Genomic DNA, 115,343 nt, shown 5'->3' with positions numbered 1-115,343 from the left:
CTTCGGTCGCAAGGCTTTCTGGCCGTTCGTCCCGAAGGTTGGCGAAGGTTCGGCGGCGTCCGCGTCCGCGGAGAAGCGGCGGGTTCCGTTCTGGGCGAAGGCGGGGCGGTTCGTGACGGAGAAGCCGAAGCGGGTCGCGGGCGTATTGATCGCTTTGCTGCTGCTCGCTTCGCTGAATATCGGCACGCTTCAATATTCGTTTAATCTCATGAAGTCTTTTCCGAAGGATACGCCTTCCCGCGTCGGTTTCGAATTGCTGGAATCCCGTTATCCTCCGGGGCAGCTTGCGCCTGTGTCCCTGATCGTGGAAGTCGGTGAAGACGCCTCGACGGATACCGCGTTCGCGGATAAGGTTCTGGCGTTGTCGGACCGGCTGATGGAAGGTGGGGGCGTCTCCTCCGTGTCTCCGGGCGTCCTATCGGACGACAAGCGTTTTGTCCGTCTGCAGGTGGTACTCAGCTCGAACCCTTACGAGCCGGAGGCGCTGGATCTGGTGGATCGTTGGCGAGCGGAAGGGAAGGAGTTGCTCGCGCAAAGCGGCTTCGATGCGGATCGGGCGTCGCTGCATATCGCGGGGCAGACGGCAAAGCAGGCGGATGTTCGCAGCATGAACGAGCGGGATACCTGGGTGCTTTTCACCGGCATCGCATTGCTTATTCTGATCATGTTGACGGTACAGACGCGTTCCGTGAAAATGGCGTTTCTCATGCTGCTTACGATTCTGTTATCGTTCGCGGCGACGCTTGGTCTCACTTGGGCGGTCTTCCACGACTTGCTCGGGTACGGGACATTCAGCTACCGGATGCCGGTCTATACGTTCGTGTTCATGGTGGCGCTCGGCGTGGACTATAATATTATGCTCGTCTCGCGGATTAAGGAAGAAGCGAAGCGCTATCCATGGAAAGAAGCCGTTAGCCGCGGCGTCGCTTCCACCGGAAGGGTCATCTCCTCGGCGGGGCTCATTCTAGCGGCCACGTTCGGCGTGCTGATAACCCAGCCGATGCAGGAGCTATACTTGTTCGGGTTCGCGATGGCCGCGGGAATTCTGATCGACACGTTCCTCGTCCGGGGAATGCTGCTGCCGTCCGTACTCGCCTTGGCGTTCGGGGACAAGAAAGCCCGGATCGGCGAGCCGGCTGCCGAACCCCGCAGTAGTCGGATTCGATTGTAGGTTGGGGGCTCGTAACGGTCTGACAGACCGTAACGGGGGCGGAATAGTGGCAGGCGAGTCGTGTAACGGTCTGCCAGACCGTAACAGGTGCGGAAATGAGGCAGGTGAGTCGTGTAACGGTCTGCCAGACCGTAACGGGAGCGGAAAAGTGGCAGGTGAGTCGTGTAACGGTCTGCCAGACCGTTACAGGTGCAGAATAGTGGCAGGCGAGTCGTGTAACGGTCTGCCAGACCGTAACAGGTGCGGAAATAAGGCAGGTGAGTCGTGTAACGGTCTGCCAGACCGTAACAGATGCGGAAAAGAGGCAGGTGAGTCGTGTAACGGTCTGCCAGACCGTAACAGATGCGGAAAAGTGGCAGGCGAGTCGTGTAACGGTCTGCCAGACCGTAACAGGTGCGGAATAGTGGTAGGCGAGTCGTGCAACGGTCTGCCAGACCGTAACAGGTGCGGAATAGTGGCAGGCGAGTCGTGTAACGGTCTGCCAGACCGTTAGACCTGCCGAAACTCCCCTCCACTCTAATAATCGCTAATCTCACTGATCAAGCCGCATAGGTTATCGTCGGTCCAGAACGGATTGGCGTAACCGGCGGGGGCGTTCAGAAGGGGCAGCCAGGACGAATCGTAACCACCCTTTTTCCTCACCGCGGCGCAGGCGTTAGGCGGGGATTCGCCCTTTGCCGTCTCCTTCAGCAGATCCTGCCTTAGCCGGGCGAACTGCTTGACGACGCGTTCGAACTCCGCTTCCCGATCGACGTTCGATCCGCCCTCGACCCATTCGCTATCGAACGTAAAAGCATAGTCCCGATAGGAGACGGTCGGCATCGAAGCCGCTGCGGCATAGTTCTTCAGCGCCCGCTCCGGGTGGCCCAACGCTTCCGCCCATAGGCCGTCGATCAGGCGGTGATAGGGTGTCAGGGATTCGGCGTATACCCTATCCTCAAGCTTAAGCGCATGATCGGTGACCGAGTAAGTCGCGGTATACTCTCTCTGCCAAGGTCCCGCCCCGACGGAGTCGATCAAACCGCCGGTAACCATCAACCGCCCGTCGCGAACTTCAGCTGCGGACAGATCGGCGATCGGCGCGTTGCCTTCGATCGGTTCAAGCTTGCCTTCCGTCCAAGATGATGCCGTGAAGACGGACATGACGGTATGCGCCCCGACGCTACGCGCGGTCCATACGATCTCCGGTTTTCCATCGTTCGTCAGATCCTCAACGGCAAATACTTCCGCCCTGCCGTAGTATTCCTCCGAGAAGGGGAAGCTTTGCAAGTCGAACTTGCCGTCCTTGTATGCGACGACGACTCCATATGCGCGGTGCGTCTCAAGCCCGTTTTGCGCTTTGACGTTCTCATAGAAAACAGATACCCATTCGTCTGCGACACCGTCGCCGTTCAAATCCGTGCGGATGACGTTCACAGGGAACTCGCCGGGGTTATCTTCCGCCGCAAACGCTTGAAGCCACGCGCTCATGTCGTCCGTGGGATTCCCGAGCTTGTCCAGTTCCAGTTGCAGTCGCTCCGGCAAGGAGGATCGCACCCCATTTTCCTCGGAGAGCGCATTTACCATCCCGCTTTCCTCAGCGGCGAAGCCCGCGGACTCTTGCGCCCGCTCCCCGGCCATGCTGCATGCCCCCATCAACATAACCGATAAGGCCAGCATTCCCGCGCTAATCGGATAACCCCATCTATAAGCCATACGGCGATCACACCTTTTGCATTGTTGTCTATGAGACGTCTGTACGGCGGCATAAGTTCAATCTCCGAGGCGTCCCGGCGACGTGTGATATAATAATAGGAAGATCGCGAATACGCGAATCATGAAACGGAGAGGAAAGAAGCCGTGCTCAAGACGCTCATCATCGCGGAAAAGCCGGACATGGGCCGCAATATCGCCGCCGTCCTAGAACCGAAGGCGCAAAACAAACGCTCATACCTGGAAGGGGAAAATTATATCATCACGTGGGCGATCGGCCATTTGATCGGCTTGGCCGAGCCCGATCTGTACGACGAGAGATACAAGAAGTGGAGGTTCGGCGACTTGCCGATCATCCCGGAACACTTCAAGCTGCTCCCCAACCCGAGGACGAAAGATCAGCTCAAAATTATCGAAGAACTCGCGGCCCGCAGCGGAGAGCTCGTCAACGCATGCGATGCCGGGCGGGAAGGGCAGCATATTTTCTCGCTGATCGTCAGGCATCTGGGGCTTCGCCAGCCTGTGAAGCGCCTATGGATTTCCGACCTGACGGCGGAAACGATTCGCAAAGGGTTCGATCAACTGAAAGACAACGCGGAGTACCGCAACTTGACGGAAGCCGCCAGGGCGCGCAGCGAGGCGGACTGGCTGATCGGAATGAACGGGTCGCGCGCTTTTACGACGAAGCATAACGAACTGTTGTCCGTCGGCCGGGTGCAGACGCCGGTGTTGGCTTTGATCTATGATCGCCAGAAGCAGATCGAGGCGTTCGACTCGCTGAAATTTTACGAGATTACGGGTTTGTTCGAGCAAACCGGGGGAATCGCGTACAAAGGAACTTGGCAAGGAGACCGCCTGACCGATCCGGAGAAAGCGGAAGCGATCGCGGCCAAAGTGAAAGGGAAGACGGGAGCGATCGCCAGCTACGAGGCGAAAGATACGAGAGAGTATCCCTTTAAGCTGTACGACTTGACGCTGCTGCAGCGGGAAGCGAACGGCAAGTTCGGCTTTTCTGCCAAGAAGACGCTCGACGTCGCTCAGGCGCTTTACGAGAAACATAAAGTCATCTCTTACCCGCGGACCAACTCGAACTACGTGAACGAGCAGAACGTTCCGGAGATGCACAAAATAGTGGATTCCATGCGCAACTCGGCCGATTACGGAGAGTGGGCGAACGGGGCGAATAAGCGACTCGTGCACGTCAACAATAAAAACGTCTGCAATCCCGCCAGGGTCGAGGATCACCACGCGATCATGCCGACGATGAAGAAGCCACAGGGACTAAGTCCGGACGAGCGCAAGCTGTATGATCTGATCGTCAAAAGATTCCTGTCTCATTTCTATCCGGCAGCCGAGTACAAAGTACATACCGTTCTAACCGAGGTAGAGAAGGAAACTTTCAAGACGACCGTTAAGCAGCTCGTCTCGCTTGGATGGAAGGTGGTCTACGCGGGAGATGCGGCTCCGAAATCAGGCGGCAAGGAGAAAGGCAAGGAGAAGGAGGACGGCGCGGATTCGGCGGAAGACGAAGCGCAGGAGACGGATGCTCCTTTCGAGGTCGACCCCAGCCAGCCCGTCGTCTGCGCGGACGCCGCCGTGAAGGAGAAGGAGACGCAGCCTCCGAAACCCTACACCGAGGGCACGCTGCTAAAGGCGATGGAGAGCGCGGGCAAGCAGATCGAAGACGAGGAGCTGCGCGACGCGATGAAGGATTCGGGTCTGGGCACTCCTGCGACGCGGGCTGCGACGATCGAACGGCTGAAGCAGGTCGGTTATGTAGACATGCAAGGCAAGCGGATCGTCATTACGCCCAAGGGCCGAACGGCGATCGAGTTGATCCGGGGAGCGGGCGTAGAGCTGTTGACGTCGCCGGAGATGACCGGCCAGTGGGAGCGCCGCCTGACGGAAATCTCGCGCGGACAAGCGTCCGCGGAGACTTTCATGGGCAACGTAAAGAAGTTCACGCGTCTTATCATCGACAAGGTGAACCTCCAGCGGCCGGCAGCGAGGAATGCGTTCGCCCGGCCCGAGCCGCCGGCCAAAGGGGCACGCGGGAAGAAAGCGGCAGAGCCTGCTGGAAAGACGAGAACGGCCGTTAAGCCGAAGCCGTCGGAGACGCCGGCCCAGCCCGGTGTCATCGGCGCTTGTCCGCGGCCGGGCTGTGGCGGGCATATTTTCATGGGGCGCAAAGGATACGGCTGCAGCAACTATAAGTCGGGCTGCGGATTCGTCATTTGGAAGATAAGCTTGGGTCGCACGCTGACGGACGCGATGGTGAAGGCGTTGGTTGGGAAAGGCAAGACGGGCAAGCTCAAATTCGCGGGAAATGGCGGGGAAGAAGCGTTCGAAGCGCGGATCGTACTGCGCAATGAATCGACCGGCGAACTCTCGCTCGAGCGTCAATAAGCATAATTTTGTTCTGAAGGGGGATACTCCCAAACGAGGGATTGCTTTGCATTTTAATTCACATTTTACATTTCTTTTTCGAAAATATTTTTCATGGAAATGGCCGAAACGGTTGGTACGATTGCGTGTAAGCGGTTCTTTTCATACATTAACAGTGTTATTATCCCGAACGGAATCGAAAATTTAATTACAATCATACCGATTTTTATTAACACCCCATTAATAAAAAGTTGGTATGATTGTTTTTGTTTCAGGGACAGGTCATGAACTCGTGCCTGGAAACAAAACAAACTTTTTGAAACCTGGGGGTAAACGAAAGTGAAGAAAAAATTGATGTTGTTGGCAGTGTTCGCATTGGCAGGCGGTCTGGTCGCAGGCTGCGGGTCCAAAAATAATTCGTCGGAAAATTCCCCGTCCCCTTCCGCTTCCGCTCCTTCGGAAAGCGCACAACCCGCCGCGATTGATATCAAAGAACTTAAAGTCAGCTTTGTTCCTTCTAAAGATCCTGAAACGATCATTACGGCTACGGATCCGCTGAAAGACCTGTTGAAAGCTCAACTGGCGACCGAAGGCTACAATGTCGATAAAGTTTCGATCGACGTCGGAACGACGTACGAAGCAGTAGGCGAAGCCCTGACGGCAGGTTCCACGGACATCGGATTTATTCCGGGCGGCACTTACGCATTGTACGACGACGGCGCGGACGTCATCCTGACGGCTACTCGCGCGGGTCTGTCTAACGATTCCGACAACGCTAAAGACTGGAACGACAACAAACCGACGGCAGCGACGGCTGAGCAAGCGAACTACTATCGTTCGCTGTTCATCGCGGGCCCTTCGAAAAAGGGACAAGAGCTGGCGGCTAAAGTAAACGGTGGCGAACAATTGACTTGGGAAGATCTAAACAGCGCTAACTGGGCGATCATGTCGACCTCTTCGTCGGCCGGTTACATCTATCCGACGCTGTGGTTGCAAAAGAACTTTAACAAAAGCCTGACCGACCTCTCCCACGTCGTCACGTCCGATTCTTACGGTACTTCGTTCGCACGTCTGGCTGCTGGCCAAGCGGACGTTATCGTCGCTTACGCGGATGCAAGAAGAGACTTCGAGCCAAAATGGACTGCCGATTTCGGCCGCGGCCAATCGATCTGGGACGAAACGAACGTGATCGGCGTAACGCAAGGGATCTACAACGATACGATCAGCGTAAGCAAGAACGATAAGATCATGACGGACGAGTTCAAAACTGCGCTTCAAAACGCGTTTATCGCGATCGCTCAAACCGAAGAAGGCAAAAAAGTGATCTCGGTATACAGCCACGAAGGCTACAAAGTCGCACAATCGTCCGATTATGACGGCGAAAGACAAGCTCAAGAACTGATCAAAAGCATGAAGAAGTAATTGCAAGAACTCCCATATATGTTTTCTTTGCAAAAGATGAGAGCATCATCCGCGATGATGTTCTCATCTTTTCCTAACTTTATAGAATCGGGGTTTTTCCATGATTGAATTCAAAAATGTGGAAAAGAAATATCCAAACGGCACGGCCGCTTTGCAGAACGTAAATCTAAAAATCGGACAAGGTGAGTTCGTCGCGGTTATCGGGCTTTCCGGCGCGGGCAAATCGACGCTCATCCGCTGCATTAATCGGATGCACGATATTACCAGCGGACAGTTGATGGTGGACAACGTCGACGTGACCGGTTTGAAGGGGAAACAAATCCGCAACTTCCGCAGAAGGATCGGCATGATTTTCCAATCCTTTAACCTCGTCACCCGTACGACCGTCATCAAGAACGTTCTCGTTTCCTTCGTGCCCGATCTTCCGTTCTGGCGCAAGGTGACGGGCATCTTTACGAAGGAACATAAGCTGAAGGCGCTGGAAGCACTTGATAAAGTGGGCATTCTGGACAAAGCTTTCGTTCGCGTGGACCAGCTTTCGGGTGGCCAACAGCAGCGGGTGGCGTTAGCACGCACGCTTGCGCAGAATCCCGACATTATACTGGCGGACGAGCCGATCGCGTCGCTCGATCCGGTCACTTCCAAGCAGGTCATGGACGATTTCAAGAAGATCAACAAAGACATGAACATTTCCGTCATTATGAACATTCACCACGTGGAAGTCGCGTTGGAGTATGCCGATCGCATCATCGGGATTCGCAAGGGCGAAGTCGTGTTCGACGGAGAATCGGACAAGGTGACAAAGCACATTCTGAACGATATTTACGGCGGCCAAGTCGAAGAACTCAAATCCTCGATGGAGGAGAAATCGGCGCATGTATGATAAAATTTTCCCTCCAAAACAAGTGGTTTTGCCGAGTGGCAAAGTCGTGCTTGAAAAAAGAAGCCGGACACCGCTCATTCTGCTTCTAATGGTGATTGCGATCGTTTGGTCCGTGAATATGACGGGCTTTGATATAAAGCTTCTTTTTAGACGGATCGATCAATTTTTCGTCATTATTGGCGATATGATTCCTCCGAAATGGAGTTATTTCTCCAGCCTGTGGCGGGCGCTTGTGGCGACTCTCCAGATGTCTTTGGTCGGCTCGATGATTGGAGCGCTGCTTTCGGTTCCGTTCGCGGTGATGGCTTCCGCGAATATCATTCGCAATCAAGTCGTCGTGACCGTATTTAAGGTCATCCTCAGTTTGCTTAGAACGCTGCCGACGCTGGTGACCGCTCTGATCGCGACTTTTGTTTTCGGATTGGGACCTACGGCGGGTGTCGTTGCCATTTTGCTCTTTACGATTTCCTATGTCGGGAAATTATTGTACGAACAAATCGAGAACGTCGATATGGGGCCGTTCGAGGCGATGGAATCAATCGGCATGACTCGGATTCAAGCATTTCGTTACGCGGTACTGCCTCAGGTTCTTCCGGGCTTTTTGTCCACGTCCCTGTTTTGCTTCGAAGGGAACGTTCGTTATGCGGCGATTTTGGGTTACGTTGGCGCAGGCGGAATCGGACTTCTCATCAACGAAAATCTCGGCTGGCGCGATTATTCGAACTTGGGGATGATCATCTTGGCGCTTGTCGTTACCGTATATTTGATCGAGTGGGTCAGCGAGCATTTCAGAAAAAAGCTAATTTAAGGAGAAGTTTGTCCTATGTCGACTATAGAGAAGCAGCTACTTGCTTCACCGCGCAACCGCAGTTACGTTCTGATCGTTACGGCCATCGTTCTCCTTCTTTTCCTATGGTCGCTGTCCGTCGTCAGCTTCAAAGACGTGAACCAAAGCGGATTAAAGATCGCGCAGAACATTATGAACGGGATCATCCATCCGGATCTGGATCTGCTGCTTAACGTGTCTAAACAAAGCGTTCTGTATTTGCTCGTGCAGACCCTCGCCATCGCTTTCCTCGGGACGGTCGTCGGAGCAATTTTATCCGTTCCGTTCGCTTTTCTCGCGGCTTCCAACATCGTGCCCAAACCGGTTTCCTGGCTGACGAGGCTGCTGCTCATCGTCATCCGGACGATCCCGGCTCTCGTGTACGGTCTAATGTTTATCCGCGTCTCGGGACCGGGACCGTTCGCAGGGGTGCTCACTGTCGGATTGACCTCGATCGGGATGCTCTCTAAGCTGTACGTGGATGCGATCGAAGAGCTGGATACGAAGGTTCTGGAATCGATGACCTCGATCGGCTGTACGACTTTCGAGAAAATCCGATTCGGGATTGTGCCGCAATTGATGTCGATCTTCATGTCGGTGACGATCTACCGGTTCGATATGAATATGCGCGAAGCGTCGATTCTAGGTCTCGTTGGCGCAGGCGGCATAGGCGCGCCGCTCATATTCGCCATGAACGGCTACAAATGGAATCAAGTCGGATCGCTCCTGATCGGATTGGTCGTCCTCATCCTGATCATCGAGCTGATCTCCAACAAAATCCGCGCGAAATTGATCAAAGGATAAAAAGGCGCAAACGTCGCTCGCGACGTTGCGCCTTTCCCTTTTTAATATACGACTTTCCAGTTATGATCGCAGGCGGCATGAATCGTTCCGCGCTTCATGATGTAATCGGCCAGAATCTCGGTCATGTCCGTCGGAATCTCTCTCGCGACCGGCTTGTCCTTGATCATGTCGAAGTTGCCTCCGCCTCCCGCGCGATAGCTGTTCATGACGACCTCGTACGTTGCGTCGGGATCCAAGGGAGAGCCGTTCCGCTCCAGCTTGGTCACCCGTTGCCCCTCCGGTTTTGAAATATCCAATTCGTATTCGATGCCTTCCCACATATCGTAATTAAAATGCTGCGGCTTCGGCTCCAAATAAGCGGGGGACACTTGCAAATCGCCTGTTCGTTCGTCCGGCGCAAAATAGCGGGCGTTCTGTTCGAGCGCTTCCCGGATGTCGCGGCCGGACAGGCGAATGACTTTGAGCGTGTTCGGGTAAATATAGTTGGATACGACGTCGCGCATCGTAATCCGTTCCTTAAACCCTCTGGCTTCGTTCGTGAATATGGCCGCGCACGAGATGTCCGCGCCGGTCACTTCCATCTGCACCCGGTTGACGAACTCCGTGAACGCGTGATCGGCTTGCCGCGCCGCGAACGGATCGGCGATCGTCATGTCGCCCTCGGCTGCGCCGATCGGTTGGTCCAGCCAGATCTGCGTTTTCTTCTCATCTTCGGCGAACATGGCGAGCAGTTCTTCGTCCGCAGCCGTCGAATCGTCAACATGGATCAAATCCGCCGTCTTGCCTTGGAGATACCAGCCTCCATCCGCCGTCCGCTCGAACTCAAGCTGAACTTTGGCGATTGCCTGGCCGGCGAATCCGGGCTGCGCGAACGCGACGCCGTTCAACTGACCGGCCAACAGCCGGTGCTGGTGCCCGGTCAGCAGGACGTCCATGCCTTCGAGCTTCATGCACATCTCGTAGCCCTGGTTTTCACCTGTGAGCGGCTCGGTTGCTTCGCCAGTGGCCGGATCACGCTCGAAGCCCCCGTGGTAGCAGACGACGACCGCATCGGGACGTTCCGTGTCGCGAATGTGCGCGATCCAGCGCCGGGCGGTTTCCAGCGCGTCTTCGAACGACAGTCCTTGAATGTGAGCCGGCTCTTCCCAGTTCGGGATATAGTGCGTCGTCACGCCGAGTACGGCAATTCGGACGCCTTCGGCCATCTCGAAGATTTGGTAAGGCTGCCCGAAAGCCGATTGTCCGTCGGTTTCGTTGACGATATTGGCCGACAGCCAAGGGCATGGGGAAGCTTCGATAGCCCGCTTCAGCAAATCCTGTCCGTAATTGAATTCATGGTTGCCGAAGACGACTGCGTCGTATCGAAGCGCGTTCAGCGCCCGTGCGGCGGGATGAACGCTGCGGCCGTCGAATTTCGCATAGTTGTACATAAAAGGCGTGCCTTGCAGAAGATCTCCGTTGTCCAGCAGAAGGAGAGACGGATTCGTTTCCCTTTCCTTGCGAATGATCGAAGACAGTTTGGCCAATCCAAGCGGCTTGTCTCCGGGACCGCGGTAATCCGTCGGGTAAATATGGCCGTGCGTATCGCTGGTTTCCAATAATGTGACGGTGACTGATTTTGGCGAATTCAAACTGAGAGTTCCTCCTACTGCGGTGCGATTTCGTTATATATCCTATTATAACGAAGTTGGCGGGCGCGGTTCAAAGGGGATAGTCTGTAAGTGCCAGCAGCTTTGCCCATCTCTCTGGATGGCTCTCGTCCCGATAGACCGGTTCGAAACCTAATTTGAGGTAGATGCGAATGGCCGGCAGCCTGAAATCGTCGGTTTCCAGAAACGCTGTGCGTCCCCCGCACTCCTTCATCTTGTGCAAGGCCGCAAGGCTGGCCGCGAAGCCGAGTCCTCTGCCCGAATAGTCGGGATGCACGCCTACCATATGCAAAAACCAGCTGTCGATTTCCCGCTCGGCGGTCTCCCAAGCGGTTGCGGTAGCTACGGGGATATTCCCTTTGCAGATGAACAGCAAGCGATCGGCATAGAACGGCACGCAATCTCCGATCTTATGGGAGAATTTCACTTCCCGGATAAAGGAATGGCGAATGAGCTCTTCCCAATTGCGTTCGTCTCCGGGCAAAAAAGGACGCAGCCGAAAGCCGGTGGGGCAGTGAAAGGCGGGCAGATCGTCCAGCGATTGTTTCCTCATGATCAGCTTGGAGAGAGGCTGGCTCATCTAGCGCTGCCCCGCTTTCGCCTTGAAATCAGGGAAGGAGACGGCTTTGCCGCCTGCCCGCACGGACTCCATGGAAAGGAAGAACACCGAGCTCCAGGTGGCGGCATCGTAGACGTCCACCGAGGGAGCGCGGTCTTCCTGAATGGCCGAAATGAACTCTTCCAATACGAGAAAGTCGCCGCCGCCGTGTTTCGTACCTTCCGCATACTTGCCCCATCGCTGCCAGGTCGGATGGTCGTGCTGGGGCTGGTAATTGCGCAATGGCTCCCACATGTCCGAGCCGTCCTCTTCATTTTTGGGGGAGCGGTTATTGAACCAGATCAGATCATCTTCCAGAGGGTGACGGGCAGAAATAAAAGCGCCCTCGGTTCCCTGCAGCAGATAATGTGTTTTGTTATGCGGTCTGACGGAGGTCCAATCGATGCGCAATTCGATGAGCACGCCTTTACCGGTCTGTATGATCGCAACCGCGCTGTCGCCTTGGCGCCAAAATCCGTTTCTCGCCGCTGGATGGTCCTTGCCATAATGCTCCGTGAAATAGTGCTGAAGGGAGCGCGAGTTCGATACGAAGGAGGAGACACTGTCCAGCCGGTCTCCATCCGGTTTGTTCACCTTGATCCACTGCGCGATCGGGCCGATCGAATGGGTCGGATAATTAACCCCGTTGTATTGCTGATGCAGCTGTCCTCTCCAGGTCAGAGACCCGTCGGGATGGTGGATCAGATGCCGGAGATCGTGAATATATCCGCCTTCCAGATAGGTGATTTCCCCGAACAGTCCGCGATCGGCCATATGCTTGATTGTCAGGTTGGAACGCGAGAAGCAATAATTTTCCGACATCATATATTTCAATCCGGTCTGCTCGACCGTCTCGACCAGCTCCCAGGCTTCCTCCGCCGTCTGGGCGGCGATGACCTCGCTCAGCACATGCTTGCCAGCCTTAAGAGCCTCGATGGCTTGTCGGGCATGAAGATGCATCGGGCTCAACAGGAACACCGCGTCGATGGACGGATCCTGCAGCATCTCCCGGTAATCCCGATACGTCCGAATTTCGGGAAACCGTTCTTTCCATTGATGGAGCACCAGCTCGTTCAAGTCGCAGGTGGCGGTTAGATGAATCCGATCCGCTAAGGAATAAAGAGCGTTCGTAAAGCTAGCTCCCCGATTGCCCCCTACGATCGCTAATCGTACTTGTCGGCGATTCACTCGGCATCCCCGTCCTTTTCTGTTGGCTGCCCCAGTTCGACACGAAGGCTGGCGGAAGTCGAATCGCCGTTCGCTTCGGGGAGGATCTCGTAATCGTACATATCGGCCGTGAAGAGGGAAGCCCATTCCGTCGTTTCCGTATTGGACAAATCTATCGTTTCCATCCGGAGTTCGCCGTCCTCGACGCAGACGACCCGGACCGCCGGCGCATCGGGCACGGCCGCCGTCTGGATAAAGTGCCACTGCTCCCGCCGAACGATCGAATGCACATGATTGTGACCGTTAAAATAAAAGCCGAATCCTTTCCACCGCTTCAGAATCGGCCAGATGTCCAGAGTGGGATCGAGCGACATCATCGTCTCGGTCGAGCGGGCCGTCGTTCCGTGCGGCGGGTGATGGGCGAATACAAGCAGGGGCTTGTTCGCCGGGCGGTCCAATTGCTCGCTAAGCCAAACGAGCTGCTCGTCGTCCATCGTTCCGCTCCAATCTTCCCGGATTTCGCGGGCGGTATCGAGAACGAGGAGAAACGCGTCGGGTTGTTCAATGAGGGTAAATCTCGGTTGCCTCGTCAGAGTCAAAATGTCCGTTTTTGAATAGGTGAAGGTGTCATGGTTGCCTAGCGCGTGCAGGAAACGGTCCTGCAGTTGCCGATCTTGAAGTTGGTTTAAAACGTATTTGAACTCGCTAAACTCTCCCAAGTGCGCCAAATCTCCGATAGAGATATAATAATCGGCTTCGATAGACAGAAAGCGGTCTAAGAAGTACGAGTAGAACGCGTCGCGGGCCTCCTTCGTCGACTGTGCTTGGCTGAGCAGTTCGTCCGGGTAGTGCAAATCTCCGATGATAGCCAGCTTCATCTGTTCGGCTCCTTATCCTTTAATTCCGGAATGCATGAAGCTTCCGATGACTTTGCGTTGGAACAGCAAAAATCCGATCATGAGCGGCGCAGAAACGATGAGCGTGGCCGCGCTTACGTCCGTCCATTGCGCCCCCGATTCGGTAGACTTGGCGAACATCGCCAGTCCTACGGTCAGGAGCCGGTTGTCCACGGAGTTGGTCACAATAAGCGGCCACAAAAAGTCGTTCCAGTGAAAGCTGACGGACACGATCGCGAACGAAACGTAGATCGGGCGGGACAGCGGTACGTAGATTCGGGACAATATGCGCAATCTCGAAGCCCCCTCCACAAGAGCGGCCTCCTCCAATTCGTAGGGCAATTGCTTGAACGCTTGTCTGAGCAGAAATACGCCGAAAGCGGAAGCGAAATACGGCAGCATGATGCCTACCTTCGTGTTCAGCAGTCCGAATTCGCTCAGCACCTGATAATTGGAGAAGATCAGAATGTCGGGCGGAATCATGATCTGGAGCAGAAACAGCAAAAACACGAGATCGCGGCCGGCAAAGCGCACTCGCGCGAAGGCGTAAGCCGCGAGCGTGAGCGTGACGAGCTGAACCGCAAGGACACCGCCGCATACGATCACCGTGTTCCATAGAAACTGTCCGAACGGCGCGGCATGCCATACCCGAACGAGGTTGTCGAACGTCCAGGCCCACGACCAGGTGGAGGAAATCCCGGCTTCCTTCGGCATAAATGCCGTTCTGGCGACCCACAGGATCGGAATGATCCACAGCGCGGCGAAGCCGAAGCCAATACCGTGCCAGAAAGCTTGTTGCGCCCTTCGCTTTGCTCGTGCTTTGCTGGAAACGAGGCGGTCTTCACCGCTTTTGCGAGCGTTTCGATTGAGCAGCAAGGGCATCTTGATCGGTTTATCCATAGAAGGCCCGTCCTATTCGTAATGGATTTTACGATCCCACCGCAAAAACTGCAGGGAGGATACGAGCAGCAGCAATACGATCATGATGACGGTCATCGCGGCGGCCATCCCCTGGTCGTAAAAATTGAATGTCGTATCGTAAATGTAATAAAGCAGCAGATTGCTCGAATTGTTCGGACCGCCCTTCGTCATGATCCACAGGTGGTCCACAAGCTTAAACGCATTCGTAATGGCGACCACCGAGACGAACAGCGTCGTCGGCATCGTGAGCGGAACGGTAATCCGTCTGATGGAGGCGGCCGTTCCGAGGCCGCTTACCGCGGCGGCTTCGTACAGGTCCTTGGGAATCTGCTGCATGCCGGCCAAATAGAAGATCATAAAGTAGCCGGCTTCCTTCCACACCATCATGAAGACTAAAGCCCCCATGACCGTGTCCGGGCTGCCCAGCAGATTCACGGGTTGATCGGCTATCCAGGCGGCGAGCTTCGCGAACAAACCGAAGTGCGGCGTATACAAAAACAACCAGATGTTCGCCACGGCGATCATCGGAATCATATTCGGATAGAAGAATGCCAATCTTGCGAGTCCCCGTCCCTTGATCGCCTTGTCGGCGAACAACGCCATCAGGAAAGCCAGGACGATCGAGAGCGGAACGGTGCCGACGGCAAAAACGATATTGTTGCCGAACACTTGCCGGAAGACAGGATCCTTCAGCAGTTGGACGTAGTTGTCGAAGCCGACGAACAACGGCTCGGAGACGGCCAGATTTTTCTCGTGCAAGCTGAGCCAAACGGATTTCAACATCGGGTAATAAGTAAACAAAGCCAGAAACAGAAGCGAGGGCAGAACGAGGCTCCACCCGAATCCGTTGCGTTTCAGCTTTTCGCTCCATCCGATAGGCATGTATTTCATTCCTTCCTATTGAACGACTCCCGTGGCGGCAAGGAAAATCCGCGTACGGAAGGAGCCTTGGCCACAGGGGAGACCTGTCGTAGCTCTTTCCGTACGCAAGATCGGCAGCTTGAAGGATCCTTATTTGTTGAACGGAGCCAGTGCCCGATCCGCTTCTTCCTGCGCCTTCTTGAGTGCTCCAGCCGCATCGATCTGTCCGGCCAAGGCGGCTTGAATCTGATTCGTGATCGCGGTCGATACTTTGCCGTGGTTATGGGTCGACAGCTCTCTGAACGCGTATTGGAGCTGATCACGGGCGACGAGAGCTTGCGGGAAGCCAGCGGTGTATGCCTTCATTGCTTCCGTATCGTACGCCGATTTGCGAACGCCGACGTATCCGGACGAACTGCTAAATTGCGCCGCCTGCTCGGGGGCGGTCATGTATTTGGCGAATTCCCAGGCTGCGGCCTGCTTCTCCGGAGACGTATCCTTGAAGATGTACAGGTTGCCTCCGCCCGTAGGCGATCCGAATTGCTTGCGAGCGGGCGGGAAGGCGACGCCGAACTCGAATTTGGCGTTGTTCTTCACGTTCGTCAGGTTGCCGCTCGTGTGCATCATCATCGCCGTTTTGCCTTCGATGAAGTCGGTCGGCACGGTCGCCCAATCGATAACGCCTTCCGGCATCGCTTTATGCTTGCGGGACAGATCAAGCCAGAATTGCAGCGCCTCAACGTTCTCCGGCGTGTCGAACATCGCTTTTTTGCCGTCCGAGGACATAATATTTTGCTTAGGGTCAGTCGCGTTTTGCCTTGCAAGCATTTGGAACATCCAGTAGGAATCGTCGTTGCCGGGAATCTCCAGTCCGGCATGGCCATCTTTGTTCAGCTTCTGGGCGTACGAGACGAGCTCATCCCAGGTTGCCGGCGGCTTCTCCGGATCCAGTCCCGCGTCCTTGAACATTTCCTTGTTGTAATACATGACGATCGTGCTTCTCTGGAACGGCAGGCTGTACGTCTTATCTTCGGTTTGCGTGTCCTCCAGGAACGCCTCATAGAAATCGTCCATTTGGATTTCGGAATCTTGTGCGATAAAGTCGTCCAAAGGAATGATGGCGTTCATATCCAGCATGCTGTACAGCTCGGTGGACATCATGACGGCCACGTCGGGCGGCTGCTTGGCTTGAACGCCCGCTTGGATTTTCACCGTATTGTCGCCGTAGTTGCCCGTGTAGACGGGGTTGACTTTGATGTTCGGATGGCTGTCCATGAAGCGGCTCGCCATCTCGTCAATGACCTTCGTAAGCGGACCGCCTACGTTGACCGGGTAGTAGAACGTGATTTCGACCGGCTTTTCTTCGTCGGCTGCCGACGGGCTCGGGCTTGCGCTTGCAACGGCGGATGGCTGACTTTCGCCCGCATCCGATCCTTTTTGGGTCGAGTCGGTATTCGTTTGGCCGCAGCCGGCCAGCGCGATCAGAGAGGCTGCGAGCAACAAGAGAGGTTTGGTTTGCTTAAGCATATCGAATAGCTCCTTTTTGGGTTGAGATGTGAACTTCAAGATCCATGAGCTTCCGCCCGGCGTTACGCCTTCATGTTCCTCTCCTCCTAGAAAGTTGTAGCAGGCGTCCTCGCGCCTCCTTCATTCTCATTCTAGGGTCGCAGGGTTGCGGTTCGATTGAACAAAATCCCTCTTTCGTTGTATAAAACTCTCATTTGGTGCGTTCGTCAAAAAAACGCATGGCTGGGCTTGGAGGAGATTTGATAGGCGTACAGCTTAGGCGTCAGGCCTATCTCGCGCTTGAATACGCGGGTAAAATGGCCTTGGTCGGCAAAGCCGACTTGGGCGGCGATTTCTTTCAAGCCGACTTTGCCCGAACGGATCAGAAATTTGGAGCGTTCGATTCGCAAGCGAATCAGGAAGTGATGGGGCGTGTAGCCGGTCTGCTGTTTGAATACGCGAATAAAATGAGACTGGCTCATGCTGGCTCTGGAAGCGAGATCCGACAGTTGAATATCTTCTTCCAGATGCTCCCGCATATATTGAACCACTTGATAGATTTCCTGGTTGGCCAGCGCCTTGGCGCTCGCATGCTGAGGGATGACGGAGGAATAATGCTGAAGCAGATGGATGATGAACATGTGGGCAAGGGAATCGCTGTAGAGCTTCCCTTTGGTCCCGCCATTTTGCAATTCTTCCAGCATCCAGAGCCCAAGCTGCAGCAACCTGGAATCTTTGACGTGGAATTGGCGTTGCAGTTGGATCTGGCCTTCTGTCAGAAAGCCGGACTCGCGGGCGATTTCTTCAATGATCGACGCCTTCATCTCGATCTTCAGAAAATAGAGCGATGTTCTTCCCCACGGACAGAGAAGGCTCTCGTTGTAAGGAGCGATATGAATCGTATAAAAGTTCTCGTAATAAGCCGTGCAGTGAATGCCGACCACGTATTTGGCTTCCGGCGACGGGGCGAAGGCTTGCTGCGGGCTGTACCATTGCGAAACCTGAAGCTTGTCCCATCCGTAGCTGTCGCTAGTAAGAACAGGCTGCAAAGCCGCCGCGGATCCCATTTCCAATTCATTCATCCCGATCCCTCCTTGTCCCAATCTATCAGTCGAATATGATCACCGCGTCAATGAACGGTTAAGACCGTGTTAATTCCCGGCTTCAAAGAACGTATTGCCAAAAGAGTGCCGATAAGATAAGTTATACTTAATTGAATCGCAAAGAAACGGGTGCTTGATGAAGTCAGGCTGAGATTGCGGCCGTATGCCGCTGACCGTCGATCTGATCTGGGTAATGCCAGCGTAGAGACAACTTTGGTCGTGTATCTTCTGATGCCGTGCGCTAGCCTGCCCTGCCTTATTGGGCGGGCTTTTTATTTTACCCTTTCTTGCATTCAAGGCATTTTCAAACCAATCGTAGAAAGGAAGTTGTTGGGCTATGGCGAGAGCCGGACAAGGGACGAAGTCCCGGGGATTAAAGCTGACCGATATTCTGGTCACGATCGTGATCGCGGTCGTTTTCGGAATCATCTACAAAGTATGGGGGCCGATGTACGATGTCGTGAAGCCGATCGGGGTGCATGCCGAACAGACGGTGTACGGCATGTGGTTTTTGGCTGGCACGTTCGCGTTTCTGCTTATCCGCAAGCCGGGCGTGGCGGTACTGGCGGAAGTCGCGGCGGCCAGCGTAAGCGCGCTGCTCGGCAGCGAGTGGGGGATCTCGACGTTATGGTACGGACTGTTGCAGGGGCTGGGAGCGGAGATTATTTTTGCCCTGTTCCTATATCGCAATGCTTCGGTCTGGGTCGTATCCTTGGCATCGATCGGAGCGGCAGCCGGATCGCTGGTGCTGGATTTCGGATACGGCTACATTAAAGAACTAAGCGCATGGAACTACACGCTGCTCATCGGATTAAGGGTGATCGGAAGCGTCGTGATCGCCGGCATTCTCGCCTACTATCTGTCCAAAGCATTGGAGCTGACAGGCGTGACGAAGGTGCTGCGGCCGGCCTCGAAGCAGGATTTCGACGCGCTGAACCGCGCATGACGCAGAAGATCGCCGCAGGGGTAACGAATCTGAAGCTTAAATTCGCGGGAGAGGACGCCTTGTTGTTCAAAGGCGTTTCTCTTGCTTTTCGCCCCGGAGAACACGCGCTGCTGCTAGGGCCGAGCGGCTGCGGCAAATCGACGTTGCTTCAAGTGCTCAGCGGCTTGATTCCGGGGTCGATTGAAGTCCCCATGATCGCGGACGAGGTTATCGTGCCGGAGCGATGGGGCTACGTTTTCCAGGACCCGGATACGCAGTTCTGCATGCCTTATGTAGACGAAGAGCTGGCGTTCGTGCTGGAGAACCTGCAGGTGCCGAGAGAGGATATGCCCGCCCGGATCGAGAGGCATCTACGCCAGGTTGGGCTGAGCTTACCGGATTCTCACGTGCCGATTCAGACGCTCTCTCAAGGGATGAAGCAGCGTCTGGCGATCGCTTCCGCGCTGGCGACCGAGCCGGAGGTGCTGTTTCTGGACGAACCGACGGCGCTTCTCGACGAGGAAGGGACGGAACAAGTATGGCAGACGATCCGTTCCTTAGCCGATGGGATGACTTTGATCGTCGTCGAGCATAAGATCGAAGGGATCATCGACTTGTTCGACCGGATCGTCGTAATCGGCCCTGCGGGCGAAGTGGTCGCGGACGGTGCAGCAAGAGAGGTCATTTCGTTGCGCAAGAAGGAACTGGATCGTTACGGAGTCTGGTATCCGGGCATTTGGGATGACCGACCAAGCCTCCGGCGATCTCCGCTTCCCGCTCCGGATGTGCCTCCGCTGCTGGCGATGGAACGTTATCGCGGGCTTCGCGGGTCGGTTGTGGTCATCGAGGCGGAGCAGGCGGACGTCTATCCCGGCGATTGGATCGGCATTATGGGCGATAACGGAGCGGGCAAGAGCTCGCTTCTGCTTGCGATCATGCGGCTGATCAAGACCGAGGGGGTTTGCGAAGTCGCCGGGCGGGAGTTGAAGAAGGTCGAGCATCTGGCCGAACATGCGGCGTTCGTTTTTCAGAATCCGGAGCTGCAATTCGTCACGCACTCCGTACGCGATGAAATCGAATATTCGCTTGCGGTCGACGGCGTCCCCCTCGAGGAGCGGCGGGCGAGAAGCGCGGATCTTATGGATGCGCTGCAATTGCTGGAGTCGGCGGACCGCCACCCGTATCAGCTTTCGATGGGGCAGAAGCGCCGGCTTAGCGTAGCCTCCGCGATTATCCGAGGGCAGCGGCTGCTGCTGCTCGATGAGCCGACGTTCGGGCTGGACGCGCGCAATACGTTCGCGATGCTAGACCTGCTGGAACGGCTGCGGGCGGAAGGCATGGCCATTGTGATGGTGACCCACGATCCGCGTATCGTCGAGCGTTATTGCACGAAGCTGTGGCGCGTTCGGGAAGGGAGGCTTACGCATGCAATTGACGTTTCCACACCGGCGAACATGGCTGCATCGCGTTAATCCGGTCGTGAAGCTCGTTCTGTTCTCTCTATGGTTTTTCGCGATTATTCTGATTCACGACTTCAGCGTTATGATCAACGTGGCGATCGGGTCTGTGCTGCTGCTGATCTGGTCGGGCCATCCTTGGAAAAGGCTGCTTCTGTACGCATCGCCCTTCTTGCTCGTATTCGTGTCTTCGACGACGGGCATGATGTTTTTCGGTAGCGGGGAGACGCCTTGGTTCAAGTGGGGCATCGTCAACATTACCGAAGAAAGCTTCTATCGCGGGCTGCACCTCGGCTTCAGGGCACTGAGCATGGCAGCCGTCGGGCTGCTGTTCGGTTTGACGACGCGTCCGGTCGATCTGTTCTACGCGCTTATGCAGAAGGCGAAGCTGCCGCCGAAATACGCGTACAGCTTCCTGGCCGCGATGCGGATGATCCCGATTCTCGTCGAGGAGTTCCAGACGCTGCGCCACGCGCTGAAAATCAGAGGCATGAAGAAGCAGGGCAAGCTGATGACGATCTACCGCACATGGCATAGATACGCGATTCCGCTGCTTGCGCAAAGCATCCGGCGCGCACATCGGATCGCCGTCGCGATGGAGGCGAAGCGATTTGCCGGGGGCGCCAAGAGAACCTATTATTATATTATCGGGTTCACTTACCGGGATATCGCGTTTGCGGCTTTGACGGCGGTTCTCTTCGCCGCTTCGTTCGCGGCGGGGATCCAGTGGCCCTACATTGCGGACATTACCGATGTTCGCTAACATGCGGAGGACATACGAATGATTCTGAACGAGAAAATAAAAGCGGCGGAAGTGCAGCTTACCGGACTGAACGGAGAGGACTTGGGCATCGTTGGGAGAGAAGAGGCGCTGGACATGGCGCGCAATCTGAAGGCGGATCTCGTCTGCACGTCGCTGTTCAGCAGTCCTCCCCCATGCAAGCTGGTTGCTAAGGGCAAAGCCAAGCAGGAAGCGGCGAAGGAAAAGCAAGACGAGCGCCGGGCGGCGCAACCGCCGAAGCTGAAGGAAATCCGGCTCACGCCGCACATCGAGGACCATGATTACGAAACGAAGAGAAGGCAAGCGGAGAAGCTGCTCGCTTCGGGAGATGCGGTGCAGTTCGTCGTGAAGATTCAAGGCAAGGAAGGGCAGAAGGCGAAGGAACTGCTTGAGCAGATGCTGAAGGAGCTTGCGGAAGTCGGCCGCAAGGAGACCGGCATTCAGCTTAGCGGCAAACAAGCGGCCGTCCGGGTCAACCCGCTTTGAAGCGGGAGGCCGGAGGCCGCTTGGATTATTCGCGCGATTAAGCTTTGAGTGCGACGGCGATCTGAGCCGCGACTTGGGCATTGTGGTAGACGAGGGCGATATTCGTCTCCAGGCTCTTGCCGCCCGTCAGCTCTTTAATGCGGGCGAGCAGGAACGGGGTTACTTTTTTACCGGTAATGTTCTGAGCTTTGGCTTCGTCCAGCGCCTGCTGGATGACGCTTTCGATCTCGGCATGCTTGAGCGCGGATTCTTCCGGAACCGGGTTGGCGATAATCGCGCCGCCATTAAGACCTAGCTCCCATTTCTTCCGCAGCGCGTCGGCGACTTGGGCAGGCTCGTCCAGACGGAAGTCAACGCCGAAGCCGCTTTCTCTCGCGTAGAAGGATGGGAATTCGTCCGTCTTGTAGCCAACGACGGGAACGCCGTGCGTTTCCAGGAATTCCAACGTCCGGCCGATGTCGAGAATCGATTTGGCGCCTGCGCAGACGACGGCGACGTTCGTGTGGGCCAGTTCCGTCAAGTCTGCGGAGATGTCCATCGTCGTCTCGCCTTCGCGGTGGACGCCGCCAATGCCGCCGGTCGCGAACACTTCGATGCCAGCGAGCGCAGCGCCGATCATCGTGGCGGCAACCGTCGTCGCGCCGATCTTGCCGGAAGAGAGAATATATGGGAAGTCGCGGCGGCTAACCTTCTCGACTTGCTTGTTCGTCGCGAAGGCTTCCAGCTCTTGCTCGTTCAGACCGATCTTGATGCGTCCGTCCAAGAGGCCGATTGTAGCCGGCACTGCGCCATTGTCGCGGATGATCTGTTCGACCTTGCGCGCCATCTCGATATTTTGCGGGTACGGCATGCCGTGGGAAATAATCGTCGTCTCGAGCGCGACGATCGGTTTGTTGTTCGCAAGGGCATCCTTGACTTCGTCGGTAAAGGTGAGATATTGGCTGGCTTGGTTTGCGTTCATGGTTCAGCTCTCCTTTAGGGTTTGTTCGAGCGTTTGCTCGTTTAATTGCGCCGATACGGATTCGGCGGTTCTTAGCGTCAGATGTGAAGCGGCAAGGCCGAGACGGCAAGCCTCTTCATAGGTTCGGTCATGCAGAAATCCGTAAGCGACTCCCGCGACGAAAGCGTCGCCCGCTCCGGTCACCTCGACGACTTCCGTCGGGATTGGCGGAATAAGCAAAGGGGGACGGTCGCCCGGCGCTTCGGAATAATAGACGCCTTGTTCACCGGCCGTAATAAACACGTGGGGGACTCCCCGTTCGTGAATGGCCCGTGCGAGCTTCGCGTAATCCGGCTCACTCTCGCGGGCGGCGCCGGCCAGTTCGAACGCTTCCTCCAGATTGGGGAAGATCGTGGTGACCCCGCTTAGGTCTGCGGGGAGTTTCTTGGCTTTCTCCGAGGAGACGGGATCGACGAACAGCGGCAGGGAGCTTTCACGGCATCGTTGCACGAGTTCGCTTAACGTCTCCGCGGGCAGGTTCGTATCTGCGATGACGAGCTTTGACGCGGCGACATGTGACCATTTCTCCTGCAAAATGCGTGGAGCAAACTTGTCGTAGATGTCCATATCGGCATAAGCGACGAACATCTCGCCGTCCACGTCCAGAAGCGCGGTGTACGTTCCCGTCTTCTCGCCGGGTAGCACTTGTGCAAGTCCGGTGTTGACGCCGGTTTGGGCTGTTTCCTTCAGTACCCATTGCCCGGCTTGATCATCGCCGACGACAGTCAGCAAGGAAACGGAGCAGCTCAGATGGGCCAAGTTCTCCGCGATGTTGCGGGCGACGCCGCCGCATGATTCTTTGACGTTGGCGGGATTGGAGGAACCGGGCCGAATCCGTTGCTTGGCGGCCGCTTTGCTGTCTAGATTGGCGCCTCCGATGCAGAGCGCCGTGTTCTCTTCGGCGGTGACGTAGGCGCGGCCTCGAATGACGCCCCGTTTCGTCAGCGTGGCGATATATCCGGCGACGGCCGATCGGGAAATGCCGACGCTCGCGGCGATTTCGTTCTGAGAGATAAAGGGGTTATGGCGAATCAACTCCATGATTTGCCGCTCACGGTCCATTGTCCGATTCTCCTTTCGATGATGATGAAGTTCGTTGTTGTTCTTATTTCTATCCTAATGGATATCTGGACATTTGTCCACTGGAAAAACTTTTGTTTATATAAGAAAAGAGGAATTGATCATGAGCATAAGCATTCCTGAAACAATCAAGCAACAAGTCCGCGATAACGCGAGCATTAATGATGGAAGGTTGACGCCGGAGCTGTTGGCGTATATATACGAAACCAAGTTGTTCAAGCTGTTCGTACCCGAAGAGTTGAACGGCTTAGGAATGCCTCTTCCGGAGGCGCTGCGCGTTTTCGAACAAGCATCGGGAATCGACGGAAGCTTCGGATGGCTCGTGACGATTGGATCGGGCGGCGGCTTTTTCTCGGCGACGCTGCCACCGAGCCAAGCCAAGGAACTGTTCGGCGTCGCCAATGCGGTCGTCGCCGGCAGCGGCCAAGTTAGCGGAACCGCGCGGCGAACGGAAGGCGGGTATGTCGTAAACGGGCGGTGGAAATATTGCAGCGGATCGACTTTCGCCAGTTTATTTACAGCCAATTGCCGGATCGAGGGCGGCGAACCGGGAGCGGGCGAAGAAATCCGGTCGTTCGCTTTTCTGCCGGAGCAGGTGAGCGTGATTCATGATTGGAACGCGTTCGGCTTGAAAGGGACGGATAGCCATACGATCGAGGTCAAGGATGCGTTCGTGCCGGCGGATCGCACATTCAGTATTATGAGCGAGCCGAATTATAACGATCCGATATTCCGGTATCCGTTCATGCCGTTTGCGCAAACTTCCTTCGCCGCGGTAAGCCTCGGCATCTGCCGACATTTCATCGAGGAAGCGCAAGCTTTCGCAGAATCGAAGCGACGGGAGTGGGAAACGACCCGTCCGGGGCGTACGGATATTCTGCAGCGGGTGATCGGTGAGCAAGCGCGGTTGCTTGAAGCCGATGCGGAGATTTTCTACGGAACCGTCGAGAGGACATGGGAAACCTTCAAGGGCAAAGGGGAGATGGGGGAAGCCGAGCAGGCCGACGTCCAGAACGTATGCCGGACGCTGGCAAGAAACACATTAGTATATACGAATATGATATTTCTGCTGCTCGGCATGACGGCGCTGATGGAAGACCATCCGCTCAACCGGACTTGGCGGGATCTCCACACGGTAACGCAGCACTCGGCGCTTGTCCCTTGGCCGGAGCAATAATAAGTCGCTAAACGCACAAAACCCCACCCCTTGTCGCAAAAAGCAACAATGGCGTGGGGTTTTCAGTGTATCGGCCCCTCATTGTCGCAAAAAGCAACAATGGCGAGGGTTTTTCAGTGTGTTGGCTTCTCATTGTTGCAAAAAGCGACAATGACGAGGGTTTTTCAGTGTGTGGGCCTCACATTGTTGCAAAAAGCGACAATGACGAGGGTTTTTCAGTGTGTGGGCCTCTCATTGTTGCAAAAAGCGACAATGACGAGAGGGCGCTCAAGCCAGCCCTGCAACTTCTCGGCATCTGCGCAAGGGATACATCAGATGATCGGGATTGCCGTCTATGGATACAATTGTGCCCTGGTTCATTCTCACGTTTAAACTGCAAGTATCGGGACAGTCGAACGGCCGGACGACGGTGCTTTCGGATATAGACATGCTCTCACGCTCCATTTCCTATTGCCAGTATAACGTAAAATGTTTGAAGGATAATCGACGATAGGAGAATAATCGGACAAATGAAGGTAATACTATTTGTTGGCTTCCAAAAGTTTTAAATATGAGAATGGAGAGATAAGGTTTGCTTTTTGCATTGGAAACTGCTATAGTAAGACTCATCGAAATCGTGACCTGAATTCACAAAATGGAAAGGGTTATCATTTTGAAAGTTAACCCTGCCGTTTTGTGGATTTTTTATTCGTATGAATAAAAAAGATCATGAGGCAATTGTATTTGGAGGTGAAAAATATGCAAGAAGGTACAGTAAAATGGTTCAATGCAGACAAAGGCTTCGGTTTCATCGAAGTTGAAGGCGGTAACGACGTATTCGTGCACTTCAGCGCGATCACGGGTGAAGGCTTCAAAACTTTGGACGAAGGCCAACGCGTTCAATTCAACGTGGTACAAGGCAACCGCGGACCACAAGCGGAGAACGTTGTTAAGCTGTAAGTCCTGTAAAAAGATGCTCCCGGCTTCTGCCGAGAGCATCTTTTTTGTTTATGCGGCGTTTTCGCGATTCATGCTCTCTTGGCAATCGAGAAGACGACGGTCTTCGCGGAGGAGTCGATGCGGATGTCGACCGTGTCGCCGCCGATCTCGACTTGTTTCGAAGATACTTTTGTTCCCGATTCCACGCTGACGCAAACCTCGTTGAACCATTTGCGGAACGTCGCGGAATTGTAGCCGAACAAATAATCGGAGAACGTCTCGACGGCCTCTTGATTTCGGGCAAGCGTTCCGTCGCGAAGCCGGATCGTAATTCCGTAAGTATTGTATTGCGGATCCAGCCATATTGAAACCTCTTCCTGTACTTTGGCCGTTCCGGAAGAAGAGGAACTCAGAACGCTTTCCTTTTCCTTCTGATCCTTGAACAGGCGAAGCCTTGTATCCAAAAGGTCCTGGTTCGAGCCGCGCAACGCTCCAGATTGTTTAAGCGCGTCATAGGCATCCCGCATTCTTCGATCCGGGAAGACGACGATTTTTGAGCCTCCGCCGACAGTAGGAACGGCAAGCTGCAGATCGTCCCGGGCGGAAGCTTTCACTTCGATTCGCTTCGTCTTCTCCGTCAGTCTGTTAAGCAGGACAAGTGATTGCGCTCGCGTTACTTTATCCCCGACGCCGAAATAACCGTTCGGATATCCTTGCATGATTCCTTTCGCCAATGCCTCCGCAATGAATTTCCGCTCCCGTTCCGTTGCGCTCATCAGATCGCCGTAGGATTGAGCCAGTCCAAGGCTGAACTGGGAATCCTCCAGGAACTCTGTTTCCTGCAGTGTATAGAAGAGCACCTCGGCCACGTTTTCCCTCGTCATATCGCTTTGGAAGTCGCTGTAACGGCTTTTGTTCAAGAAGTGCAAATCGCTGGCCACGTCGATGTAAGGCTTCGCCCAGTAGCCGGCCGTGGCAGGCTTGAAATTGTAGTAGCGATAATCCTGCTTCAGTATCGTTTGGTTCTCCGTGCTCAAGCTCTGAAAGAACGACGGGTTCCAGCTCCGTTCACCGTTCTGATGGAGGTTCGAGTAGGACAGGACAAGCATTTTGATGAATTGGTCGACCTTTACCGGCTCGTCCGGGCGGAAGGTTCCGTTCGGATACCCGTCGAGGATGCCTTTAGAAACCATTTCCGTGATCGTTTTTTCGGCCCAATGGCCCTTGATGTCCTTGAATGGCGCACTGTTCGATTGTTGCGCATAGGCTGCGTTACCCGTGCCGAGAAACGCGATGATCAAAGTAATGACTGACAAGCGATGCATGAAAATCCTCCTGTATTCTAGTTGCCTTTTGACGACTATATAAGCTAAACATAATTCAATCGGCTCGGAAACGGGCGGCGAGCCTAATATTCATGGGCTTTGGCGCGGTCTTAAGTTGTATTTTGAATAGGACTTCGGTTGTGGACAGACGTCCGCATAAGCCCGGGTAGGGGGTCTAAAGGATTGTGGCGAAACCTAACTAGATTGTGCGAAATGGGGGTACATGCGTCTGTAGTCCGGCGAAACCTAACTAGATCGCGCAAAATGGGGGTGCGAGCATCTGTAGTCCGGCGAAACCTAACTAGATCGTGCAAAATGGGGGTGCGAGCATCTGTAGTCCGGAGAAACCCAAGCGTGTTGATTAGCCAAAAAAAGTAGAAAAAAGGCCGCCCATTCGGTAAAGTGTTTGTACCCCTACAAACACCGAAATGAGGCGGCCTTCTTGAAAAGTCTACTCCATTATGGAGAATCATGCAAACGGTAATCCCTAAAGAAAAGGTAGAATCTGTTCTTAAAGAAGTCGGATACGTGGATGTTGCCAGAAATTTCACGGTTTATCGTTTGTTCCTGTTTCTGAGTGAAGCGACGATTCAGCAATGGGACGGATATCGAGACGGCGAAAAACGAATGACGCTTAGTGGGCAAAAGCCGGCGGACTATTCTACTCTCTCCAAAAAAGCCAAAGACGTTCCCTTCGAAATATTCCAGCGTTTGTTGAACCTTATGATTGAATTGTGTAATCGCAGGACCCGACGGGCTCTAGGGATTCCCAAGGAACTGCTTATCGTGGACTCTACCCAAATCACAGTCGGTAGAGGACGACTTCCTTGGGCGCCCCTCCAAGGTCAAAAAGCAGGCGTGAAACTACACGTCGCGTTTCTTGCAGATCGCGGGGAGGTACACCGCGTTACTGAAACCACAGGAAATGAGCCCGACTTGAAGAGTTGCCCGAAACTGTTGGATCCCAGATTTATTTTGGTCGCAGATCGGGCTTATGGAAAGCACAAGCTCTTCGATGATTATGAAGTGCGGAAAAATAGGCAATATTTTGTGATTCGACTGCGCGATAATACAACATTCTGCGAGGTGCTCCCCAGAGAGCGTAAAACCCCGTTTTTAGGAACGATTGAACAAGATTTTACTTGTCAGTTGGGGAAAAACTATGCGCTCTCCGAGCACCGTTTCAGAGTGGTGACTCTAAAAGATCCCAACGGAAATCCGGTCATTCTGGCGACGAATCTGCACTGGCACTCGGCAGAACGAATCGCTGAGATCTACAAGAGCAGATGGCAGATTGAAGTGTTTTTTCGCTGGATTAAGCAACACTTGAACGTCCCCAAACTGTTCGGTACGACACCAAATGCGGTATATGGTCAGTTGTATACGGCGTTAATCGTTTACGTCCTGTTAAAATACGTGTTCGATCAAGGAAACGCAACCGTCCATTGGAGCGCACGGTTGACGTTTGCCGATTTTGATCGCTTATTTAGTCTACAGACATTACCCCCGGAATGGGTGATTTATGTGGCTAACCACATGGTGTTTCCTCTCCCATCATCTGGTTAATCAACACGCTTGGGAGAAACCTAACTAGACCGTGCAAAATGGGGGTTGCGAGCATCTGTAGTCCGGAGAAACCTAACTAGATCGCGCAAAATGGGGGTACATGCGTCTGTAGTCCGGCGAAACCTAACTAGATCGTGCAAAATGAGGGTACGAGCGTCTGTAGTCCGGCGAAACCTAACTATACTCCCCTCTGTCTCACGATACGGACTCTTTTTCCCGCTCCGCTTCGATGCGTGCCTTCATTTCGGCGCGTTCCCGGTCCTTTAGAATCGGGCAATTGTAACATTTGGTTCCGCTTTCTCGTCTATAATACATGCAACATCCCGACCGGATCATGATTTTGCCCCCGGGCTCGTATGGGCTGTCGAGGTAACAAGGCGAATGGTCGAAAGGGTTTTTCCGCCGGTTAAAGGTCTCGCCAGGCAAACTGGTGAGCAGCCGAAAATCATCTTCGATCGTTTGTTTCATCGCGCCTTCCGGAACGGTTTTCCTAAGCACGCTCAGGACGTATAAGATCCGCGCGCCGTATTGGTTCCAGATGAGCGCAGGCTTCAAACCCGCGGCGGACGCGGCCGATTCGATCAACGGATTAAGCGTATTGCGGAAATACCGGGTCCATTCAGCCTTAACGGCGTTTTCCCGGCCTTCTTCGGGCAGTTCCGTCCAACGTAATTCGTGATATATGAAAACGATGGCGGGGTAAGGGGCGCGGTCTTCGATCTGCATGGTCAGATTGTCTATGGATAAATCGAGAATCCGGTTATACCGGGACATGACGATGAGTTGGCTTGCCGCGAGTCCGAAAAAAGCGAGACCGAAGTGAGAGACGGCAAGCTCCAGACCGACCCCGTTGATGATCGAAGAGTCCTTCTCAAGCGCGTCACGCATCGACGAGGCTTCAAGCAGTTGGGAAGCAGGCACCGAGAGGAGCGAACTTTCCAAGCCTGTCGCGGAGATATGAAAGTGGTCTTCTATAAATGAAAGATCCAATGCGATCCCATCCCAACCCTGATTCTGATAATCATTATCAATTGTTTTCATCATAGCTTTCCAGCGATACGATTGTCAATCCGATCGCACGGCCTGAATTCCTATGTAAAAAGTGACATAGAATGAGGACGAAATCGTCGGGAAGGAGTATAATAGGGGGGCTGACAGGAAAGGGTGGGAAATATTGTTTGATTTAAAGAGAAAAATATCGCCGCTGAACGCGGTCGTATGGACGCAGTTTCTAAGCGCGTTCGCGGACAATCTGAATTTTTTCCTAATCGTGGGGTTGGTCAAGAGACAAGGGGCTTCGGACCCCGATGGGATGGTTACATATATACAGATGGCGTTTTTGATCGCTTACGTGATTCTAGCGCCGATCGTCGGAGCATTCGCGGACAAAAAGGCGAAGTCGCATGTTTTATTGCTTGGCAATACGCTTAAGGCGACAGGTATATTGCTGTTGCTGATCGGGCTTCCTCCGGCTCTTTGTTACTTTTTCGTCGGAGTCGGGGCTGTCGTCTACTCTCCGGGGAAATACGGCATTCTATCGGAGTTGACCAAGACGGAGGGAGAGCTTCTGAGGGCGAATGCGCAAGTGGAGGGTTCGACGATCCTTGCGATTCTGCTTGGAACGGTAGCGGGAGGTTTCCTGGCCGCGCGTTCCGACTTGCCGGCCATTATCGTCTGTTTGTTTATCTATTTGCTATCGCTTGCAATGACGTTTCTCGTGCCGGCCAGACAAGGGAATCCGAGCATACGGTATCGGGAAGCTTCCGGGCAGTTTTTCCAAGATGTCGTCAAGTTGTTCCGCAATCGCAGAAGCCGCTTCTCGCTGATCGGGACGGGGGCCTTCTGGCTGACGGCCTCGGTACTCCGCATCGCGCTTATCGCCTGGCTGCCGCTTAACCTGGGAATCGTGGATACGGATCAGCAATCGATGATCATCGGCGTGACAGCGCTCGGCGTCGTTGCCAGCGCTTGGCTGACGCCTAAGCTCGTGCCGGAAGGCAGGCTGTATCGGGGGTTTTTCTACGGGATTGCGATGGTAGGCGCCGTGATGGCCGCCAACTTCACGCATCAAATCTGGCTGACGGTGACGTTGCTGTTCATCACTGGCGTGATGGGCGGGATTTTCCTCATTCCTCTCAACACGATTCTGCAGGAGGAGGGCAAATCCGTCATCGGCTCGGGCCGAACGATCGCCGTTCAGAACTTCGTGGAGAACACGTTGACGGTCATCGGTTTGTTCCTCTACTTGACGCTCAGACAGATGAATGTGCCCGTTAATCATTCCGTGGTCGGGATCGGTGCGATCCTGACACTGTTCTTCATCTATTTGGCTTTCCAGTTCGGCGCGATCCGGGCGAGTTACTCCCGCAAGGAGATAACGTGAACGAGATGATCGTCAGCCGTGATTTTAATAATGGAATGGCCTGAGTCATATTCAGCGGTGCCCATGCCGACTTCCGCGGAATGCTCGGATCCGAGCACGTAAAACAAGTCGTCGGCCAACGTGCGAATGCACACTTCGCGTTCGTCTGTGGTTAAGCTTTCCCAATCGGTCGCTTCCATCTCGAACGCTTCATAGAATCGCGGCACCGTCGTAATGGCGCGGGACAAATCGTCCAGAATATGATCGTAAGCTCTTGTATATGCGATAGCCATTGGGGGCAGCCCCTTTCAAGTTTTGTTTCATTATACGCGAAGTGAATTTCTTTAGCCAACCTTTAGCCAACCTTTAGGTGATCTTCCTTGATGTAGGGCTTTAACACTGCGTTAACATTCGGTATAATTATTAAGGTTCCAGGGGGTGAATAGCATGAAATCTTCAAGGCTCGGAGTGTGGTTTTCCAAGCCCTTTATCTTTTTCTCCCTGATTATGGTGCTGAAAATATTATTGGCTAGAATCGTTGTCTTCGACAGCGCTTCAATGTGGCTTCAGCTCGCAACGGGGATCCCATCGATCTGGGTGCTATTCTGTCTGATCGAATGGTTTGCGCCGAAAAAGAAACTAGGCGTCTACTTGGCCGTGAATTTGTTCGTGACTTCGATCTTTTTTGCGGTCATCATGTATTACAAATATTTCGGGGTTATCGTTACTTACCATGCGTTGCAACAGGTGAATCAGGTTACAGAAGTAAGAGGAAGCGTATTTTCGTTGCTGCATCCTTATTTCTTGTTTATTTATACCGATATCGTGGTCATGTTGCTGCTGTATTTCAGCCCGCGTTACAGAGCATGGGGGCGCTCTCTGGCAGTCAAAGAGTCCAGAGTACTTATTTCCGCCGTTTTTTCCGTGTCGCTCATCGGCAGCGCGACGACGGTCTGGACGCATAGCGATAGCATCAACGAACTGAAACAAGCCGAGAATATGGGAATTTTGAATTATGAAGCATACGCGGTCATCGCCAGCGCCACGCAGGATGTCGAGGACCCGAGCAACGTCACCGAGGAAGCAATCGCGAAGCTTAGAGGCACGCAATCTTCGGCAAATCCTCTGTATTGGGGAGAAGCCAAGGGAAAAAACGTGATTATCCTGCAACTTGAAGCGGCGCAGAATTTCCTGATCGACCGGAAGATCGACGGGCGAGAAATCGCGCCTAACCTGAGCCGGCTCGCGAGAGAGAATTTTTATTTTCCTCATTTCTACCAGCAAGTCGGCCAAGGAAACACATCTGATGCCGAATTCGTCGTGAACACATCGTTCTACATTCCTCAGTACGGCGCGGCCGCCCAAGATTACGGCGGATTGGCTCTGCCGAGCATGCCGAAGGTGTTCGAAGAAAACGGCTACCAGACGGCGACGTTCCACACGAACGACGTGCAGTTCTGGAATCGGAAGGAATTGTATAAGGCGCTAGGATTCGAACGTTATTACGATGCCCAATTTTTCGGAGATGACGACATCGTGTTCTTCGGTGCTTCCGACGAGGTATTGTACGATAAGACGGCCGACGAATTGCTGAAGATGAGCCAGACGGGCAAACCGTTCTATGCGCAGGTCATTTCCATGTCTTCGCATCATCCGTTTAACATCCCGGATCGAAAAAAACGGTTCGAGCTTCCTGACAGCTACAAGGATACGCTCGTTGGCGATTACATTCAGGCGCAGAACTATTCCGATTATTCGGTCGGGCTGTTCATAGATAAATTAAAGAAGAACGGCTTATGGGACAATACAGTGCTGGTCATCTATGGGGATCATTTGGGGTTACCGATTTATTCGTTAACCGAGCACGAGAAAAAGTTGATGGAAGACGTCTACGCCCGCAAATATCAATTTTCCGAGATGTTGAACATTCCTTTATTAGTGATTGCTCCCGGGATTACCGAGCCGAAGGTGCTGCCGCAGACGGGCGGACAAGTGGATGTATTCCCGACGGTGGCGAATCTGTTAGGCATTTCCTTAAAGGGACATATTCATTTCGGTCAGGATCTGCTGAACAATACGAATAATCTGCTCCCGCAGCGATATTATTTACCTTCCGGATCTTTTGTGAACGACAAAGGCATTTTCGTACCCGGATTGAATTACGACGATGGAGCGTCTTATCCTTTCGACGGCGGAACGCCAGCCGTTACCGATACGACCGAAGACGAATATAATCGAGCGTTGGACTTATTGCGATTATCGGACAGTTATGTCAGCCATCTGCCGAAACATGATTAACCGAATGGCCTTATAGAATTATAAGGGGGGGGATTAGAAAGTGTTCCTAAAAAAGATAGACCTAAAAAAGATAGAATGGAAAAAATACAGACCGCTGTTGTTGATGCTGGTATTTCCGGTATTAGGCTGGATGTACGCGCTCACGAACAACATCGAGAATCAAGAAGTATACAACTTGGCTACGGCGGTAGACCAAGCGATTCCTTTCGTGAAGTATTTTGCATTGCCGTACTCGGTATGGATTTTCTATATTTACGTTTGCTTATTTTATTTCTTTAAGAAAGACGTCAGCGTCTATTATCGCTCGCTTATGACCTATGTCATCTGCGCGATGATCTGTTACCTGATCTATTCCGTGTTTCAAACGACGGTAGCTCGTCCGCCCGTGGTCGGCAACGATCCGTTCGCTTGGCTGATGAAGTACATTTATAACCGGGATGAGCCGTTTAATTGCTTCCCGAGTATTCATTGCTTCTCGAGTTATATGGTAATGAGGTCCGTCTGGACGAGTTCATTCCGCAACAAATGGAACGTAACGTTGATTACGGGCATGTCCAGCCTTATTATTATGTCCACGTTGTTCGTGAAGCAACACGTGATCATGGATGCGCTCGGAGCGTTTTTCTTGGTCGAGGTGGTCACGGCGTTTATCATTATTTTCGAGCGGAAGCTTCGCGTGTCCCGGGAGCGCCAGAAGAGCACTTACGGAGCCTAATGGTAATGGTCCGCGAAGCGCAAAAAGGGCTGACACCAGAGCGTAGAATCAATCTCGCCTGGGTGTCAGCCCTTTGCTTCCGTTATTGGGGGGAAAACTTGCACATTCTGCTATAGTGTTCCTTGATTTGCTCCGTGGTATATCCTTTCTCCTGTTTGATATGGAAATAACCACCGGGAGAGAGGGAGCAGATGATCGCATGCGCCGCAATGTCGGGATCGAAGGACGGTTGCTGGTTGTCGCCGACAATCTCGGCTAACAGCTCCGACATTTTCTCTTTGGAAAACCGATACATAGGCGATTGAAAAAAATTACCCCGATCGTTCTCGCATTTCATTTTCGATTCGGACTCGATCAGCAATTCCGCTTTGTCCTCGATCGCGTCGATCCAGAAGCCCACGATGCCGGACAGACGTTCCGAAGCGGGATTATCCCGGTTACGGACTAAGTAATCGTTAATCTCGTTCATCAGCTTAATTCCGTAATCATGAAGCATATCCAGGCATAGATCGCCTTTATGGGCATATTTACGATATAGAGTCGCTTGACCGATGCCCGCGGTCTTGGCGATCTGATGCATGCTGACCGGTTGTACGCCGTATTCGTTGAAGAGTTCATGGGCTGTCTGCAGTATTAATTGCCGATTTTCTAAGGCATCCCTGCGTTCGCGACGAACGGACACGGCATTTCACCTCGCTTTACTAAAAGTTTACAATTCAATCATTGACAACCGGACATTTGTCCGGTAACATCATAATTAAACGGACAGTTGTCCGTTATAAGAGCGGGTTATCCTTAAAGCGTACATATGACTCCATTGTACCCCTGTTATTGGGAAATGGTCAATGGACGAGAGAGATGCGCGAAGGATATGCCCGTTAATTGGATAGGAGCGTGTATATGTCAACTTCATCAACGCCGGCGGCCAAGGCGGACGAGATTTCCGTACGCGGCATTCTCGCGCCGTTAGTCGCCATCATCATTGGGATTTTTATGGTCATTCTGGACGGTACGGCCGTTAACGTGGCCTTGCCCAAACTGCAGCAAGAGTTTAACCAGCCGAACTTGTCGCTCGTTCAATGGACGGTAATCGGTTATGCCCTCGCGCAAGCGGCAGTTATTCCTTTAGCTGGTTGGTTGTCCGATCGCTTCGGGGCGAAGAAGGTGTTTCTGATCTCGATCGGTTTGTTCACGATCGGCTCCCTGCTATGCGCCCTAGCCAACACCGCAGAGATGCTGATTGCGTTCCGGATCGTTCAAGGGATCGGCGGGGGAGTCGTCGTCCCGATCTCAATGGCTTTCGTTTATCGTCTCGCTCCTCCGAGTAAAGTCGGAGCGGTCATGGGCATGATGGGCATTCCGATTCTGCTCGCTCCTGCGCTCGGTCCCGTGCTTGCAGGCTGGCTCGTTGAATACCACAGCTGGGAGTGGATCTTCCTGCTGAATCTGCCAATCGGAGTCATCGGAGTGGTGCTGGGCATTCGTACGCTGCCTAACATCCAACGCCAAATGGTAGCCGCGCTCGATTCCTTGGGCATGATTCTTGGGCCTCTCGCTTTCGCGGCGCTCGTCTATGGCGTGTCCGAAGGCGGCATCGATCCGGCGACGGGCAAATCCACCTGGACCGAACCAACAACGTTGATCGGCATCGGCGTAGGTTTGGTTGCTTTGATCTTGTTCATTATCGTGGAACTTAATAAGAAAAATCCGCTTCTTGAACTGCGGGTTTTCCGTTCGGGCAATTTCACGAAAGGGATTGTCGTGCAATGGGTATCCCAGATCGCTTTGTTCGGAACGTTGTTCCTCGTTCCTTTGTTCTTGCAGCAGGCTAAAGGCTATTCTCCGATGGAAGCGGGCTTGATGATGCTTCCGCAGGCGATCGCTTCCGGTTTGTTCATGCCGATCGGCGGCAAGCTGTCCGACCGTTTCGGAGCGCGCCCGCTCGTCATGGTCGGGATGACGATTACGACGGTAGCTGCGTTCCTTCTGTCGAATATCTCAGCGGATGACGGAAAGCTTGCGATTATGCTGCCGCTCGGATTGCTCGGAGCGGGGATGGGGATGTTCATGATGCCGCTGAACACGCATTTGATCCAATCCGCCCCGCTAAATCTCGTAGGCCGCGTAACGTCGCTGACGAACGCTGCGCAGCAGGTCATGATGTCGTTCGCGGTAGCCGTATTGACCACGATCTCGACGACAAGAATGCAGGACCTGATGGTCGAGCAGCAGAAGCCGGGTCCGGATCTTCCGATCTTCGCGAGCGCGTTCGGACATACGTTCTTTATTCTGATCTTCGTAGCCGTGGCGGGAGCCGCGCTCGGAATTATGATCAAGAAACCGGTTAAAGCCGAAGGAGATTCCACGGCGAACGCGGAAGTGCCGATTATCGTAGGTCACTAATCGATTTTATAATAAAAAAAGCTCGCTCGGAAAAATCCGAGCGGGCCTTTTCGGTATATATTGGACGACCCCCGCGGACAAAGTCCGACGGGGGTCTTATGATTGAAGCGCAACCGCGCAATTCTTCCTGAATCACTTTCACGAAAACAATGATAGCCCTACCTCTCTACCATTCTTGCGGCTCCGTGGCCGCGCCAGTGAGAATTCGTGTTTCCTTCCAGCAGCCGATCGTAATGATGAAATTAAGGAATGTGTGGGGAAACGGAGGAATATTACCCATTATTAAGTGGAAAAATCCGAGGGTTACAACTTCTACAATTTATTATCTTACACCTTAGTTGGGGATGTGTCAAGAAAATCTGATTATTGTACTCGCCCCTGGAAGGGTTGCCGGATCACTTTAAGATTTCGGGCATTACAATCACCTTGCCTTTGTATATATAGAGTAATAAAGGAGGGATTTCTCATGCGGCAGTTCGCGGTTGTGGTGAAAGAAATCCGAACGTTCCTGACCTCGTTTCCACTCATCCGATTTTTGCTTCCGTATCATCTACATATCCTATTCGGAGGGGCGGGAATATTACTCGTAAGGAAGATTCTCTATCGCAGCGTATCGTACTCCGGTTACGATACGTTAAATACGCTGTTTAACGATATTCCGCTATACTTGATCGCTTATTACGGATTTTTCGTGGGCGGATGGCTGACCTTGATCTCGAAAAACGTGAAATATTTACCTTACGGGTTGTGGATCTATGCGTTCCTCACCTTGTTCCCGTTCGAATATTTGGCCTTAGGGGACTTCGTTCGGGCCGCGATCTATGCCGTTGCAGGGTTCTTCGTCTACCGTTACGCAGCGTCGTCCGCGAGCCAAGCGGATAAGAAATCGTTGCGCGTCTAATCCTACGGGGAGTCTCGCTAGTATGTTTAACAGAATAAGCGTCTTCCGAACCGTCAGGGGTACCTGGCGGTTTTTTGATGAGCCTTGGCTTGGCGAATCCCGTGACAGCGAGCAAACGAAGGCCACAAAAGTGCCTTGGCTAGGCGAATCCCGTGACAAAGTGCAAACGAAGTCGGGACAAACCGTCCCAACCCGAAAAAATGCAACCCCAAACAAAATTTCACGCCTTATTTTTTTAGAGCTTACCCTTTATACTTTGTATGAAAGTGCTTACAAGAATTGCAGGGAGGCATGGCCGTCATGGAAGCGAACGCGGAGGTACAAGTCCCGGTACATAAACCTGCGAGCGGCAGAAAACGGAACAGATTTTTAAGTAGATTTTACAGTCAGCGTTACCTTCAGGCAATGGCGCTGCTCGGCGTCGCTTGGATGATTTTGTTCAATTATCTACCGATGTACGGAATCATCATCGCGTTTAAGCAGTACATCGGAATCGGCAATTACACGAAGGCGCCTTGGGCGGGCTGGGAACATTTCCAAGCCATTTTCGAAGACGATCTGATGATCCAAGTCATCCGGAATACGTTAGGGATCAGTTTGCTGAAGCTAGTCATCGGGTTTCCCATTCCGATCTTGTTCGCACTATTCCTGAACGAGCTGCGGTCGCTAAGATTTAATCGAATCGTTCAGACAATCACTTACTTGCCGCATTTCCTGTCCTGGGTCATTCTCGGCGGCATCCTGACGACGTGGCTTGCCGATATCGGAATCATAAACGACGTATTAATGGGACTAGGGTTTATCAAGGAACCGATCTTCTACTTAAGCGAGCCGAAGTATTTCTGGACGATCGTTATCTCCTCGGACATCTGGAAGGAGTTCGGCTGGTCGGCGATCATCTATATTGCCGCGATCTCCAGTATCTCGCCCGATCTTTACGAAGCGGCGACGATAGACGGAGCCGGAAGATTCCAAAGAATGAGGTACATCACGGTGCCGAGCATTAAAGGAACGATCTCGATCCTGTTCATCTTGGCCGTCGGCAATATCCTCAACTCCAATTTCGATCAAATTCTCGTGCTGAAAAACCAATTGAACGAAAGCACGAGCAGCGTAATCGATATCTACGTATACGAGATCGGTATCAAGCAAGGGCGGTTCTCCTATTCGGCCGCGGTAGGGTTGGTTAAAGGCATTATCGCTCTCTTCCTGCTGCTACTGGCGAATTCTTTCTCGAAGAGAATGAACCAATCTTCCCTATTCTAGCAAAGGCGGTGCAAGACGATGTGGACGCGAGACCGAAGAACCCGCGGAGAATGGATTTTCGACAACCTTAACGTCATCGCGATGCTGATTCTGTGCTTCGCGACTTTGTACCCGATCTGGTACGTCTTGGTCAATTCGTTCAACGATGGGACGGACGCGATGACCGGAGGCCTTATTTATTGGGTACCCCGAAAGTTCAGTCTGGAAAACTACGATACCGTATTCAAGAACGCAGGCATTATGACCGCGATGGGCATCACGGTAGCCAAGACGGTGATCGGAACCGTTCTCCACGTATTTTTCACCGCGATGGTCGCATACGCCCTGTCGCGCAAGGAACTGATCTTCCGCAACGGTTACATGATCATGGGGACGATCACTTTGTTTTTCAGCGCCCCGCTGATTCCCAACTATCTTTGGCTGAGAGATCTTGGCCTGCTCGATACGTTCTGGGTGTACATCTTTCCGTTCATGTTCAGTTTCTTCGATCTGATTATTTTCCTGGCGTTTTTCCGGGAAATCCCGGACGGACTGGAGGAAGCGGCCAAGATCGACGGTGCCAACGATTTCTTGATCTTCGTCCGAATCGTTCTTCCCGTATCGATGCCCGTCGTCGCTACGATCGCGCTGTTCCACGGCGTCTGGCAATGGAACGATTATTTTACGGGACTACTTTATACGAACAAAGCCGATCTGCAGCCGATCCAGACTTTCTTGTACCGAGTCGTCGCCCAATCCAGCTCGAACCAGATCTTGGGTGCGACGGGAGGAGCGATCAACCGGAAAGTCACTTCCCAATCGATCAAGCTAGCGACGATGGTCATTACGACGCTACCGATCGTGGTCGCCTATCCGTTCCTCCAACGATATTTCGTCAAAGGGCTGATGATCGGTTCGTTAAAAGGTTGATCCAAACCAACGGTTTTACCATCCCGAAAGGGAGATCCCATACAAAAACCGATAAAGGGGTATGACAATGAAAAAGTGGCTTCATTTATCGATCATTGCCGCGCTTATGGTTGCCCTCGTCGCCTGCTCTGGCGGCAAGAAGGAAGAGGGGGCGAGCAGCACGCCAAGTGCGTCTTCCTCCAAACCGGCCGAAAGCCCAAGTGCGAATCCAAGCACGGATGAGCAGCAACCGGCAGCTGATGAGGCAGGTTGGAAGTCGGATACGTCTCCGATTACATTCGACTGGTACTTGAACTTTGCATGGTTCCCGAACAAATGGGGCGTCGATCCGACTTCCCAATATATTACGAAGAAAACCGGCGTTAACTTGAACTTGGTTGTTCCTGCCGGTAATGAGAACGAGAAGCTGAACGCGCTGATCGCGGCTAACCAGTTGCCCGACTTCATTACGCTGGGTTGGTGGGAAGAAGGCGTGAAGAAGATGGTGGAAGGCGGTCTCGTAGAGTCGCTCACCGATCTCGCCAATCAATACGATCCGTATTTCTTTAAAGTGGCAGACCCGGCCAAGCTGAGCTGGTATTCCCAACCGGACGGAAAAACTTACGTCTATCCGAACGCCTCGTCTTCTCCGATGGACTTCCAGAAGTTCGGCACGCAGTTTACGTCGAACCAGACGTTCGTCGTGCGCAAGGATATGTATGAAGCGATCGGCAGTCCTGACATGCGGACGCCGGAAGGCTTCCTGAACGCGCTGAAAATGGCGAAGGAGAAGTTCCCGGATGTGAACGGCCAACCGCTCATTCCGATCGGCTTCCACGAATTCGGCGAAGACGGCAACTATTCGTTCTTCGACGTCGGCCAGGATTCCTCGTACTTGGCGCAGTATCTGGCTCTGCCTCGCGAGAAGGACGGCCATCTGTACGATCGTCTGACCGATCCGGATTTCGTCAGATGGTTGAAGACGTTCCGCCAGGCGAATCAAGACGGCTTGATCTCCAGAGACGTGTTCGTCGACAAACGCGCGCAGATGGAGGAGAAAATCGCGCAAGGCCGTTATTTCGCGATGGTGTACCAGCGTACGGATTTCGCGGCGCAGCAGAACGTGTTGTTCGCCAAAGATCCGAATTCGGTGTATATCGCCGTTGACGGTCCGGCTAACGAGAAGCTTGATCCGCCGACGCTGTCTGGCCCTGCGATCTCCGGCTGGACGGTAACGTTGATCTCTAAGAACGTTAAAAACAAAGAACGCGCCATCAAGTTCATGAGCTATCTGCTCAGCGAAGAAGGCCAGAAGGATATGTATCTTGGCGAGAAGGGCGTGTCATACGATACGATCGACGGCAAGGACCAATTCAAGCCCGAAGCGTTTAACCTGATGAATACGGACCGTTCCGCGTTCGACAAGCAATACGGCGCCTCCCACACGTTCTGGATGCTGATGGATACGAACATGCAGCTGCAGTGGCAGCCGCCATCCGTCGAGCCGTTCAAGCAACTGGAAGATTGGACGAAGGGTAAGACTTATGGTTATTCGCAATTCGATCTGATCAATCCGCCGGCGACTTCCAAAGAAGGAATCAACGCGAAGAAAATCTCTCTCGAATGGGGCAAGGTACTGCCGAAGCTGCTCTTGGCCAAATCGGACGCAGACTTCGACCAGATCTTCAAAGATTTCATCGAGAAGCGCGACAAGACGGGATTCGCGGATTTGGTGGCTTACCGCCAAGGGAAATACGAGGAGAACGTCAAGAAGCTAGCGGAATTCATGAAATAAACGGAATCGTACGGTCCAAAAAACCCAGATTATCTGGGTTTTTTGGACGTTTTCACGCCGCATTGCGCAGGGCGCATGGTAGAATAGATGCACGACGGCCCGCGAAAGAGAGGAAGAAGCATGACGAGCTACTGGAAGCAGAAAAAAGAGAAGATCATGTTTCGGCTGGAACAACTGACGCTGCAGAAAAGACTTGTCATCGCCTATGTTCTCATTATGCTGCTTCCGAGTCTCTTGATTTCGTTGTATATTTTTCGAGGGCTCACGGGGAATACGGTGCAGGAGCTTCAGAGAAATAACGAATATGCGCTCGAGATCGAACAGATCAATATTCGTAACAATATCGAGACGATGAAACGTGCTTCGGAAAGGACGTTTATCGAAACCCAGGTCATTACCTACCTTGCGCAACCCGATCTGATGAGCGTATGGGATTTGATCGAACTGGATAGAATCAGCTTACAAAATATTTTGCGGATTCAATATAATAATCCTAGCATCGAACGAATTCGGCTCTACACAAGCAATCCTAAGACGAACGAGATGCTCCCTGTTCTCTATTACGAAAGCCGCGTCAAGCAAGACCCGTGGTATTCGGCTGTTATGGAGGCGGACAAAGACGACGTATGGATTTTCAGTCGCTCCACGCGAGAGTTGATCCAAAGCCGTCCGGGGCTGGAGGAAGACTTCAAACCGAAAATCTCTCTCTACCAGCAAAAATTCGCGGGAGGCATGCACGTCGGCATTTCGCAAGTCGACATGCTGATGACGAACTTTTTTCCGAATACATTCAGCCCCTTACAGGACGATCAATCCCAGATGATCGTGTTCGATCCTGAAGGCGAGATTTATCGCAATCCCGCTAACGGTTTCCTGGATCGCTTCGGTGTAAGCGACGACATTCTGATCAAACAATTCGCGTTAATCAACTCGGATAGGGGCGGCAAGGGCAGTTTCAAATTTAACGTAGGGAATATTCCGTTCCTTGGGGTGTATTCATATATCGAGCCTTTGGACGTCTACATGTTGAAAGTATCGTCCCTGAAAGCCGTCTATGACGGAGTAAACCAGACCCGCAACCTTATTATTCTCGCGAACGCGGTTCTGCTCGTCATTTTGGCGCTGGCGACTTATTTTATGAACTCGGTTATTCTCAAAAAGCTGCACGTGCTGACCGATTCGATGAAAAAGGTGCGGCAGGGCGATTTCGGATTCGATATCAATATCCGCGGCGGAGGGGAAGTCGGCGATCTTGCCCACCATTTTCGCAAAATGCTTCGCAAGATCAACGAGCTCATCGCTGACGCGGTCAATAAGCAGGCGGCTTCCAAGGAAGCCGAGCTGGCAACGCTCAAAAATCAGATCGATTCGCACTTTCTTTACAATACGCTCGAGAACATTAAAATGATGGCCGAAATCAACGACCAGCGAGAAATCTCGAATGCGCTTACGTCATTGGGCGGCATGATGCGGTACAATATGCGTTGGACGAGCGAGTATGTACGCCTGAGAGACGAGTTGAACCATATTTCTAACTATATACATATTGCTAATATTCGATTCGACGACCGCATACGTCTTGTCACGGACATATCGGATTGGGACATGAACCAGGAGCTGTTGAAAATGTCCTTGCAGCCGGTCGTCGAGAACTCCATTAAGCACGGGCTCGGGGATAAAGAGATGACGATCGCCATACGGACGGAGACGATCGGGGAAACGATGTTGATTACGGTGACCGACGACGGAATGGGAATCTCTGCGGACTATGTGCAAGAGCTGAACCGGCGCATTCTGCGGGGAGGGACCCCGAATGGCGAACCGGATAAGCGTGATACTGCCGAAAAGGGCAACGGAATCGGTCTAGCCAATGTTCACAGCCGAATTCAAATGCATTTCGGCAAGGAATACGGGTTGCAAGTCGATAGCGAGCAAGGAGCCTATACGTGCGTTACGATTCGAATTCCATATCTCATCTTGAACGGAGGACTTGCGAATGAGAACATTGCTGATCGCGGATGACGAACGGAATATCCGGCTAGGCCTTAAAGCGATGATCGAACGCGAATATCCGGGCAAATACGAGATTCGTCTCGCGGCGGACGGAAAGCAGGCGTTGACAGAGTACGAGAGCCATCCGGCCGATATTGTTCTGACCGATATTCGGATGCCCGCGATGGATGGAATCAAGCTCATCAAACAGCTGGCGGAGCTTCCGAGCAATCCGATCGTGCTTATTCTGAGCGGCTACGACGATTTTCAATATGCCAAAGAAGCTATTAAACATAAGGTGAAAGAGTATTTGCTGAAGCCGATCGTCAGAGAGGATTTGTTCGCGGCGCTTGGGGCGGCGGAAATCGAGCTTGCCGAACGAGAGTCGATCCGCAATCTGCTCGAAGCGACGGATCAGTATCGCAAAGGCATGCGCGACAATACGCTTCGGCACATCTGGGCAAGGCCGGACATCCGGGCTGACGAAGTCGAAGCGATTGCCTCAGAAGCGGGGCTTCGGGAATTCGAGCCGTCTTATTACATCGGACTATTGGATTGCTCCGGTCATCAACGCCATCTGATCAAAAGTAACGAATATTTGTCGGCAAGCGGACTTGAAGGAGATTATCTGTCGCTGGAAGACAAGGACGGGCGGCTTGCCGTGCTGACTTCCCGAGAGGAGCTATTGCTAGGGATGGCGAGGGCGATCGCTTCATCTTCCGGCGGCCCGGGAACGTTCGCTATTGGCATTAGCGGGGAAGGACGTTCGATCGCAGAGCTTAGAGTCAAATACGAGGAAGCGCACCAAGCCTTGAAATACCGGTTATTGTTCGACGGTTCGGATAAAATCGTGCTTCAGTTCGACCAATTCAAGCAAAGAGATCGTGCTTATTCGGTACCGGAAGAGAAGATCGCCAAACTAGCCAATATGATGGGTACCGACCGAGAGCAAGAGATGAAATCGCTCTTTATGGAGCTATTCTCGGCCAATGCGCTGGCAACGGCGGATATCGGTTACTTCGAGGCGGTAAGCCGATTGCTGAACGAACGGATTTTCGATCAAGTGTTCCGTACTTACGGGGAAGCATCGGTCGAGATTATTAAGGTATACAAGATGGCGGGAAGCCTATATAACTTCGTGCATATTCAGGATTACATCCGCAGCGCGCAAGGCCTTCTCCTCAGCTTAAACGATTATATCCGACACCTGAGATCGGCCCATGTCGACCAGAAAGATATGGCGCGGGCGCTTGAATATATTCAGGCTAACTACGACAAGGAATTGAGCATGACGATGGTCTCTAACCATGTCTCGCTTAACTATTCCTATTTCAGCGAAGCTTTCAAGGATTATGCGGGGCTGAGTTTCGTCCAATACTTGAAAAAACTGAGGATCGAGAAAGCTAAAGAACTGCTCGAGACGACGGATCTAAAGGTGCTCGAGATCGGGGACCGAGTCGGCTTTGAAAATACGAAGCACTTCAATCGGGTATTCAGGGAATCGGTGGGCGTTTCTCCGCTTGAATATCGTCAGAACGTAAGCCGTCGCTTTAAAGAAACGTCTTTTTGAATAGGCAAGGAAGCATCCCTAGAGGGCGCCCGCGACTCTGACAAGTGCGCGGTGCGCCTTTTTTCTGTTTAAAATAGGTAATGTCGATGCCGGCAATTAAAGGACGAGAATGGGAAATGCTAACGTTAGCTTTGCGAACGCAGGACCCCGCATGTGGGTTCTGACCGATCGTCCGGCACAAAAAGTCCATCTGCACTAAGTTTTCACGTTTATGACATTTGACTTTTGACCGATCGTTCGATAATCTGTCAACAGATAGAGAAGAGGAGGAGCTGGAGATATGAGGAGCATTATCGGATTTTCGTTAAAAAATAAATTCGCTTTGTGGATGATCACGATTATCGTGATCGTGGCGGGTTTATATTCCGGCATGAACATGAAACAAGAAAGCTTGCCGAATCTGAGTCTTCCTTTTTTGAGCGTGACGACCGTAGTCCCGGGGGCAGCGCCGGACGCCGTCGTTCAAAGCGTAACGGAACCGCTCGAGAAGAAGCTCAAGAACGTGGAGGGCGTCAAGAGTATCACTTCGACCTCCATGGAAAACGTTTCTTCGATCATGGTCGAGTTCGATTTCGGACAAGACATGGATCGGGCCGTTGCCCAACTCAGGGAGGCGGCATCGGATGTTGCCCTTCCGGAGGGAGCGAAAGCTCCGGATATCTCGAAGTTTTCGTTTAACTCCTTTCCCGTTATTTCATTAAGCGCGTCGGGGCACGGTAATCTGGAAGATTTGACGAAGATCGTGACAGATGAAGTTCAGCCGGTCTTAGAGGGCGTTCCGGGCGTTGCCTCCGTGCAAATCGCAGGCCAGTACGTGAAGGAAGCCACGCTGACGTTCAACCATGTTAAGATGGCCGAGCTCGGATTGTCCGAAGATACCGTCAAAGGTATCGTCAAGGGCTCTGCCTTAAAGGTTCCGCTCGGCTTGTTCCAATTAGATCAAACGCAGAAGACGGTTGTCGTCGACGGCCGTGTGACGACGATCGACGATCTGAAGAACCTGGCGATTCCGCTTGTCCCTTCGAACTCTGGGGCGCCCAACGTCGGAGCTCCGAATATGGGGGCGCCGAATGCGGCCTCGCCTGGCCAGGAGGAAGCGCCAGGCGCAGGAACGCCTGACGTCAACGCTCCGGTTGCACCAAGTAAAATCGGCCTGCCTACCGTTCGTCTCGGAGATATTGCCGACATCGTCGTGACCGGGAAAGCCGAATCCATCTCCCGCACAAACGGCGCAGAATCGATCGGAATCCAGATCGTTAAGGCGAACGACGCTAATACGGTCGATGTCGTTAACGGCGTTAAAGCAGAAGCGGATAAGCTGAAAGAGCAATTCGGCGACTTGAAGGTCGATGTTCTTCTGGATCAGGGTAAACCAATCGAGAAGTCCGTAGAAACGATGTTCAGCAAGGCGCTGTTCGGCGCGCTGTTCGCGGTAATCGTCATTCTGTTGTTCCTCAGAAACATCAGAACGACGCTGATCTCGATTGTATCCATTCCTTTGTCGCTGATTATCGCGGTATTGCTCCTCAAGCAATTCGACATCACCTTGAACATTATGACGCTCGGGGCGATGACTGTGGCCATCGGGCGGGTCGTCGACGATTCGATTGTCGTCATAGAAAATATATACAGGCGCATGTCGCTTAAATCGGAGAAGCTTAAAGGCAGAGAACTCGTTCAGGAAGCAACGAGAGAGATGTTCCTTCCGATCATGTCCTCGACGATCGTCACGATCGCGGTATTCTTGCCGCTTGGACTTGTCAGCGGAATGGTTGGCCAGCTGTTCCTGCCGTTTGCGTTGACCATTGTATTCTCGCTTCTCGCTTCCCTGCTCGTCGCGATTACGGTCGTGCCTATGCTGGCTCACCAAATGTTCAAGAAAGGCGTGAAACAAGGCCACGAACACGATCACGACAAACCGGGGAAATTGGCCGGAGCGTATCGCCGCTTCCTGTCTTCGGCGCTGAACCATAAAGCGATAACGCTGATTGTCGCGTTCGCGCTGCTCATCGGCAGCCTGTTCCTTGTGCCGCTTATCGGAGCTAGCTTCCTGCCCGATCAGGAAGATAAATATGCCATGGTGACGTATACGCCTGATCCGGGAGATCGCGTGGAAGATGTTGAACAGCGGGCATTGACGGCCGAGAAATTGATCATGGATCAACCCGATATCGTCAACCTGCAATATTCCGTCGGCGGTTCCAACCCGCTTCAGCCGGGGCCTTCCAAGTCTGGACTGTTCTATATGCAATTCGATCCGGATACGAAGGATTTCGCGGATAAGAAAAAAGCATTAGTTGAAGAGTTGCATAAAGCCGTTCCGGTTGGAGTATGGTCGGAAATGAACATGGGCGGTGGCGGCATCGGAGGCAGCCAGTTCAGTCTGAGTGTCTTCGGTGAGTCGTTGGAAGACATTGCACCGGTCGTCGACCAAATCGCCAATCTGATGAAGGGCGACGATTCGTTCGAGAAGGTAAGCACGAGTATGTCCAAGACTTATGACCAATACACGTTCGTCGCCGATCAGCAAAAACTGAGCGAGTACGGCTTGACGGCCGGGCAGATCGCGATGGCGCTCAGCCCGCAACGCATTCAGCCTGTGCTTACCCAAGTCAAGGAAGAGGGCAAGACGTATAACGTATATGTAGCCGTCGAAAGCGCCGAATACCGCAACGTGGATGAAATCTTGGATACGAAGCTCCAATCTCCTCTCGGTATTGCCGTGCCTATTCGTGAGGTCGCCAAGGTCGAAGAAGGACATTCTCCGAACTCGATCGCCCGGCAGAACGGCAAGATGGTCGTGAACGTTACGGCGAATATTACGAAATCGGACGTTGCCAAAGTGTCCAAGGACCTTCAGGACAAAGTCGATCAAATGCAGAAGCCGTCTACGATCGAAGTCAAATTCGGCGGCGTCACGGAGCAGATCAACGAAACGTTCACGCAGCTCGGCCTGGCGATGCTGGCGGCGATCGCGATCGTCTACTTGGTACTTGTTCTTACGTTCGGCGGCGGCTTGGCTCCGTTCGCGATCATGTTCTCCTTGCCGTTCGCGATCATCGGCGGTCTCGTCGCCTTGTTCCTCACCGGTGAGACGCTGAGCGTATCCGCGCTGATGGGGGCACTGATGCTGATCGGAATCGTCGTCACCAACGCGATCGTGCTTATCGACCGCGTCATCCATAAGGAAAACGAGGGCATGTCTACACGGGAAGCGCTAATCGAGGCGGGCGGAACGCGCTTGCGTCCGATTCTGATGACCGCGCTTGCGACGATCGGCGCCTTGCTGCCGCTGGCCTTCGGCTTCGAGAGCGCGGGCATTATCGCTAAAGGTCTCGGCGTTACGGTCATCGGCGGTTTGGTCAGCTCCACGCTGCTCACTTTGATTATCGTGCCGATCGTTTACGAGTTGCTGCTGAAGTTGAAACGCAAGCCGAAACAAGAAATTGGTTAATGAGTTGTTGTCGGAATGGAGGGATGGTTAGCCGTGCAGGACAAAAAAAAGCAAGTACTCGACGCGGCGATTCGATGTTTTGCCCGCAAAGGTTTTAACGCGACTTCGATTCAGGAAATCGCCGACGAGCTGGGCATGGCCAAAGGGTCCATCTACTTCTACTTCAAGTCAAAAGACGATCTTCTCATCTCCGTACTCGAGGATTACGGGGAAATGATATTCGACCATATGAGGGAACTCCCTGCGGAGGCGGGGCGTTCCCCGAAAGAGAAGCTGGCGCTGCAATTCGAACGGCAGTTTCGGTTTATCCGCGATCATCTGGACTTCATGAGAATGCTCCTCAGAGAGCCGCTTACCGGCTTGCATCCTCGCATTCGCGAGATGATGATTCGTCTTCGCGCGAGGTCCCAGTTGTGGTGTGCCTCTCATATTCTGGCCATCTACGGAAAGCCGGTGGAAGCTTATCTCTCGGATGCGGTAGCCTTGATCTCGGGTCTGGGAGGTCAATATTTCGAGGCGCTGCTCTTCGAAGGGCGCGACTTCGACGAAGGAAGGTTAAGCCGTTTTCTAACGAGGCGGCTTGACGATCTCGTGACAGGGATGATCGAAAGCGAAGATAAGCCGATTTTGCCGCCGATGGATCTGGCCCGCCTTCGAACGATCGTGGGTGTCACTCGGGAAGTCGATGGCGAAGAGACGATGCTGCTGCAAAAAGTTTTCGATCTGATCACCGCTTCCGGATCCGAACGGGAGGACGCCGTTCAGAGCGATCTTATCGCGGCGCTGTCCGCGATCGAAGAAGAAATCGCCAAACCGGCTGCGGAGCAGAGATTCCTCTTGCGCGCGATGTTGGCTTTGCTGAGGCAACATATGCCGGAGCACGGTTTGGAATCGTTGAACCAATTGGAACTCAAGCTGGTTTTAAATTCATAGTTTCATAGGCTGCCGCGAGATCATCCGGTTTATAGCCATCCTGCGATAATTTGCTTCGTAGGATGGCTTTTTTTACATGGGTGAAAGTAAAATCCCCAACCGCCGCCGTACGGTCTGGTAGACCGTTAATTCATCCAAAGTGGGCGATCCCGCCGCTGTAACGGCCTGGCAGACCGTTAACTCGTCCAAAGCGGGCATTCCCACCGCCGTAACGGTCTGGTAGACCGTTACTTCGCCCAAAGTGGGCAATCCCACCGCTGTAACGGTCTGGTAGACCGTTACCTCGCCCAAAGCGGGCAATCCCACCGCTGTAACGGCCTGACAGACCGTTATCTCGCCCAAAGCGGGCAATCCCGCCACCGTAACGGCCTGGCAGACCGTTATCTCGTCCAAAGTGGGCAATCCCACCGCTGTAACGGTCTGGTAGACCGTTACCTCGCCCAAAGTGGGCAAACCCACCGCTGTAACGGTCTGGTAGACCGTTAATCCATCCAAAGTGGGCGATCCCACCACTAGATTGATGTTGGAATAATGGTATAGTAGAAGCAAACAAGCGGAAATGGGTGAATATGGATATGGCGCTTAGGATCTTGAAACGCTTTTGAAGCGCTCACTTCTCTAGAATGAATCGGAAGGAGGGATTCGCAATGCCCGCAACTGCCAAGCGGAAAGCATGGAGGCTCGTTTTATCCGTCTTCTTATTTATATCGATGTTATTCCCCACGGCCGCAGCGTCTGGAATAAGCCCGGTCACGGCCATCGATTCGATCGATATAAAGCTTAAAGACATCCCAATCCTCAAGATCGGCAACCCGAAAGGGAGCGTACGATGGGAGCGTCCTATGGACCGGCCTACGTCTCCGGTAATAGACTCGGAAGGGATCGTCTACATCGGCGAAAACATGACGCTACACGCGGTGTACCCCGACGGAACGGAGAAGTGGACGATGGAGCTGGACGGCTGGCCCTCGGTACCTGTTCCCGGCGAAGACGGCACGATCTATGTTAGCGTCTCGATATTAGAAGGTGATCATCTTAAGGCGACGATCCTCGCGATCGGCCCGGACGGCAAGAAGAAGTGGCAGTTCGCGTTAGAAGGATCGAGGGGTCTGCTTTCTCCCGAGGCCATACCGGCCATCGGGGCTGACGGTACGATCTACGTGGGAGGAACTTCGAACAAAAAGCTGTATGCGCTTCGTCCGAACGGAACGAAAAAGTGGGAGTTTGTCGCGGGAGGTCCCGTAAGTCCCCCTTCTATTGGAAAGGACGGAACCATCTATGCGGGTGCAACGGACGGCGTTCTTTATGCGCTTGCGCCAAATGGAAAAAAGATAGGGTCCTTTGCAACGCCTAATCCGATCTACCAAGCTCCGGTTATCGGAGCCGACGGCACGCTCTATGTGGGGGCGTCTTCGATCACGGCCGGAGCCGAATTGTATGCCATCGGGCCGGATGGTTCGAAACGATGGAACCGCAATTACGAAACGTATACACCGCCGGCCATCGGGGCCGACGGCACGTTATATATGGGTGCATATAAGGGGCTGCTTGCCGTTCGGCCGGACGGGTCGGTGAAATGGAGCTTCGAGTTAGGGGGCAGGGTGCGCACGGCCCCGGCAATCGCGCCGGACGGCACGATCTATGCGGGAAGCGATAAGGAAGTGTTCTACGCGTTGAATCCGGATTCCAGCGTAAAATGGGAATATGCGGCTTCTGGCGTAAGCTTCCACAGCCCGAAGATCGCCGACGACGGTACGGTGTATATGGCATCGTCTTCAGCATTGCTTGCGCTTGGGACAGTGCCTCCAAGCAGCGTGAATTTGGATAAAAAAACGCTGACCCTACAGGCGGGAACTGGCGAAACGTTAAAGGCAACGGTTGTTCCCGAGAATGCCGCGAACAAACGGGTCAAATGGAGCAGCAGCAACGGCGCGATAGCAGAAGTGGACAATGCGGGAACCGTGACGGGCAAAGCGCAGGGTACGGCGAAAATTATCGCCACGACCGAGGAAGGTGGATTTTTCGACATTTGCACGGTAACGGTAACCCCGGCACCAGCTAAGGATCCTGAGGTTCCAGATAAGGCTCCTGGGGTTCCAGATAAGGCTCCTGAGGTTCCGGATAAGGCTCCCGGGGTTCCAGATAAGGCTCCCGAAGAACCGGATAAGCCGATACTAACGGATATTGGGGGACGTAAGGATAGCACGGAAATCATGAAAGCGGTGGAGCTCGACATCGTTAGAGGATACTCCGATAGAACGTTCCGGCCTGATGGCAACGTCACCCGCGCCGAGTTTGCGAGTATGCTGATGAGAGGGGTGAAGCCGGAAGATGAAGGGGCATCTCTTGCGTTTAAAGATAATAAGGAAATCGGCGCCTGGGCGGTTCAGCCGGTTCGACAAGCCGTAAAGCTCGGGATCATTAACGGATATAAGGACGGCACGTTTCGGCCCAACGATAACATTACCCATGCGGAAATGATATCCATGGTGATTCGTGCTTCGGGCATGACGGAGAGTAGTGCCAGCAAGACCGGCTTAACCGACGACAAGGACATTCCGAAATGGGCGAGACCGGCCGTTTCCAAAGCGGAAGAGACCGGCATCATTATCGTGGGAGGGCTCCCGGACGGTAAGTTCGCTCCACAGGCGTTGTCCACTCGCGCGGAAGCCGCCTCGGCGATTGTTCGGATGCTGGAAATCCAACGCTGATCCTATAGAATAACAATGGAATAAAGCCCGGACCCCCTGAATGGGGCTTCCGGGCTTTTGATTGCATGCGGAGAACCTCGGTTGCTTCGCGTCTTAACCTTCCAGCGCGAAGTTCAGTTCCAAGTTTAACGTTTCCCCTGGAGCGACCATCAGAAGTCCCTTTTTGTCGTTCAGCGCTTCATTCAGTGCCGTCCAAGGCTCTACGCATACGAATGGTTTGTCCTCCACGGTCCACAAGACGACATAACGGAATTGCTCGCTATACGATAAGCGAATATTACGGTCCTGCGAGAGCGGGAATACGATCTCCGGTTTCTTCGCATCGAGCAGCGCAGCTGATTCCGCCATGCCTTCCAATTGCAAATAACCGTCGAACGCTTTCTCCGACTTGTCGTTATAATCTAACAAGCGCGTGGCGTCCGTTCTATAGTTTAGATTTTTGCTTTCCGTTGCGAAGTACGGATGGAAGCCGGCCACCATCGGCATGTCCTCTTGCGACTTGTTAATATACTGCTGCTCGATCGAAAGCGCGCCATCCTTGAGCCGGTAAGTGAAGCGTAACTCGAATTTGAAAGGAAAGGCGGCCAAAGTTTCCTCATTGCTTTGCAACGCCAGCGTAATAGATGCCGAGTCGTCCGTGTCCGTATTCAAGACTTCCCAAGGGGACGTGCGTGCGACCCCGTGATTGTTCATCCGGTAAGTGCGACCGTTCCATTCGTATTGACCGTTCACGAGTTGGCCGCAGATCGGGAACAGCACCGGATTGCCGCCACGGATATTCGCTTGCGGATTCAAGAACGTGTCGCGGTCCAGGTAAAACAATTCTTGACCACGCAAGCGACAACTTATGACGATTCCCCCGCGTTCCGGGCAGATGACGAAAGAAGAGTTTGTCCCGAGATCTTTCAACTCATAGAGAGGGTAACCGTCGGAATATGTACGTACTTCGTAATTTGCGTTAGCGGCCAAAGGGTATTCCTCCTGTATCATGACTTTGTCCCCTACATTATACCAATAAACTTCTGCGCCAACACGCGGAAATCCGGGACTTCGAGATCGGTGAGATTCGTCATTTCCTGGGAAATTTAGTCGGACTTCGCGAGAAATGTCGAGGTGGCATCGACGAGGGTAGACAGGGAATCTTTATGCGGGTTATTCTATTGCAAAGATCGCAACAACTTGGCAGTGAGCCTCGTATATAGGAGGTACTGAAATTTTAAAGAAGAGGAGTGGACGCCATGCCATCTTTACCACCCAGAACGACCAAAGCGGCGTCAGCTACAGCGGGTATAAAATCCACCACGGCAACGCCGCGGAGAACTAAGAAGAAGCCGGCACGGCGAAACCGGTCTTTCTTATGGCAGTTATTTAAAATCTTGTTCGTGACCGGTTTTGCATTCGTCACGGTGTTCGCGGGCTGGTTTTACCTGACTCCATCGGGTAAAGTCTATCGCTACATGCTCGCGGATTCGCTGATCACGACTCAGCACCGCGAATGGGCGAAATACGTTATCGGGGAGAAGGCTTTGCGGGAGCGCGTCGCCCAGTATGTTAAACAGTTCGAAGATATGGGCGAGGAACGGGACACGCATACGATTCCCGCGAATGGCGAGGGCGATACGGGAGACGAAGGGCAAGAGAAACTGACCTCCATCGAGGAAGTGGACGGAGAAGGCTTTCACGGCTTTCTGTTGACCGTTCGCGATCCGAAGAAAATTCGGCTCGTCGTTCCCAATAAGAAAGGGCGCGGGGAAAGAGTAACCAGCATGGTAAAGCGAACCGGCGCGATCGCAGGGGTGAACGCCGGCGGGTTTGCCGATCCGAATTGGAAAGGAAACGGCTTTAAGCCGATCGGAATCGTGATCAGCGGCGGGAAAATCTACTATGACGGGTTGGGGAACAAGAACAGCGTGCAGATCGTTGGCATAGACAAGAATGGAAAGATGCTGGCCGGCAAATACTCGGTTAAGGAACTGATGGAGCTCGGCATCTCCGAAGCGGTCAGCTTCTCGCCGCGAATTATCGTCAACGGCAAGGGACTGATCCCGAACCGTTCGCAGGGCTGGGGCGTCGCTCCGCGTTCCGTCATGGCGCAACGGGAGGACGGGGCAATAATGTTCCTGCTCATTGACGGCCGTCAGCCGGGATACAGCATCGGCGCAACCTTGTACGACGCGCAGGAAATATTGTTGGAGCACGGCGCCGTCATCGCGGCCAATCTGGACGGAGGCTCATCTACGGTGCTCGTTGACGAGAACGGCGAAATCGTCAACAAACCATCTGCTTCATCCGGCGAACGGTATTTGCCTACCGCTTTCCTCGTTTTCGAAGATCCCGACTCCGTGGACATACCGAATATCTGGGAAGGCATGAAACCATCCGAGATCGATGCGGGCAAATGGTAAGTCTTATAAAGCGGGAAGATCAGGTACGGATTTGAGCGAAAAAAGGCTTGACTTCCCGCACTGAAACGGATAATATAATAAGGTGTTTGCTGATGTAGCTCAGCTGGTAGAGCAACGCATTCGTAATGCGTAGGTCGGGGGTTCGAATCCCTTCATCAGCACCATTAACCACACATTCAACGGCGCGACTTCCGTGACATCGGAGTCGCGCCTTTTGCTTGTAACGATTTATTATTGCCGGATTATAGATTCGGATCCGCAATCCGCTTGTTACACTTTAAAGTCCTTTAACTTGTTCAGGTCTGCTTTGGAATTGCCTAGCTTGGGAGCAGGGGCTTTGTCTTTGGTCGCCATGTGCTCCAACTCGCGCACCCGGTATGATATATCCGCAAGATACTCTAGGATTTCTCCAAGGGAATAAAGCACCGCTCCCGTAATGATTCCGCTAAGCCACCAACGGATAGCGACGAGCCACCTGTAATCGTCGACGACAAACAATTGCGTAATTCCGACGAAGAAGCAAACGACGAGTACGAACCCGCCGAGCACCTTCATGATTTTCTCCATAGCGTAACACCATCCTTAATTAATAGTTTACAGTATCACGCAGCAAAAGACGATAAATGGAAATTACGCGAAGGGTTGGCGTTGAGTGATTGTCGGAGGCAAAAATCCTTATTTTAGGGTTGCAATTCGTGTCGAACGTTGGTATAATCATATCTTGTGAGCCATAAAACATGCCGACTTAGCTCAATTGGTAGAGCAACTGACTTGTAATCAGTAGGTTGGGGGTTCAAGTCCTCTAGTCGGCACCATTTTTTGAGCATACAATCCCTTTCGGAGAGCAGCCGAAGGGGATTTTTTGTTGTTATCCATAGGAACTTAAATATAAATTTTACCTAAAATTCGACAAATTCCTTTACGCCAATAGGGAAATATTGTATTGTTGTCGAAGGCGCGCATAAATGGATGACAAATACAAAAGCGCTACATAGGGGGAGAAAGATGAAGAAATCATCGAAAAAAATGTTGAAAATGTCGATTGCGCTAGGCTTGCTGGCTATGGCACTAAGCGCGTGTGGTGGAAATTCCAAAGAAGATAAAAATAGTGCGTCTCCTTCGGTTACGCCTTCAGCCTCGGCTTCGGAAACACCTTCCGCATCTCCGTCCGAATCTCCGAAAGAATCGAAGTCTGCGGGATCCGAAGTTCCGGCAGGATTCAAGCTTTACGAAGATAAGACGTTCGGAAGCACGATCGCGTATCCAGAGGATTGGACGGTACAAGAAAATATTCCTGGAGTAATTGCGGTTTTCCTGTCGCCTCGCGAAAACGATAGCGATATGTTTCAAGAGAATGTAAACTTTGTCATTCAAGATTTGGGTGGCCAAGAAGTAACGCTGGAACAGTATGTGGAATTGAACAAGCAACAACTGGGAGTCGTTCTTGCCGACTTCAAAGTGGAAGGCGAAGAAACAGGAGCGCTGGAAGACGGAACGCCGGCATATAATATCGTTTATACCGGAAAACAAGGCGAGAGTACTCTTAAATGGCAGCAGGCTTATACGATTATGGATGGGAAAGCAATTGTCATTACGTATACGGCCGAGCCTGCAAGCTTCGATAAATATCTTGACCAAGCTTCCGAAATTATCGATTCTTGGACCTTTAACTAGTCTTTCATCAATAGGTATCGCAGCGCGGCCCTCATCGGGCCGCGTTTTTTGCCTTGGCATCGATGGGCCGCGACTCATTGAGCGCTTCTTGCTTCAAGGCCTCCTCCCACAATATCGCGGCTAAAGTTCTTCGCTGGATCTGCTCGAGCCGTTTGCGGGCGAGCTCGAACGTCACGCCGAACTGAAAGGAAATAACTTCAGAGGCTTCGTCAATTCTCTCCGGCAGCTTAAGATGGCGCAGCATGTAGAACGGCATCGAGGCATACAGCACGAAGCGATTTGCCTCTGCTTCTTGTCCTTCACAGAATAATTTGGGCATAACCGTCTGGTTTCCTGCGTGGCGAAGCACATGGCAAAGCTCGTGAAGGAAATCCTCCCATTGTGCTTCGCGTTCCAACCGCTGATCGACAAGGATGGAACGCATGCCCATATATTCGAGCGCGCGACTCGTTTCTTGCATGAAATGTACCCATATACCCAGCCGGGACGCTACTTCTTCAACGTTGAGCTGGGACGGCGCATGAATGCCCGACTTAAGCCATAGATGATCGATCCATTGCTCCAACGGGGTCGTTCGATAATAGCTGTACATAATCTGCCCTCGTAAATGAGAATATATGTTCGTATTCGTGGTGAAAAGAAAAGCCCAAACGGGCCTCGAATCTTGTAACTATTTTTGCTTATCCCCGGGCTTGCGGCCCTTTTCCTTCTCCATGATAAATTCCCAGAAACGCCGCATTTCCTCTTTACGTTCCTCAGGAGCGTTCAAATAATCCTTGAAAAAGACGCCATGCTCCGGGTTATTAATGAATTCCTCGAAAGCCGGATACTCCCGATTGTCGGAAGGAGCGCCCATGTCCGGCGAAGCGTTGTCCGTCCTTCCAAGCAAATAGTCGGTCGTCGTTCGATAATATTCCGCGAAACGGCCGAGCATTTCCGGGTCCGGCTTACGGTCGTCCGATTCGTACCTGGAGAGCTGCACGTTGCTGATGCCCAATCCTCTGGCCGCTTCCAACTGCGTTTTGCCGAACCTCTCGCGTCTCTCCCGAAGGCGATTCCCTAAAGACATCGTGATCTTCCTTCTCTAATATGGATAGCTATAGTATATCATGTTTTCCGTATTGGTAAACCTCCAATTTTACCAAAATGGAAAAACAACCGTTGACTTTACTGAATTGGCAATATATCATTGGGTTTAGTTACCAGAATGGCAAACATGATGATAGATAAAGGTAGATGGTTGGGTTTCATAAGTTTTTGGCACGTTAAGGACTGACGTTATTATTTTTTGGATTTGCCAAATTGGCAAAAATAAAAGGGGCGATTCTATGAAAACGATACGATTGACGGAACTTGGACCAGCAACTCTGGAAAGTTATTTGGAAACAAGGAGGATGCTTCTGCTCAAGGCGGACGAGCTGTCCGTGCGCATCGCCAAGATGGAGCCGGTTCGAACACTGGAGGAGATGGATGCGATTCTTGCTCTCGATAAGGATCGGAGGCTAATCATCGATATGATATCAAGCTGTTCCTATATCATCGAATGGCTTGAGACCGGAAGAAGGCCCGGCAACCGAAGAGGCATTGAACGGCGCGCCGGTTACCAACGCGAGATTCCTACCGACCCGGGCAAGCTGCCTATGGTCTCCGATTGGGAGGAGGCATCGACGCCAACGGGCAAAGAAACCGAAGCCGGCCGATTTCGCCTCGAAGCCGCCTTGCGCGGACTGACGGAACGGGAACGCAATTGTTATGCGCTAGCCCACGGCGAGCTGTTCTCCTACGCCGAGATCGCCGCCATGCTGAACATCAGTAAATCGAGCGTCGGCACTTACATGGTTCGTGCCCAAAGGAAAGTCGAGAACAACATCGCCAACGTTCATATTCTCGTCTGCTGAATAAGCTTGTCGTACGGATGCCACTTAGGGGTGAGAGGACAATTTTGTTAACGGTCTCAGCCTTGGACAAAATGGCTTATTAAACTTAATAAACAATTCTTAGGAGGTGCAACATGTCCAGCGAAGAAGCGCGCGTGCTCTCGGAGATTCGGGAGCGCGTCGTTAGGTTGGAAACGAAGATCGATGCGATGACCGATGTCCGCGAGACGGCGGAGGCGGCGAGAGACGCGGCGCTTGAAGCGCTGCAGTCCACTCGGTCGGCACATCTGCGCATAGACGAGATTGCAGATAACCAGCGCTGGCTGTGGCGGACACTGGTCGGGGCAATCCTCACGGCCGTGATTGCGACCGTGATCAATTTGAAAGGAGGATGAATAAAATATGGACAAACTGATTTCGATGACCGATCAGGTCGCATTGCTCGCGCCAATCGTGGCCGCATATGTGGGTATCGCCAAGGAGTTCCGTGTTCCGAGCCGATACTACCATCTCGTCAGCCTGCTCATTGCGACGGTGTTTGTTCTTGTCCCGCACCAGATCCAACAAACGCTGACGACGATCTCTATCGTCGGGCTGACGGCATCGGGTGTCTATCATTTTACGAAAAAAAGGGAGGATGATCCGAATGGCCCAACTCGGCAGGCAGGAATTTATCGCCACGCTGGCGCCGATGGCGATTCGGGCTAGGAAGGAGGGCTCCCCTCTGTTCCCGTCCGTAAGACTGGGGCAGAACCTCTTGGAAACCGGCGGAGTCATTCATCCGTGGAACAACCTTGGCGGTATTAAGGTCGGGAATGGAAAGCCGAATGCGTACTGGCGCGGACAGTGGGTGCGGAAAGGAACGTGGGAGGTGGAGAACGGCGTCAGAACGGATACAACGGCTCTGTTCCGCGCCTACGACAGCATCTACGAATTTTATAAAGATCAGGATATTCTGCTCCAACTCCCCCGCTACGAGCGCGTTAGGACGGCGGCCACGCCAAACATTCAAGCCGAAGCGCTGCGTCTATGCGGATACGCGACGGACCCGCAATATGGAAGTAAGATCATTGCGCTCATACAGACTTACGGTTTAACCAAGTACGATGTGCAAGCCGCAGCTCCAGATCCAGCCCCGCCGGTCGCGGATAAGCCGCTCCTCATCGCCGTCAATTTGAACGGCGTTCGGCTGGCGGACGGCCGAATTATCGGCAACCTGACGTGGGTCCCGGCGAGGGTCGTCGGCGAGGCGCTGCAGCTTACGATCGGCTGGGAAAATAAAACGGTGATCGTGAACGGCAAACCGCTGCAGACTCAAGTGTTTGGCGACAAAGGGTACGTGTCGATCCGCGATCTCGCGGCGGTCCATCCGGCGGCTAAAGTGTCTTGGAACAAAGAGGGCAACACGGTGGAGATCAAGACAACAAGCGCCGGTTAATCCCTGAGTTCCGGATACAGCATGATTTTGCGAATAAACAACACGGAAGTGCCCTTGGGCGAAGCCAAATAGAACTTATATTTTCCGATGCCCGGCACCGTCATCTCGATGTTCACGTTTGTAATCTGTCGAACGACGATGCCGGATTTCGTTCGGATCATTTTGCCCCGGTAGAGATAATCCGCACCGCCGAAAGGGTCGTTTTCGCCGGTCAAGTTCACGCTGCTTGCAGTTACGACATCGATCCCGTTGGCCATCCAAGGGTGATGACCCTCGTTAAAACTCTGAAATACGGAATCTTCCCTAAATTGAATTTCCCCGTTCCGATAATTGGGAATTTTCGTCCGCGGCCGTTTCAAAATCTCATCGGAAAGAAAGTAGAGGACAATCGGCTTGTCAGAATAGACGGGAGCAAGATGGCCGTTTGATTGCGCCGCCGCAGCTTTAGCATCCGGATCATTCCCCGCGTATCCCCCGAGAAAGAAGACGAACATACCAACGATCAAAATAATAAGCGTAGCAACCCTTTTATACATTACACCCAGTCCCCTTAATCAAAATAATGACAATAGATAGACGTTCCCCCTTACCGAAAAGTTGGAAATCTGTTCCACTTCTCTAGGCGTTTGCATATTCTATAGGCAATCATCCTGCCGGCAACTGCGCTAACGGCAAACGAAGAGGGGGAACTGTCCCTATGTCGCTGATTGCGAATTTCCCAAAAAAATTGCTTGATGAGCATAAGAACTGGCACCATGCTCGTCACAGAGTCGACATCCAAGACCCGATGCCCGGATACGGACTAGATTTTCTGCAATTTCATCGCAACTTTATCGCGAAAGCTTTAGCTTGGTACAACAAGAAAGGCATGGATCCGAGTCTGGTGGAGCCGTGGGCGTCCGTTCCGGAGGATATCCGCAGAGCGCCCTGCTTCGATCAAGCGGCGGAAGCGCGAATTTTGTTCCAGCCTGAGTCGTTCGCGTCCGCGGATGAGTTGGGACGGTTTATCGAATCTTCTAGCATTCACGGTTGCATTCATCAAGAGGCAGCCAGATCGTTCTCCGACCCGGACATTAACGACTTCGACGTCGCTCCTCATGACACCGTCTTCTACAACATTCATGGCATGATTGACCGATGGTACAGAAATTGGGAAGGCTTGGGCAGTTTTCGCGCGGAAGGCGGATATTGGTATGGCTCTTTCGAAGGCGAAGGGGACGAAATTTTGTTATATAACTCACTGCTCGGGGATTGGTGGCTGGGAAAATTGCGTCAAATCCGGGATGCCGCGCTGAAGCAGGTGGAAACGAGGGTGGAATGGACCGCCGTAGGGGACAGCAGGGGGTTTGGCGCGGTGAACGACGGCCGCCGATTCCGCATCTGGGATGCGGACGGCGACGGCAAGCTCGAAGTGCTGTTCCAACAGCCGCAGCAGGGAGGCTGGGTGGAAGGGAAGGTCAAGAATGGACGAATCCGTTGGCAATCCGTTCAATTGCAACCCTGCGGCGCCCCGTCCGGCTCTATGTCAGATCGCGTAAAAACTTAAACACAGCAACGTAATAATCGTAATCCCTGGCAACAAAGGAGCTGCGGGCGATTTCGATTTCCGACGCCTGCAGTTTGCCATTCCGAAGCTCCGCTCCTCTGGCTAAGATTCGCTCTAGACGTCCCTCCATGAGGGAGATCAGTTCATCGGCATTCGCTTCGTACAAACCGGCGACTTCTTCCTCCTGAAGGCGGAATTCCATTGGATCCATCGAAACGGCCAATCCGAAGACATGACTAAACTCAGCGTCGATATAAGAAATGCCTCCGGATTCTCCGGTCAATCTTTCCCGGAAAACCCCGATTTCGCTTAATTGCTCGAAATGTACGCTTACCCCTAGCTCTTCCTCAAGCTCGCGAACGACCGCTTGCGGGGATTCGCCGGCTTGAAGATGGCCGGCGGCCGTAATGTCGAAGAGGCCGGGATTCGTATCTTTGTCCGCTGAACGCTTTTGAAACAATACGGATGAGCTCGAAACATCCTCCAACTCCACGCGGCGAACGAGCCAACAATGAACGGTACGATGCCACAGGCCTTTCGCATGGGCCTCTTTGCGTTCCGCAATCCCGATCCGGTTGCCTGTTTCGTCGTACACGTCGAACATTTCAGCCATGTCGCTTAACCGTTCGCCGGGGAGCCTTGTCCAATTGGAACGACTTCCGAAGTGCAGTGCGAGCAGCGGGAAGCGGCCAGCGGAATTTCGGACAAGCAGTACGGGCACTCGCGCGTGGTCGGAGCAGCGGGAGCGGCCTCTTCCTGCTCTTTTTTGCGGCTAAGTTTGTTGATGAACTTCACGAGAACGAAAACGCACAGGGCGACGAGCAGGAAATCGATAAGAATGTTGATGAATTGCCCGTAGGCGATTACCGGTACTTTACCCTTAGCGGCTTCTTCCAGCGTTGTGGCCGTTGTAGACCCAAGAGGGATAAATAAATCCTTGAAATCCACGTTCCCGAGCAGCTTCCCGATCGGAGGCATCACGATGTCGTTGACGAGAGACGTCACGATCTTCCCGAATGCCGCCCCGATAATGACCCCGACCGCCAGATCCACGACGTTGCCGCGCATGGCGAACGCTTTGAATTCATTGATAAATGACTTGAACATGTAAATCATCCTCCAACTTAAGATTTTAATTCAGAAAAGGAATTTGCTGCCATTCGTCGAATGCTATATTTCAAACGAAATTCATGTCGTATTTTGCGAGGGATAACCGAATGAACGGTACCGTAGCCTCATGGCCTCCATTCTTTTTGCTGCTGGCACTGTTAATTAGCATACTCGCATCTTATACCATGTTCAACTTTATTGGCAATCTCAAGAGATCCAATGGGACTTTTCGCCAATTCTGGCTGGCAGGGGGAGCGTTCGTCTTCGGATTGGGATTGTGGGCGAAGCATTTCGTAGCGCTGCTCGCGGATCATGAAACTCTTATATTCACTTGGACAATGCCGATTGCCTTGCTTTTTATTATCTTTTTCTCGCTGATGGCTTTTATCATGTTGACCTTTCAGGGCATTCTTAAGCACAGACGGCTGTTCGGGAGTTCTATTCTGGCGTTCGGCGTCGCGATCATGAACTATTTTAACGTCTTTGGGCCGAGGATCGAGCGTCTGTCCGTGGAACCGGTCAATCTGACCCTTTCCTTGCTTATGTTATTCGTAGGAACGCACTTTTCTTTTATGCTGTCTGAATCTTCCATCAAGTTCAGGAAAGCGCTAGCCAGCTTGAGTCTCGGATTTCTTGTCGTTGCCGTGCAATTGTTAGGGAACGAAGCGGTTCAAGTCGAATATGCCAACGCGATATACGTAACATCGGACAAGCTATCGCAGGATATTAACCTGCTGGCCCTAAGCCTTGGTTTCGGCGCGCTTCTTATCCTTGTTTCTACGCTGATGACCTGGTATATCGACAAGCGGTTGAATCAAATGGACGAGCGCTACAAACTGCTGGTCGAGAATTCGCTGGATACGATCGCGATCTTAAAGGGCGACCGTTGGGGATTCGTCAACGCTGCCGGTCAGCGTATGTTCGAAGCGCAAGCTGCGGGAGACTTGCTCGGCAAGTCGATCTTTTCTTTCCTGCCGGCCAAAGACCATAACGCGATTCGGGAGAGGCTGCACAATCTGGTATTCGCGGGCAGCGGCAAACCAATCGAACAGGAATGGTTTACGTTAAACGGAAAAGTCATTCATACCGAGATCGTGGAAACGATGACGACGCTTGACAACGAACCGGCGATACAGATGATCATTCGCGATATTTCGGAACGGAAGAAAAACGAGGAACTGCTCATTAACTCGGAAAAGCTATACGTAGCGGGCCAGCTTGCAGCGGGAATCGCCCATGAAATCCGCAATCCGTTGACGTCGCTTAAAGGTTTCCTGCAATTGATCGTTTCCGGCAGAAAAAACAACAATAGCTACTACGACATCATGAACGCGGAGCTTGACCGGATCGAAGATATCGTCAGCGAGCTGCTGATGTTATCGAAGCCGCAAGTATACGAGCTTACTTATCATGATCTGAGGGTAATGATGAGGGATACCGTAACGTTGCTGGAAACGCAAGCGATTCTCCACAATATCGGGATCGAAGCGGAGTACGGCACGGATCCCCTGTGGATATACGGTGTCGAGAATCAAGTGAAGCAAGTATTTATCAACGTGATCAAAAACGCCATCGAGGCGATGAGCGACGGAGGAACGATCGGAATCAAGCTGTCGCGCGAGCATGATGGCGTGTACGTTCGCATTCGCGACGAAGGGCCGGGCATCGACGAAGACCAGCTTGCCAAGATGGGTCAGCCGTTCTATACGACGAAGGAAAAAGGAACGGGACTCGGTCTGATGGTGAGCTACAAAATCGTCGATAACCACCAAGGGAAAATCAACGTGAAGAGCGAACTCGGAAAAGGAACGCTATTCGAGATCATGCTGCCCTTCCGCTATCCGGAAGCCGAGATCAAGAAGTCGAGTTGACCTGCCTGTATGGCGACTCTCACCGGAGTTTCTCCTGAGCGACGTATATAGATGAGGGGCTGTCGAATGGGAAGCCCCCGCGTGCTATAATGGATTAGCTTAGGAGGAATAGAGTATGCCGGAACCGCTCAAGTTGATGTATAACGAGCCATTTATAAGAGGATTTTCCAATAGAGTCAAACAAGCATTCGCGGCGTTCGATGGGGAGGCGTTCATCCGTCTTACGCTCGGCGAGGGCTGGGAAGAGTTGGAATTAAAAGCGCGAATGCGCCGAATAACCGAGAGTCTGGGCGCAACACTTCCGGCCGATTATCCGAGCGCGCTCGACGTGCTGGAGGAGATCGCGGACGAATGCCGGGGTTTTCCTTATTTGTTCTTTCCCGATTTCGTCGAAAGGTACGGATTGGAGTACTGGGAAAGGTCCATTGCGGCATTGGAGAAATTCACGAAGCTGTCGAGTTCGGAGTTTGCCGTACGTCCGTTCATCATCAAGAATTCAACCCGCATGATGGCGCAGATGCTGGAATGGAGCGAAAGTTCCGACGAGCACGTCCGCAGGTTGGCCAGCGAAGGCTGCCGCCCACGCCTTCCGTGGGCCATAGCGCTTCCGGCGTTTAAACGAGATCCGTCTCCCGTCTTGCCGATTCTGGAACGGTTGAAATCCGATTCGTCCGAGTACGTTAGGCGCAGCGTAGCAAACAATCTGAACGACATATCGAAGGACCATCCGGAGACGGTGCTGAAGATCGCACAGGCGTGGAAAGGCATCGGAGACGATACCGATTGGGTGATTCGTCATGCCTGCAGAGGTCTGCTGAAAGCTGCCGACCCGGAGGTTATGGCGCTTTTCGGAATCGTTCCGCAGCCGGGCGTCGTAGTGACGGAATGGACGGTCGAGCCCGCGAAGATCGCGATAGGCGAAGCGGTCGAATTCCGTTACGGGCTTCGGGTTCCGGAAGGAGCGGAAACGAAACTGAGGATCGAGCTTGCCGTGTCATTCCCTCGTTCTACCGGGAAAATGTACCGTAAGCTATTTAAGCTGACCGAGAAAATCGTCCCCGGGAACGGCTCCGTTCAAGGCGGGCGAAGCTTCTCCTTCGCGGATCTGTCCACCCGGAAGCATTACCCGGGAACTCATCGAATGGCTCTTGTTGTAAACGGGCAGGAGATGGTGAGTTCCGATGTCGAGTTGATCGCCATGATCCCGGGGGCTGACAAGGATAAGGCGGAAGGAGGAGCGGGAGCATGACGATCGGAGCCCGAGTGCTGAAGACCGGACTTGCCGTCGCCATCGCGCTATGGGTCGGACAACTCGTCGGTCTGGGTTCTCCGCTGATCGCGGCGATCGCCGCGATCTTCACGATTCAGCCTTCGATCTATCGCTCCTGGATGCAGGTGCTCGAGCAATTGCAGAGCAACGTGCTTGGCGCGAGCATTGCTATTGCGGCCGTAACGTTGATCGGGAACACGCCGATTCTAGTCGGTCTAGTGTGCGTCGGAGTAATATTGCTGTGCATTCGGCTAAAAACCGAAGACACGATTGCGCTGACGCTCGTCACGGTCGTCGTGATCATGGAGGCCCAGGGTCAAGGCTGGATGGTCGCTTGGGACCGACTGGCGGCGATTCTGACGGGGATGGCATCCGCGTTCGCCGTTAACGTGATCGTCGCTCCTCCGCGTCATCGCACCCGGTTTATGCAACGGGTGGAAGAAGCGCAGTCGCTGCTTTCCCGCCTGCTCAGGACTGTCATCTCGAACGAACTGAAAGAGAGCGTCTACCGGAAGGAGCAGGAAGAGCTTCGCGCGAAAATCCGCAAGTTGGAGGACTTCTACAAAATGTTCGCCGAAGAGCGGGTATGGAGGAGAAATGACAAGCTCAAGCGAGGGCGGTTGCTCGTCGTATATAAGGAGATGCTGACCGCGCTCGAACGAGGGTATGCGCTGATCGAAGCCGTGGAAGAGCAGTATTGGGCCGTCTCCACGCCTAAGTCTTGGAATCGGCTGATCGATAGGGAGATCGAAGTGCTATGCGGCTATCACGAGCAGCTTATGTGGAAATGGGATGGCAAAATGAAGGCTGGCGTTTGCACCGCCGCCCCGCCTCCCGAGGCGTCCATGCTGCTATCGGAGATGATCGACAAGCAGTTGGAAGAGGATAAAGTCGCTAGATCCCGTATGCTGGTCATGACTGCAGCGGTTTATAATTACGAAGAACGGCTCCGCCGTTTGGATAAGCTAGTGGATCATTGGATGCAGCGGGAAGATCAAGCGGAAGGCGCCCAAGAGAAAGAGGAAGCCCCCTTTAAGGAATAAGATCGGATACGTCAAAGCCCGACCTCCAGGTCGGGCTTTATTGTCGCGAGCGAGCCTCGCTTGTTATTTTTTCCCCCGGGCCATCTGGCGGCGGGGATGATCGATTTTGCCTTGTTTGTCGATATCATCTTCCTTGGGAACGAGGCGCGGGTCCGTACGCCCGTCGTGATGGTTGTCGAAGCTGAACTCCGTAAGCGCCCATTCCGTCTTACCGAGGATAAGATCCGAGGGGAAATGGTCGCCTCTTTTTAGTTCAGTCTCTTGCCCTGCCTCGTTCTCGTAGATGCCGTCGACTTCGACTTTTTCTCCGGACATCGGATCCATCTTTTTCGATTCGCTCATTGGACGTACTCCCTCACAATCCGTGTTTTGGAACGGCCGCCCGATCGGCTTCCGATTGGAGTTCTCTCGCTTTCCCTTTGCCGGTTCCTGAGCGGTCTGCCTCCGATTGGACTTTCCTGGCCGCCTGTTGCTTGGCGGAAGGGTTCTTGCCCGACATGACCATTCCTCCTTCGCATGCATTTCATTGCCTGCTTAGGTTGCCACGGGACCAGGTTCGTTATGCCGTTAAGGGATCAGGGGAATGTGCAGGCAAGGCTCGGCTATAGCGCGCTTTTGATGGACTAGTCTTTATTTTGTTTCTTCGGTGGCGGCGGACAAGGGCCCTGCTTCGCTGTTAAACAGCCTAATCGGGAAGAAGACGTAAAAGATGCTGATGAGGATAAACAATATTCCGGCTAGTCCGATGACGGATGCTTCGGCATATCGAGTTGCGATGAAGCCGCCGATAATCGGACCGATGATGCCGCCGATGCCTTCCACCGTAGAGAATACGCCCCATCCAAGGCCTTGTTGTCCGGGAGGGACGAAAGTCGCGAGCAAAGCGTTCCACGCGGGAAGCACGGCAGCGTAAGACACGCCAAGCACGAATGCCCAGAATAGAGCCAGGCCCAGCGGAGGGTGTTGAGTCAATGCGAACAAGACGATACCGAACGCAAGGAAGCCGACGATCAGGAACCATTTTTTGCCGAAAGAATCGGACAGCTTACCCATAGGAATCAGTCCGATTACCGTACATCCTCCGCCGATGATGAGCAGGATCGAGTAGTGGGTAGCCGTCAAGCCGAGACCGTTGACCGCGAAGGTTGGCAGTATGGGAAGCAGCATTCCGGCTCCAAGCGTTTGCAGGATCATTCCGGGCAAGAGAGGTCGCATCTCCCGCAGGCGTGAACCGAGAATGGCCAATTGCTTGCCGAAAGGAACCGTGTCGATATGTACGCTGCGGCCTCCCTTGATGAACAGCGAGAGCAGCCAAGCGGCTAACGATATGCCGGTCATGACCCAATAGGTCAGCTCCAGACTGTAATCGAGCAGCAGATTGATTACGACCGGACCGCTTCCCATGCCGACAAGCCAGATGGTGTAGAGAAATCCCATCTGAGTAGCACGTTGATCTTCTTTTACTTTCGTTAAACAAACGATCCAGATCGGAGAAATCCCGACGCCGTAAATAGCTGCAGCCGTAATAAACACCCAAGGAACGTCCGCGAATTGCAGCGCAGCTATTCCTGCCAGCGAGAACGTCGACCCGACGGCAACGATCGTGCGGATTGAAAAGCGGTCAAGCAGGTAGCCGATCGCAAGCTTTAGTCCCGTATCCGTAACGTAATGCGCCGTAATCGCCGCGCCGATGACATCCAGGTCAAGGCCCAGCGCTTTATTCCCGTAAATCGGGAGAAAGCTGATCAAAGCCGCGCCCCGCACGAATTCGATCAAATATAGAATCGTCAAATAAAGCAGCATGTCCGATTGAAGCATAGATTTAATGGATGCCTTGCTCACGAGCAGATCTCCTTTTGCAGTCTTCGATCAAGTCCGAATACGGGACGATTCGTCCCAGTAGCGGATAGTTGGCATTGCTGTAGATGAAGTCGCTTCTTCCATTATATTCAATTGGCGGGAGATATCCAAGGCGATGGCATCGGAAGCGTCTTTTTTGCGCAGCGCCTGAATGGCCCGCAACATTTCTTCCCGCCGGTTCGGGGATTGCAACAATTCCGACACCGCCCCTAGCAGCTGTTGGACGGAACTGCAGACGACCGCCGCTCCTTTGCTTTCCAGATAGATGGCGTTGTTTCGTTCTTGACCAGGCACGGGACGATAGAGGAAGATCGGCAATTCGGAGGCCAGCGCTTCAGATAACGTCAGGCCTCCCGGTTTTGTGACGATGCAAGAGGAGTTCGCCATCAATTCGCCGATCTGTTCCACGTATCCGAGCACAGTAACGCCCGGGACGCCGCGAAGAGTATCCGAGAAATATCTTTGCATCATTTGATTACGCCCGCATACGACGGTGACAAGAGCGTTGCATCGACGAGTAAGATTCCGACAAATCGCTGCGATTTCGGTCGGAGCGGAATTTACGCAAGGCATGACGAGTACGTTCGGTTTTTGAAATTCGCCGAGGCTGCCCGCGGATGAAAGGCTCTGAATCGACTCGCGAAAAAAACCGGGACGGATCGGAATTCCGGACGCGGCGACGCGATGCGGCTCCACGCCAAGTTCGCATAGCTGCTGGCGGATGTCTTCCGTAGCGACATAATATTTACTGACATCGGGATGTACCCATCGGCGGTGGAGATCGAAATCGGTTACGACGTTAAACATCGGTATTTTTTTGCGGAGTTTGCGCGCGACCAGAGGAAGAACAAGCATCGGGAACGTATGAACGATGGCATCCGGACGTTCGCGCTCGATGAGCCTGCGCAGGGTTAACGCTCCGAAAGAATGCAGCCAAGAGGAGAACAGGGAGTCGGGCTTCATGCTTTTCGTCGTTTCATACACCCAGCCGTACACTTGGGGAAGCACGTTGTAGCTTTTGTTATATACGAAACGGCTGACTTCGTTGATTACCGGATGGGATTCGGCCAACAGATCGATCAGCTTGACTTCCGCTTCGCCCTGTTGAACAAAGCTTTGACGTAAGGCGGAAGCCGCTTGCAAGTGGCCTTCTCCGAAACGCGCGTACAGAATAAAGATTTTTCTCGGCTCAGTCATGGCGCACCTCGTTTTCCCATATCGGAACGTTGCTTCTCTCTTCACTGTAAACCCCGAATGTAAAACGAGGATAAAAGCATGGATGGCGACTGATGAAAATTATTGGGTCTTTGATGGAGAAACCACGTAATTATCATTTTGGATGAAATGTCGATTCTCTATGCAACGCGAACGAACCCGGAACCTCTCGGTCCCGGGCAGGTTAAGAAATCGTATGTTAGATCAATAAATTAAATAACAAGGGATCTTTATTCAGTTCGATAAAATGCAGTCCCTTGCTCCGCATTCGCTGGAGCAGTCCGTCGTAATCTTCCGGGCTCTTCAGCTCGATGCCGACCAGAGCCGGTCCGTTCTCTTTGTTGTGTTTCTTTGTATATTCGAATTGCACGATATCGTCGTTAGGTCCAAGCACGTCGTCGAGGAATTCACGGAGTGCGCCTGCCCGTTGCGGGAAATTGATCATGAAATAGTGTTTTAAGCCTTCGAATATTAGCGAACGTTCCTTGATCTCTTGCATACGGTCGATGTCGTTGTTGCCGCCGCTGATGACGCAGACGACGTTCTTGCCCCGCAGTTCTTCCGGGTCCATAGCCGTCAGCGCGGCTACGGTCAGCGCGCCGGCAGGTTCGGCAACGATCGCATGTTCGTTGTACAGCTCCAGAATTGTCGTGCAGACGCGCCCTTCCGGTACAACGACAACTTCGTCAAGCAACTCGCGGCAGATCGCGTAATTCAGCTCCCCCACCTTTTTGACGGCCGCGCCGTCCACGAACTTATCAATTTCCGCGAGCGTCACGACTTGAGAGGCTTGGAACGCTTGCTGCATGGAAGGGGCACCTTCCGGTTCGACCCCGACGATGCGAGTCGAAGGGCTGATCGCCTTCATGTAGGTGGAGACGCCGGAAGCGAGCCCTCCGCCCCCGATCGTAACAAGCAGCAGATCAATGGAAGGCGCGCCGCCTTCGATGATTTCTTTGCCGACGGTACCGTTGCCGGCTACGATCCGGGGGTCGTCGAACGGATGGACGAACGGCAGATTTTCTCTTTCGCTGAAGCGGATCGCTTCGGCATACGAATCGTCGAAGGTGTCCCCGATCAAGCGAATCTCGACTTTATCTCCGCCGAACAGCTTTACTTGATTGATTTTTTGCCTTGGTGTCGTGGCGGGCATAAAGATAATTCCGGGAATATCTAGTTGCTGGCAAGAAAAGGCCACACCTTGCGCATGATTGCCGGCGCTCGCGCAGACGACGCCCTGGCTCCGCTCTTCCGGGGACAAAGAAGCGATCAAATAATAAGCGCCGCGGATTTTGAAGGAACGAACGATCTGCAGGTCTTCTCTCTTCAAATACACGTTGCATCCGAATTTGGCGGATAGGGCGCGATTATGCTGCAATGGCGTCGGTGTAACAACGCCTTGCAACACGCGATGGGCGTTCAGGATATCGGCGAGCGGCACGGCGAATTCGGGTTGGCTGCTGTTGTTATTGGACATGAAAATCATCCTTTCCGTCATCATAAAATCAATGGAATCCCGGTATTCGGGTATAAAAAAACCGCCCCTGAAAAGGGACGGAAGTTATCCGTGGTACCACCCTCGTTCCCGACTTTGCAACCGGAGGCTGCAACGTTAGGCGCTCGCGTGTCGTATAGTGTATACGACGTCCCGTAACGGGGGCAACCGTCGACGCCTACGAGGGAATGATTCGGCGCCGCTTCTCGGGGATGATATTGTTCCGGGTTTCGACCGTCGGCTCTCAGCAAATCGCCGACTCTCTGCAGATCGAAGGGATCGGGCAACGTGTTCCCGTCAATGAATTTATATTTTGTTATACGCTTCTCTGACCGAGAAGTCAATCGTTGTTTTTGATTTTCGGATGTCTAAATCGAAGGGGATAGAAAATGAAAAAGTTATTCATTGGTTTGTTCGTGATCGTTTTTCTGATTGTCATTATGGGAACGGGGGCCTTGTACTATATCAGGCCGGATCAAAGTCTTGATTTGGCGTATCAGAACGTGCCGCTTGAGGACCGAGCCCTCAAAATGGCGCGCAGAATGTCGCTCGAGTTGATCCTCACCGCGGACGACCTGAACAATCTGGCCAAGAAATCGATCGCGGATAACCCGCAAGTCGAGGAAGACGTCGTCGTGACCGGAGCGAACTTCTCGCTGAACGGCAACAGGATGACGGCCGACTTGAATATCATCTGGAAAGACCAGGTACCCGCCGCCCTACGGATCGTCTACCTGCTGAGCTGGCACGATCCGAACGTCGTCGCTTCCGTGGAGTCGGCGAAGTTGAAAGGAATCGATCTACCTGCATCTATGTTCTCGGACCGTATCATTCCGATTGGAGGCGATCTGCCCAAATTGCTGAAAATCAAAGATTTGGAATGGGGAGAACATGAGGTCAAAGTGCGGTTTCGAACACCGAGCATACGGGATTTGCAGCAACTGCAACTGATCGGATGATCGCGAGCTTAAAATCCGATAAAAGTTTGGATTTGCGCGCTAATTTTCCCAGCCTTACTGCTATAATAGAGAAGATTCATAGAGCAAGGCTTGGAATACATAATAGAAAGATGGTGTGCGTTTTGAAACGTTTGGCAATCGTATTGTTTTCCGCGATAGCAGCATTCGGGTTGGCCGGAACCGCTTCGGCAGCGAACGCCCCGGCACAGGCGGTACAAGTTACTGTCGAGGGGAAGGCCGCTAACTTCGGCAAAAATATGGTTATCGTAAAAGGCAAAACGTACGTGGAATATTCCGCGTTGTTTAAGCAGTTAGGGTATGGATGGGATTTGTTCGAACAAATCGTGTACGCCGAAAAGGAAGACGTCGTGATTGAAGCTCCCGTGGACGGAGACATCGCGATCGTGAACGGCCGAACGGTTCCGAGCACTGGAGAATGGATGTCCAAAGATGGCCGTACGTATATTAGTCTTCGGTTAGCGGGTGAGCTGACGAATCACAAGGTCGAGTGGAACGGTAAGACGAAGACGATCTCGCTCGCGTTCCAAGGACCGACGGAAGAAGAAAAAACGGCCATACACGTTCTGTTAAGCAAATTGTTATTGATCGAGGCATCGAACGACCCGACCGGAATTACGAGCCTGCTGTCGGACGACACCGTTATGGACGCAGAGAGCGTTCGCGAGAACTTTAAGAACATCAAAACGAAAACGAGCTATTTGGATGTGAAAATCCAATCTTTCAACGATAAAACCGCTGTTGTCATCGCGATCGAAGATACGAAAAAAGTCAGCGGCGACTTCTACCCTGACAATCTATCGCAGGTGCGTTACACGCTGCATAAGGACGCAGCAGGCGATTGGAAAATTTACGATGTCGAGACATTGGGTATGGAGTATACGGACATTCCTGGCATGTTCAAGCAGGCCGCGAAAATTCCGGAAGCGGACAGGGCGGCCATAGGTAAAGCTTTCGAGGATCAGGCGAAAGCTGTCAACGATAAAAATGCGGACGCCTATGTGGCGACACTGGTTGATTTCCCGCAGAAAGAGCAGTTAAAGGCTTCACTCGCCGAAATGTTCAAAATGTCGACGTTTAACGTGACGAGCGAGCAATGGACGGTCGTCCGCTATGACGGAGCGAATAGCGCCGCATTGCTGATTTCGATGGTTTCGGAAGTGGAGACCAGCGGACAGAAAGACAAGAGCCGTTCCATTGTATTTAACGAAGCGAAGAAAGTGGACGGCAAATGGCTGCTGGACGCTAACGCGATCGTCATCTCCAGCGAGGAACTGTAATGCAAAGAAAAGCCGCGATCCTTATGGGTTGCGGCTTTTCTTTGCGCGAATGCTAGCGTGGGAGATTAGCCATAGTTCGGCGAAACCTTACTAGATTACAGGAATCAGGGTCTACGGTACCTCTAGTACGGAGAAACCCAATTAAATCGCAGGAAACCACGTCTACGGTACCTCTAGTACGGCGAAACCCAATTAAATCGCAGGAAACCACGTCTACGGTACCTCTAGTTCGGCGAAACCCAATTAAATCGCAGGAAACCACGTCTATGGCCCCTCTAGTACGGCGAAACCCAACTAGATCGCAGGAAGCCGCGTCTATGGCCCCTCTAGTACGGCGAAACCCAACTAGATCGCAGGAAGCCGCGTCTATGGCCCCTCTAGTACGGCGAAACCTAACTAGATTGCAGGAAACTGCGTCTATGGTCCCTCTAGTACGGCAAAACCTAACTAGATTGCAGGAAACTGCGTCTATGGTCCCTCTAGTACGGCAAAACCTAACTAAAACGTAGGGAAGTGGGTTTGCAACTCCTCCAGTTCGTTAAAACCGGACTATTCTGCGATTTGTTATGTCATTATCCCAGAGAGTCAGGAGTGGGGTGCGGATCGTTTTCGGAATAATGTTCGTAGCATCGAGTTTGCATTTCCTAAGGGACCCAGATGCCGTTATTTGTGCGAAAATGGGCTTCCAAGAAATCTAATGGACCCGGGTGCCGTTATTCAGACAGAAGTAGGAGAAAAAATTGTTCAGAGGGAGAATAACGGCTGTCAGGTCCGTTGGGCCTCGTTACATAAGCAAAAGGAGAAATAGCGCTCCTCATGTCCGTTAAAGAAATCTCGGAAATTTTACTGAGCAAAAGGGATAGCGGCGAAAGGGGAAAGAGAAACGAGACAGGCTAGAATTCGCCGGACAGCTCTGCGATCAGGGCGGGCACGACTTCGAACAGATCCCCGACGATTCCGTAATCGGCAATGCCGAAGATCGGAGCGTCGGGGTCTTTGTTGATGGCAACGATGACGCGCGAGCGACTCATGCCCGCGAGATGCTGGACGGCGCCGCTGATACCGCAGGCGATATAGAGGTCGGGCGTGACGGTTTTGCCGGTTTGCCCGATCTGGAGGGCATAATCGCAATAACCGGCATCGCAGGCGCCGCGCGAAGCGCCGACCGCACCGCCGAGCAAGGCCGCGAGCTCCGCGAGCGGGCCGAAGCCGGCGGCGCTCTTCACGCCGCGGCCGCCGGCGATGATGACCCGCGCCTCCGCGAGATCGACCGTGCCGGACACCCGCTGCACGACGTCGCGCACGACGACGCGCGAGATCGGCGGGTCGAACGGCACGGAGCGGATAGGCGCGGCTGCCCCGGCGATCGCTTCCGCCGGGGCGAAGTTGTTCGGACGCACGGTCACGACCGCCGGTGCGTCCATGAGGAAGGCGCGCTGCTCGAGCGCCTTCCCCGCGTGCAGCGCGCGCGTGAAGACGATGCGACCGTCGCCGCCGCGGGCGGCGCCGATCGCATCGGAAACCTGCCCCGCGCCGAGGCGTGCCGCGAGCCGCGGGGCAAGATCGCGCCCGATCGCGGTGTGGCCGAGCCACCACCGCGTTTCGGGCGCCAGCGCAGTCGCCGCCGCCAAGAGGGCGGCGACGTGCGTTTCCGGCGCATAGCGGCCCAAGACGGGGTGATCGACGACGATCACCTCGTCTACGCCGCGCTGCGCCAAAGCTTCGGCGGCGCCGGCATCCGCGCCGCCGTCAAGCGGCAGGACGGCGGCGAGCCGGTCGCCGTCCGCCATGCAAGCTCTGGCCGCGGCGATCGCTTCCAGCGTCACTCGCCGCAGCTCCCCGTCGCGGCATTCCGCCACTACGATATGTTGTCGGCTCATCTCTAGAGCTCACCTCTCTTTCAACGCTTTGGCTTCGTTCCGAAGCAGGGCGATCAGCTCCGCCGCCTGCTCCCGGACCGCGCCCTGCAGCTTGCGTCCCGCGGCTCTCTCCGGCGGCGATGCCAAACCGAGCCTTGTCGTGCGAGCCGATGCTTCTCCGCTTGCCGTATCTATGCCGAGCTCATCTGCCGTCATCTCCCTCAGCGGTTTCCGCTTCGCCTTCATGATGCCCGCAAGAGCCGGATACCTTGGCTCGTTCAGCCCTTGCTGCGCGGTCAGCAGGGCTGGCAGCGGCACTTCCCAGCTCTCGCTGTCGCCTTCCGCGTCCCTCGTGACGCGAACGGTTCCGTCTTCGCCAACCTCGCACGCGACGACGGCCCCCGCATGCGGCCAGCCGAGCAGCTCCGCCACGCGGATCGCCACCTGTCCGGCCCCGTTGTCGACGGAGAGATGCCCGGCGAACACAAGCTCGAACCCGCCACGCCGTACGGCTTCCGCGAGAAGCAAAGAAACGACGTGTTCGTCCCCGGAACTGTCCTCCGTCCGAATCCATATCGCCTCGTCCGCGCCCATCGCGAGCGCCGTCCGCAAAGCTTCGATCGTTTTGTCGTTTCCTGCCGACAGAACGGTTACCGTTCCTCCGCGCGTTTCTTTTAGCCGTAAAGCCTCTTCCAAACCGTACTCGTCATAGGGATTGATCACCCATTTCGCTTCGCTGTTCTCGATCTTTCCGTTTCGCACGACGACGGGTTCGTCCGTAGCGATGACCGATTTGAGCAGAACCGCGATATTCATCTTTCCTCCTCCTTGTAAGCGGATTCCCGAATGACCCGCGGACGTGTCCTTTTTTGCCGATATGAGCATATGCGGAGCGGGCATTGGAATAAATTTACGAATAACGAGCCGGTTGCAGCTCTTACTGTCATCGTATGAACGCGTAAGCCCGTTCAGAAGGCCGAGGAGCCAGGGAGGCGTCGAAGGAGGGGGGCGGAATGGACGGTTCGATCAACGGATGGATTGCCGCAGTCGTTGCTCTGTGCGGAGTCGTCGTCTTCGCGCGGATCGTCCTCGTCAAAATCAAATTGATCCTGGACGGTGTGCCGGACGGAAAGATGAAGTTCGAATGGAGGCGTGCGCGCCGGGCGGGAGAGCAAATCTTCGGCCATCGGCGGCTTCTGCAGGATATTCGCAGCGGGCTCATGCACTTGGTTCTTTTTTACGGATTTCTTATGCTTCAGCTCGGGGCTCTGGAGATTTTGTGGAAAGGCGTGGCGGGATCGTCGATCCCGTGGGCGGATAACGGCGTGTTCTCGATTTTGCAGGAAACGGCGGTCGCGGCCGTGCTGCTCGCGGTTTTCTATGGGGCCTACAGGAGATACGGAGAGAAGCTCTCGCGATTGCCCAAAGGCTGGAAACCTCTTCTCGTGCTGGCGTGGATCGGGACATTGATGATATCCGTCGTGGCTACGCTCGCATTCGATCGGCTAAGGGAAGGGAAATCTGCTTCGGGTTATGCTCCAATCTCTTCCGCAGCGGCGTCGATCCTACCGGAAAGCGGAGCACAGCCGGGCTACGAGATCGCTTGGTGGGCGCATTTGCTGATCCTGCTCGGCTTTCTCGTATACGTGCCATTATCTAAGCATTTTCATATTTTCACCGCGCCTGTGAATTGGCTGCTCAGACCGGTCGGACGACCGAAGCTGGCGCCGCTCGATCTGGAGAACGAAGAAGCCGAGAAATTCGGCATGAACTCCGTCGACGATCTGACGCGCAAAACGCGGCTAGACCTGTTCGCCTGCGTGGAATGCGGAAGATGCACGGACGTATGCCCCGCGGCCAATACGGATAAAGGACTTTCGCCAATGCATCTCATGACGAAGCTGCGGGATTCGCTGCAGGGCAAGAACATGGCATTCAGACCGGGGAGCGGCTCCCCCGATCCGCAGTCTTCCGCCTCTCGTCCGGAGACGATGGATATTCGCTCTACGATGGAGTGGCAAACGACGGGGTGGATCAAACGCGATGGAGAGAATGCACGACCCGAATTGATCGGAGAGGTGATCACGGAACAGGAGCTCTGGTCTTGCACGACATGCAGGCATTGCGAGGAGCGTTGTCCGGTCGGCAATCTGCAGTTATCGCCGATTATGGAGATGAGACGGTATCTCGTGCTGACGGAAGGGAAAATGCCGTCGGAAGCGAGGCGGACGTTGCAGAACATCGATCGGCAGAGCAATCCCTGGGGGTTCCCGCGTCAGGAAAGAACCGCATGGATGGAAGAATTCGCGGCTAAAGAAGGTTGGCGCATCCCGACGCTGCGAGACAACCCGCATCCGGATTGGCTTTGGTGGGTCGGCAGCATGGGGGCGTACGATATGCGCGCGGGGCGCGTCACGTTCGCACTGGCGCGGCTGCTGCGCGAATCGGGCATCTCTTTTGCCGTTCTTGGGGCGGAAGAACGCAATTCCGGCGATACGCCGAGAAGGCTCGGCGACGAGTTTCTGTTTCAGGAGCTGTGCCGATCGAATATCGCGACGTTCAAGCGGTACGGCGTGACGAGAATCGTTACCGCTTGCCCGCATACGTATCATCTTTTTCGCAACGAGTATCCGGATTTCGGGTTTCATGCCAAGGTCTCGCATCATACGGAGCTGTTGGCGGAGCTTCTCGAAAGCGGTCGGCTTTCTGCCCGACATGCCGTTCATCGCTCGCTGACGCTTCATGATTCCTGTTATTTGGCCAGATACAACGACGTGACGGATGCTCCCCGGCGCATTTTGGCATGCATACCCGAACTTCTGACAAGAGAAATGGAGCGTTCCGGCAAGCAAGGATTGTGCTGCGGAGCGGGAGGCGGCCGCATGTGGATGGAAGAGCCGGGGCGCAGGGTGAACGAGGTACGAACGGCGCAGGCACTGGCTACAGGAGCGGAATTGATCGGCTCGGCGTGCCCTTACTGCTTGACGATGATGGAGGAAGGCTTGCGTAAGCGCGGCGCGGAGGAACGTGCAGGCGCTCTTGATGTCGCGGAGGTGCTGGCCATGTCGGTATTCGGAGGCGGGGAGACCGTTCAGTTCACAAAATGAAGGGAGCGAGGCGGCGTGTGGAACGTGCGGAAGGCAGCAGTAATCGGAGCGGGGGTAATGGGGGCGGCTATCGCCGCCCATCTGGCGAACGCCGGTATTCCGTGCCTGCTGCTCGATCTTAGAGATCTCGCGACCAAAGGGCTTGCGAGACTTAAGTCGGCAAAACCGTCCCCCTTATACGACCCTGCTTTTATTGCCCGCATCAGGACGGGGGATCTGGAGCGGGATGTCGCGTCGCTCTCGGAGTGTGACTGGATTATCGAAGCGGTATCGGAAAGGCTGGATGTGAAGCATAACGTGTGGAAAATGATCGACTCGGCATGGCGGCCGGACATGATCGTCAGCAGCAACACCTCGGGTCTGTCGATCAACGAGATCGTTTCCGTATGCGGCGAGGATTGCCGGAAGAACGCGATGGTGACGCATTTTTTCAACCCTCCGAGATATATGAAGCTGCTGGAGATCGTGCCATGCCGGGATACTGATCCGCAGGCGCTCGAAGCCGTTGCCCGATTTTGCCGGGATCGGCTGGGCAAAGGAGTGGTCGTCGCCAAGGATACGCCGAACTTTATCGCGAATCGAATCGGGACGTACGCCATGTTGGCAACGCTTCAGGCGATGGAGAAGCACGGGCTTTCGATCGACGAGGTCGACGCCGTGACGGGGCCTCTGCTCGGACGGCCCAAGAGCGCGACGTTCCGCACGTTAGATTTAGTGGGATTGGATACTTTTCTGCACGTTTGCCGCAACGTCCGGGAGAACGTGGCCGATCCGCTCGAAGCGGCGGCGTTCGCGGACCCGGCGATCGTCGAGGAGTTGGTCGGCAGAGGTTGGTTGGGAGAGAAGAGCGGCGGCGGGTTCTACCGCAAGAATAACGCGGGAAAAGGCAAAGACAAGATCGAAGCGCTCGATCCGGTCTCGATGTCTTACGTCCCGCGGAGCAAAGTATCGTCGCCGGCGCTCGAAGCGGCCAAAATGGCCAAAGGAACCGCGGGTAAACTGCAGGCGCTGTTAGAGGCGGCGGATCACGACCGATTTGCAGCGTTCGCACGAGATGTGATCGAAGCAACGTTGATCTATTCCGCCGAGAAGCTCGGCGAGATCGCCGACACCGCCATCGAGATCGATCGGGCGATGCGATGGGGCTTTAACTGGGAGGAAGGTCCTTTCGAGCTTTGGGACGCTCTTGGCGTAGCGGAAACCGCGGCACGCCTTGAGGCGGAAGGCAAGGCGGTTCCGGCTCCGGTATCGGCGATGCTGGAGAAAGGAACGACGTCTTTTTACATTAAAAAGGCGGGCAGTCTGTTTTATTATTCGCAGGGCCATTACAAGTACGTAGAAGAGAAGACGGAGGAGATTTCTCTTGACGTGCAGCGCGACCGGGGCAGGACGATATTCAAGGGGGACGGGGCAAGCTTGATCGATATCGGCGATGATGTCGTCTGCTTGGAATTCAATTCGCCGCACAATGCGATCGGCCCCGGCGTGCTTTCCGCCATTCGCCGGGCCGCGGAGGAGGTAGAGCGGAATTGGAGGGGGCTCGTGCTGGCCAACGAAGGACGCAATTTCTGCGTAGGGGCCAACCTGATGCTGCTGCTTATGGAAGCGGAGAACGGGGAATGGGAGGAAATCGACCTGATTATCCGCGAGTTCCAGTCGAGCATGAGATCGCTCCGCGTCATGCCGCACCCGGTCGTCGCGGCTCCGCATCGGATGACGTTGGGGGGCGGAGTGGAAGCATGTTTGCCGGCGGATCGGATTCTGTTCGCGGCGGAGACGTATTTCGGTTTAGTAGAGACGGGGGTCGGATTAATACCTGCGGGGGGAGGCTGCATGGCCGCGGCGGCGCTGGCGCATGAACGGGCGGAAGCGGCAGGTTTGGACGACGTGACGGCGCCGATCGCGCGATTGTTCGAAACGATCGCGATGGCGAAAGTGTCGGAAAGCGGTCATGACGTGAAACGGGTCGGCTACTGGAGAGGAGGGGATGCGGTCGTCATTCGCGAGGAAACGCGCATCGCCGAAGCGAAAGGCGCGGTGCTGGAGCTTGATCGCCTGGGTTACGCAGTCCCCGAGGCCGATCGCCGGATCGTCGTCGGCGGCAGGGACGCGGCAGCCCTGTTGAAGGTCGGGGTCTCTTCCATGCGGCGCGGAGGATACATCTCTAACCATGACGCGTTGATCGCCGGGAAGCTAGCGGGCGCATTGACGGGCGGAGACGTTCCCGCCAGCACGGCCATAGGCGAGCAGGCTTTGCTGGACTTGGAACGGGAAGCGTTCCTCAGCTTATGCGGAGAACCGCTGACCCGGGCTCGCATGCGGACGATGCTTGCCACCGGCAAACCTCTTCGAAATTAAAAGGAGGGAAGTTCCATGAAGAGCAGGGAAGCCGTGATCGTATCGGCGGTAAGGACGGCGGTCGGGCGCGGGAAGAAAGGCGGCTTCGCGCAAACGCGGGCGGAAGATCTCGGCGCGGCCGTCGTCCGCGAATCGGTGCGGCGGGTGCCGGGGCTCCGGCCTTCCGATGTAGACGACGTCGTGCTTGGATGCGCGATGCCGGAAGGGGAGCAAGGGACGAACGTTGCTCGGCTCATCACGTTGCTTGCCGGACTTCCCGTCGAGGTTCCGGCGGTGACCGTTAATCGCTTTTGCGCATCGGGTCTTCAGGCGATCGCCCAAGCCGCCGCCGCGATCCACAGCGGCTTGGCCGATACGGTCGTCGCCGGCGGGGTGGAAAGCATGAGCCGAATTCCGATGATGGGATTTAAGCCGTCCCCCCATCCCGGACTTTGCGACGCGATGCCTTCGGCTTATATGAGCATGGGCCATACGGCGGAGCTAGTCGCCAAGAGATGCGGCGTAACGAGAGAGATGCAGGATGTCTTCGCAGCCGGAAGCCATAGCAAAGCGGCTCAAGCCGCCGCGTCAGGCCGGTTCCAAGACGAATTGCTTCCCGTTCTCGCCTCCGCGACCTTTACCGATCCGACGACTATGGAGCTTGCAACGAAGCAATATACCGTGACCCGGGATGAATGCGTAAGACCGGATACGTCCGCCGAGATATTAGCCGAGCTCAAACCGTCATTCTCCGCGGGCGGGACGGTTACGGCGGGCAATTCCTCCCCCTATAGCGATGGGGCTGCGGCCGTTGTCGTCATGAGCCGCGAGAAAGCCGAGAGCCTCGGCATTCAGCCGATGGCGACCTTCCGTTCTTTTGCCGTCGCCGGGCTTCTGCCTGAGATTATGGGGCTTGGACCGATCGAAGCCGTTCCCAAAGCGCTCCGTCAAGCAAAGCTGACGAGGGAGGAAATCTCCCTCTGGGAGATTAACGAAGCGTTCGCCGCCCAATGCGTGCCGGTCATCGACCGGCTCGAGGTCGATTCGGAACTGGTCAACGTAAACGGGGGAGGGATTGCGCTCGGACATCCTTTGGGCTGCACCGGGACCAAACTTACGGTGACGCTGATTCACGAATTGCGAAGATTGGGCGGAGGTTACGGCGTAGTCACGATGTGCGTCGGCGGAGGGATGGGAGCGGCCGGCGTGTTCGAAGTCGGGTAATCGCGATAAAAAGGAGGTGGCGCGCGATGCCTAAATCTGTTTGGGGGGGCGGCCGGTTCGTCGTAGACGACGCGGAAGCGCAGCAGATCGCAACGCCGGAGGACTTCACGGAGGAACAGCTTATGCTTGCCGATACGGTTCGCGCTTTCGTCGAGCGCGATATTCGGCCCCGCGACGGAGAGATCGAGAAGCTGGATTACGGACTGACGGTGCAATTCATGCGCAAGGCAGGCGAGATCGGCTTGCTGGGAGCGGACATTCCTGAAGCTTACGGCGGCTTGGGGCTGGACAAAACGAGCTCGACGCTGCTCGCGGAGACGTTGTCGCCGGCATCATCGTTCGCGCTGTCGGTCGGCGCGCATACCGGAATCGGAACGCTGCCGATCGTGTTCTTCGGCACGCCAGAGCAGAAAAGCCGCTGGCTCCCGCGACTGGCGACCGGGGAGCTGATCGCCGCTTATTGCCTGACCGAGCCGGGCTCCGGTTCGGACGCGCTGGGCGCGAAGACAACCGCCCGTTTGTCCGATGACGGAGAGTCGTATATTCTGAACGGCTCGAAGTTGTACATTACGAATGCCGGTTTTGCCGACTTGTTTATCGTATACGCCAAAGTGGACGGTACTTATTTCAGCGCTTTTGTCGTCGAACGGGATACGCCGGGTTTTACGTTCGGACCGGAAGAGCGCAAGATGGGCATCAAAGGATCATCAACCCGTCCGCTCTTTTTCGAAGAAACGCGTATTCCTGCCGATCATCTGCTCGGCGAGGTGGGAAAAGGCCATCTCATCGCGTTCAACATCTTGAATATCGGCCGGTTTAAGCTGGCTGCCGGCTGCCTAGGCGGCATGAAGGAGGCGATTCGGCTGTCGTCGTCCTTTGCCAACGGTCGGGTGCAGTTCGGCAAAGCGATCTCCTCGTTCCCGCTGATCGCAGCCAAACTCGCGAAGATGAACGTGCTCGCTTACGTAACGGAGAGCATGGTCTACCGGACGGCCGGATTGATCGACGAGTCGCTCGGCCAAGCGGATCTCGACGGCCCGGACGGCGGCATTCAAGCCGCCAAAGCCATAGCCGAGTACGCGCTCGAATGTTCGATCAACAAAGTTTTCGCCTCCGAGGCGATGGACGCGGTCGTGGATGAAGGCGTTCAGATCCACGGAGGCAGCGGATACATTCAGGAATACAAAATCGAGCGCCTATATCGGGATTCACGCATTAACCGAATATTCGAAGGCACGAACGAGATCAACCGTCTGCTCATTCCCTCGACCCTGCTCAAGCGCGCGCTTAAGGGCGAGCTCCCGCTAATCGAGAGAGCCCAGGCGCTGCAGCGGGAGCTGCTTCATCCGACTCCCTTGGCAGCGCGGACGGATTCCGAATCGCTCCTCGCTAAACCGGCGGAGATTCTCGGCGCATTGAAGAAAGTTTTCCTAATGGTCGGCGGTCTTGCGGTGCAAAAGCATGGGCTTAGATTAGAGAGAGAACAGGAGATCGTCGCTTCGCTGGCGGACGCGATGATCGATATGTACGCGCTCGAAAGCGCGCTGCTTCGTACCCGCAAACGGGAAATGCAAGGAACGGAAGCCGTACGGCTGCAGCACGTCGCGGACATGACAGCATTGTTCGCCGAGGAGGCCGCCGAGAGGGCGGGGCAACGTTCCCGAGCGATATTGGCGGCCTTGGAGAAAGGAGAAAACCTACGGTTGCAGCTGTCGGTGCTGAAACGGCTGCTTAGGTTCGAACCGGCGGATGCTTCGGCCTTGCGCAAGCGAATCTCGTCCCGCGTCATATCCGCCGAAAGTTATGTCGGTCTCTAAGGAGGAATGCTAGGTGAGCGAGAACTCCGATATCCAGCCCGGCGATCGCCCATGGCTGCGGAAATATCCGCTTCAGGTTCTGCCTTCTTATGAATATCCGAAAATCAACGTTGCCCGGATGCTGATCGATTCCGCGCGCAACTATCCCGATAACGAAGCCGTAGATTTTCTGGGAAGAAGCATTACGTATAAGGAACTGCTGCGACAATGCCGCAAAATGGCAGACGCTCTCAGGGCTCTTCCGATCGCGAGAGGAGACCGCGTAGCGATTATGCTGCCGAACTGCCCGCAAGGCGTTATCGCCTATTACGGAGCATTAATGGCCGGGGCTGTCGTCGTGCAGACGAATCCGACGTACACCGAGCGGGAGCTGCGTTATCAGTTGACCGACAGCGGGGCTACGGTGCTGATCGTCTTGGATTTGCTTATGCCAAGAGTTCTTAAAGCCAAAGAGAACAACACCGTTCTGAAAACCGTCATTGTCACTTCGTTGTCCGACGCTTTGCCTTTTCCAAAAAACGCGCTCTATCCGCTCAAACGCCGAAGGGAGTATCCCGGTCTTCGCGTGGAGATTAGATCATCGGAAGGTATATTTCGCTGGTCGTCCTGGCTAAGGAAAGGAAAGGCGACGGACACCTGCGAAGAGGTGGACGCGGATGCGGATGTGGCGATGATCCAGTATACGGGAGGAACGACGGGGCATCCTAAAGGGGTTATGCTGACCCATGCGAATTTGGTGGCGAACACGATACAAACGACCGCCTGGTTCTACCGTTTGGAGATCGGAAAGGAAAGATATTTGGCCGCGTTGCCTTTGTTTCATGTATTCGGATTGACGGTACTGATGAATCAAGCGGTATACCGGGCCGGTTCGCTGTTGCTTGTCCCCCGGTTTGAGCCGAAGCTGGTGCTGGATACGGTCCGCCGGCGTAAGCCGACCCTATTCCCGGGAGCGCCTACGATGTATATCGCTCTGCTTAACGATTCGTCGGCCAGAGAAGGCGACCTCGATTCCATCCGCTTCTGCATAAGCGGCGCTGCGCCGCTGCCGCGCGATGTGCAGGAGAAGTTCGAGAAGAAATCGGGAGGCAGGCTGATCGAAGGCTACGGCCTAACGGAAGCGGCTCCGGTTACGCATTGCAATCCGATTTGGGGATACCGCAAGAACGGCACGATCGGCATTCCGCTGCCCGACACGGATGCCAGAATCGTCGGAGAAGACAGCGTTGAGCAGCTGCCGGTCGGCCAGATCGGAGAGCTTGCCGTTCGCGGGCCGCAGGTGATGAAAGGCTACTGGAACCGTCCGGAGGAGACGGCCGGCGTCTTGCAGGACGGCTGGCTAAGGACAGGCGATCTCGGGACGATGGATGACGAAGGCTATTTCTCGATCATCGATCGGAAGAAGGATATCATCCTCGCGGGAGGTTTTAATGTCTATCCACGGGAGATCGAAGAAGTATTGTTCGAACACCCTGCCGTCAAGGAAGCGTCGGTTCTCGGCGTCCCCGATCCTTACCGGGGCGAAACGGTCAAGGCGTATGTCGTGGTGAAGGAAGGCTGGCAAGTGTCGGAGATGCAGTTGGACCGCTGGTGCAGAGATCGGCTGGCGTCATATAAAGTCCCCAAGCAATACGAGTTCAGAAGCAGCCTCCCCCTTTCCTTAATCGGCAAAGTTTTGCGGCGCAAGTTAAGAGAAGAACAAAATTCCGAAGAGGAAGTAAACCTAAATATAACCTAAAAAATGGTTATCAAGAATTGCTGGCAAAGTTGTTTTTCGATATAATATGTGCATATGCGTCAAGTATCATTTCCTTTTTAGATATTAAGGTAAGCGTTTTCAAAAAAATAAGCCGCGGGGGGTGGAACCGTTGATGGATCATAACAACATGAACACAAAAAGGGGGGAACCGTTCAAGTTTAAAAGAAATCGGCCGTCCCATCGTTCGATCTACGGATTAGTCGCGGCTATCGGATTAAGCTTCGTGATCCCCGGGAGTGCTTCCGCTGCGGGAGCCTTGGGCACGTCCGCGTCCCAAGTCAAAGTGGGGACTCTGCCGCTGCTTGCAGCGCTTGGAATCGGGATTGTCGTCGCCGTCGGCGCGGCGATCGCCTTCTTGCAGATGACGGCGAAAGGAAAAGATCACAACGGTACCGCTTCCTCCGTTACGGAAGATGATCAGGAATATATCGAGGAACCGATCGACGAAGAATGGAATGACGAAGAAGCTTCGGCGTTGGAAACGTCCGACGAAGTTCCGATTGCCGATTATACGATACCGGTGACACAAATTCTAAAGTTTCCGGACCAAGCAGAACCCGCGGAAGGATATGAGCCGAGATTGTGCGGATTGGAAGGGGAGCATGCGGGGAATTGCTACCGCGTCTTGAATCGCCGGCTGACTTTCGGCAGGGATCCTTCCCGCTGCGCGATTTTATTTCCGTACGAAGCAGGAGAAATCAGCAGGATTCATTGCACGCTTAGATACATCGAAGAGAACCGACTGTTCATTCTCGAGGATAACGGTTCGTCTAACGGAACTTTCCTCTCGAACGGGGAGAGGCTCAAGCCGGGCGTGAGATACGAGCTTCGATCGGGGGAGCGCTTTTCCTTGTCGGGACGACAACAATGCTTCGAAGTGAAGGATGACGAGCAGCGGGTGGTATGACTTGACATCCATGGGAATAGAAGCTTGGCGTTTTTCCCTTTATCCCGTAACCGAAAAATGGTATAATCAGAAAATGCAGGAACGTTTTCTTATAAGGCAACTAGCGGTGGAACAATGTGTTTGAAGGAAGAACCCTGTCCGGGGTCGAGGGAATAATTCCGGATCGGAATCCATTCCACTGGGAGGGAATTGCATGGCCAAACGTAGCCACAATGAAGTTCAAGAAAGTTTGCGAGAACTGACTAGAATTTTCCGACCGAAGGATCCGCGCAAGTTTGTTAAAGATTACATCCGCAAATACCGTATTACCGGTGGTTACGAAGACGAATTGACCGTGCTCGTGGAACGCGAGCTGACGAAATTAAATTCTCCGGCTTCATAGCCGAGAGAAAAACGACCGAGAGCAGGGCCACAAGGCCTTGTTCCCGGTCGTTCTTTTTGTTACTGTCCCGTACCGCTTTTCGAATGAATATTCTGTTTTTGCTTTAGATAGAGAGGAAGCGGAATTTTCTCTCCCATGCCGAACGTATACTGGACAAGCGTATTGAAATCATTCGTGAGCGGTGAGAGAGGTTTTTTCAGCCAGGCCTCTTTGGCGAATTCCAGCGATTGGTTGACGAATTCGCGGTTCGCGGAGACATGCACTTCTTGAACGCGAGGCGCTTGTTTTCGCACCGTTGTGCCGATGACCTGTCGAAGCTCGGAAGACAAGCTGCTGACGTCCTTGTGCGTGAAGAAAGAGTTATAAGGCGTCGCGACTTGACGGTTGTCCCACTTTGGACTGCCGGTACCGACGTTGTATACCCCTTCGGTCGTTCCCGAATTATCCTGCTCGTGCGACCGGACGCCTCCGATGGCTTCGGTGCCCGTCGCCGACCAATCGGTCAGGATCCCGACGTAAGCGTTCTTGTCGGTCAAGAAGACCAATGCCGTATTGATTCCAGGCAAAGCCGCAACTTGATTGGATAGGGCGGAGCTATATTCGAAATAACGGTTCTCGTGCCGTTTCGGGTCCGCGGAATAAGATCCGTAAGAGCGGACCTGCATCATTTTCGGATCGTTCGCAGCTCGACTGGCGTAATCCTGATTGCTTTTCTGAAAATGGGATTTGTAATTGCAGCCGCTTATCAGCCCGAGGATAAGGACAAGACCGATCGCGATCCGTAAACGGCGGACGGACACCATAGCATAACCCCCTAAAAATTCGTTCGTGAATAGGTTTTACCGAACTCGGCAAAGTATGCGCGCGAGGGCGCACATAAAAGTCCGGCAAATTGGCAAAAAGAAGGGAGAGGAGGAAAGAGGGGAATGTCAAACGAGCTTTCGGGAGGTTGTTCGCACAAAGGTCGTCTAAAGGAGGTCTTTGATGCGGCAAAAGAGCAAAAATCCCTAGAGCGACGGCGTTTTTGACAGTTTTGAGAACAATTTGTGAACTGGTCTGTGAACATTGACAAGACAGCGCAACAATCTTTATATTAATTAGAGTGCTTGAAGAGCGTTTGTTGCTTGGTCCAACATCCGTGTACATATAGAGAACGTTTGCCGTATAGGCAAACGATTTTCTATGAAAACGTCAAAATGGGGTTGATAAGATGAATCGGTGGCCTGTAATGAAGCGCTTGCTTCCGCTGCTTACTGGGCTGGTGCTGCTGCTGACAGCATGCGGAAGAGAAGACCTTTCAGCTCTGAATCCGCAAGGACCGGTAGCTGAGAAACAATTTGAGTTGATGAAACTGTCCATTGGCATTATGGCTTTGGTCATTGTCGTCGTGTTCATCATCTGTATTTACGTTCTGATTCGCTTCCGTCGTCGCAAAGGGGATAAGACGATCCCTAAGCAAGTGGAAGGAAATCACACGCTGGAGATTATCTGGACGACGATTCCTCTCGTCTTGCTGCTCGTTCTAGCCGTTCCTACGATCAACAACGTATTCGGCTTAGCTAAGGATTACAGCAAAGACAAAAACGCCGTGCACGTTAAAGTAACGGCGCATCAATATTGGTGGGAATTCGAATACACGGATTACGGAATTACGACGGCTCAAGACCTGATCGTTCCGACGGACAAGAAAATCGCGTTCGAATTGGTCGCGGCCGACGTGAAACACTCCTTCTGGATTCCTGCAATCGGCGGCAAGATGGACACGAATCCCGGATCGACGAACAGGATGTTCCTCGAGTTCCCTAAAGAAGGCGTTTTCCGCGGCAAGTGCGCGGAGCTATGTGGACCTTCGCATGCCTTGATGGATTTTAAAGCGAAAGCGGTTAGCCCGGAATCCTTCGATCGTTGGGTAGCGGCCATGAAGGCGCCAGCGCAAATGCCTGCGGATCCGGAACTTGCGGAGAAGTTCACTTCGCAATGCTTGAGCTGCCACGCAGTTGGCGAGAACGGCGGCAACAGCGCGCCAAACTTGACCGGCGTAGGCGGACGCGAGACGGTTGGCGGAATTTTGTATAACGACGAGGCCGGCGTGGAACAAAACATTCACGATTGGGTCATCGATCCTCAGAAATACAAAAAAGGCGCAATGATGCCGACTGCGGAAGACAACAGTCTGACGCCTGAAGAAGTCTCAGGCATTGCCAAGTATTTGGCTGAATATAAGCTCGACTATTAATCAGCGGGACAACTGAAGGAGGTACGTGGCCTTGGCAGCACATGCACACGGACACAAAGTCAAGCGCTATAGCGGCTTGATGGATTGGCTAACGACCGTCGACCATAAGAAGATCGGCATCCTGTATTTGATCGCGGGATTGTTCTTCTTCCTGATCGGTGGATTGGAGGCGATCATCATTCGGATTCAGCTGATTAAGCCGATGAATGATGTCGTTTCTGGTAGTACTTTTAACGAATTAATTACGATGCATGGAACAACCATGATCTTTTTGGCCGCGATGCCATTGCTGTTTGCGCTCATGAACGCGATTATTCCGCTTCAGATCGGCGCGCGCGACGTCGCGTTCCCTTTCCTGAATTCCTTGGGATTCTGGACGTTTTTCCTCGGCGGCTTGCTGCTTAACCTGAGCTGGTTTGCAGGAACCGTACCGGACGCGGGATGGACTTCATACGTGCCTCTGGCAGGTCCGATCTACAGTTCGGGACACGGCGTCGATTTCTATGTCATCGGTCTTCAAATTGCCGGTATCGGTACGCTTCTGGGCGGGATCAACTTCATGGCGACCATCATCAACATGCGTGCGCCAGGGTTGACTTTCATGAGGCTTCCAATGTTTACTTGGACGATCTTCATTACATCCGCTCTGATCGTATTCGCGTTCCCGGCGCTGACCGTCGGTCTCGTCGCGATTATGTTCGACCGTTTGTTCAACGCGAATTTCTTCGATGTCGCCAACGGAGGCAACGGCGTTCTCTGGGAGCACATCTTCTGGGTGTTCGGTCACCCTGAGGTTTATATCCTGATCTTGCCGGCTTTCGGCGTGATTTCCGAAGTCATCAGTACGTTCGCTCGCAAGCGTTTGTTCGGATATAGCTCCATGGTATTCGCGACGGTATTGATCGCGTTCCTGGGCTTCATGGTTTGGGCTCACCACATGTTCACGACAGGACTCGGTCCAGTCGCTAACGGATTGTTCTCCATTGCGACAATGCTGATCGCGGTTCCTACGGGAATAAAAATCTTTAACTGGTTGTTTACGTTGTGGGGCGGATCGATTCGCTTTACGACCGCGAGCATGTTCGCGATCGGCTTTGTCCCTACATTCGTAATGGGCGGAGTAACCGGCGTTATGTTGGCATCCGCTCCGGCCGACTATCAATATCACGATACTTATTTCGTCGTCGCCCACTTCCACTACGTTATCGTAGGTGGTCTGGTGCTCGGTATTTTCGCCGGCTTGCACTACTGGTGGCCGAAAATGTTCGGACGTATGCTTAACGAAACACTTGGTAAACTAACGTTCTGGACGTTCTTCATCGGTTTCCACTTGACGTTCTTCGTTCAGCACTTCCTCGGATTGCTGGGCATGCCTCGCCGGGTATACACGTACTTGGGCGGCCAAGGCTTCGATAACATGAACTTGATCAGTACGGTAGGCGCAATTTTGATGGGTATCGGAACGATCGTATTCCTTCTGAACATCTTCATTACTTGGGCGAAACCGCGCAACGCTTCCAACGACCCTTGGGAAGACGGTCGCTCGCTCGAATGGACGATCTCGTCCCCGGCGCCTGAGTACAACTTCAAACAAACTCCGCTCGTTCGCGGATACGATGCTTGGTGGAAGGAAAAGATGGAAGGCAACACGGCTATGACGCCTGCAGAACCAGTCGGTTCGATTCACATGCCTTCGCCGTCCATTCTACCGCTCATTATGAGCATCGGATTGTTCGTCGCCGGTTTCGGATTTATGTATGACAAGCTTATTGTCGCGGGCCTCGGTTTGGCGATTACGTTAGGCTGCATGGCGATCCGTTCCCTGTTTGACGATCACGGTTTCCACATTGAACCGGAAGATCAAGATGAGGGGGTGCAAGCATGAGCGCACATGACCACGTAGAGGGGCAATTGCCTCATGAGCCGGAGAAAGCGACTCTGGAAGCCCGCAATAAAATTTTGGGTTTCTGGTTGTTCCTCGGCGCTGAAGTCGTTCTCTTCGGAACGTTGTTCGCTGCATTCCTGGCTCTGCGCCATAATATTGGCGACGGGCCATCGGCAAGCGAGTTGTTCCAGCTTCCGATGGTATTCGCAGCGACGATGATCCTGCTTACGTCCAGTTTGACCAGCGTATTCGCGGTTCAAGCTATGCATCAGCATAACAAAAAGTCGATGCTGACATGGTTGATCATCACGATTATTCTCGGCCTCGGCTTCCTTGGACTGGAAATTTACGAATTCACGGAGTACGTGCACGAAGGTCACGGCTTCACGACAAGCGCATTCAGCTCTTCTTTCTATACGCTGGTCGGATTCCACGGCGCACACGTCGCGTTCGGGGTATTGTGGATCGCTCTCGTCATCGGCCAAGTGTTCAAGAAAGGCTTTAACGTCGTGACGGCGCCCAAGGTTTATATTTCCGCCATTTACTGGCATTTTATCGACGTTGTCTGGGTTTTCATCTTCACCGTGGTTTACTTGATGGGAAAGGTGGCTGGTTAACATGTCGAGCAACCATAACCATGCGGCTTCCAGGGAAGTCTCCAAACGGCATAAAGTCGAAGGGCCTCAGAAGCACATCGTCGGTTTCATTCTGTCGCTCGCTTTGACGATCATCGCCTTCGCGGCGGTAGCCGCCGGCGAAATTAACGAAACCTTTACGTACATCATTCTGGTTGCCATGGCGGTCGTTCAAGTCATCATTCAGATGGCATTCTGGATGCATATGAAGGATCGCGGTCACTTGTTTCCGATCATCGGCATTATTGCCGGAGTCTTCGTCGTGATTACAATGGTCATTATGGCGTTATACTGGGTATGGTGGTAAATCCGGCATACGGATTTAAATTTCAGAGAGGCGGGCCACAATCCGTCCTCTCTTTTTTAATGAAGGGAGGACGTTGCCCGTTATGATGGGATTGGAATATTTCTCGTTTCGCGATTTGTGGAGCCCGGCGTTTATGATTTTCATGATGGCGATCGTCGTTCTGTATACTTTCGTGATCGGGCCGTGGAGACACCATTTCGCGAACAGCAGCCCCGTGTCGGTCTCTCGTCAGCTCGTTTTCTTCCTAGCGATCGTCTTACTGTATTTAACGCAGGGAGGACCCCTTAGCCTGCTTGGACATCTCATGTTTACGTTCCATATGACGAACATGGCGCTCGCTTACGTACTCGTTCCGCCTATGCTTATCTATGGAATTCCAGATTGGCTATGGCGTTCGGCGTTCGGTGCTCGAATATGGCGTCCGGCTATATTCCGTTATATCATGCATCCTATTGTCAGCTTGCTGGCGTTTATCCTGTTATTCTCGCTCTATCACATTCCAAGCAACCATGACTGGATTATGACGCATTTTACGGTTCATCGAATCTATTTTGCGCTATTGTTTGTAACTTCAATGGCGATGTGGTGGCACGTATATTGTCCGATTCCGGAATGGAGAAGAATTTCCCATCTGCTTACCCTGGGATATATTTTCATGGGCGGCTTGCTTCTGACTCCCGCTTGCGTCATGATCATCTTTGCCGGAAAACCGTTGTTCGGCGTCTATAATGATCCTCAAGTATGGGCTCAGGCGATGGGGTACTGCGTATCGGGCAATCCGGCTGAATTGTTGGAGAAATTCGATGGGCCAACTTTCTTCAATATGCTAAGCGTAATTGACGACCAACAGCTCGGCGGTATCATTATGAAGCTGCTGCAGGAAGGGGTTAACATAGCGGCTCTCTATTCCGTATTCATGCAGTGGTATCGCAGAGACCGTTCGCGAGAGAAGGACAACGTTCTTGAACCGGTAGGGGCAGAGTAACACTTATTAACAATGTGTGACGATCCGCCGAAACGTTTGAACTCGTCCCGACGGACGGGTACAATGATAGCAAGAAACGAAGATGAGACGATAGATAGAACAGGTGGATGCATATGTCGTGGTATGATATTTTTCCGCTCGTCAGCACAAGCTTTATCCTGATCAGCGGGATATTGGTCGCCATCGGATGGCGGCTTATTATCAAGAAGAAAAGGGAAGCTCACGAGAAGGTTATGGTTGCGGCTGCGATCGCGGCAACGCTGTTTTTCATTATCTACGTATCGCGCACGATCTTCGTGGGCAACACGATGTTTAACGGACCGGAGAGCCTAAAGACGGTATATCTGATTTTCCTGCTGTTCCATATCGTGCTTGCGACGGTTGCCGCCGTATTCGGGATTACGACGCTAACGCTTGCCTACCGCAAAAACTTCGCCAAACACCGCAAAGTCGGACGGACGACGTCGTTAATCTGGTTCGCTACGGTCGTAACGGGGGTTACGGTATACGTGCTGCTCTATCTGTGCTATCCGGGCGGACATACGAAACCGGTTATCCAGGCGATATTCGGATAATAGGAGAATTGCGAGAGGCCACGCCTTTAGTCATCGAAGATGACTGAAGGGTGGCCTTTTTTGTTTATCATCCAAATAACATTTTGCTGTTTAAGGATTTTCCCTGATATACGAATAATCTCATACATTTAGGGCCACTCACACGTCGTTTTCACCGATTGTATTTGAAATTTCATACAGAAATAGATGTGATGGAGGCGAAAGTGAATATTATATATGAAAATTCATACAGAAATGTCACTATACTAAGTTAAATTGAAAATTATATATGAAATTTCATACAGAAATGGACAAACGGGGATAAAGCCCGGAATTATATATGAAATTTAATACACATTAGTACTTAGACGGGGCGATCCACCAATTATTCTTAAAAAATCATGACCAATCACGTTAGACCTGGCTGTCGCCACAGCACTTCATTTCTCCCAACACCGCCGAAAATGAGCGATAGTACCTAAATAGCTGCGTCTGTGTCCGTTAGAGTAGATTGGGTGAGTGGCGCGTGCTATTAGTGATCGACGGACTTGGTGGGGCTAGAAACTTTATCCATTCAGATTCGTCTAAATAGGTGCAAAGAGCCGATGACGAGAAGCCGATAGGTTTCATCGGAAAAGCGAATGGAGGGAATATCTTGAGAACCATGAAGCAAGTAGCAGGTCTGGCGCTTACGCTAATCTTGCTCGTCCCGGTTATGCCAACGGCTAATGGGGAGGCAGCGGCAGCCGCGAAAACCTCATATACCGGTCATTACGGTGATAACGCATCGGACAAGACGGCCGTGCTCAAGCCTAAATGGCAGGCTCAGATGGATAACGCGGACGGGGGCTCCTCGAATATCGCGATGGCGGATGGCAAAGTTTATTACTCCTTCAAGGAAAAGATCATTGCCGCCGATGTGACGACGGGCAAAGCAAGATGGACTTATAACAGCTATCATTCGACTCCCTTGTTAGCGGGCGGGGGAAACCTCTTTTTCGTGAATCCGCAGGGATACCTAATTAAGCTTAACGGCAAGACAGGGGCAGTCAGTTGGAAAACCAAAGCCGCAGACGCGTCGGATTACGTGTCAAACTCTCTGAGGTATGACAATAGTATATTATATATTTTCGATAAGGGGATCAGCCTTACCGCTTACGACGAGTCGACCGGAAAGAGGAAGTGGGCGGCGAAGCTGAAAGACGACGGCGGCTGGGGAGAAATTCAGGGCATCTATAATGGAGTCGTCGTTATTAACGGAAGTGTTAGCGGCGCAATCACAACGGTTCCGTATTTCGGCTTTGACGCGGAGACGGGGCGGCAGCTCTGGAAGCTCGACGGGATTCACTCCGACGTTCTTGACGAACAAGGCGGTTATCTTTACTTAAGGAATAACTGGCCGGTTCTCGATAACGGTTATGCGGCCGTCATTGATAAAGTAGATACCAAGACGGGCAAAGTCGTTCAGACCTTGTCGTTTATTCCCGAAGAAGACGTAGCCGGATATAATGCTACCCAGGTCGTAATCGAAGGGAACTCGATTTATATCGAGCAGCAGGTTGGGAGAAATAGGGTGTCCGTTTTCTCGCTAGATCAGGAACCGGAGAATCAGAAGCCCAAAGTCTATACGGGTTATGGCAAGTGGGTGGCGGGACCTTATCTGGGGCAGCTATATTTCGTGAAAGATTTGAAATTAATCCGTCTTAAAGAGGGAGGATACGGGGTCGCGGTCAATGGCGCCAACAATCCGGTCAGCCAATTAGATTTGATCGGCCAAGGCGCCTTCATCGGGCTGACCGACGGCCAGTTCATCTTGGCGGATGCCGCCACCGGCAAGGCGGCAGGCAAACTGCAAACCGGATCCCGGCAATACGGGGCCACGAAGGTGGAAAATGGGATGGCGATTATTCAAGCCGAGAATAGGCTGCTTGCTGTCGCTTTACCTTCCGCTTTGGCGAAATAAACGTCCCGCTCGTGATAAAGGATCGCTCTATTCAGAGCGATCCTTTATCATTTTCGCAGCTTTCTTGTAATTGCTTTCCGAGAATATGACAAACTTGTTCGTGCCCTCGAAGTAACCCCTGTACTGAAAAAACTCCGTTATCTCGATTCGGATGATTCGCCGATAATCCGCGACTTGAGCGCGATCCGTTTTCTCGAAATGGCATCCCGAGTTGTTGAGGTTATCGACGAGCAGGCTCAGATTGTTCCCTAACGTGAAGTAAAACCTATCTGTTGCGGTGTGGACTTGAATCGTCGCTTCGTAGAAGTGGAGATATAGGATGGAGTCCAACGGCAACGCTACGATGCCGGTTGTACCTTTAGGGTCTCGACTAACCGGGAGCTCCTTGATCCACTCCATAAGCTCCTCCTATTGCAGCTCCTCAGGCATTTCGGGGTCATACAAACCAAAACCGCAAGCAAACGAAGATTGTACAAATGCAACTAATCCTAAAATCGTGGAAAGAACGAATAATGCTGAAATCCTGAATTTTCTCATGCACTGCTCCCTCCTTTCCTAAAGTGGATGAGTGTCGCGGCTTGCAGGAAAAATGCTATAGATAGAACGGGCGACATGACGAAGAAATTTACAGTGATAATCGCCCCTCCTGCCAGCTTAATGATATGGTGCTGCTTCACGATCGATCGTTTCCCTTGCGGGGCGAATACGATACAGAGCAGCAAACTTCCAAGTGTAAGCGCAAAGATAACGGAAGTGGATTGCGCGTATTGTGCAATGAAAGGAATCATATTAAATGCGATTATTGTCGTCGCAATACACGCGGTCGGTGATGAAAAGTGGCGCCCGCCCGTAATGAACCGTAACAATAGAAAAGCGATTAGCGCGAGAAAAACTTGTGATGCTTGCGTGAGCAGGCTTCCTATGACTAAGGAAACAGTAACGATAATAGAATTGAGAATAATCGTTTCGATCGCAAATTTTTGGACGGGAAGACTAACTGAATGGTCGGGATTTGCGGAGTGAATTCTAACTGCCAGATTGTCCGCAAGCTTACTGCTCCAATTCATGCAAACGTTCCTCCTTTTCCATTTTCCTGCTCAGAATGAGGAGAGCGATTAAAGCAAACCCAACGGAAATAACCATATAAAGATTATTTAAGAAAACAAATTGAAGTATCAATGCGAGCATTATGAGTACTAACAATACGAGCCAGATATGTTTACGTCGCCATGAAGGAAATTCATAGGTAAAGCCGGCGCCACGATAGTAATAGAGGAAAGAGAAGGATAACAAAATAACAGCCGAAAAGATTTGCACCAGGGATAAATAGAAAAGATTGCTCTGGACAGATCCCATGGTTACCCCAAATGCATCAAAAACCATTAATACAATCATCTGAACGATACCTACGGCTGCATAACCTGTGGTCATGATTACGGATGCCCAAACAAGCCGAATTTTACTAACAAAGTGGATAAATAAGGTGAAGCAGATGAGATAGGTTAATGGTACGATGATCGTAAATTCATTGACGACCTTTAAATCTCGCAATAAATGGGAGAAGACGGCTAAAAAGATGCAGAGAATCAACTTCCTCCAAAAAAACTCTTTGAAAGGGAACCGGAATAGCATGTAGCCGGTCGAAAGCATACAGAACGCTTCAAGAGTATACACCGTTATGTATATAAGGGATTCCACCAACTATTCTCCTTTCAGTAGAATCTGACTAGATTATACAAAATTTTCTTATAATTTGGAATATCTGAAAATTGCTGTTTACGAGAAATTTACAAAAGACAGGCTAATGGAAATTGTGTAAAATTAATCAAGATAGTAGCGATTGCATGAAGGGGCATAGCTGATGAGGAAAATAGGAATTTACTCCATTGCGATCATCTGTTTCATCGCTTTATGCTTCTTGGGTTATTATGCCGTTCAAGCACAGAACGGCAATCCAGCGTCGACGGATGAGACTGAAAGTTCCTCAGGTTATCGGTTAGTGCTCATTACGAAAGAATTGGATACGCCTTTCTGGGACAAGGTTGGAGAGGGGGCCATGGCCGCGGCTGCCAGAAATCATGCGAGCATCGAAGTCTGGGGCAGTTATGGGCTCAACGAACAGGATTTTCTGAAAGAAATGGAGATCGCGATCGCTTCGAAGGTCGACGGAATTATCGTGCAAGGCTTGGATACGGCGGAGTTCAAGCAATTGGCAATGTATAAAGCGACGGAGAACGGAATTCCGGTTATTACGGTAGCCAACGATGTGCCGATGAACGAGAGCTTGCGCAAAACATATGTCGGTTCGAATCATTTCGAGGCTGGGCAGATGATCGCCCGCCAGCTACTGTCCGACATGGGCTTTAACGGCAAGGTGGTCCTGCTGACCGAGGATCGGCAGGAGGACTTTCAACGCGCGCGATTAAAAGGTATTCTGGAAGTATTAAACAACTACCCCATGATTCACACCGATATCGTCGATTCCGGCAACTCGCGGGAACAGGTCGTGAAGGCGACGAACAATGTATTAAACAGAATTCCGGACGTCCGTGCCTTCGTGACGACGACGGCCAATAATGCAAGCGCCATCATTCAAGAGATCGAGAAACGCAGGAAGGTCGATAATTACTTAATCTACTCTTTCGACGACAGCCCGGAAACGCAAAAGCTGGTCAAGCAAGGGAAAATAGACGCGATCGTCTCCCAATCCCCGCAAGAGATGGGAGAAATGAGCGTGGATCTCATGATCTCATGGCTTAAAGGGGAACTACTGCCGCTGAGCTCGGACGGTTATTATACGGACATTCGCGTGCTCAAAGCGGAGAAACGCAAATGAACAGCATCCAGAAAAAAATACTCACCTTATCGGCCGTCGTCATTTTCAGCATGGTAGTGATCTGGGTTGTCCTCACTTACTACAATCAGCGAACACAAGAGCAGTACAATGACATTCTGCAAAGATATTTGCGCATGAACGAGGTTACCAACCTCAGCCAGGACATGGTAACGGCGCTGAACAACTATTTGCAAGACCCGACGCCGATGAAGCTTCATGCCTTGAACGACAGCAAGTTGAAGCTGCTTGAATCCAAGCAAAGAATGGCCGAGCTCAGGAACGAGCATAACGTGTTTACGCTGACCAATTACATGAACATGATCGACAGCCTCGTGGGTTCGACCGATCTTTCGATCAATTCTCAGCGTCAGAAGAACAACGAAATGTCTCTGACCCGTTTTGCCGAAGCGACCCGCATTTCCAAGTACATATCCGAGATGACGCTGTCGCTCATAGATAAAGAGTTAAAGACGTACGACACCTTCTACCGTGGCATCATCCAGCAATCCGCGCAGCTTAAGAAGATGGGATTCGTAATTGTCGGATTCATTTCTATCGTTCTGGTGCTATTCGCTTATTGGTTTTCCTTGAGTATTACCCGTCCAATCCAGAAGCTGACGTTCGCGGCGAGAGAGCTGTCCAAGGGCCGGTTCGATCGCAAGATCGAAGTGGTAACGAACGACGAAATTTCGTTCCTTGCCAGGACGTTCGACAGGATGCGGAGCAGCATCAACAACCTCATTTCGGAGATTCAACATAAAGCTCAATTGGAGAGCGAGCTGCAGGAGAGTCGATTGCTCTTGAAAGAAAGCCAGCTGAGGAGCCTCCAAAGCCAGATCAATCCTCATTTTCTATTCAATACGCTGGATACGCTGTCGAAGAAGGCATATTTAGAAGGCGCCCTCGAGACGAGCGATCTTATCGTGAACGTAGCCAGTTTACTTCGATACAACCTGAGAAATATGGATCGTTCGGTCACGCTCAAGGATGAGCTGAACAATCTGCTGCAGTACGTGGAAATCCAGAAGACGAGGTTCGCCGACCGAATGAAATTCGATTTGGAAGTGGACGAGAGCTGCCTGACGATTCCTATTCCCAGCTTGGCGCTTCAGCCGTTAATTGAGAATGCGGTCATCCATGCGGTGGAGCCGATGGAGGACGGGGGGGTGATCGTATTTCGCGCGCTCAAGCACGGCGATTACGTCCAGGTGGAGATCGAAGATAACGGGAGCGGAATCTCCGACGACAAAGTCAAACGGATTCTTGAGGAAGATTCGGAGCAGCCCCAAGATCAGGGCCATTCCACGGGAATCGGGTTCAGCAACGTCGTCCGCAGATTGAGGCTGTTTTACGGCAACGATGACGTCATTCGAATCATTAGCGCGGCGGGGCAGGGAACGAAGGTCATCTTGCAACTTCCGGTAGAAAGGAGAAGTGAAACGGGACATGAAGCTGCTCATCGTGGATGACGAACAGTTGGAGAGAGAGGGGCTCGAGGCGATTATCGGAAGCGGGTTTCCCGAACTTACGATTCTGCAAGCGAAGAATGGAGCAAAGGCGATACAGGCGGTCCATAAGGAGAAGCCGGACCTCGTTCTGATGGATATCAAGATGCCCGGAATGAACGGACTTGAGGCGGTCGAGAAGATCGCCGTCACCTATCCGGCCATCAAATTCATTATGGTGACCGCTTATGATACGTTCGATTTCGCGAGAAAGGCGCTTAAGCTCGGGGTTGTGGATTATTTGCTCAAGCCGAGCAAAGCGAGCGAGATCGTCGAGACGGTCGGCAAAGTGATGAAACGAATCGAGAACGAAACGAGCGAAATGCGCGAGAGAAATCAAGAGAGAGAGACGCTGCAAAGAATGATGCCGGTCGTAGAGGCGGACGTCGTTACACAGCTTCTGTTCGATCACGTCCACGAAGTTCACCTCGACGAAATGCTGGGGATGCTAGGCGGGGATACGACTAAAGAAGTGTACGCGATGCTGATCGTGCTGGGGAAAACGGCGGCGCACGACGTCTTTTATGCAGCGCTTAAAGCAAAGATGAGGGAGCTTAAGAACGGTTGGGTCGGAGCGATGTCGGGAAATCAGATTCCGCTGATCGTATTTCGGGAGAACGGGACGTCCTATCGTTCTCAAGCTTCATCATTCGTCCAGCAAATTATCATGCTGCAGGGCAAAGCCGCCGGAACCGTATGCTTCGTAGGAATCGGCAACCCTTACGAGTCTTTGAGCCATATTCGGCAGTCTTATCAGGAGGCGTTAATTACTTCCGCCGATACTTCACCCCCGTCCAAATACCGGTTCTACGCGGATTTCCCGGCGCTCATCGACGGAAGGAGCAAATATTCCGAGACGCAGCTAGAGAAACTGTTCCTCGAACAAATCCGATTAAGCAGGTGGGACCAAGTCCGGGAATCCGTCATGGAGCTTATTCGCTATTACGAGAAAATGGGCGCCGGCATCATGGAGGCGCAGCAGCGGGGAATCGAGGCGCTCTGGATCGTCTCCAGAGCGATTCTGGAGCTTGGGATCGAGAGCGAGAAACCGTTGCTATCGTTCCAATCGCAGGATTTCCGGCAGTTGCAGTCGGAACTGGAAGGGTTGTTGAACAAGCAATTCGCGGCGATCGAAGCGCATCAGATGAGGTTGGAGCCGGATGTCGTTCAGCGGATCAAGCAATTTATCGTTTCTCATTCCCAAGAGGATATTTCGCTCGAGACGATATCGAAGGAAGTGAACTTAAGCCCCTTTTACATCAGCAAAGTATTCAAGGAGCAATTAGGAATCAATTATATCGATTTTCTAACGGAGTGCCGCATTCAGAAGGCGAAGTCGCTAATGGGGAATCCCGAGCTGTCGCTCAAGGAAATTTCCTTCGAAGTCGGCTACAACGATCCGAATTATTTCAGCAAAGTATTCAAAAGAAGCTGCGGGGTCGCCCCTACGGACTATCGCAAAACGATGCTTAGCAAAAAAATATAGATTAAGACAAAAAGAGACAGATGATTCTGCCTCTTTTTGTTCCATCATGTGCTATAATCTCCTTGATTTTGAAAGGGCTTTCATATAAGCGGCAGGGGGAAAGAGCGATGAAAGTTTCTACAAGATTGATGCTGGGTTTCGGTGTTTTATGTTTGTTTATATTAGGTCTTGGAGTTTTCTCGTTAACGACGATGGGGAACATTAACGTAACGACGAAAAAGATCATCGACAATTGGATGCCTGATGTATCCAAGGCGTATCAAATCAAGACGGAGGCCAACCGGATCTACCAGCTTCAAGGGAAACTCATTCTCGACATCAAGAATACAAGTCTGGAAGAGGAGATCGCCCAGAGGAAAATAACATTGAAGTCGTTGGTTGAGGAATACTTGGCTCAATCGATTTCGGCCAGAGGAAAAGATGCGGCATCCCGGTTTTTCGTGGATTACGAGGGGGCCGAAAGCAATGACAGTCAGATCGTCGAGCAAGCGAAGTCGGGGAACGTCAAAGGGGCCACGCTTCTATACGAAGGCGTCGCAGCCAGACTGTTCGAGGATATCGATCAAGGCTTGAACGAATTAATCGCGATCAGCGAAGCGGAAGCGAACGAGGCAGGGCAATTGAATCAGAAGCAATACGATCGGCAATATCAGATCATCTTGGTGGCTATGGGGATCATCGTGCTTCTGGGAATCGGTTTATCCTTATGGACCGTCCGTTCGATTCTATTTCCCATTCGCACCATCAATAAGATTTTAGAGAACTTGGCCGGATCGCAAGGAGATCTTACCCAACGGATTTCGATTCAATCGGGAGACGAGATCGAAATCATGGCCCGCAACATGAACCAAGTATTAGAAACGGTGGAGGGAATGGTCCTGCACATTCGGGGTTCAACGATGGAGGTGGCCGTTTCCTCCATGCGAATAGAAGATAACTGCAGCCAGCTTACCCATTCGACCGAAGAGATCTCCCTGGCGATAGCCGGGCTTAGCGAGATGTCGACGGAGCAAGCCGAGATGACGTTATCGGCCCGGCAGTTGCTGCAAACGTACTTGTCTACGTTAGGCGAGATGGCGGACAAGGCGCAAGAGACCTATGAATTAGCAAAGGATGCCCAGGAGAATACGGATGAAGGGAACGAGCAGATGGTTGCGCTGCTGGGGCAAATGCGTGTCATTACAGAGCAGAACGATGCCGCCAACCGCTCCCTTGCCCATTTTCAATCGATGCTCGATCGGGTTGGTCAAGTGAACCGTTTCATTAATACGATCTCCGAACAGACCAACATTTTGTCTCTGAATGCGGGAATCGAAGCCGCGAGAGCCGGAGCGCAAGGAAAAGGCTTCGGAGTCATCGCCGACGAAGTGCGGAAGCTGGCCCAAGTGACGAAAGAATCGGCCCAAAGCATCATCGGCTTGCTGGACGGCGTGCAGGACGAAGTAAATGCGTTGTCCGGCCAATTCCAACAAAATACGCTTAATATTCGCGAAGGCAGCAGGCAAATTCGACATCTTACGGATACGTTTCAAGGAATCAAGGAGACGAACGGCAGGGTGATGGAGAATGGAGCTCTCACGAAGGGGGGAGCCCACGAAATGCTCTCCTCGGCGGAGCAAATTGCCGATGTGTTCGAGCAAATCGGCGGTTTGTCGGCCGAGCAAGCGGCGTCCAGCCAGCAAATTTCCGCTTCTATTCAAGATCAGCTAGGGAATACGAATGACATAGAATCGTTTACGAAAGAGTTATCGAAGCAATCGGATCAGCTCAAAAAGCTGGTGGAGAAATTTCATGTTACGGGAGGCACCGTTTAAAAAAATACAGGCGATGGCAAAAGAATACAGAATCCGGCTCATAAACGGCAGGCGGTTGTATGGTAAATTCTGAATGTAAGCATTTACATTTCCGAAAAAGGAGAGAAGTAAATTGAAAAAGAGCTGGACAAAGAGCGGGGTTGTGTTACTCATTCTGGCATTGGTACTGGTAGTTTCTGCGTGTAACAAAAACAATAACTCGAATTCTTCCTCGAATGGGAACTCTAGCCCGGCGAAAGCAGCATCGGGCAAATCCGATGGCAAGATCAAAATCGGCTTCTCGCTGGATACGCTTCAGGAAGAACGCTGGCAGAAGGACCGGGATTTGTTCAAAGCCGCTGCCGAAGCTCTCGGTGCGGAAGTTCAAGTTCAGGCAGCCAACAGCGACGACGCAAAACAAATCGCGCAAGCGGAAAGCTTGATCAGCCAAGGCGTGGACATTCTTGTCGTCGTTCCGCATAATGCCGAAGCGACTGCCGCGATCGTGGAAAAAGCGCATGCGGCAGGCATCAAGGTGCTTGCATACGACCGCTTGATCAAGAATTCCGATCTCGATCTATACGTTTCTTTCGATAACGAAAGAGTCGGTGAAATGCAAGCGACAGCGATCGTGAAGCTGGCTCCGAAAGGAAAATACGTATACATCGGCGGTTCGGAGACAGACAATAACGCTCACTTGTTCAAAAAAGGCGCGTTTAACGTGCTGCAGCCGCTGATCGATAAAGGCGATATCGAGGTTGTTTACGACCAGTTCACGAAGGACTGGAACCCGGCTAACGCGCTGGCGAACATGGAAAACGCATTGACAGCCAACAACAACAAGATTGATGCGGTTGTTGCGGCTAACGACGGTACGGCAGGCGGCGCTATTCAGGCTCTTGCTGCGCAAGGGCTGGCTGGCAAAATTCCGGTATCCGGACAAGATGCCGAATTAGCTGCAGCGCAACGGATCGTTGAAGGCACGCAGACGATGACAGTTTATAAGCCGATCAAGGCAATCGCCGAGAAAGCAGCCGAGCTTGCCGTCAAGATGGCCAAAGGCGAAGACGTAAGTGCGGACAAAACGGTAAACAACGGCAAGATCGACGTTCCTTCTATCTTGCTGGATCCTATCTCCGTTGATAAATCGAATATCGATTCTACGGTAATCGCCGACGGATTCCACTCCAAAGATGACGTCTACAAAAACAAAAAATAACTGATTCCAAGGAGCAGGGAAAGCGGTAAAATACACATTTTGCTCGCTTTCCCTTTCTCCGTCGCGAGGTGAGGAAACCGATGACCATTGCGTTAGAGATGAGGAACATCACGAAAGAATTCCCGGGCGTCAAAGCGCTCAATAACGTGACGATTCAGGTCAAGCAGGGTGAGGTCCATGCGTTGTGCGGCGAGAACGGCGCGGGCAAGTCGACCTTGATGAAGGTGCTTAGCGGTCTATATCCGAGCGGAACGTACGAAGGTCAAATCCTGATTAACGGCGTCGAGCGGCATTTTCATAAAATCAAAGAGGCGGAAGAAGCGGGCATCGCCATTATCTATCAGGAGTTGGCGCTCGCCAAAGATCTGTCGATCGGCGAAAACTTATTTCTGGGCAAGGAACCCGCGAAGTTCGGAATCATTAATTGGGAGCAAGTATACAAGGAAAGCGAGAAATGGCTTCACGAAGTCGGCCTGAACGCTAGTCCGGAGCTGCCCACGGGATCGCTCGGAATCGGGAAACAGCAACAGGTGGAGATCGCCAAAGCGTTATCCAAGAACGCGAACATATTGATCTTGGACGAACCGACGGCCGCATTGACAGAGCAAGAGGTCGAAATCCTGCTTGGGATATTGCAAGAGTTCAAGAAACGCGGCGTGACCTGTATTTATATTTCGCACAAATTAAACGAAGTGTTCGCCATCGCGGATTCGATTACCGTATTGCGCGACGGAATGACGGTTGGAACTTTCGCGACGCCGGACATTACGGAAGATCAGGTTATTTCCTTGATGGTGGGCCGGGAGCTGAAAGAGCGGTTTCCCAGAGTCGAATCAAATCCGGGCGAAGTCGTATTGAAGGTGACCAATTACACGGTAATGAACCCCGACATCCCAGGCAAAAAAGTGGTAGACGATATTTCTTTCGAGGTCAGGAAAGGCGAAATATTCGGGATTGCCGGATTGATGGGCGCGGGCCGGACGGAGCTTGTCATGAGCTTGTTCGGATCGTATTCGGGTGCCCGAACGGGTTCCGTAGAGATCGAAGGGAAACCGGTTAAGATCAACAATACGCGGCAAGCGATCCGGGAAGGACTTGCACTCGTATCCGAGGATCGCAAGAAATACGGGCTTGTGCTCGGCATGGACATTAAAAGCAACGTGACCATGGCCAGCCTGAAGTCGATATCGGCCGGCGGAGTCATTAACCATAACCAAGAAATCGCAAGCGGCAACGAATATATCCAGTCATTGAAGATCAAGGCCAATTCGGTGGAAACGATAACCGGGACGCTGAGCGGCGGCAATCAACAGAAGGTCGTCCTTGGGAAGTGGCTGATGACTGCCCCCAAAATCCTGATTCTGGACGAACCGACCCGGGGGATCGACGTCGGAGCCAAATTCGAAATCTACGGCATTATGAATGAGCTGATTCGCCAAGGCGTATCCATCATTATGGTATCCTCCGAGCTTCCCGAGTTGCTTGGCATGAGCCATCGGATCATGGTGATTGCCGAAGGCAAACGGATGGCAGAGTTCAAGGCGGAAGAAGCGACGCAAGAATTGATTATGACAGCGGCTACGGGAGGAAGCGACAAATGAGCGCAAACAGCGACTTGGCATTAGATAAAGGGAATCGCGAGCCTAAATTCAACTGGTTCAAAATTGATGTAAGAGCTTATACGATGATTGCGGCGTTATTTTCCATCTGGGTCTTATTTTCATTGCTGCACGAACGGTTCTTGTCCGCGACGAACCTGTCCAATCTGTTCCTCCAAATGTCGGCGACGGCGATTATGGCGATCGGCATGGTGCTTGTTATCGTAGCCGGCCATATCGATTTGTCCGTTGGCTCGTTGGTCGGATTGACGGGCGGAATCGCGGCGATGTTGAATGTATGGTACGATTGGCCAACGGTTCCCGTCATTCTGGCGACGGTTGCGATCGGAGCGGCGATCGGTTTCGTTCAAGGATGGATCATCGCCTATAGGGCCGTTCCGGCATTTATCGTTACGCTAGGCGGCATGTTGATGTTTAGAGGAATCTTGTTCGGCACTTCGGGAAGCGTCACGATCGCTCCGCTGTCCCCTTCGCTCAAGACGGTAGGCCAAGCCTATATCGCGGATCTGATTGGTTGGATTATCGGCATTGTGGCGCTGGCGTTCGCCGCTTATCTCGCGATTAGAAAACGGAATGCCAGAGCTCGTTACGGTTTTCCTGTAGAACCGCTTGCCGTGAGCTTTCTGCGCATCACCGTGATGGGAATCCTTATTCTCGGTTTCGTTTATTTGATGAACAGCTATAAAGGAATTCCGGTTCCGTTCATTATGGTCGTCGTGCTCGCGTTCGTCTTTACCTTTATCGCGAAGAACACGACGTTCGGCCGGCAAGTGTATGCGATCGGGGGTAATCCGGAGGCAGCCAGACTGTCGGGGATCAATATCAAACGCCGCGTGCTGACCGTATTCGTGCTCTCCAATACACTTGCAGCCATTGCGGCCCTCGTATTAACTGCACGCCTGAACGCGGCCACGATGAGCTCGGGACAGAACGCCGAGCTGGACGCGATCGCCGCTTGCGTCATCGGCGGCACAAGCCTGATGGGCGGCTCGGGTACGATTATCGGTGCGGTAATCGGAGCGCTCGTCATGGCCAGCCTCGACAACGGCATGAGCTTGATGAACATGGAATCGTTCTGGCAGTATATCGTCAAAGGCGCGATTCTTATTCTAGCGGTGTACGTGGATATTTACAGCAGGCAGAGAAAGAAGCAGGCTTAATTTGTTGTGGGAGCTGTAACGGTCTGCGGGACCGTTACAGAGTTGGTGGAATAGTTTTCGGGGTCTGTAACGGTCTGCGGGACCGTAACAGAGTCGGTGGAATAGTTTTCGGGGTCTGTAACGGTCTGCGGGACCGGTACAGTGCTCATGGATGAGGTTTTGATGGCTGTAACGGTCTGCGGGACCGTAACAGAGTTGGTGGACGAGTTTTCGAGGCCTGTAACGGTCTGCGAGACCGTAACAGTACTCATGGATGAGGTTTTGATGGCTGTAACGGTCTGCGAGACCGTAACAGTTCCCATGAATGAGGCTATTGTTAGGTATACAAAAAAACCGTTTATTCGTAAAGTGGGGCAGCAGCCGCCGGTTACGAAATAAACGGTTTTTTGTTGTATTCAGAGAGGGCTACGGACTTGCGGACAAACCCAGGCATGATCCCGGCACTCGTCTAATATAGATAAGATGAGAAGTTGCGCCGGGACACCGGTCAGCGCGGAAAGGGTGAGAGTCATGCTCCATATCGTCGCCTGCATCAAGCAGGTGCCGGATACGAAAATCATCAAGATGAACCCCAAGACGAATACGATGGATCGCTCAAGCGCGCCCGCAATTCTGAATCCGTACGATGCGCACGCAGTGGAGGAGGCGGTCCGGCTGCGCGCCCGTTACGGCGGAGTCGTATCCGTGCTGACGATGGGTCCCCCGCCGGCCGTAAAGGCGATCCGCAAATGTATTGAGATCGGGGCCGACGAAGGGTACATGATTACGGATAGGGCGTTCGCCGGAGCGGATACGCTGGCGACGAGCTACGCGCTAACGAAAGCGCTAGAGAAGATCGCGGAGATTCTCCCGATCGACCTGATCGTCTGCGGGAAAATGACAATCGACGGAGACACGGGCCAAGTCGGACCGGGGATCGCCCGCAGATTGGATATCCCGCCGCTGACGTCCGTGATCAAAGTTGCGGAGATCAATCCGGATGAGCGTTACGCGATCGTTCACCGCAAGTTGGAGGACGGGTACGAAGTCATTCGTTCGACGCTGCCATGCCTGCTCTCCGTGGAGAAAGACATCAACGAAGTCCCGTACTCCACGCTGCCGAACATGCTCCGCGCCGCCCGTTACGAGCCGCATATTTGGTCGGTCGGGGATCTGAAGGACATCGACAGGACGCAGCTCGGTCTGAAAGGCTCGCCGACGATCGTCAGTTCCGTATGGGCGCCTCAGAAGCCGCAAGGCGGAGCTATGCTGGAAGGCAAGCCTGACGCCCAAGTAAGCCAGCTGCTGGATGTTCTGCTGACGCGCAAAGAGCTGTTCGAAGCCGCATCGGGAGGTGGCGTTTCTTGAATTTCGAAGATTATCGCGGAGTATGGGTGTTTCTCGAAGAAAAGAACGGCGCCGTCGCTCCGGTATCGCTGGAGCTGCTGGGCGCGGGCAAGCAGTTGGCGGATAAGAGGAAGACGGAGCTTGCGGGCGTGTTGATCGGCGAGAACGTCGGCTGTCTGGCTCAGACGGCGTTCGAATACGGGGCGGATAAAGTCTATTTGTACGATGATCCGATTTATCGATTTTACCGAACGGAGACATACATGCAGGCGATGCTAGCTTGCGTGGAGAAGCATAAGCCCGAAATTCTGCTTTACGGAGCGACCTCCACAGGGAAGGATCTGGCCAGCGCGGTCGCGACCGATCTGCCGACCGGTCTTACCGCGGACACGACGCAGCTAGACGTCGAGGAGGATACGGGGCTGCTGTTGGCCAGCAGGCCGGCGTTCGGCGGCAACATCATGGCGACGATTCTGTGCAAGAAATATCGTCCGCAGATGGCTACCGTACGTCCTAAGGTGATGAAGGCGCTCCTTCGCGAGGAAGGCGCTTCCGGCGTTGTCGTCGAGGAGTCCATTCCGATCCGGGAAGAGGACATCCGCACGAAAGTGCTGGAGATCGTCCGTTCCACGGCCAAGCACGTCCGCATCGACGAGGCCGATATTATCGTCGCGGGGGGCAAAGGGCTCGGCGGGCCGGCGGGCTTTCAAGTCGTACACGAGTTAGCGGAGACGCTAGGCGCTGCCGTAGGAGCGAGCAGGGACGTAGTCGAAGCCGGTTGGATCGGCCACCATCACCAGGTCGGTCAGACAGGGGTGACGGTGACGCCCAAAATTTATTTTGCCATCGGCATTTCGGGAGCGATTCAGCACATCGTCGGCATGCAGAACTCGGGTCTGATCATCGCGATCAATAAAGATCCCGCCGCCCCGATCTTTCAAGCTTGCCACTACGGTATTGTAGGGGATGCGATGACGATCGTTCCGATGCTGACCGAAGCATTCAAATCCGTATTGGAGAGAAAGGAAGAGGCCGATGCCGGAAAAGTTTGACGCGATCATCGTCGGAGCGGGGCCGGCGGGGACGGCATGCGCTTACGAGCTGGCGAAAGCCGGCGTGAACGTGCTGCTGATCGAGAGAGGCGAGTATCCCGGATCGAAAAACGTCATGGGCGGCGTGCTGTACCGCAAGATGATGGAGGAGATCGTGCCGGACTTCCACAAGGAAGCTCCGATCGAACGCCCGATCGTGGAGCAGCGCTTCATGATGATGGACAAATCGTCTGCGATCACGTTCTCTTACAAGGGGATGGAGTGGGCGACGGAACCGTATAACAACTTCACCGTATTGCGCGCGAAGTTCGATCAATGGTTCGCAGCCAAAGCGGTCGAGCGGGGAGCATTGTTGCTGAACGAAACGGTCGTGCTTGAATGCATCGTCGAAGACGGCAAAGTCGTCGGGGTGCGTACCGATCGGCCGGACGGAGAACTGCGCGCCGACGTGGTCGTGCTTGCGGACGGGGTGAACTCTCTGCTCGCCAAGTCGCTCGGCTTCCACAAGGAATTCCGTCCGGACGAAGTCGCACTGGCGACGATGGAAATTCTGAAACTCGACAAGAAGACGATCGAGGACAGATTTAACCTCGAGGAAGGCCAAGGATGCACGATCGAGCTGTTCGGGGACGCGACCAAAGGCATTCTCGGCACGGGGTTTCTCTACACGAACAAAGAAACGCTTAGCATCGGCGTAGGAACGTTACTCTCGGGACTCATCAAGCATAAGATAAAGCCTTACGAGCTGATGGAGTACGTGAAGACGCATCCGATGATCCGCCCTTACATCCAGGGAGCGGAGCCGCAGGAGTACTTGGCGCATCTCATTCCCGAAGGCGGCTACCGATCGATGCCGAAGGTCGTCGGCGCGGGAGTGCTCGTCGTCGGCGATGCGGCGCAGCTCGTGAACGCGATTCACCGCGAAGGCTCCAACATGGCGATGACTTCAGGAAGATTGGCCGCAGAGACGATCGTCGCAGCGAGGGAGCGCGGGGACTTCTCCGAGGCGGGGCTTGACGGTTATCGTCAGCAATTAATGGGCAGCTTCGTCGGGCAGGATCTGAAGAAATACAAAGACGCGACGCATCACTTCGATAAGTTCCCGCAATATTTCGAGCAGTACATTCCGATGATGAACCGCGCCGCGAGCCAGATGCTGACCGTGGACGGCACGCCCAAGCGGGAGAAGCAGAAGAAAATATGGCGGGACATCGGACCGGCGAAATCGAAATTCAAAATGGCCCGCGACATCTACCGGGCATGGAAGGTGATGAAGTAATGGGCGAAGCGCAGACGGCGGCCGGAGCCAAGGCGACAAGCATTGAGGAGAAGCAGTATCTGCTAAGATTCAACGCCGATACGCAATCCCATCTGCACGTCATGGACGCGGATGTATGTTTGACGAGTTGTCCGGACAAAATTTGCACCATATTTTGCCCGGCGGAAGTATATAAATGGGAAGAGGTCCGCATGCACGTCGGTTACGAAGGCTGTCATGAATGCGGGAGCTGCCGCATCGGCTGTCCGCATCAGAACATCAAGTGGGTGTATCCGAAGGGTGGACACGGCATCGTATTTCGACTCGGATGACAAGGTGGGACGAGAGATGAAGGTTGGCGATCACGTCGTCTACGTACAGGACGGCACGAAGGGCGTCATTCTCGAAATTCACGGCAACCTGTACCACATCATTTGGGAGGACCATTTCAGCAGTTGGGAGCTTGGAGAGAGGCTGAAGAAGATGGAAGCGCATTCTTGACCGATAGTTCCGGACGAAAAGGACCGTGCCTCTAAGAGGGAGCGGTTCTTTTTGACGTAAGGATGGACGTAACGGACCGTGCCCCCTATACTAATCTCTAATAGGGAAAATATCCTATTTGACAACATAGTGGTGGAGGATGAGTAATTCGTGCATTGCAGCAGTGCGGTTATCAGAATCAAGAGGCTAAGTTTTGCGTGAAGTGCGGCGCGAATCTGGGAAGTTCGACTGCCCAGTCGACAACCCAGTCCAACGTGCAGCTTCAGAAGGCCAAACAACTTAGCAAGATGTACTTCTCGTATTTCGGTGAGGTACTGAAGAATCCCGTCAGAACGGGACAAGCGTCGACAGCCGATCATATGACGAACGGCCTGATCACGATGATTCTATTCTCGCTCGTATTGCCGTTGATCTTTTATTTTCAAATCAAGGCAAGCGCGAGAAAATACGGCGGTTTCTTAATCGACCATTTGGACGTTCCGTTCGGTTCCGTCGTCGTCAAACCGTTTTTCTTTCTAATATTGATCGTTTTGATGGTCAACTCTATCGTTTTTCTTGTTCTGAAAATGGGGAACGTCACTGTCCGTTACCAGGAGATCACGGCCAGATTCGGCACGTTCATGATTCCGTCGGTGACGTTCCTGGTCGTCGGATTGCTGTTCACATGGCTAGGTATTGGCGGGGGAGCGCTAGGATGGGTTATTGGCGTCGGTTTATTTTCCTGGTTCGTGGCCATATGCTTTACGATCTATAGCTTCAAGAGAGATCATACGAGCGGATTAGATGCTTACTATGCCGTCGTCATAACGTATGCGGCTTCGATCCTGATTCTCTATTTATTCGGCGACAGCATTTTAGGCAGCCTTCTGAAAGATCTTATGCGTCTATAAATTCGAATCGGCATGACGAAGACAGGTGAATGGAATGACAGAAATCTATTATTGCAAGGAATGCGGAACGAGAATGGAAGGCGGATACGACTTCTGCCCGGAATGCGGTTCGACCGTTGCCGAGTCGCAAGTTTCCCCCACGCAAGGGGATAACGTCCAGAGGCGGCGGGAGCCGCCGCAGAAGAACGCCTCCGCAATGTCGATAAAAGCGAAGATTGCCGTCGCCGGGGCGCTGGTTATCGTACTATTGGCGGCAGGCGCCTATTTCCTGGGCAAATATTTGTCGGATGAACAGAGGCTGTTGAATCGGTTCGAGCAGACGATCGAGGACGGCAAACCGGACAAGCTTCTAGAGATGCTCGCGGCTTCCAACGGGAATATGCCGGTCGACCGGCATACGGCGGAAGGCATCGCGAACTATCTCAAGACGGACAAGGAAGCGATGCTGGCGCTGCTGATTCGGCTTCGCGGCGAGGCCGAGCAACTTCGGACAGATGGCTCGCAATCGTTCGAGAACGACAAAGACGCCGCGTTCGTCTATCTTCACAAGAAGGAGACGAAGCGCTGGTTCATCTTCGACGATTACGAGTTGAAGCTCAAACGCTACATGGTTCCGGTTAGCGCGAATTACGAGGATACGAGAATCTTCGTAGACGGCCGGGAAGCGGGAACGATACGGGCACAAGGCGACATGATCGAGCTGGGGCCGTTTCTGCCAGGCGAGTATTCTTTCAAAGCGGTTTACGAAGGTGAATATACGACTTTGGAAAAAGAATTCCCGATCAAGCTGTTTCCAATCGGCAACGATGCGGATCGAGTAGAACTCGCGTTGGAGGGGGATTACGTCGATGTCTACGCCGACAACAGCTACGCGCATATTTTCATCAATGGCAAAGATATCGAACTGGCCGTGGGTGACGGTCAGCATATTGGCCCGATCGCGCTCGACGGATCCAACAAAATGCAAGTCGAAGTCGAGTATCCTTGGGGAACGGCGAAAAGCGAAGAGCTCCCGATCGACGGAAACGTTCTGGAGTTCAATATCCCGAGGTTAAGCGATACCGTACAGAAAGACGTCATGGATGCGACCTACGATTTCGTGAACGGTTGGATGCAGGCGTTCCGGGACCGCGATGTCCGTTCGCTGCGGCATGTTCATCCGGATCGGACGAGAGATTTGGCCGAAATATTCGCCGATATGAGAGCGAACGACGAATTTTACGTCGGGGATCTGCACCGGGTGACGTTCGATTTGGACAGCTTCGGATTGAACCAGTACGCCGAAACGGATTATGTGGTATCCGTCAAAGTCAGAGTCGAATATAGCGAAGCATTCTACTACAGCGCATTCGAGGAGACAGCCGTGCCGGTCGAAGGCGTGAACGACAACGAGTATCGGCTGCAGTACCAAAACGGCCAATGGCTTGTCACCGGTTGGTCGGTCGCTAACGATGTCGGGATGGCTCACACGAAAATATACGAGTAATCCCGGAACCCCGAGGCCTCGCCGCTTCGGGGTTTTGTCGAATGCCGAATGCTGCCGCGAGGAAAGGACATATGTCCTTTTGCTTCGGGAATACTGCAATTACAATGAGTTCAGGCAAAGGCCGGCAATCATGGGATCGCTAACGTTCATGACAGGGTGGTCGAATATGAGGAAAATCAAGGACCCGTCGCTTATGCGCGGATTAATGGATTTACACGGGCTGAGCGGTGCGTTCGGCAAAAAAACGGAAGAGGTCATGGAACTATACGCTTTCGACAAAGGCGAGATCATATACGCCATCGGCGAACGTATCGATCACCTGTTCATGCTGGTGAAAGGGAAAGCCAAAATCTATCGCGTGCTTCCGAACGGGAAGTCGATTCTGCTGCGGTTCAACAACCCGCTAAGCTTGATCGGAGATGTGGAGATGCTCGGAGACCATGACGTCGTCAGTATGGTGGAATCCGTCAACGAATCGATCTTTATCGGCATTAAACGGCAAGACCTGGCGGAGACGGCTTACGAAGATCCCGCTTTTCTCAGGTTCATCATTAAACATCTGGCTCAAAAGCTGCATACGAATTCCTCCGTAGCGAGCCTGAACATTCTCTACCCGGCGGAAACCCGGTTCGCGAGTTATTTGCTGTCCATTACGATGGATGACAACGACAGGGCGCGGATCGAGGAGATCAAATCCTCGAAGCTGACCGAGATCGCCGAACTGCTTGGGACCAGCTATCGGCATTTGAACCGAGTGATCGCCAAGTTTGTCTCTGCAGGGTGGGTCGAGCGTTCGCGGGGATCGTTGTACGTGAAAGATATCGAGGCTTTGAAACGACTTGCGAGCGGCAATTCGTACAATTAATGTCGCGCTGAATCCGGGAGCCGCGGCTAATCCATACGAAACACCTGGAACTGCTTGCGGAATTCACCCGGCGTGTAAGAGGTCTGTCGTTTGAACAGACGCGTGAAATAATTGTTGTCCTGAAAGCCGCATTGCTCCCGGATTTTCGTCAAAGAAAGATCCGAATGGGTCAGCAGGCGTTTCGCCCGGTCGATCTGCAAGCGATGCCGGTATTGCAGCGGACTCATTTCCGAATAATGCTTCAAGCACCGGGCCAAATAATCGAAATGATAGTGCAGATCGCGTTCCATCTCCGCTGAGTTGAAAGGAAGCTCCAGTCGACTCGCCAAGTAGGAGGCTACCCTCTCGCCAATGAAATAGGAGCGGGCTTGCGGGCTGCTCTTCTTCATTCCGTTCTGGAGCTGTGTCAGCAATTGACCGAACAAAAGCTGCAACTCGAAAGAGCTGTAGGGAGTTAATACGCCGTGCAACCTCAGCATCTCTTTCAGGAGCGGTACGAGCGTGCGCATGTCTACCGAGGCGAACTTGGGGATGTCGATCATCGCCGCAGGGGGTTCCGTATCTTGATTCGTCGCTTTAAGCAACGGCTCCTGCCAGTTGCTTTTTTCCTTTAATATCGGTTCGGAAAGCCGTGGGTATTGAAAAATAATCCAGTATACTTCGGTTTCCTCTTCCGTCGGACGGAAGCCGCGATGCGTTTTTCCGGGTTCCAGCACAAGCATCATACCTTCCCGGATGTCGTATTGCACCCCGTCCTCTTCCATAAATAATGTCCCTTTTGTGCAAAATATCATATCGAACACATGGAAATTTCGTTCGGTGTGTACTATGCCGGACGGCCAGAGAATGTACCCGACTGTAGCTAGCAGCGGATATGGCGGAACTTGCAGCTCGAGCACGAGCATGAACTCGCCTCCTCTCAAGGATGTAGAAATTGTACTATAGGAGGTCGCTATTGTCAGCTGTTAATAGCATTCAAATCAGGTAACATTATTATACTTTCGCTTACTCGTCCAGTTCGGGTACTAAAGGATAACGGAAGGATGAATCGAATGAACACTATTCGCGCAGCCGTGTTCTACGGCAAACACAACATCGTAACGACCGAATGGACGACAACGGAGCTTCAGCCGGATGAAGTCCGCATCAAGGTGAAAGGTTGCGGAATATGCGGTACGGACCAGCATATTTATCATGGTTATTCCGGTTCGGCGGAAGTGACCCCGCCTGTTGTACTTGGACACGAATTGGCCGGAGAGGTTGAGGAAATCGGCATTGCGGTGACCCGCTTAAAGCCGGGGGATCGGGTATCGATCGATCCGAATATCTACTGCGGAAAATGCGACTACTGCCGCGCCGGTACGCCGAATCTCTGTAATCATTTGCAAGCGATCGGCGTAACGAGAGACGGGGGTATGGGCGAATATTGTATGGTTCCCGAA

General features: G+C 53.1%; 107 protein-coding genes, 2 tRNA genes and 1 other annotated feature (2 of these 110 only partly in view). Of the genes, 72 read left to right on the top strand and 37 right to left on the bottom strand.

Going from position 1 to position 115,343, the window contains the following annotated elements:
• Together FPZ45_RS09560 and FPZ45_RS25290 are read left to right on the top strand one after the other, a co-directional pair.
• Window positions 1-1,171, top strand: partial view of an MMPL family transporter gene (locus FPZ45_RS09560; RefSeq protein ID WP_144700629.1) — the 3' portion only. Its footprint begins 1,043 nt before the window's first position; the window shows 1,171 of its 2,214 coding nt (coding positions 1,044-2,214); the start codon falls outside the window, past its left edge; it ends in the stop codon at window positions 1,169-1,171.
• 257 nt (window positions 1,172-1,428) lie between these two features.
• Window positions 1,429-1,575, top strand: coding sequence for a hypothetical protein (locus FPZ45_RS25290; RefSeq protein ID WP_186438321.1), 147 nt, complete (start codon window positions 1,429-1,431; stop codon window positions 1,573-1,575).
• Between the two features lie 112 nt (window positions 1,576-1,687).
• On the opposite strand, the gene FPZ45_RS09555 is transcribed toward FPZ45_RS25290, so the two are convergent.
• Window positions 1,688-2,866, bottom strand: a complete 1,179-nt coding sequence (locus tag FPZ45_RS09555) for an FG-GAP repeat domain-containing protein (RefSeq protein WP_144700627.1) — start codon at window positions 2,864-2,866, stop codon at window positions 1,688-1,690.
• A gap of 144 nt (window positions 2,867-3,010) precedes the next feature.
• Between FPZ45_RS09555 and FPZ45_RS09550 the strand changes: the two genes are divergently transcribed.
• The 5 genes from FPZ45_RS09550 to phnE (FPZ45_RS09530) all read left to right on the top strand — a co-directional run bounded on the left by FPZ45_RS09550 (window position 3,011) and on the right by phnE (FPZ45_RS09530) (window position 9,183).
• Window positions 3,011-5,269, top strand: coding sequence for a type IA DNA topoisomerase (locus FPZ45_RS09550; protein ID WP_281284893.1), 2,259 nt, complete (start codon window positions 3,011-3,013; stop codon window positions 5,267-5,269).
• Between the two features lie 318 nt (window positions 5,270-5,587).
• On the top strand, window positions 5,588-6,670 hold the full coding sequence (locus tag FPZ45_RS09545; RefSeq protein ID WP_246120392.1) for a phosphate/phosphite/phosphonate ABC transporter substrate-binding protein: 1,083 nt from the start codon (window positions 5,588-5,590) through the stop codon (window positions 6,668-6,670).
• 100 nt (window positions 6,671-6,770) lie between these two features.
• On the top strand, window positions 6,771-7,553 hold the full coding sequence (phnC, locus tag FPZ45_RS09540; protein ID WP_144700625.1) for a phosphonate ABC transporter ATP-binding protein: 783 nt from the start codon (window positions 6,771-6,773) through the stop codon (window positions 7,551-7,553).
• Entirely contained in the window at window positions 7,546-8,361 is an 816-nt protein-coding gene (gene phnE / locus FPZ45_RS09535) for a phosphonate ABC transporter, permease protein PhnE (protein ID WP_144700623.1), read from the top strand. Before phnC ends, phnE (FPZ45_RS09535) begins: the two co-directional genes overlap by 8 nt.
• A gap of 15 nt (window positions 8,362-8,376) precedes the next feature.
• Window positions 8,377-9,183, top strand: a complete 807-nt coding sequence (gene phnE, locus FPZ45_RS09530; RefSeq protein WP_144700621.1) for a phosphonate ABC transporter, permease protein PhnE — start codon at window positions 8,377-8,379, stop codon at window positions 9,181-9,183.
• Between the two features lie 41 nt (window positions 9,184-9,224).
• On the opposite strand, the gene FPZ45_RS09525 is transcribed toward phnE (FPZ45_RS09530), so the two are convergent.
• From FPZ45_RS09525 to FPZ45_RS09490, 8 genes are all read right to left on the bottom strand, one after another.
• Window positions 9,225-10,814: a bifunctional metallophosphatase/5'-nucleotidase gene (locus tag FPZ45_RS09525; RefSeq protein WP_144700619.1), complete on the bottom strand. Its 1,590-nt coding sequence runs from the start codon at window positions 10,812-10,814 to the stop codon at window positions 9,225-9,227.
• A gap of 70 nt (window positions 10,815-10,884) precedes the next feature.
• Window positions 10,885-11,412, bottom strand: a complete 528-nt coding sequence (locus FPZ45_RS09520; protein ID WP_144700617.1) for a GNAT family N-acetyltransferase — start codon at window positions 11,410-11,412, stop codon at window positions 10,885-10,887.
• Entirely contained in the window at window positions 11,413-12,618 is a 1,206-nt protein-coding gene (locus FPZ45_RS09515) for a Gfo/Idh/MocA family protein (RefSeq protein WP_186438320.1), read from the bottom strand. It lies immediately after the preceding gene.
• Window positions 12,615-13,475, bottom strand: coding sequence for a metallophosphoesterase family protein (locus tag FPZ45_RS09510; protein ID WP_144700613.1), 861 nt, complete (start codon window positions 13,473-13,475; stop codon window positions 12,615-12,617). Before FPZ45_RS09510 ends, FPZ45_RS09515 begins: the two co-directional genes overlap by 4 nt.
• Window positions 13,476-13,487: 12 nt before the next feature.
• On the bottom strand, window positions 13,488-14,393 hold the full coding sequence (locus tag FPZ45_RS09505; protein WP_246120391.1) for a carbohydrate ABC transporter permease: 906 nt from the start codon (window positions 14,391-14,393) through the stop codon (window positions 13,488-13,490).
• Window positions 14,394-14,405: 12 nt separating this feature from the next.
• Window positions 14,406-15,296, bottom strand: a complete 891-nt coding sequence (locus FPZ45_RS09500) for a carbohydrate ABC transporter permease (RefSeq protein WP_144700611.1) — start codon at window positions 15,294-15,296, stop codon at window positions 14,406-14,408.
• Window positions 15,297-15,425: 129 nt separating this feature from the next.
• Window positions 15,426-16,802, bottom strand: coding sequence for an ABC transporter substrate-binding protein (locus FPZ45_RS09495; RefSeq protein WP_144700609.1), 1,377 nt, complete (start codon window positions 16,800-16,802; stop codon window positions 15,426-15,428).
• Between the two features lie 206 nt (window positions 16,803-17,008).
• A complete protein-coding gene (locus FPZ45_RS09490) occupies window positions 17,009-17,863 on the bottom strand; it encodes an AraC family transcriptional regulator (RefSeq protein ID WP_144700607.1) in 855 nt (284 codons plus the stop codon).
• 358 nt (window positions 17,864-18,221) lie between these two features.
• Between FPZ45_RS09490 and FPZ45_RS09485 the strand changes: the two genes are divergently transcribed.
• From FPZ45_RS09485 to infC, 4 genes are read left to right on the top strand one after another with little or no spacing between them, the layout of a single operon-like run.
• Window positions 18,222-18,830, top strand: coding sequence for an ECF transporter S component (locus FPZ45_RS09485; RefSeq protein WP_144700605.1), 609 nt, complete (start codon window positions 18,222-18,224; stop codon window positions 18,828-18,830).
• Complete coding sequence (locus tag FPZ45_RS09480; protein WP_144700603.1) at window positions 18,827-20,281, top strand: ABC transporter ATP-binding protein; 1,455 nt, start codon at window positions 18,827-18,829, stop codon at window positions 20,279-20,281. The genes FPZ45_RS09485 and FPZ45_RS09480 overlap by 4 nt, the downstream gene beginning before the upstream one ends.
• On the top strand, window positions 20,235-21,029 hold the full coding sequence (locus FPZ45_RS09475; RefSeq protein ID WP_144700601.1) for an energy-coupling factor transporter transmembrane component T family protein: 795 nt from the start codon (window positions 20,235-20,237) through the stop codon (window positions 21,027-21,029). Before FPZ45_RS09480 ends, FPZ45_RS09475 begins: the two co-directional genes overlap by 47 nt.
• 18 nt (window positions 21,030-21,047) lie before the next feature.
• On the top strand, window positions 21,048-21,533 hold the full coding sequence (infC, locus tag FPZ45_RS09470; protein WP_186438319.1) for a translation initiation factor IF-3: 486 nt from the start codon (window positions 21,048-21,050) through the stop codon (window positions 21,531-21,533).
• Window positions 21,534-21,570: 37 nt separating this feature from the next.
• On the opposite strand, the gene FPZ45_RS09465 is transcribed toward infC, so the two are convergent.
• Together FPZ45_RS09465 and FPZ45_RS09460 are read right to left on the bottom strand one after the other, a co-directional pair.
• The gene (locus FPZ45_RS09465) at window positions 21,571-22,494 is read right to left on the bottom strand and encodes a pseudouridine-5'-phosphate glycosidase (RefSeq protein ID WP_144700597.1); all 924 of its coding nucleotides are present in this window, start codon (window positions 22,492-22,494) and stop codon (window positions 21,571-21,573) included.
• Between the two features lie 3 nt (window positions 22,495-22,497).
• Window positions 22,498-23,595, bottom strand: a complete 1,098-nt coding sequence (locus FPZ45_RS09460) for a carbohydrate kinase (RefSeq protein ID WP_144700595.1) — start codon at window positions 23,593-23,595, stop codon at window positions 22,498-22,500.
• Window positions 23,596-23,716: 121 nt separating this feature from the next.
• Between FPZ45_RS09460 and FPZ45_RS09455 the strand changes: the two genes are divergently transcribed.
• Window positions 23,717-24,790, top strand: coding sequence for an acyl-CoA dehydrogenase family protein (locus FPZ45_RS09455; RefSeq protein ID WP_144700593.1), 1,074 nt, complete (start codon window positions 23,717-23,719; stop codon window positions 24,788-24,790).
• 267 nt (window positions 24,791-25,057) lie between these two features.
• Here FPZ45_RS09455 and FPZ45_RS25285 read toward each other — a convergent pair whose 3' ends face one another.
• Entirely contained in the window at window positions 25,058-25,219 is a 162-nt protein-coding gene (locus tag FPZ45_RS25285; RefSeq protein ID WP_186438318.1) for a hypothetical protein, read from the bottom strand.
• 309 nt (window positions 25,220-25,528) lie between these two features.
• On the opposite strand from FPZ45_RS25285, the gene FPZ45_RS09450 reads away from it, so the two are divergent.
• The gene (locus tag FPZ45_RS09450; RefSeq protein WP_094043234.1) at window positions 25,529-25,729 is read left to right on the top strand and encodes a cold-shock protein; all 201 of its coding nucleotides are present in this window, start codon (window positions 25,529-25,531) and stop codon (window positions 25,727-25,729) included.
• A 68-nt stretch (window positions 25,730-25,797) separates the two neighbouring features.
• On the opposite strand, the gene FPZ45_RS09445 is transcribed toward FPZ45_RS09450, so the two are convergent.
• Window positions 25,798-27,033 carry an S-layer homology domain-containing protein gene (locus FPZ45_RS09445; RefSeq protein WP_144700591.1) on the bottom strand — a complete coding sequence of 412 codons (1,236 nt, stop codon included), beginning with the start codon at window positions 27,031-27,033 and terminating at the stop codon, window positions 25,798-25,800.
• 471 nt (window positions 27,034-27,504) lie between these two features.
• Between FPZ45_RS09445 and FPZ45_RS09440 the strand changes: the two genes are divergently transcribed.
• Entirely contained in the window at window positions 27,505-28,599 is a 1,095-nt protein-coding gene (locus FPZ45_RS09440; RefSeq protein WP_144700589.1) for an IS4 family transposase, read from the top strand.
• 195 nt (window positions 28,600-28,794) lie between these two features.
• Here the strand turns inward: FPZ45_RS09440 and FPZ45_RS09435 are convergent, their stop codons facing one another.
• Window positions 28,795-29,589 (bottom strand): (2Fe-2S)-binding protein, encoded by a 795-nt coding sequence (locus FPZ45_RS09435; protein ID WP_186438317.1) that lies wholly within the window; start codon window positions 29,587-29,589, stop codon window positions 28,795-28,797.
• Between the two features lie 184 nt (window positions 29,590-29,773).
• Between FPZ45_RS09435 and lplT the strand changes: the two genes are divergently transcribed.
• The gene (lplT, locus tag FPZ45_RS09430; protein WP_186438316.1) at window positions 29,774-30,982 is read left to right on the top strand and encodes a lysophospholipid transporter LplT; all 1,209 of its coding nucleotides are present in this window, start codon (window positions 29,774-29,776) and stop codon (window positions 30,980-30,982) included.
• Here the strand turns inward: lplT and FPZ45_RS09425 are convergent.
• Window positions 30,958-31,254, bottom strand: coding sequence for a hypothetical protein (locus FPZ45_RS09425; RefSeq protein WP_144700583.1), 297 nt, complete (start codon window positions 31,252-31,254; stop codon window positions 30,958-30,960). The genes lplT and FPZ45_RS09425 overlap by 25 nt on opposite strands.
• Before the next feature lie 154 nt (window positions 31,255-31,408).
• On the opposite strand from FPZ45_RS09425, the gene FPZ45_RS09420 reads away from it, so the two are divergent.
• Window positions 31,409-33,259, top strand: a complete 1,851-nt coding sequence (locus FPZ45_RS09420; RefSeq protein ID WP_144700581.1) for an LTA synthase family protein — start codon at window positions 31,409-31,411, stop codon at window positions 33,257-33,259.
• 40 nt (window positions 33,260-33,299) lie between these two features.
• A complete protein-coding gene (locus tag FPZ45_RS09415) occupies window positions 33,300-33,974 on the top strand; it encodes a phosphatase PAP2 family protein (RefSeq protein ID WP_144700579.1) in 675 nt (224 codons plus the stop codon).
• 82 nt (window positions 33,975-34,056) lie between these two features.
• Here the strand turns inward: FPZ45_RS09415 and FPZ45_RS09410 are convergent, their stop codons facing one another.
• Entirely contained in the window at window positions 34,057-34,656 is a 600-nt protein-coding gene (locus FPZ45_RS09410) for a TetR/AcrR family transcriptional regulator (protein WP_144700577.1), read from the bottom strand.
• Window positions 34,657-34,874: 218 nt separating this feature from the next.
• Here FPZ45_RS09410 and FPZ45_RS09405 point away from each other — a divergent pair, with 218 nt between their 5' ends.
• The 9 genes from FPZ45_RS09405 (at window position 34,875) to FPZ45_RS09365 (ending at window position 49,176) form a co-directional block, all read left to right on the top strand.
• Window positions 34,875-36,377: a DHA2 family efflux MFS transporter permease subunit gene (locus tag FPZ45_RS09405; protein WP_144700575.1), complete on the top strand. Its 1,503-nt coding sequence runs from the start codon at window positions 34,875-34,877 to the stop codon at window positions 36,375-36,377.
• 466 nt (window positions 36,378-36,843) lie between these two features.
• Entirely contained in the window at window positions 36,844-37,278 is a 435-nt protein-coding gene (locus tag FPZ45_RS09400; RefSeq protein WP_144700573.1) for a hypothetical protein, read from the top strand.
• 300 nt (window positions 37,279-37,578) lie between these two features.
• Window positions 37,579-38,544, top strand: a complete 966-nt coding sequence (locus FPZ45_RS09395; protein ID WP_144700571.1) for an ABC transporter permease — start codon at window positions 37,579-37,581, stop codon at window positions 38,542-38,544.
• Between the two features lie 18 nt (window positions 38,545-38,562).
• On the top strand, window positions 38,563-39,453 hold the full coding sequence (locus FPZ45_RS09390; protein WP_144700570.1) for a carbohydrate ABC transporter permease: 891 nt from the start codon (window positions 38,563-38,565) through the stop codon (window positions 39,451-39,453).
• Window positions 39,454-39,520: 67 nt separating this feature from the next.
• Complete coding sequence (locus FPZ45_RS09385) at window positions 39,521-41,227, top strand: extracellular solute-binding protein (protein ID WP_425456997.1); 1,707 nt, start codon at window positions 39,521-39,523, stop codon at window positions 41,225-41,227.
• A gap of 120 nt (window positions 41,228-41,347) precedes the next feature.
• Window positions 41,348-43,249 (top strand): sensor histidine kinase, encoded by a 1,902-nt coding sequence (locus tag FPZ45_RS09380; protein WP_186438315.1) that lies wholly within the window; start codon window positions 41,348-41,350, stop codon window positions 43,247-43,249.
• Window positions 43,224-44,789 (top strand): response regulator, encoded by a 1,566-nt coding sequence (locus tag FPZ45_RS09375; RefSeq protein ID WP_144700567.1) that lies wholly within the window; start codon window positions 43,224-43,226, stop codon window positions 44,787-44,789. The genes FPZ45_RS09380 and FPZ45_RS09375 overlap by 26 nt, the downstream gene beginning before the upstream one ends.
• Before the next feature lie 280 nt (window positions 44,790-45,069).
• Entirely contained in the window at window positions 45,070-48,243 is a 3,174-nt protein-coding gene (locus FPZ45_RS09370; RefSeq protein WP_144700566.1) for an efflux RND transporter permease subunit, read from the top strand.
• Window positions 48,244-48,276: 33 nt separating this feature from the next.
• Complete coding sequence (locus FPZ45_RS09365; protein ID WP_186438314.1) at window positions 48,277-49,176, top strand: TetR/AcrR family transcriptional regulator; 900 nt, start codon at window positions 48,277-48,279, stop codon at window positions 49,174-49,176.
• A gap of 72 nt (window positions 49,177-49,248) precedes the next feature.
• Here the strand turns inward: FPZ45_RS09365 and FPZ45_RS09360 are convergent, their stop codons facing one another.
• Window positions 49,249-49,671, bottom strand: coding sequence for a hypothetical protein (locus FPZ45_RS09360; RefSeq protein ID WP_144700564.1), 423 nt, complete (start codon window positions 49,669-49,671; stop codon window positions 49,249-49,251).
• A 152-nt stretch (window positions 49,672-49,823) separates the two neighbouring features.
• Between FPZ45_RS09360 and FPZ45_RS09355 the strand changes: the two genes are divergently transcribed.
• Window positions 49,824-51,887, top strand: coding sequence for an S-layer homology domain-containing protein (locus tag FPZ45_RS09355; protein WP_186438313.1), 2,064 nt, complete (start codon window positions 49,824-49,826; stop codon window positions 51,885-51,887).
• A gap of 93 nt (window positions 51,888-51,980) precedes the next feature.
• Here the strand turns inward: FPZ45_RS09355 and FPZ45_RS09350 are convergent, their stop codons facing one another.
• Entirely contained in the window at window positions 51,981-52,856 is an 876-nt protein-coding gene (locus FPZ45_RS09350; protein ID WP_246120390.1) for an aldose epimerase family protein, read from the bottom strand.
• Between the two features lie 269 nt (window positions 52,857-53,125).
• On the opposite strand from FPZ45_RS09350, the gene FPZ45_RS09345 reads away from it, so the two are divergent.
• Both FPZ45_RS09345 and FPZ45_RS09340 read left to right on the top strand, forming a co-directional pair.
• Window positions 53,126-54,292 carry a phosphodiester glycosidase family protein gene (locus FPZ45_RS09345; RefSeq protein ID WP_144700561.1) on the top strand — a complete coding sequence of 389 codons (1,167 nt, stop codon included), beginning with the start codon at window positions 53,126-53,128 and terminating at the stop codon, window positions 54,290-54,292.
• Window positions 54,293-54,380: 88 nt separating this feature from the next.
• Window positions 54,381-54,456, top strand: a tRNA-Thr gene (locus FPZ45_RS09340).
• Between the two features lie 106 nt (window positions 54,457-54,562).
• Here the strand turns inward: FPZ45_RS09340 and FPZ45_RS09335 are convergent.
• A complete protein-coding gene (locus FPZ45_RS09335; RefSeq protein ID WP_144700560.1) occupies window positions 54,563-54,859 on the bottom strand; it encodes a hypothetical protein in 297 nt (98 codons plus the stop codon).
• A gap of 172 nt (window positions 54,860-55,031) precedes the next feature.
• On the opposite strand from FPZ45_RS09335, the gene FPZ45_RS09330 reads away from it, so the two are divergent.
• Together FPZ45_RS09330 and FPZ45_RS09325 are read left to right on the top strand one after the other, a co-directional pair.
• Window positions 55,032-55,107, top strand: a tRNA-Thr gene (locus tag FPZ45_RS09330).
• 190 nt (window positions 55,108-55,297) lie between these two features.
• Window positions 55,298-55,966, top strand: coding sequence for a DcrB-related protein (locus FPZ45_RS09325; RefSeq protein ID WP_144700558.1), 669 nt, complete (start codon window positions 55,298-55,300; stop codon window positions 55,964-55,966).
• A gap of 31 nt (window positions 55,967-55,997) precedes the next feature.
• Here the strand turns inward: FPZ45_RS09325 and FPZ45_RS09320 are convergent, their stop codons facing one another.
• Together FPZ45_RS09320 and FPZ45_RS09315 are read right to left on the bottom strand one after the other, a co-directional pair.
• The gene (locus FPZ45_RS09320) at window positions 55,998-56,558 is read right to left on the bottom strand and encodes an ImmA/IrrE family metallo-endopeptidase (protein WP_144700556.1); all 561 of its coding nucleotides are present in this window, start codon (window positions 56,556-56,558) and stop codon (window positions 55,998-56,000) included.
• Between the two features lie 78 nt (window positions 56,559-56,636).
• On the bottom strand, window positions 56,637-57,035 hold the full coding sequence (locus FPZ45_RS09315) for a helix-turn-helix domain-containing protein (protein ID WP_144700554.1): 399 nt from the start codon (window positions 57,033-57,035) through the stop codon (window positions 56,637-56,639).
• A 259-nt stretch (window positions 57,036-57,294) separates the two neighbouring features.
• Here FPZ45_RS09315 and FPZ45_RS09310 point away from each other — a divergent pair, with 259 nt between their 5' ends.
• The 4 genes from FPZ45_RS09310 to FPZ45_RS09295 all read left to right on the top strand — a co-directional run bounded on the left by FPZ45_RS09310 (window position 57,295) and on the right by FPZ45_RS09295 (window position 59,281).
• Window positions 57,295-57,864, top strand: coding sequence for a sigma factor-like helix-turn-helix DNA-binding protein (locus FPZ45_RS09310; protein ID WP_144700552.1), 570 nt, complete (start codon window positions 57,295-57,297; stop codon window positions 57,862-57,864).
• A gap of 113 nt (window positions 57,865-57,977) precedes the next feature.
• A complete protein-coding gene (locus FPZ45_RS09305; protein ID WP_144700550.1) occupies window positions 57,978-58,238 on the top strand; it encodes a hemolysin XhlA family protein in 261 nt (86 codons plus the stop codon).
• Window positions 58,239-58,245: 7 nt separating this feature from the next.
• Entirely contained in the window at window positions 58,246-58,551 is a 306-nt protein-coding gene (locus FPZ45_RS09300) for a hypothetical protein (protein WP_144700548.1), read from the top strand.
• Window positions 58,490-59,281: a glucosaminidase domain-containing protein gene (locus FPZ45_RS09295; RefSeq protein ID WP_144700546.1), complete on the top strand. Its 792-nt coding sequence runs from the start codon at window positions 58,490-58,492 to the stop codon at window positions 59,279-59,281. Before FPZ45_RS09300 ends, FPZ45_RS09295 begins: the two co-directional genes overlap by 62 nt.
• Here FPZ45_RS09295 and FPZ45_RS09290 read toward each other — a convergent pair.
• Window positions 59,278-59,817, bottom strand: a complete 540-nt coding sequence (locus FPZ45_RS09290) for a hypothetical protein (RefSeq protein ID WP_144700544.1) — start codon at window positions 59,815-59,817, stop codon at window positions 59,278-59,280. The genes FPZ45_RS09295 and FPZ45_RS09290 overlap by 4 nt on opposite strands.
• Window positions 59,818-59,978: 161 nt before the next feature.
• Here FPZ45_RS09290 and FPZ45_RS09285 point away from each other — a divergent pair, with 161 nt between their 5' ends.
• Window positions 59,979-60,827, top strand: coding sequence for a tyrosinase family protein (locus tag FPZ45_RS09285; protein WP_144700542.1), 849 nt, complete (start codon window positions 59,979-59,981; stop codon window positions 60,825-60,827).
• On the opposite strand, the gene FPZ45_RS09280 is transcribed toward FPZ45_RS09285, so the two are convergent.
• Both FPZ45_RS09280 and mscL read right to left on the bottom strand, forming a co-directional pair.
• Complete coding sequence (locus tag FPZ45_RS09280; RefSeq protein WP_144700540.1) at window positions 60,802-61,440, bottom strand: NUDIX hydrolase; 639 nt, start codon at window positions 61,438-61,440, stop codon at window positions 60,802-60,804. The genes FPZ45_RS09285 and FPZ45_RS09280 overlap by 26 nt on opposite strands.
• Before the next feature lie 5 nt (window positions 61,441-61,445).
• On the bottom strand, window positions 61,446-61,934 hold the full coding sequence (gene mscL, locus FPZ45_RS09275) for a large conductance mechanosensitive channel protein MscL (RefSeq protein ID WP_144700538.1): 489 nt from the start codon (window positions 61,932-61,934) through the stop codon (window positions 61,446-61,448).
• 110 nt (window positions 61,935-62,044) lie between these two features.
• Between mscL and FPZ45_RS09270 the strand changes: the two genes are divergently transcribed.
• The 3 genes from FPZ45_RS09270 (at window position 62,045) to FPZ45_RS09260 (ending at window position 66,121) form a co-directional block, all read left to right on the top strand.
• Window positions 62,045-63,808, top strand: a complete 1,764-nt coding sequence (locus FPZ45_RS09270) for an ATP-binding protein (RefSeq protein ID WP_186438312.1) — start codon at window positions 62,045-62,047, stop codon at window positions 63,806-63,808.
• A gap of 115 nt (window positions 63,809-63,923) precedes the next feature.
• On the top strand, window positions 63,924-65,057 hold the full coding sequence (locus FPZ45_RS09265) for a DNA alkylation repair protein (protein WP_144700534.1): 1,134 nt from the start codon (window positions 63,924-63,926) through the stop codon (window positions 65,055-65,057).
• Window positions 65,054-66,121, top strand: coding sequence for an FUSC family protein (locus FPZ45_RS09260; protein WP_144700532.1), 1,068 nt, complete (start codon window positions 65,054-65,056; stop codon window positions 66,119-66,121). Before FPZ45_RS09265 ends, FPZ45_RS09260 begins: the two co-directional genes overlap by 4 nt.
• 63 nt (window positions 66,122-66,184) lie before the next feature.
• Here FPZ45_RS09260 and FPZ45_RS09255 read toward each other — a convergent pair whose 3' ends face one another.
• The 5 genes from FPZ45_RS09255 to ilvA all read right to left on the bottom strand — a co-directional run bounded on the left by FPZ45_RS09255 (window position 66,185) and on the right by ilvA (window position 70,682).
• On the bottom strand, window positions 66,185-66,463 hold the full coding sequence (locus FPZ45_RS09255; RefSeq protein WP_144700530.1) for a transposase: 279 nt from the start codon (window positions 66,461-66,463) through the stop codon (window positions 66,185-66,187).
• Between the two features lie 13 nt (window positions 66,464-66,476).
• Window positions 66,477-66,620, bottom strand: coding sequence for a hypothetical protein (locus FPZ45_RS25280; protein ID WP_186438311.1), 144 nt, complete (start codon window positions 66,618-66,620; stop codon window positions 66,477-66,479).
• Window positions 66,621-66,751: 131 nt separating this feature from the next.
• Window positions 66,752-67,963, bottom strand: a complete 1,212-nt coding sequence (locus FPZ45_RS09250; protein WP_342780034.1) for an MFS transporter — start codon at window positions 67,961-67,963, stop codon at window positions 66,752-66,754.
• Window positions 67,964-67,990: 27 nt separating this feature from the next.
• On the bottom strand, window positions 67,991-69,178 hold the full coding sequence (locus FPZ45_RS09245; RefSeq protein ID WP_144700528.1) for an MGDG synthase family glycosyltransferase: 1,188 nt from the start codon (window positions 69,176-69,178) through the stop codon (window positions 67,991-67,993).
• Window positions 69,179-69,395: 217 nt separating this feature from the next.
• Window positions 69,396-70,682, bottom strand: coding sequence for a threonine ammonia-lyase IlvA (gene ilvA, locus FPZ45_RS09240; protein ID WP_144700826.1), 1,287 nt, complete (start codon window positions 70,680-70,682; stop codon window positions 69,396-69,398).
• A 61-nt stretch (window positions 70,683-70,743) separates the two neighbouring features.
• Window positions 70,744-71,001 (bottom strand) — a binding site (T-box leader).
• 79 nt (window positions 71,002-71,080) lie between these two features.
• Between ilvA and FPZ45_RS09235 the strand changes: the two genes are divergently transcribed.
• Both FPZ45_RS09235 and FPZ45_RS09230 read left to right on the top strand, forming a co-directional pair.
• Window positions 71,081-71,650, top strand: coding sequence for a hypothetical protein (locus FPZ45_RS09235; RefSeq protein WP_144700526.1), 570 nt, complete (start codon window positions 71,081-71,083; stop codon window positions 71,648-71,650).
• Between the two features lie 122 nt (window positions 71,651-71,772).
• Window positions 71,773-72,948: a copper amine oxidase N-terminal domain-containing protein gene (locus FPZ45_RS09230; RefSeq protein WP_186438310.1), complete on the top strand. Its 1,176-nt coding sequence runs from the start codon at window positions 71,773-71,775 to the stop codon at window positions 72,946-72,948.
• A gap of 893 nt (window positions 72,949-73,841) precedes the next feature.
• Here FPZ45_RS09230 and FPZ45_RS09225 read toward each other — a convergent pair.
• Together FPZ45_RS09225 and FPZ45_RS09220 are read right to left on the bottom strand one after the other, a co-directional pair.
• Window positions 73,842-74,828 carry an electron transfer flavoprotein subunit alpha/FixB family protein gene (locus FPZ45_RS09225; protein ID WP_144700522.1) on the bottom strand — a complete coding sequence of 329 codons (987 nt, stop codon included), beginning with the start codon at window positions 74,826-74,828 and terminating at the stop codon, window positions 73,842-73,844.
• A gap of 9 nt (window positions 74,829-74,837) precedes the next feature.
• Window positions 74,838-75,623 (bottom strand): electron transfer flavoprotein subunit beta/FixA family protein, encoded by a 786-nt coding sequence (locus FPZ45_RS09220; RefSeq protein WP_144700520.1) that lies wholly within the window; start codon window positions 75,621-75,623, stop codon window positions 74,838-74,840.
• Between the two features lie 197 nt (window positions 75,624-75,820).
• Between FPZ45_RS09220 and FPZ45_RS09215 the strand changes: the two genes are divergently transcribed.
• The 7 genes from FPZ45_RS09215 to FPZ45_RS09185 all read left to right on the top strand — a co-directional run bounded on the left by FPZ45_RS09215 (window position 75,821) and on the right by FPZ45_RS09185 (window position 86,340).
• Entirely contained in the window at window positions 75,821-77,914 is a 2,094-nt protein-coding gene (locus FPZ45_RS09215) for a heterodisulfide reductase-related iron-sulfur binding cluster (protein ID WP_144700518.1), read from the top strand.
• A gap of 15 nt (window positions 77,915-77,929) precedes the next feature.
• Complete coding sequence (locus tag FPZ45_RS09210) at window positions 77,930-80,272, top strand: 3-hydroxyacyl-CoA dehydrogenase/enoyl-CoA hydratase family protein (RefSeq protein ID WP_281284891.1); 2,343 nt, start codon at window positions 77,930-77,932, stop codon at window positions 80,270-80,272.
• 15 nt (window positions 80,273-80,287) lie between these two features.
• Entirely contained in the window at window positions 80,288-81,475 is a 1,188-nt protein-coding gene (locus FPZ45_RS09205; RefSeq protein ID WP_144700516.1) for a thiolase family protein, read from the top strand.
• A gap of 26 nt (window positions 81,476-81,501) precedes the next feature.
• Entirely contained in the window at window positions 81,502-83,292 is a 1,791-nt protein-coding gene (locus FPZ45_RS09200; protein WP_144700514.1) for an acyl-CoA dehydrogenase family protein, read from the top strand.
• Window positions 83,293-83,305: 13 nt separating this feature from the next.
• Window positions 83,306-85,030 (top strand): long-chain-fatty-acid--CoA ligase, encoded by a 1,725-nt coding sequence (locus FPZ45_RS09195; RefSeq protein ID WP_246120389.1) that lies wholly within the window; start codon window positions 83,306-83,308, stop codon window positions 85,028-85,030.
• Between the two features lie 133 nt (window positions 85,031-85,163).
• Window positions 85,164-85,958, top strand: a complete 795-nt coding sequence (locus tag FPZ45_RS09190) for an FHA domain-containing protein (protein ID WP_186438309.1) — start codon at window positions 85,164-85,166, stop codon at window positions 85,956-85,958.
• A 193-nt stretch (window positions 85,959-86,151) separates the two neighbouring features.
• Window positions 86,152-86,340: a hypothetical protein gene (locus FPZ45_RS09185; RefSeq protein ID WP_144700512.1), complete on the top strand. Its 189-nt coding sequence runs from the start codon at window positions 86,152-86,154 to the stop codon at window positions 86,338-86,340.
• A gap of 59 nt (window positions 86,341-86,399) precedes the next feature.
• On the opposite strand, the gene FPZ45_RS09180 is transcribed toward FPZ45_RS09185, so the two are convergent.
• Window positions 86,400-87,143: a hypothetical protein gene (locus tag FPZ45_RS09180; protein WP_144700510.1), complete on the bottom strand. Its 744-nt coding sequence runs from the start codon at window positions 87,141-87,143 to the stop codon at window positions 86,400-86,402.
• Window positions 87,144-87,550: 407 nt separating this feature from the next.
• Here FPZ45_RS09180 and coxB point away from each other — a divergent pair, with 407 nt between their 5' ends.
• From coxB to FPZ45_RS09145, 7 genes are all read left to right on the top strand, one after another.
• Window positions 87,551-88,576: a cytochrome c oxidase subunit II gene (gene coxB / locus FPZ45_RS09175; RefSeq protein ID WP_246120388.1), complete on the top strand. Its 1,026-nt coding sequence runs from the start codon at window positions 87,551-87,553 to the stop codon at window positions 88,574-88,576.
• Between the two features lie 79 nt (window positions 88,577-88,655).
• Window positions 88,656-90,461, top strand: a complete 1,806-nt coding sequence (gene ctaD / locus FPZ45_RS09170; protein ID WP_144700816.1) for a cytochrome c oxidase subunit I — start codon at window positions 88,656-88,658, stop codon at window positions 90,459-90,461.
• Window positions 90,458-91,078, top strand: a complete 621-nt coding sequence (locus tag FPZ45_RS09165) for a cytochrome (ubi)quinol oxidase subunit III (RefSeq protein ID WP_144700508.1) — start codon at window positions 90,458-90,460, stop codon at window positions 91,076-91,078. The genes ctaD and FPZ45_RS09165 overlap by 4 nt, the downstream gene beginning before the upstream one ends.
• 1 nt (window position 91,079) lies before the next feature.
• Window positions 91,080-91,403 carry a cytochrome C oxidase subunit IV family protein gene (locus tag FPZ45_RS09160; RefSeq protein WP_144700506.1) on the top strand — a complete coding sequence of 108 codons (324 nt, stop codon included), beginning with the start codon at window positions 91,080-91,082 and terminating at the stop codon, window positions 91,401-91,403.
• 82 nt (window positions 91,404-91,485) lie between these two features.
• The gene (gene ctaG / locus FPZ45_RS09155; protein ID WP_144700504.1) at window positions 91,486-92,388 is read left to right on the top strand and encodes a cytochrome c oxidase assembly factor CtaG; all 903 of its coding nucleotides are present in this window, start codon (window positions 91,486-91,488) and stop codon (window positions 92,386-92,388) included.
• 113 nt (window positions 92,389-92,501) lie between these two features.
• Window positions 92,502-92,963: a DUF420 domain-containing protein gene (locus tag FPZ45_RS09150; RefSeq protein WP_144700502.1), complete on the top strand. Its 462-nt coding sequence runs from the start codon at window positions 92,502-92,504 to the stop codon at window positions 92,961-92,963.
• A gap of 643 nt (window positions 92,964-93,606) precedes the next feature.
• Window positions 93,607-94,905, top strand: coding sequence for an outer membrane protein assembly factor BamB family protein (locus tag FPZ45_RS09145; protein ID WP_246120397.1), 1,299 nt, complete (start codon window positions 93,607-93,609; stop codon window positions 94,903-94,905).
• A 27-nt stretch (window positions 94,906-94,932) separates the two neighbouring features.
• Here the strand turns inward: FPZ45_RS09145 and FPZ45_RS09140 are convergent, their stop codons facing one another.
• The 4 genes from FPZ45_RS09140 to FPZ45_RS09125 are packed head-to-tail and all read right to left on the bottom strand — an operon-like array spanning window position 94,933 to window position 96,603.
• The gene (locus FPZ45_RS09140) at window positions 94,933-95,304 is read right to left on the bottom strand and encodes a hypothetical protein (protein WP_144700498.1); all 372 of its coding nucleotides are present in this window, start codon (window positions 95,302-95,304) and stop codon (window positions 94,933-94,935) included.
• A 9-nt stretch (window positions 95,305-95,313) separates the two neighbouring features.
• Window positions 95,314-95,442, bottom strand: coding sequence for a cyclic lactone autoinducer peptide (locus FPZ45_RS09135; protein ID WP_144700496.1), 129 nt, complete (start codon window positions 95,440-95,442; stop codon window positions 95,314-95,316).
• A complete protein-coding gene (locus tag FPZ45_RS09130; protein WP_144700494.1) occupies window positions 95,439-95,972 on the bottom strand; it encodes an accessory gene regulator B family protein in 534 nt (177 codons plus the stop codon). The genes FPZ45_RS09135 and FPZ45_RS09130 overlap by 4 nt, the downstream gene beginning before the upstream one ends.
• A complete protein-coding gene (locus tag FPZ45_RS09125; RefSeq protein ID WP_144700492.1) occupies window positions 95,956-96,603 on the bottom strand; it encodes a hypothetical protein in 648 nt (215 codons plus the stop codon). Before FPZ45_RS09125 ends, FPZ45_RS09130 begins: the two co-directional genes overlap by 17 nt.
• A 163-nt stretch (window positions 96,604-96,766) precedes the next feature.
• Here FPZ45_RS09125 and FPZ45_RS09120 point away from each other — a divergent pair, with 163 nt between their 5' ends.
• From FPZ45_RS09120 to FPZ45_RS09050, 16 genes are all read left to right on the top strand, one after another.
• Entirely contained in the window at window positions 96,767-97,741 is a 975-nt protein-coding gene (locus tag FPZ45_RS09120; protein WP_144700490.1) for a substrate-binding domain-containing protein, read from the top strand.
• Window positions 97,738-99,210, top strand: coding sequence for a sensor histidine kinase (locus tag FPZ45_RS09115; protein WP_144700488.1), 1,473 nt, complete (start codon window positions 97,738-97,740; stop codon window positions 99,208-99,210). The genes FPZ45_RS09120 and FPZ45_RS09115 overlap by 4 nt, the downstream gene beginning before the upstream one ends.
• Window positions 99,188-100,732 carry a response regulator gene (locus FPZ45_RS09110; protein WP_144700486.1) on the top strand — a complete coding sequence of 515 codons (1,545 nt, stop codon included), beginning with the start codon at window positions 99,188-99,190 and terminating at the stop codon, window positions 100,730-100,732. The genes FPZ45_RS09115 and FPZ45_RS09110 overlap by 23 nt, the downstream gene beginning before the upstream one ends.
• 107 nt (window positions 100,733-100,839) lie before the next feature.
• Window positions 100,840-102,546: a methyl-accepting chemotaxis protein gene (locus FPZ45_RS09105; protein ID WP_186438308.1), complete on the top strand. Its 1,707-nt coding sequence runs from the start codon at window positions 100,840-100,842 to the stop codon at window positions 102,544-102,546.
• Between the two features lie 112 nt (window positions 102,547-102,658).
• On the top strand, window positions 102,659-103,744 hold the full coding sequence (xylF, locus tag FPZ45_RS09100) for a D-xylose ABC transporter substrate-binding protein (RefSeq protein ID WP_186438307.1): 1,086 nt from the start codon (window positions 102,659-102,661) through the stop codon (window positions 103,742-103,744).
• Between the two features lie 80 nt (window positions 103,745-103,824).
• Entirely contained in the window at window positions 103,825-105,345 is a 1,521-nt protein-coding gene (locus tag FPZ45_RS09095; RefSeq protein WP_144700482.1) for a xylose ABC transporter ATP-binding protein, read from the top strand.
• Window positions 105,342-106,523, top strand: a complete 1,182-nt coding sequence (locus tag FPZ45_RS09090; RefSeq protein WP_144700480.1) for a sugar ABC transporter permease — start codon at window positions 105,342-105,344, stop codon at window positions 106,521-106,523. Before FPZ45_RS09095 ends, FPZ45_RS09090 begins: the two co-directional genes overlap by 4 nt.
• A 162-nt stretch (window positions 106,524-106,685) precedes the next feature.
• On the top strand, window positions 106,686-106,901 hold the full coding sequence (locus tag FPZ45_RS09085; RefSeq protein WP_144700477.1) for a hypothetical protein: 216 nt from the start codon (window positions 106,686-106,688) through the stop codon (window positions 106,899-106,901).
• 132 nt (window positions 106,902-107,033) lie between these two features.
• Window positions 107,034-107,870 (top strand): electron transfer flavoprotein subunit beta/FixA family protein, encoded by an 837-nt coding sequence (locus tag FPZ45_RS09080; RefSeq protein WP_144700475.1) that lies wholly within the window; start codon window positions 107,034-107,036, stop codon window positions 107,868-107,870.
• A complete protein-coding gene (locus FPZ45_RS09075) occupies window positions 107,867-108,901 on the top strand; it encodes an electron transfer flavoprotein subunit alpha/FixB family protein (RefSeq protein ID WP_144700473.1) in 1,035 nt (344 codons plus the stop codon). The genes FPZ45_RS09080 and FPZ45_RS09075 overlap by 4 nt, the downstream gene beginning before the upstream one ends.
• Window positions 108,885-110,180, top strand: a complete 1,296-nt coding sequence (locus FPZ45_RS09070) for an FAD-dependent oxidoreductase (protein ID WP_144700471.1) — start codon at window positions 108,885-108,887, stop codon at window positions 110,178-110,180. The genes FPZ45_RS09075 and FPZ45_RS09070 overlap by 17 nt, the downstream gene beginning before the upstream one ends.
• Window positions 110,162-110,491, top strand: coding sequence for a ferredoxin family protein (locus FPZ45_RS09065; protein ID WP_144700812.1), 330 nt, complete (start codon window positions 110,162-110,164; stop codon window positions 110,489-110,491). The genes FPZ45_RS09070 and FPZ45_RS09065 overlap by 19 nt, the downstream gene beginning before the upstream one ends.
• 16 nt (window positions 110,492-110,507) lie before the next feature.
• Entirely contained in the window at window positions 110,508-110,660 is a 153-nt protein-coding gene (locus tag FPZ45_RS25275) for a hypothetical protein (protein WP_186438306.1), read from the top strand.
• Between the two features lie 197 nt (window positions 110,661-110,857).
• Window positions 110,858-111,550 (top strand): hypothetical protein, encoded by a 693-nt coding sequence (locus FPZ45_RS09060; RefSeq protein WP_144700469.1) that lies wholly within the window; start codon window positions 110,858-110,860, stop codon window positions 111,548-111,550.
• Window positions 111,551-111,584: 34 nt separating this feature from the next.
• Window positions 111,585-113,036: a zinc ribbon domain-containing protein gene (locus FPZ45_RS09055; protein WP_144700467.1), complete on the top strand. Its 1,452-nt coding sequence runs from the start codon at window positions 111,585-111,587 to the stop codon at window positions 113,034-113,036.
• 166 nt (window positions 113,037-113,202) lie between these two features.
• On the top strand, window positions 113,203-113,901 hold the full coding sequence (locus FPZ45_RS09050) for a Crp/Fnr family transcriptional regulator (protein ID WP_186438305.1): 699 nt from the start codon (window positions 113,203-113,205) through the stop codon (window positions 113,899-113,901).
• 26 nt (window positions 113,902-113,927) lie between these two features.
• Here FPZ45_RS09050 and FPZ45_RS09045 read toward each other — a convergent pair whose 3' ends face one another.
• Window positions 113,928-114,806: a helix-turn-helix domain-containing protein gene (locus FPZ45_RS09045; RefSeq protein WP_144700463.1), complete on the bottom strand. Its 879-nt coding sequence runs from the start codon at window positions 114,804-114,806 to the stop codon at window positions 113,928-113,930.
• Window positions 114,807-114,953: 147 nt separating this feature from the next.
• Here FPZ45_RS09045 and FPZ45_RS09040 point away from each other — a divergent pair, with 147 nt between their 5' ends.
• Window positions 114,954-115,343, top strand: the 5' end (the start) of a protein-coding gene (locus tag FPZ45_RS09040) for a zinc-dependent alcohol dehydrogenase family protein (RefSeq protein ID WP_144700461.1). Its footprint extends 627 nt past the window's final position; the window shows 390 of its 1,017 coding nt (coding positions 1-390); it begins with the start codon at window positions 114,954-114,956; its stop codon lies beyond the right edge, outside the window.

Source organism: Cohnella terricola, assembly GCF_007786475.1.
GTDB lineage: Bacteria > Bacillota > Bacilli > Paenibacillales > Paenibacillaceae > Cohnella > Cohnella terricola.
This window is presented reverse-complemented; position numbering and strand designations above follow the sequence as displayed.

What these genes read in the sequence shown, in the direction of transcription:
- phnE (WP_144700623.1), top strand. Translation starts at nt 7,546, where the DNA reads ATGTATGATAAAATTTTCCCTCCAAAACAAGTGGTTTTGCCGAGTGGC.
- FPZ45_RS09065 (WP_144700812.1), top strand. Translation starts at nt 110,162, where the DNA reads ATGGAAGGTGATGAAGTAATGGGCGAAGCGCAGACGGCGGCCGGAGCC.
- FPZ45_RS09315 (WP_144700554.1), bottom strand. Translation starts at nt 57,035, where the DNA reads ATGTCTTTAGGGAATCGCCTTCGGGAGAGACGCGAGAGGTTCGGCAAA.
- mscL (WP_144700538.1), bottom strand. Translation starts at nt 61,934, where the DNA reads ATGTTCAAGTCATTTATCAATGAATTCAAAGCGTTCGCCATGCGCGGC.
- FPZ45_RS09380 (WP_186438315.1), top strand. Translation starts at nt 41,348, where the DNA reads ATGACGAGCTACTGGAAGCAGAAAAAAGAGAAGATCATGTTTCGGCTG.
- FPZ45_RS09455 (WP_144700593.1), top strand. Translation starts at nt 23,717, where the DNA reads ATGAGCATAAGCATTCCTGAAACAATCAAGCAACAAGTCCGCGATAAC.
- FPZ45_RS09490 (WP_144700607.1), bottom strand. Translation starts at nt 17,863, where the DNA reads ATGAATGAATTGGAAATGGGATCCGCGGCGGCTTTGCAGCCTGTTCTT.
- FPZ45_RS09160 (WP_144700506.1), top strand. Translation starts at nt 91,080, where the DNA reads ATGTCGAGCAACCATAACCATGCGGCTTCCAGGGAAGTCTCCAAACGG.
- FPZ45_RS09555 (WP_144700627.1), bottom strand. Translation starts at nt 2,866, where the DNA reads ATGGCTTATAGATGGGGTTATCCGATTAGCGCGGGAATGCTGGCCTTA.
- FPZ45_RS09120 (WP_144700490.1), top strand. Translation starts at nt 96,767, where the DNA reads ATGAGGAAAATAGGAATTTACTCCATTGCGATCATCTGTTTCATCGCT.
- phnE (WP_144700621.1), top strand. Translation starts at nt 8,377, where the DNA reads ATGTCGACTATAGAGAAGCAGCTACTTGCTTCACCGCGCAACCGCAGT.
- FPZ45_RS09390 (WP_144700570.1), top strand. Translation starts at nt 38,563, where the DNA reads ATGTGGACGCGAGACCGAAGAACCCGCGGAGAATGGATTTTCGACAAC.
- FPZ45_RS09225 (WP_144700522.1), bottom strand. Translation starts at nt 74,828, where the DNA reads ATGAGCCGACAACATATCGTAGTGGCGGAATGCCGCGACGGGGAGCTG.
- FPZ45_RS09450 (WP_094043234.1), top strand. Translation starts at nt 25,529, where the DNA reads ATGCAAGAAGGTACAGTAAAATGGTTCAATGCAGACAAAGGCTTCGGT.
- FPZ45_RS09085 (WP_144700477.1), top strand. Translation starts at nt 106,686, where the DNA reads ATGGCTGTAACGGTCTGCGGGACCGTAACAGAGTTGGTGGACGAGTTT.
- FPZ45_RS09460 (WP_144700595.1), bottom strand. Translation starts at nt 23,595, where the DNA reads ATGGACCGTGAGCGGCAAATCATGGAGTTGATTCGCCATAACCCCTTT.
- FPZ45_RS09095 (WP_144700482.1), top strand. Translation starts at nt 103,825, where the DNA reads ATGACCATTGCGTTAGAGATGAGGAACATCACGAAAGAATTCCCGGGC.
- phnC (WP_144700625.1), top strand. Translation starts at nt 6,771, where the DNA reads ATGATTGAATTCAAAAATGTGGAAAAGAAATATCCAAACGGCACGGCC.
- FPZ45_RS09305 (WP_144700550.1), top strand. Translation starts at nt 57,978, where the DNA reads ATGTCCAGCGAAGAAGCGCGCGTGCTCTCGGAGATTCGGGAGCGCGTC.
- FPZ45_RS09520 (WP_144700617.1), bottom strand. Translation starts at nt 11,412, where the DNA reads ATGAGCCAGCCTCTCTCCAAGCTGATCATGAGGAAACAATCGCTGGAC.
- FPZ45_RS09185 (WP_144700512.1), top strand. Translation starts at nt 86,152, where the DNA reads ATGGCCAAACGTAGCCACAATGAAGTTCAAGAAAGTTTGCGAGAACTG.
- FPZ45_RS09355 (WP_186438313.1), top strand. Translation starts at nt 49,824, where the DNA reads ATGCCCGCAACTGCCAAGCGGAAAGCATGGAGGCTCGTTTTATCCGTC.
- FPZ45_RS09500 (WP_144700611.1), bottom strand. Translation starts at nt 15,296, where the DNA reads ATGCCTATCGGATGGAGCGAAAAGCTGAAACGCAACGGATTCGGGTGG.
- FPZ45_RS09180 (WP_144700510.1), bottom strand. Translation starts at nt 87,143, where the DNA reads ATGGTGTCCGTCCGCCGTTTACGGATCGCGATCGGTCTTGTCCTTATC.
- FPZ45_RS09475 (WP_144700601.1), top strand. Translation starts at nt 20,235, where the DNA reads ATGCAATTGACGTTTCCACACCGGCGAACATGGCTGCATCGCGTTAAT.
- FPZ45_RS09135 (WP_144700496.1), bottom strand. Translation starts at nt 95,442, where the DNA reads ATGAGAAAATTCAGGATTTCAGCATTATTCGTTCTTTCCACGATTTTA.
- FPZ45_RS09080 (WP_144700475.1), top strand. Translation starts at nt 107,034, where the DNA reads ATGCTCCATATCGTCGCCTGCATCAAGCAGGTGCCGGATACGAAAATC.
- FPZ45_RS09425 (WP_144700583.1), bottom strand. Translation starts at nt 31,254, where the DNA reads ATGGCTATCGCATATACAAGAGCTTACGATCATATTCTGGACGATTTG.
- FPZ45_RS09090 (WP_144700480.1), top strand. Translation starts at nt 105,342, where the DNA reads ATGAGCGCAAACAGCGACTTGGCATTAGATAAAGGGAATCGCGAGCCT.
- FPZ45_RS09070 (WP_144700471.1), top strand. Translation starts at nt 108,885, where the DNA reads ATGCCGGAAAAGTTTGACGCGATCATCGTCGGAGCGGGGCCGGCGGGG.
- FPZ45_RS09345 (WP_144700561.1), top strand. Translation starts at nt 53,126, where the DNA reads ATGCCATCTTTACCACCCAGAACGACCAAAGCGGCGTCAGCTACAGCG.
- FPZ45_RS09145 (WP_246120397.1), top strand. Translation starts at nt 93,607, where the DNA reads ATGAAGCAAGTAGCAGGTCTGGCGCTTACGCTAATCTTGCTCGTCCCG.
- FPZ45_RS09480 (WP_144700603.1), top strand. Translation starts at nt 18,827, where the DNA reads ATGACGCAGAAGATCGCCGCAGGGGTAACGAATCTGAAGCTTAAATTC.
- FPZ45_RS09215 (WP_144700518.1), top strand. Translation starts at nt 75,821, where the DNA reads ATGGACGGTTCGATCAACGGATGGATTGCCGCAGTCGTTGCTCTGTGC.
- FPZ45_RS09310 (WP_144700552.1), top strand. Translation starts at nt 57,295, where the DNA reads ATGAAAACGATACGATTGACGGAACTTGGACCAGCAACTCTGGAAAGT.
- ilvA (WP_144700826.1), bottom strand. Translation starts at nt 70,682, where the DNA reads ATGATTTTCATGTCCAATAACAACAGCAGCCAACCCGAATTCGCCGTG.
- FPZ45_RS09335 (WP_144700560.1), bottom strand. Translation starts at nt 54,859, where the DNA reads ATGGAGAAAATCATGAAGGTGCTCGGCGGGTTCGTACTCGTCGTTTGC.
- FPZ45_RS09485 (WP_144700605.1), top strand. Translation starts at nt 18,222, where the DNA reads ATGGCGAGAGCCGGACAAGGGACGAAGTCCCGGGGATTAAAGCTGACC.
- FPZ45_RS09385 (WP_425456997.1), top strand. Translation starts at nt 39,521, where the DNA reads ATGAAAAAGTGGCTTCATTTATCGATCATTGCCGCGCTTATGGTTGCC.
- FPZ45_RS09055 (WP_144700467.1), top strand. Translation starts at nt 111,585, where the DNA reads ATGACAGAAATCTATTATTGCAAGGAATGCGGAACGAGAATGGAAGGC.
- FPZ45_RS09115 (WP_144700488.1), top strand. Translation starts at nt 97,738, where the DNA reads ATGAACAGCATCCAGAAAAAAATACTCACCTTATCGGCCGTCGTCATT.
- FPZ45_RS09320 (WP_144700556.1), bottom strand. Translation starts at nt 56,558, where the DNA reads ATGTACAGCTATTATCGAACGACCCCGTTGGAGCAATGGATCGATCAT.
- FPZ45_RS09245 (WP_144700528.1), bottom strand. Translation starts at nt 69,178, where the DNA reads ATGACTGAGCCGAGAAAAATCTTTATTCTGTACGCGCGTTTCGGAGAA.
- FPZ45_RS09465 (WP_144700597.1), bottom strand. Translation starts at nt 22,494, where the DNA reads ATGAACGCAAACCAAGCCAGCCAATATCTCACCTTTACCGACGAAGTC.
- FPZ45_RS09255 (WP_144700530.1), bottom strand. Translation starts at nt 66,463, where the DNA reads ATGAGCGAATCGAAAAAGATGGATCCGATGTCCGGAGAAAAAGTCGAA.
- FPZ45_RS09165 (WP_144700508.1), top strand. Translation starts at nt 90,458, where the DNA reads ATGAGCGCACATGACCACGTAGAGGGGCAATTGCCTCATGAGCCGGAG.
- FPZ45_RS09280 (WP_144700540.1), bottom strand. Translation starts at nt 61,440, where the DNA reads ATGGCTGAAATGTTCGACGTGTACGACGAAACAGGCAACCGGATCGGG.
- FPZ45_RS09205 (WP_144700516.1), top strand. Translation starts at nt 80,288, where the DNA reads ATGAAGAGCAGGGAAGCCGTGATCGTATCGGCGGTAAGGACGGCGGTC.
- FPZ45_RS09510 (WP_144700613.1), bottom strand. Translation starts at nt 13,475, where the DNA reads ATGAAGCTGGCTATCATCGGAGATTTGCACTACCCGGACGAACTGCTC.
- FPZ45_RS09220 (WP_144700520.1), bottom strand. Translation starts at nt 75,623, where the DNA reads ATGAATATCGCGGTTCTGCTCAAATCGGTCATCGCTACGGACGAACCC.
- FPZ45_RS09130 (WP_144700494.1), bottom strand. Translation starts at nt 95,972, where the DNA reads ATGAATTGGAGCAGTAAGCTTGCGGACAATCTGGCAGTTAGAATTCAC.
- FPZ45_RS09300 (WP_144700548.1), top strand. Translation starts at nt 58,246, where the DNA reads ATGGACAAACTGATTTCGATGACCGATCAGGTCGCATTGCTCGCGCCA.
- FPZ45_RS25280 (WP_186438311.1), bottom strand. Translation starts at nt 66,620, where the DNA reads ATGTCGGGCAAGAACCCTTCCGCCAAGCAACAGGCGGCCAGGAAAGTC.
- FPZ45_RS09395 (WP_144700571.1), top strand. Translation starts at nt 37,579, where the DNA reads ATGGAAGCGAACGCGGAGGTACAAGTCCCGGTACATAAACCTGCGAGC.
- FPZ45_RS09270 (WP_186438312.1), top strand. Translation starts at nt 62,045, where the DNA reads ATGAACGGTACCGTAGCCTCATGGCCTCCATTCTTTTTGCTGCTGGCA.
- FPZ45_RS09290 (WP_144700544.1), bottom strand. Translation starts at nt 59,817, where the DNA reads ATGTATAAAAGGGTTGCTACGCTTATTATTTTGATCGTTGGTATGTTC.
- FPZ45_RS09110 (WP_144700486.1), top strand. Translation starts at nt 99,188, where the DNA reads ATGAAGCTGCTCATCGTGGATGACGAACAGTTGGAGAGAGAGGGGCTC.
- FPZ45_RS25285 (WP_186438318.1), bottom strand. Translation starts at nt 25,219, where the DNA reads ATGTCTATATCCGAAAGCACCGTCGTCCGGCCGTTCGACTGTCCCGAT.
- FPZ45_RS09265 (WP_144700534.1), top strand. Translation starts at nt 63,924, where the DNA reads ATGCCGGAACCGCTCAAGTTGATGTATAACGAGCCATTTATAAGAGGA.
- FPZ45_RS09260 (WP_144700532.1), top strand. Translation starts at nt 65,054, where the DNA reads ATGACGATCGGAGCCCGAGTGCTGAAGACCGGACTTGCCGTCGCCATC.
- FPZ45_RS09505 (WP_246120391.1), bottom strand. Translation starts at nt 14,393, where the DNA reads ATGGATAAACCGATCAAGATGCCCTTGCTGCTCAATCGAAACGCTCGC.
- ctaD (WP_144700816.1), top strand. Translation starts at nt 88,656, where the DNA reads ATGGATTGGCTAACGACCGTCGACCATAAGAAGATCGGCATCCTGTAT.
- FPZ45_RS09295 (WP_144700546.1), top strand. Translation starts at nt 58,490, where the DNA reads ATGGCCCAACTCGGCAGGCAGGAATTTATCGCCACGCTGGCGCCGATG.
- FPZ45_RS09375 (WP_144700567.1), top strand. Translation starts at nt 43,224, where the DNA reads ATGAGAACATTGCTGATCGCGGATGACGAACGGAATATCCGGCTAGGC.
- FPZ45_RS09050 (WP_186438305.1), top strand. Translation starts at nt 113,203, where the DNA reads ATGAGGAAAATCAAGGACCCGTCGCTTATGCGCGGATTAATGGATTTA.
- coxB (WP_246120388.1), top strand. Translation starts at nt 87,551, where the DNA reads ATGAATCGGTGGCCTGTAATGAAGCGCTTGCTTCCGCTGCTTACTGGG.
- FPZ45_RS09150 (WP_144700502.1), top strand. Translation starts at nt 92,502, where the DNA reads ATGTCGTGGTATGATATTTTTCCGCTCGTCAGCACAAGCTTTATCCTG.
- infC (WP_186438319.1), top strand. Translation starts at nt 21,048, where the DNA reads ATGATTCTGAACGAGAAAATAAAAGCGGCGGAAGTGCAGCTTACCGGA.
- FPZ45_RS09325 (WP_144700558.1), top strand. Translation starts at nt 55,298, where the DNA reads ATGAAGAAATCATCGAAAAAAATGTTGAAAATGTCGATTGCGCTAGGC.
- FPZ45_RS09370 (WP_144700566.1), top strand. Translation starts at nt 45,070, where the DNA reads ATGAGGAGCATTATCGGATTTTCGTTAAAAAATAAATTCGCTTTGTGG.
- FPZ45_RS09400 (WP_144700573.1), top strand. Translation starts at nt 36,844, where the DNA reads ATGCGGCAGTTCGCGGTTGTGGTGAAAGAAATCCGAACGTTCCTGACC.
- FPZ45_RS09235 (WP_144700526.1), top strand. Translation starts at nt 71,081, where the DNA reads ATGAAAAAGTTATTCATTGGTTTGTTCGTGATCGTTTTTCTGATTGTC.
- FPZ45_RS09420 (WP_144700581.1), top strand. Translation starts at nt 31,409, where the DNA reads ATGAAATCTTCAAGGCTCGGAGTGTGGTTTTCCAAGCCCTTTATCTTT.
- FPZ45_RS09190 (WP_186438309.1), top strand. Translation starts at nt 85,164, where the DNA reads ATGGATCATAACAACATGAACACAAAAAGGGGGGAACCGTTCAAGTTT.
- FPZ45_RS09200 (WP_144700514.1), top strand. Translation starts at nt 81,502, where the DNA reads ATGCCTAAATCTGTTTGGGGGGGCGGCCGGTTCGTCGTAGACGACGCG.
- FPZ45_RS09405 (WP_144700575.1), top strand. Translation starts at nt 34,875, where the DNA reads ATGTCAACTTCATCAACGCCGGCGGCCAAGGCGGACGAGATTTCCGTA.
- FPZ45_RS25275 (WP_186438306.1), top strand. Translation starts at nt 110,508, where the DNA reads ATGAAGGTTGGCGATCACGTCGTCTACGTACAGGACGGCACGAAGGGC.
- FPZ45_RS09495 (WP_144700609.1), bottom strand. Translation starts at nt 16,802, where the DNA reads ATGCTTAAGCAAACCAAACCTCTCTTGTTGCTCGCAGCCTCTCTGATC.
- FPZ45_RS09105 (WP_186438308.1), top strand. Translation starts at nt 100,840, where the DNA reads ATGAAAGTTTCTACAAGATTGATGCTGGGTTTCGGTGTTTTATGTTTG.
- FPZ45_RS09440 (WP_144700589.1), top strand. Translation starts at nt 27,505, where the DNA reads ATGCAAACGGTAATCCCTAAAGAAAAGGTAGAATCTGTTCTTAAAGAA.
- FPZ45_RS09285 (WP_144700542.1), top strand. Translation starts at nt 59,979, where the DNA reads ATGTCGCTGATTGCGAATTTCCCAAAAAAATTGCTTGATGAGCATAAG.
- FPZ45_RS09140 (WP_144700498.1), bottom strand. Translation starts at nt 95,304, where the DNA reads ATGGAGTGGATCAAGGAGCTCCCGGTTAGTCGAGACCCTAAAGGTACA.
- FPZ45_RS09045 (WP_144700463.1), bottom strand. Translation starts at nt 114,806, where the DNA reads ATGCTCGTGCTCGAGCTGCAAGTTCCGCCATATCCGCTGCTAGCTACA.
- FPZ45_RS09445 (WP_144700591.1), bottom strand. Translation starts at nt 27,033, where the DNA reads ATGCATCGCTTGTCAGTCATTACTTTGATCATCGCGTTTCTCGGCACG.
- ctaG (WP_144700504.1), top strand. Translation starts at nt 91,486, where the DNA reads ATGATGGGATTGGAATATTTCTCGTTTCGCGATTTGTGGAGCCCGGCG.